At 39.7% G+C, this 115343-nt stretch carries 119 protein-coding genes, 7 tRNA genes and 1 riboswitch (2 of these 127 cut by a window edge); of the genes, 24 read left to right on the forward strand and 102 right to left on the reverse strand.

The window, feature by feature from the left end; genetic code table 11:
- Positions 1-1269, reverse strand: the 5' portion of a protein-coding gene (locus tag ACZ5OK_RS10830) for a sigma 54-interacting transcriptional regulator (RefSeq protein WP_343836831.1). The gene continues 813 nt to the left of window position 1, outside the view; 1269 of the gene's 2082 nt are visible here — the first part of the coding sequence; it begins with the start codon at positions 1267-1269; its stop codon lies off the left edge, out of view.
- A 258-nt stretch (positions 1270-1527) separates the two neighbouring features.
- Between ACZ5OK_RS10830 and ACZ5OK_RS10835 the strand changes: the two genes are divergently transcribed.
- Positions 1528-1755, forward strand: a complete 228-nt coding sequence (locus tag ACZ5OK_RS10835; protein ID WP_343836833.1) for a DUF2627 domain-containing protein — start codon at positions 1528-1530, stop codon at positions 1753-1755.
- Between the two features lie 798 nt (positions 1756-2553).
- On the opposite strand, the gene ACZ5OK_RS10840 is transcribed toward ACZ5OK_RS10835, so the two are convergent.
- From ACZ5OK_RS10840 to ACZ5OK_RS10865, 6 genes are all read right to left on the reverse strand, one after another.
- Entirely contained in the window at positions 2554-3906 is a 1353-nt protein-coding gene (locus tag ACZ5OK_RS10840; protein WP_343836835.1) for an aspartate kinase, read from the reverse strand.
- Positions 3907-4174: 268 nt separating this feature from the next.
- Positions 4175-4909, reverse strand: coding sequence for a CBS domain-containing protein (locus ACZ5OK_RS10845; RefSeq protein ID WP_343836837.1), 735 nt, complete (start codon positions 4907-4909; stop codon positions 4175-4177).
- 123 nt (positions 4910-5032) lie between these two features.
- Complete coding sequence (locus ACZ5OK_RS10850; protein ID WP_343836839.1) at positions 5033-6739, reverse strand: putative sodium/potassium/calcium exchanger; 1707 nt, start codon at positions 6737-6739, stop codon at positions 5033-5035.
- 57 nt (positions 6740-6796) lie between these two features.
- The gene (locus tag ACZ5OK_RS10855) at positions 6797-7306 is read right to left on the reverse strand and encodes a DUF6114 domain-containing protein (protein WP_343836841.1); all 510 of its coding nucleotides are present in this window, start codon (positions 7304-7306) and stop codon (positions 6797-6799) included.
- A gap of 30 nt (positions 7307-7336) precedes the next feature.
- A complete protein-coding gene (locus ACZ5OK_RS10860; protein ID WP_343836844.1) occupies positions 7337-7921 on the reverse strand; it encodes a DUF6230 family protein in 585 nt (194 codons plus the stop codon).
- Between the two features lie 178 nt (positions 7922-8099).
- Positions 8100-8714, reverse strand: coding sequence for a DUF6230 family protein (locus ACZ5OK_RS10865; protein WP_343836845.1), 615 nt, complete (start codon positions 8712-8714; stop codon positions 8100-8102).
- 507 nt (positions 8715-9221) lie between these two features.
- Here ACZ5OK_RS10865 and ACZ5OK_RS10870 point away from each other — a divergent pair.
- Positions 9222-10709 (forward strand): response regulator transcription factor, encoded by a 1488-nt coding sequence (locus tag ACZ5OK_RS10870; protein WP_343836847.1) that lies wholly within the window; start codon positions 9222-9224, stop codon positions 10707-10709.
- A gap of 94 nt (positions 10710-10803) precedes the next feature.
- Here the strand turns inward: ACZ5OK_RS10870 and ACZ5OK_RS10875 are convergent, their stop codons facing one another.
- The 38 genes from ACZ5OK_RS10875 to ACZ5OK_RS11060 form a co-directional block, all read right to left on the reverse strand.
- Positions 10804-12648, reverse strand: a complete 1845-nt coding sequence (locus ACZ5OK_RS10875; RefSeq protein ID WP_343836849.1) for an AMP-dependent synthetase/ligase — start codon at positions 12646-12648, stop codon at positions 10804-10806.
- Positions 12649-12708: 60 nt separating this feature from the next.
- Complete coding sequence (locus ACZ5OK_RS10880) at positions 12709-13626, reverse strand: R2-like ligand-binding oxidase (RefSeq protein ID WP_343836851.1); 918 nt, start codon at positions 13624-13626, stop codon at positions 12709-12711.
- 17 nt (positions 13627-13643) lie between these two features.
- Complete coding sequence (locus tag ACZ5OK_RS10885; protein ID WP_343836852.1) at positions 13644-13997, reverse strand: SCP2 sterol-binding domain-containing protein; 354 nt, start codon at positions 13995-13997, stop codon at positions 13644-13646.
- Between the two features lie 34 nt (positions 13998-14031).
- Positions 14032-15174 carry a thiolase family protein gene (locus ACZ5OK_RS10890; RefSeq protein ID WP_343836855.1) on the reverse strand — a complete coding sequence of 381 codons (1143 nt, stop codon included), beginning with the start codon at positions 15172-15174 and terminating at the stop codon, positions 14032-14034.
- A gap of 26 nt (positions 15175-15200) precedes the next feature.
- Positions 15201-16043 carry an SDR family NAD(P)-dependent oxidoreductase gene (locus ACZ5OK_RS10895; protein WP_343836857.1) on the reverse strand — a complete coding sequence of 281 codons (843 nt, stop codon included), beginning with the start codon at positions 16041-16043 and terminating at the stop codon, positions 15201-15203.
- Positions 16044-16127: 84 nt separating this feature from the next.
- The gene (locus ACZ5OK_RS10900; RefSeq protein ID WP_343836859.1) at positions 16128-16916 is read right to left on the reverse strand and encodes an enoyl-CoA hydratase/isomerase family protein; all 789 of its coding nucleotides are present in this window, start codon (positions 16914-16916) and stop codon (positions 16128-16130) included.
- Between the two features lie 24 nt (positions 16917-16940).
- Positions 16941-18143, reverse strand: coding sequence for an acyl-CoA dehydrogenase family protein (locus ACZ5OK_RS10905; protein WP_343836860.1), 1203 nt, complete (start codon positions 18141-18143; stop codon positions 16941-16943).
- Positions 18140-19279, reverse strand: a complete 1140-nt coding sequence (locus tag ACZ5OK_RS10910) for an acyl-CoA dehydrogenase family protein (RefSeq protein WP_343836861.1) — start codon at positions 19277-19279, stop codon at positions 18140-18142. Before ACZ5OK_RS10910 ends, ACZ5OK_RS10905 begins: the two co-directional genes overlap by 4 nt.
- A gap of 71 nt (positions 19280-19350) precedes the next feature.
- Entirely contained in the window at positions 19351-19689 is a 339-nt protein-coding gene (locus ACZ5OK_RS10915; protein ID WP_343836863.1) for an SCP2 sterol-binding domain-containing protein, read from the reverse strand.
- Positions 19690-19871: 182 nt separating this feature from the next.
- Positions 19872-20600 carry an MBL fold metallo-hydrolase gene (locus ACZ5OK_RS10920; protein ID WP_343836865.1) on the reverse strand — a complete coding sequence of 243 codons (729 nt, stop codon included), beginning with the start codon at positions 20598-20600 and terminating at the stop codon, positions 19872-19874.
- A 366-nt stretch (positions 20601-20966) separates the two neighbouring features.
- Positions 20967-21245, reverse strand: a complete 279-nt coding sequence (locus tag ACZ5OK_RS10925; RefSeq protein WP_343836867.1) for a hypothetical protein — start codon at positions 21243-21245, stop codon at positions 20967-20969.
- A 213-nt stretch (positions 21246-21458) separates the two neighbouring features.
- Positions 21459-22250: a sporulation transcription factor Spo0A gene (spo0A, locus tag ACZ5OK_RS10930; RefSeq protein WP_343836870.1), complete on the reverse strand. Its 792-nt coding sequence runs from the start codon at positions 22248-22250 to the stop codon at positions 21459-21461.
- Positions 22251-22489: 239 nt separating this feature from the next.
- Positions 22490-23770 carry a SpoIVB peptidase gene (gene spoIVB, locus ACZ5OK_RS10935; protein WP_425542168.1) on the reverse strand — a complete coding sequence of 427 codons (1281 nt, stop codon included), beginning with the start codon at positions 23768-23770 and terminating at the stop codon, positions 22490-22492.
- A 508-nt stretch (positions 23771-24278) separates the two neighbouring features.
- Complete coding sequence (gene recN, locus ACZ5OK_RS10940) at positions 24279-26000, reverse strand: DNA repair protein RecN (protein WP_343836875.1); 1722 nt, start codon at positions 25998-26000, stop codon at positions 24279-24281.
- 28 nt (positions 26001-26028) lie between these two features.
- A complete protein-coding gene (gene ahrC, locus ACZ5OK_RS10945; RefSeq protein ID WP_343836878.1) occupies positions 26029-26478 on the reverse strand; it encodes a transcriptional regulator AhrC/ArgR in 450 nt (149 codons plus the stop codon).
- 171 nt (positions 26479-26649) lie between these two features.
- Positions 26650-27462, reverse strand: coding sequence for a TlyA family RNA methyltransferase (locus ACZ5OK_RS10950; RefSeq protein ID WP_343836880.1), 813 nt, complete (start codon positions 27460-27462; stop codon positions 26650-26652).
- Positions 27459-29360 carry a 1-deoxy-D-xylulose-5-phosphate synthase gene (gene dxs / locus ACZ5OK_RS10955; protein WP_343836882.1) on the reverse strand — a complete coding sequence of 634 codons (1902 nt, stop codon included), beginning with the start codon at positions 29358-29360 and terminating at the stop codon, positions 27459-27461. Before dxs ends, ACZ5OK_RS10950 begins: the two co-directional genes overlap by 4 nt.
- A 16-nt stretch (positions 29361-29376) precedes the next feature.
- Complete coding sequence (locus tag ACZ5OK_RS10960) at positions 29377-29979, reverse strand: CNNM metal transporter family protein (protein ID WP_343836884.1); 603 nt, start codon at positions 29977-29979, stop codon at positions 29377-29379.
- An 811-nt stretch (positions 29980-30790) separates the two neighbouring features.
- Positions 30791-31666 carry a polyprenyl synthetase family protein gene (locus ACZ5OK_RS10965; protein WP_343836886.1) on the reverse strand — a complete coding sequence of 292 codons (876 nt, stop codon included), beginning with the start codon at positions 31664-31666 and terminating at the stop codon, positions 30791-30793.
- An 8-nt stretch (positions 31667-31674) separates the two neighbouring features.
- On the reverse strand, positions 31675-31911 hold the full coding sequence (locus ACZ5OK_RS10970; RefSeq protein ID WP_343836888.1) for an exodeoxyribonuclease VII small subunit: 237 nt from the start codon (positions 31909-31911) through the stop codon (positions 31675-31677).
- Positions 31904-33259, reverse strand: a complete 1356-nt coding sequence (xseA, locus tag ACZ5OK_RS10975) for an exodeoxyribonuclease VII large subunit (protein WP_343836890.1) — start codon at positions 33257-33259, stop codon at positions 31904-31906. The genes ACZ5OK_RS10970 and xseA overlap by 8 nt, the downstream gene beginning before the upstream one ends.
- A 16-nt stretch (positions 33260-33275) precedes the next feature.
- Positions 33276-34127, reverse strand: coding sequence for a bifunctional methylenetetrahydrofolate dehydrogenase/methenyltetrahydrofolate cyclohydrolase FolD (gene folD / locus ACZ5OK_RS10980; protein ID WP_343836892.1), 852 nt, complete (start codon positions 34125-34127; stop codon positions 33276-33278).
- A gap of 12 nt (positions 34128-34139) precedes the next feature.
- The gene (gene nusB / locus ACZ5OK_RS10985) at positions 34140-34526 is read right to left on the reverse strand and encodes a transcription antitermination factor NusB (RefSeq protein ID WP_343836895.1); all 387 of its coding nucleotides are present in this window, start codon (positions 34524-34526) and stop codon (positions 34140-34142) included.
- A 181-nt stretch (positions 34527-34707) separates the two neighbouring features.
- Positions 34708-35112 (reverse strand): Asp23/Gls24 family envelope stress response protein, encoded by a 405-nt coding sequence (locus tag ACZ5OK_RS10990; RefSeq protein ID WP_425542169.1) that lies wholly within the window; start codon positions 35110-35112, stop codon positions 34708-34710.
- A 32-nt stretch (positions 35113-35144) separates the two neighbouring features.
- On the reverse strand, positions 35145-36503 hold the full coding sequence (gene accC, locus ACZ5OK_RS10995; protein ID WP_343836899.1) for an acetyl-CoA carboxylase biotin carboxylase subunit: 1359 nt from the start codon (positions 36501-36503) through the stop codon (positions 35145-35147).
- Positions 36504-36516: 13 nt separating this feature from the next.
- Positions 36517-37035: an acetyl-CoA carboxylase biotin carboxyl carrier protein gene (accB, locus tag ACZ5OK_RS11000; RefSeq protein ID WP_343836901.1), complete on the reverse strand. Its 519-nt coding sequence runs from the start codon at positions 37033-37035 to the stop codon at positions 36517-36519.
- A gap of 238 nt (positions 37036-37273) precedes the next feature.
- The gene (locus ACZ5OK_RS11005; protein WP_343836903.1) at positions 37274-37861 is read right to left on the reverse strand and encodes a SpoIIIAH-like family protein; all 588 of its coding nucleotides are present in this window, start codon (positions 37859-37861) and stop codon (positions 37274-37276) included.
- A gap of 17 nt (positions 37862-37878) precedes the next feature.
- Positions 37879-38508: a stage III sporulation protein AG gene (gene spoIIIAG / locus ACZ5OK_RS11010; RefSeq protein ID WP_343836905.1), complete on the reverse strand. Its 630-nt coding sequence runs from the start codon at positions 38506-38508 to the stop codon at positions 37879-37881.
- Positions 38505-39116, reverse strand: coding sequence for a stage III sporulation protein AF (gene spoIIIAF, locus ACZ5OK_RS11015; protein ID WP_343836908.1), 612 nt, complete (start codon positions 39114-39116; stop codon positions 38505-38507). Before spoIIIAF ends, spoIIIAG begins: the two co-directional genes overlap by 4 nt.
- A gap of 13 nt (positions 39117-39129) precedes the next feature.
- Entirely contained in the window at positions 39130-40323 is a 1194-nt protein-coding gene (gene spoIIIAE / locus ACZ5OK_RS11020) for a stage III sporulation protein AE (protein WP_343836910.1), read from the reverse strand.
- Between the two features lie 21 nt (positions 40324-40344).
- Positions 40345-40734: a stage III sporulation protein AD gene (gene spoIIIAD, locus ACZ5OK_RS11025; protein WP_343836912.1), complete on the reverse strand. Its 390-nt coding sequence runs from the start codon at positions 40732-40734 to the stop codon at positions 40345-40347.
- A gap of 4 nt (positions 40735-40738) precedes the next feature.
- Positions 40739-40957 (reverse strand): stage III sporulation protein AC, encoded by a 219-nt coding sequence (gene spoIIIAC, locus ACZ5OK_RS11030; RefSeq protein ID WP_370521845.1) that lies wholly within the window; start codon positions 40955-40957, stop codon positions 40739-40741.
- A gap of 25 nt (positions 40958-40982) precedes the next feature.
- Positions 40983-41495 carry a stage III sporulation protein SpoIIIAB gene (gene spoIIIAB, locus ACZ5OK_RS11035; protein ID WP_343836916.1) on the reverse strand — a complete coding sequence of 171 codons (513 nt, stop codon included), beginning with the start codon at positions 41493-41495 and terminating at the stop codon, positions 40983-40985.
- Positions 41440-42414 carry a stage III sporulation protein AA gene (gene spoIIIAA / locus ACZ5OK_RS11040; RefSeq protein ID WP_343836919.1) on the reverse strand — a complete coding sequence of 325 codons (975 nt, stop codon included), beginning with the start codon at positions 42412-42414 and terminating at the stop codon, positions 41440-41442. Before spoIIIAA ends, spoIIIAB begins: the two co-directional genes overlap by 56 nt.
- A 335-nt stretch (positions 42415-42749) precedes the next feature.
- A complete protein-coding gene (efp, locus tag ACZ5OK_RS11045) occupies positions 42750-43307 on the reverse strand; it encodes an elongation factor P (RefSeq protein ID WP_044158052.1) in 558 nt (185 codons plus the stop codon).
- Positions 43308-43332: 25 nt separating this feature from the next.
- Positions 43333-44394 carry a M24 family metallopeptidase gene (locus ACZ5OK_RS11050; protein ID WP_343836922.1) on the reverse strand — a complete coding sequence of 354 codons (1062 nt, stop codon included), beginning with the start codon at positions 44392-44394 and terminating at the stop codon, positions 43333-43335.
- Positions 44372-44842 carry a type II 3-dehydroquinate dehydratase gene (aroQ, locus tag ACZ5OK_RS11055; protein ID WP_343836924.1) on the reverse strand — a complete coding sequence of 157 codons (471 nt, stop codon included), beginning with the start codon at positions 44840-44842 and terminating at the stop codon, positions 44372-44374. Before aroQ ends, ACZ5OK_RS11050 begins: the two co-directional genes overlap by 23 nt.
- A 56-nt stretch (positions 44843-44898) precedes the next feature.
- Complete coding sequence (locus ACZ5OK_RS11060) at positions 44899-45429, reverse strand: YqhR family membrane protein (protein ID WP_343836927.1); 531 nt, start codon at positions 45427-45429, stop codon at positions 44899-44901.
- A gap of 316 nt (positions 45430-45745) precedes the next feature.
- Here ACZ5OK_RS11060 and ACZ5OK_RS11065 point away from each other — a divergent pair, with 316 nt between their 5' ends.
- Positions 45746-46135 (forward strand): SA1362 family protein, encoded by a 390-nt coding sequence (locus ACZ5OK_RS11065; RefSeq protein WP_343836929.1) that lies wholly within the window; start codon positions 45746-45748, stop codon positions 46133-46135.
- Positions 46136-46180: 45 nt separating this feature from the next.
- Here ACZ5OK_RS11065 and ACZ5OK_RS11070 read toward each other — a convergent pair whose 3' ends face one another.
- Together ACZ5OK_RS11070 and ACZ5OK_RS11075 are read right to left on the reverse strand one after the other, a co-directional pair.
- Positions 46181-47080: a patatin-like phospholipase family protein gene (locus ACZ5OK_RS11070; RefSeq protein ID WP_343836933.1), complete on the reverse strand. Its 900-nt coding sequence runs from the start codon at positions 47078-47080 to the stop codon at positions 46181-46183.
- A 143-nt stretch (positions 47081-47223) separates the two neighbouring features.
- Entirely contained in the window at positions 47224-49764 is a 2541-nt protein-coding gene (locus tag ACZ5OK_RS11075; protein WP_343837739.1) for a vitamin B12-dependent ribonucleotide reductase, read from the reverse strand.
- Between the two features lie 571 nt (positions 49765-50335).
- Between ACZ5OK_RS11075 and ACZ5OK_RS11080 the strand changes: the two genes are divergently transcribed.
- Positions 50336-50710 carry a rhodanese-like domain-containing protein gene (locus tag ACZ5OK_RS11080; protein ID WP_343836935.1) on the forward strand — a complete coding sequence of 125 codons (375 nt, stop codon included), beginning with the start codon at positions 50336-50338 and terminating at the stop codon, positions 50708-50710.
- A 37-nt stretch (positions 50711-50747) separates the two neighbouring features.
- On the opposite strand, the gene gcvPB is transcribed toward ACZ5OK_RS11080, so the two are convergent.
- From gcvPB to gcvT, 3 genes are read right to left on the reverse strand one after another with little or no spacing between them, the layout of a single operon-like run.
- Positions 50748-52214, reverse strand: coding sequence for an aminomethyl-transferring glycine dehydrogenase subunit GcvPB (gene gcvPB / locus ACZ5OK_RS11085; protein ID WP_343836937.1), 1467 nt, complete (start codon positions 52212-52214; stop codon positions 50748-50750).
- Positions 52207-53556 (reverse strand): aminomethyl-transferring glycine dehydrogenase subunit GcvPA, encoded by a 1350-nt coding sequence (gene gcvPA / locus ACZ5OK_RS11090; protein WP_343836939.1) that lies wholly within the window; start codon positions 53554-53556, stop codon positions 52207-52209. The genes gcvPB and gcvPA overlap by 8 nt, the downstream gene beginning before the upstream one ends.
- Before the next feature lie 14 nt (positions 53557-53570).
- Positions 53571-54674, reverse strand: a complete 1104-nt coding sequence (gene gcvT, locus ACZ5OK_RS11095) for a glycine cleavage system aminomethyltransferase GcvT (protein ID WP_343836942.1) — start codon at positions 54672-54674, stop codon at positions 53571-53573.
- A gap of 216 nt (positions 54675-54890) precedes the next feature.
- A riboswitch (glycine riboswitch) is annotated at positions 54891-54987 on the reverse strand.
- Positions 54988-55145: 158 nt separating this feature from the next.
- Between gcvT and ACZ5OK_RS11100 the strand changes: the two genes are divergently transcribed.
- Positions 55146-56813, forward strand: coding sequence for a DEAD/DEAH box helicase (locus ACZ5OK_RS11100; RefSeq protein ID WP_343836944.1), 1668 nt, complete (start codon positions 55146-55148; stop codon positions 56811-56813).
- The gene (locus ACZ5OK_RS11105) at positions 56791-57606 is read left to right on the forward strand and encodes a YqhG family protein (protein ID WP_343836945.1); all 816 of its coding nucleotides are present in this window, start codon (positions 56791-56793) and stop codon (positions 57604-57606) included. The genes ACZ5OK_RS11100 and ACZ5OK_RS11105 overlap by 23 nt, the downstream gene beginning before the upstream one ends.
- 13 nt (positions 57607-57619) lie before the next feature.
- On the opposite strand, the gene ACZ5OK_RS11110 is transcribed toward ACZ5OK_RS11105, so the two are convergent.
- Together ACZ5OK_RS11110 and ACZ5OK_RS11115 are read right to left on the reverse strand one after the other, a co-directional pair.
- Entirely contained in the window at positions 57620-57808 is a 189-nt protein-coding gene (locus tag ACZ5OK_RS11110) for a YqzE family protein (RefSeq protein WP_343836947.1), read from the reverse strand.
- A 46-nt stretch (positions 57809-57854) separates the two neighbouring features.
- Positions 57855-58355 (reverse strand): shikimate kinase, encoded by a 501-nt coding sequence (locus ACZ5OK_RS11115; protein ID WP_343836949.1) that lies wholly within the window; start codon positions 58353-58355, stop codon positions 57855-57857.
- Between the two features lie 179 nt (positions 58356-58534).
- Between ACZ5OK_RS11115 and comGA the strand changes: the two genes are divergently transcribed.
- The 10 genes from comGA to ACZ5OK_RS11165 all read left to right on the forward strand — a co-directional run bounded on the left by comGA (position 58535) and on the right by ACZ5OK_RS11165 (position 63473).
- Complete coding sequence (gene comGA, locus ACZ5OK_RS11120; protein WP_343836951.1) at positions 58535-59539, forward strand: competence type IV pilus ATPase ComGA; 1005 nt, start codon at positions 58535-58537, stop codon at positions 59537-59539.
- Entirely contained in the window at positions 59505-60575 is a 1071-nt protein-coding gene (gene comGB / locus ACZ5OK_RS11125) for a competence type IV pilus assembly protein ComGB (protein ID WP_343836953.1), read from the forward strand. Before comGA ends, comGB begins: the two co-directional genes overlap by 35 nt.
- 12 nt (positions 60576-60587) lie before the next feature.
- Entirely contained in the window at positions 60588-60884 is a 297-nt protein-coding gene (gene comGC / locus ACZ5OK_RS11130; protein WP_343836955.1) for a competence type IV pilus major pilin ComGC, read from the forward strand.
- Entirely contained in the window at positions 60884-61366 is a 483-nt protein-coding gene (gene comGD, locus ACZ5OK_RS11135) for a competence type IV pilus minor pilin ComGD (RefSeq protein WP_343836958.1), read from the forward strand. Before comGC ends, comGD begins: the two co-directional genes overlap by 1 nt.
- Positions 61344-61682 (forward strand): hypothetical protein, encoded by a 339-nt coding sequence (locus ACZ5OK_RS11140; RefSeq protein WP_343836960.1) that lies wholly within the window; start codon positions 61344-61346, stop codon positions 61680-61682. The genes comGD and ACZ5OK_RS11140 overlap by 23 nt, the downstream gene beginning before the upstream one ends.
- Complete coding sequence (gene comGF / locus ACZ5OK_RS11145) at positions 61663-62106, forward strand: competence type IV pilus minor pilin ComGF (protein ID WP_343836962.1); 444 nt, start codon at positions 61663-61665, stop codon at positions 62104-62106. Before ACZ5OK_RS11140 ends, comGF begins: the two co-directional genes overlap by 20 nt.
- Entirely contained in the window at positions 62066-62464 is a 399-nt protein-coding gene (comGG, locus tag ACZ5OK_RS11150; protein WP_343836965.1) for a competence type IV pilus minor pilin ComGG, read from the forward strand. Before comGF ends, comGG begins: the two co-directional genes overlap by 41 nt.
- A 35-nt stretch (positions 62465-62499) precedes the next feature.
- Positions 62500-62571, forward strand: a tRNA-Gln gene (locus ACZ5OK_RS11155).
- 138 nt (positions 62572-62709) lie between these two features.
- A complete protein-coding gene (locus tag ACZ5OK_RS11160) occupies positions 62710-63108 on the forward strand; it encodes a helix-turn-helix domain-containing protein (protein ID WP_343836968.1) in 399 nt (132 codons plus the stop codon).
- A 122-nt stretch (positions 63109-63230) separates the two neighbouring features.
- Positions 63231-63473, forward strand: a complete 243-nt coding sequence (locus tag ACZ5OK_RS11165) for a DUF2626 domain-containing protein (protein WP_044158103.1) — start codon at positions 63231-63233, stop codon at positions 63471-63473.
- A gap of 127 nt (positions 63474-63600) precedes the next feature.
- On the opposite strand, the gene ACZ5OK_RS11170 is transcribed toward ACZ5OK_RS11165, so the two are convergent.
- A complete protein-coding gene (locus ACZ5OK_RS11170; protein ID WP_343836972.1) occupies positions 63601-64713 on the reverse strand; it encodes an SAM-dependent methyltransferase in 1113 nt (370 codons plus the stop codon).
- 192 nt (positions 64714-64905) lie between these two features.
- Entirely contained in the window at positions 64906-65526 is a 621-nt protein-coding gene (locus ACZ5OK_RS11175; protein WP_343836974.1) for an MBL fold metallo-hydrolase, read from the reverse strand.
- Between the two features lie 148 nt (positions 65527-65674).
- Between ACZ5OK_RS11175 and ACZ5OK_RS11180 the strand changes: the two genes are divergently transcribed.
- Entirely contained in the window at positions 65675-65845 is a 171-nt protein-coding gene (locus ACZ5OK_RS11180; protein WP_343836977.1) for a DUF2759 domain-containing protein, read from the forward strand.
- A 57-nt stretch (positions 65846-65902) separates the two neighbouring features.
- Here ACZ5OK_RS11180 and ACZ5OK_RS11185 read toward each other — a convergent pair whose 3' ends face one another.
- The 4 genes from ACZ5OK_RS11185 to ACZ5OK_RS11200 form a co-directional block, all read right to left on the reverse strand.
- Positions 65903-67780, reverse strand: a complete 1878-nt coding sequence (locus ACZ5OK_RS11185) for an LTA synthase family protein (RefSeq protein WP_343836979.1) — start codon at positions 67778-67780, stop codon at positions 65903-65905.
- 424 nt (positions 67781-68204) lie between these two features.
- Entirely contained in the window at positions 68205-69173 is a 969-nt protein-coding gene (locus tag ACZ5OK_RS11190) for an ROK family glucokinase (protein WP_343836982.1), read from the reverse strand.
- A 27-nt stretch (positions 69174-69200) separates the two neighbouring features.
- Positions 69201-69401 carry a YqgQ family protein gene (locus tag ACZ5OK_RS11195; RefSeq protein ID WP_343836986.1) on the reverse strand — a complete coding sequence of 67 codons (201 nt, stop codon included), beginning with the start codon at positions 69399-69401 and terminating at the stop codon, positions 69201-69203.
- Between the two features lie 67 nt (positions 69402-69468).
- Positions 69469-70923, reverse strand: a complete 1455-nt coding sequence (locus tag ACZ5OK_RS11200) for a spore germination protein (RefSeq protein ID WP_343836989.1) — start codon at positions 70921-70923, stop codon at positions 69469-69471.
- A 140-nt stretch (positions 70924-71063) separates the two neighbouring features.
- Here ACZ5OK_RS11200 and ACZ5OK_RS11205 point away from each other — a divergent pair, with 140 nt between their 5' ends.
- Positions 71064-71933, forward strand: a complete 870-nt coding sequence (locus ACZ5OK_RS11205; RefSeq protein ID WP_343836991.1) for a hypothetical protein — start codon at positions 71064-71066, stop codon at positions 71931-71933.
- Here ACZ5OK_RS11205 and ACZ5OK_RS11210 read toward each other — a convergent pair.
- From ACZ5OK_RS11210 to rpmG, 4 genes are all read right to left on the reverse strand, one after another.
- Positions 71904-73466 (reverse strand): rhomboid family intramembrane serine protease, encoded by a 1563-nt coding sequence (locus tag ACZ5OK_RS11210; RefSeq protein ID WP_343836993.1) that lies wholly within the window; start codon positions 73464-73466, stop codon positions 71904-71906. The genes ACZ5OK_RS11205 and ACZ5OK_RS11210 overlap by 30 nt on opposite strands.
- A gap of 67 nt (positions 73467-73533) precedes the next feature.
- Positions 73534-73731: a hypothetical protein gene (locus ACZ5OK_RS11215; RefSeq protein ID WP_343836997.1), complete on the reverse strand. Its 198-nt coding sequence runs from the start codon at positions 73729-73731 to the stop codon at positions 73534-73536.
- 78 nt (positions 73732-73809) lie between these two features.
- Positions 73810-74370, reverse strand: coding sequence for a 5-formyltetrahydrofolate cyclo-ligase (locus ACZ5OK_RS11220; RefSeq protein WP_343836999.1), 561 nt, complete (start codon positions 74368-74370; stop codon positions 73810-73812).
- 128 nt (positions 74371-74498) lie between these two features.
- A complete protein-coding gene (gene rpmG, locus ACZ5OK_RS11225; RefSeq protein ID WP_162038818.1) occupies positions 74499-74648 on the reverse strand; it encodes a 50S ribosomal protein L33 in 150 nt (49 codons plus the stop codon).
- Positions 74649-74945: 297 nt separating this feature from the next.
- Between rpmG and ACZ5OK_RS11230 the strand changes: the two genes are divergently transcribed.
- Together ACZ5OK_RS11230 and ACZ5OK_RS11235 are read left to right on the forward strand one after the other, a co-directional pair.
- Positions 74946-75338 carry a hypothetical protein gene (locus ACZ5OK_RS11230; protein ID WP_343837002.1) on the forward strand — a complete coding sequence of 131 codons (393 nt, stop codon included), beginning with the start codon at positions 74946-74948 and terminating at the stop codon, positions 75336-75338.
- A gap of 1 nt (position 75339) precedes the next feature.
- A complete protein-coding gene (locus tag ACZ5OK_RS11235; protein ID WP_343837004.1) occupies positions 75340-75843 on the forward strand; it encodes a hypothetical protein in 504 nt (167 codons plus the stop codon).
- Between the two features lie 45 nt (positions 75844-75888).
- Here ACZ5OK_RS11235 and phoU read toward each other — a convergent pair whose 3' ends face one another.
- The 17 genes from phoU to ACZ5OK_RS11320 all read right to left on the reverse strand — a co-directional run bounded on the left by phoU (position 75889) and on the right by ACZ5OK_RS11320 (position 90382).
- The gene (gene phoU / locus ACZ5OK_RS11240) at positions 75889-76548 is read right to left on the reverse strand and encodes a phosphate signaling complex protein PhoU (protein WP_343837006.1); all 660 of its coding nucleotides are present in this window, start codon (positions 76546-76548) and stop codon (positions 75889-75891) included.
- Positions 76549-76564: 16 nt separating this feature from the next.
- The gene (pstB, locus tag ACZ5OK_RS11245) at positions 76565-77377 is read right to left on the reverse strand and encodes a phosphate ABC transporter ATP-binding protein PstB (RefSeq protein ID WP_343837009.1); all 813 of its coding nucleotides are present in this window, start codon (positions 77375-77377) and stop codon (positions 76565-76567) included.
- A 22-nt stretch (positions 77378-77399) separates the two neighbouring features.
- Positions 77400-78278: a phosphate ABC transporter permease PstA gene (gene pstA / locus ACZ5OK_RS11250; protein ID WP_425542170.1), complete on the reverse strand. Its 879-nt coding sequence runs from the start codon at positions 78276-78278 to the stop codon at positions 77400-77402.
- Positions 78278-79222, reverse strand: a complete 945-nt coding sequence (pstC, locus tag ACZ5OK_RS11255; RefSeq protein WP_343837011.1) for a phosphate ABC transporter permease subunit PstC — start codon at positions 79220-79222, stop codon at positions 78278-78280. The genes pstA and pstC overlap by 1 nt, the downstream gene beginning before the upstream one ends.
- A gap of 89 nt (positions 79223-79311) precedes the next feature.
- The gene (locus tag ACZ5OK_RS11260; RefSeq protein WP_343837014.1) at positions 79312-80319 is read right to left on the reverse strand and encodes a PstS family phosphate ABC transporter substrate-binding protein; all 1008 of its coding nucleotides are present in this window, start codon (positions 80317-80319) and stop codon (positions 79312-79314) included.
- Between the two features lie 533 nt (positions 80320-80852).
- Positions 80853-82982 (reverse strand): peptidoglycan D,D-transpeptidase FtsI family protein, encoded by a 2130-nt coding sequence (locus ACZ5OK_RS11265; protein WP_343837017.1) that lies wholly within the window; start codon positions 82980-82982, stop codon positions 80853-80855.
- Positions 82983-83089: 107 nt separating this feature from the next.
- Complete coding sequence (locus ACZ5OK_RS11270) at positions 83090-84385, reverse strand: MFS transporter (RefSeq protein ID WP_343837019.1); 1296 nt, start codon at positions 84383-84385, stop codon at positions 83090-83092.
- A 122-nt stretch (positions 84386-84507) separates the two neighbouring features.
- The gene (locus ACZ5OK_RS11275; protein ID WP_343837022.1) at positions 84508-85119 is read right to left on the reverse strand and encodes a superoxide dismutase; all 612 of its coding nucleotides are present in this window, start codon (positions 85117-85119) and stop codon (positions 84508-84510) included.
- 252 nt (positions 85120-85371) lie between these two features.
- A tRNA-Phe gene (locus tag ACZ5OK_RS11280) sits at positions 85372-85447 on the reverse strand.
- A gap of 3 nt (positions 85448-85450) precedes the next feature.
- A tRNA-Ser gene (locus ACZ5OK_RS11285) sits at positions 85451-85543 on the reverse strand.
- A 6-nt stretch (positions 85544-85549) separates the two neighbouring features.
- Positions 85550-85626, reverse strand: a tRNA-Ile gene (locus ACZ5OK_RS11290).
- Positions 85627-85648: 22 nt separating this feature from the next.
- A tRNA-His gene (locus ACZ5OK_RS11295) sits at positions 85649-85724 on the reverse strand.
- Between the two features lie 10 nt (positions 85725-85734).
- A tRNA-Met gene (locus tag ACZ5OK_RS11300) sits at positions 85735-85811 on the reverse strand.
- Positions 85812-85814: 3 nt separating this feature from the next.
- Positions 85815-85889: transfer RNA gene (locus tag ACZ5OK_RS11305), tRNA-Asn, on the reverse strand.
- A 219-nt stretch (positions 85890-86108) separates the two neighbouring features.
- Positions 86109-87752, reverse strand: coding sequence for a Na/Pi cotransporter family protein (locus tag ACZ5OK_RS11310; RefSeq protein ID WP_343837024.1), 1644 nt, complete (start codon positions 87750-87752; stop codon positions 86109-86111).
- Positions 87753-87969: 217 nt separating this feature from the next.
- A complete protein-coding gene (locus ACZ5OK_RS11315) occupies positions 87970-89667 on the reverse strand; it encodes a methyl-accepting chemotaxis protein (protein WP_343837026.1) in 1698 nt (565 codons plus the stop codon).
- 76 nt (positions 89668-89743) lie between these two features.
- Entirely contained in the window at positions 89744-90382 is a 639-nt protein-coding gene (locus ACZ5OK_RS11320; RefSeq protein WP_343837028.1) for an NfeD family protein, read from the reverse strand.
- 115 nt (positions 90383-90497) lie between these two features.
- On the opposite strand from ACZ5OK_RS11320, the gene ACZ5OK_RS11325 reads away from it, so the two are divergent.
- Entirely contained in the window at positions 90498-90878 is a 381-nt protein-coding gene (locus tag ACZ5OK_RS11325) for a LysM peptidoglycan-binding domain-containing protein (RefSeq protein ID WP_343837031.1), read from the forward strand.
- Between the two features lie 120 nt (positions 90879-90998).
- On the forward strand, positions 90999-92105 hold the full coding sequence (gene ispG / locus ACZ5OK_RS11330; RefSeq protein WP_343837034.1) for a flavodoxin-dependent (E)-4-hydroxy-3-methylbut-2-enyl-diphosphate synthase: 1107 nt from the start codon (positions 90999-91001) through the stop codon (positions 92103-92105).
- 67 nt (positions 92106-92172) lie between these two features.
- Here the strand turns inward: ispG and ACZ5OK_RS11335 are convergent, their stop codons facing one another.
- The gene (locus ACZ5OK_RS11335) at positions 92173-92622 is read right to left on the reverse strand and encodes a DUF4190 domain-containing protein (protein WP_343837036.1); all 450 of its coding nucleotides are present in this window, start codon (positions 92620-92622) and stop codon (positions 92173-92175) included.
- Between the two features lie 152 nt (positions 92623-92774).
- Here ACZ5OK_RS11335 and ACZ5OK_RS11340 point away from each other — a divergent pair, with 152 nt between their 5' ends.
- Entirely contained in the window at positions 92775-93056 is a 282-nt protein-coding gene (locus ACZ5OK_RS11340; RefSeq protein WP_343837038.1) for a DUF2624 domain-containing protein, read from the forward strand.
- 91 nt (positions 93057-93147) lie between these two features.
- Here the strand turns inward: ACZ5OK_RS11340 and ACZ5OK_RS11345 are convergent, their stop codons facing one another.
- The gene (locus ACZ5OK_RS11345) at positions 93148-94041 is read right to left on the reverse strand and encodes a deoxyribonuclease IV (RefSeq protein WP_343837041.1); all 894 of its coding nucleotides are present in this window, start codon (positions 94039-94041) and stop codon (positions 93148-93150) included.
- A gap of 2 nt (positions 94042-94043) precedes the next feature.
- Positions 94044-95390: a DEAD/DEAH box helicase gene (locus tag ACZ5OK_RS11350; RefSeq protein ID WP_343837043.1), complete on the reverse strand. Its 1347-nt coding sequence runs from the start codon at positions 95388-95390 to the stop codon at positions 94044-94046.
- A gap of 172 nt (positions 95391-95562) precedes the next feature.
- Here ACZ5OK_RS11350 and ACZ5OK_RS11355 point away from each other — a divergent pair, with 172 nt between their 5' ends.
- Positions 95563-96510, forward strand: a complete 948-nt coding sequence (locus ACZ5OK_RS11355) for a 4-hydroxy-3-methylbut-2-enyl diphosphate reductase (protein WP_343837046.1) — start codon at positions 95563-95565, stop codon at positions 96508-96510.
- Positions 96511-97021: 511 nt separating this feature from the next.
- Here ACZ5OK_RS11355 and ACZ5OK_RS11360 read toward each other — a convergent pair.
- From ACZ5OK_RS11360 to ACZ5OK_RS11455, 20 genes are all read right to left on the reverse strand, one after another.
- Entirely contained in the window at positions 97022-98143 is a 1122-nt protein-coding gene (locus tag ACZ5OK_RS11360; protein ID WP_343837048.1) for a Nif3-like dinuclear metal center hexameric protein, read from the reverse strand.
- Positions 98136-98840, reverse strand: coding sequence for a tRNA (adenine(22)-N(1))-methyltransferase (locus tag ACZ5OK_RS11365; RefSeq protein WP_343837050.1), 705 nt, complete (start codon positions 98838-98840; stop codon positions 98136-98138). The genes ACZ5OK_RS11360 and ACZ5OK_RS11365 overlap by 8 nt, the downstream gene beginning before the upstream one ends.
- A 276-nt stretch (positions 98841-99116) precedes the next feature.
- Positions 99117-99503, reverse strand: a complete 387-nt coding sequence (cccA, locus tag ACZ5OK_RS11370) for a cytochrome c550 (RefSeq protein WP_343837052.1) — start codon at positions 99501-99503, stop codon at positions 99117-99119.
- A 113-nt stretch (positions 99504-99616) separates the two neighbouring features.
- Positions 99617-100153 (reverse strand): hypothetical protein, encoded by a 537-nt coding sequence (locus tag ACZ5OK_RS11375; RefSeq protein ID WP_343837054.1) that lies wholly within the window; start codon positions 100151-100153, stop codon positions 99617-99619.
- 99 nt (positions 100154-100252) lie between these two features.
- Positions 100253-101371: an RNA polymerase sigma factor RpoD gene (gene rpoD, locus ACZ5OK_RS11380; protein WP_343837056.1), complete on the reverse strand. Its 1119-nt coding sequence runs from the start codon at positions 101369-101371 to the stop codon at positions 100253-100255.
- 23 nt (positions 101372-101394) lie between these two features.
- Positions 101395-103218: a DNA primase gene (gene dnaG, locus ACZ5OK_RS11385; RefSeq protein ID WP_343837059.1), complete on the reverse strand. Its 1824-nt coding sequence runs from the start codon at positions 103216-103218 to the stop codon at positions 101395-101397.
- Positions 103219-103797: 579 nt separating this feature from the next.
- Complete coding sequence (locus tag ACZ5OK_RS11390; protein ID WP_425542171.1) at positions 103798-104616, reverse strand: pyruvate, water dikinase regulatory protein; 819 nt, start codon at positions 104614-104616, stop codon at positions 103798-103800.
- Positions 104617-104646: 30 nt separating this feature from the next.
- Positions 104647-105273 carry a helix-turn-helix transcriptional regulator gene (locus tag ACZ5OK_RS11395; protein WP_343837061.1) on the reverse strand — a complete coding sequence of 209 codons (627 nt, stop codon included), beginning with the start codon at positions 105271-105273 and terminating at the stop codon, positions 104647-104649.
- A gap of 156 nt (positions 105274-105429) precedes the next feature.
- Positions 105430-106167, reverse strand: a complete 738-nt coding sequence (gene recO / locus ACZ5OK_RS11400) for a DNA repair protein RecO (RefSeq protein ID WP_343837063.1) — start codon at positions 106165-106167, stop codon at positions 105430-105432.
- Positions 106168-106201: 34 nt separating this feature from the next.
- Positions 106202-106345 carry a YqzL family protein gene (locus ACZ5OK_RS11405; RefSeq protein ID WP_343837066.1) on the reverse strand — a complete coding sequence of 48 codons (144 nt, stop codon included), beginning with the start codon at positions 106343-106345 and terminating at the stop codon, positions 106202-106204.
- 109 nt (positions 106346-106454) lie between these two features.
- The gene (era, locus tag ACZ5OK_RS11410) at positions 106455-107363 is read right to left on the reverse strand and encodes a GTPase Era (RefSeq protein ID WP_343837068.1); all 909 of its coding nucleotides are present in this window, start codon (positions 107361-107363) and stop codon (positions 106455-106457) included.
- 224 nt (positions 107364-107587) lie between these two features.
- Positions 107588-107968, reverse strand: coding sequence for a diacylglycerol kinase family protein (locus tag ACZ5OK_RS11415; RefSeq protein WP_343837071.1), 381 nt, complete (start codon positions 107966-107968; stop codon positions 107588-107590).
- Positions 107943-108410 (reverse strand): rRNA maturation RNase YbeY, encoded by a 468-nt coding sequence (ybeY, locus tag ACZ5OK_RS11420; protein ID WP_343837073.1) that lies wholly within the window; start codon positions 108408-108410, stop codon positions 107943-107945. Before ybeY ends, ACZ5OK_RS11415 begins: the two co-directional genes overlap by 26 nt.
- Positions 108411-110546: an HD family phosphohydrolase gene (locus ACZ5OK_RS11425; protein ID WP_343837075.1), complete on the reverse strand. Its 2136-nt coding sequence runs from the start codon at positions 110544-110546 to the stop codon at positions 108411-108413. It abuts the gene before it with no gap.
- 62 nt (positions 110547-110608) lie between these two features.
- Positions 110609-111580, reverse strand: coding sequence for a PhoH family protein (locus ACZ5OK_RS11430; protein ID WP_343837078.1), 972 nt, complete (start codon positions 111578-111580; stop codon positions 110609-110611).
- A gap of 2 nt (positions 111581-111582) precedes the next feature.
- Positions 111583-112812, reverse strand: a complete 1230-nt coding sequence (gene yqfD, locus ACZ5OK_RS11435) for a sporulation protein YqfD (RefSeq protein ID WP_343837080.1) — start codon at positions 112810-112812, stop codon at positions 111583-111585.
- 51 nt (positions 112813-112863) lie between these two features.
- Complete coding sequence (gene yqfC / locus ACZ5OK_RS11440; protein WP_343837082.1) at positions 112864-113148, reverse strand: sporulation protein YqfC; 285 nt, start codon at positions 113146-113148, stop codon at positions 112864-112866.
- An 85-nt stretch (positions 113149-113233) separates the two neighbouring features.
- On the reverse strand, positions 113234-113689 hold the full coding sequence (locus tag ACZ5OK_RS11445; RefSeq protein ID WP_343837084.1) for a hypothetical protein: 456 nt from the start codon (positions 113687-113689) through the stop codon (positions 113234-113236).
- A gap of 21 nt (positions 113690-113710) precedes the next feature.
- The gene (floA, locus tag ACZ5OK_RS11450) at positions 113711-114715 is read right to left on the reverse strand and encodes a flotillin-like protein FloA (RefSeq protein WP_343837086.1); all 1005 of its coding nucleotides are present in this window, start codon (positions 114713-114715) and stop codon (positions 113711-113713) included.
- Between the two features lie 19 nt (positions 114716-114734).
- A protein-coding gene (locus ACZ5OK_RS11455) for an NfeD family protein (protein WP_425542172.1) crosses the window boundary here: on the reverse strand, positions 114735-115343 show its end. The gene runs 720 nt beyond the window's last position; the window shows 609 of its 1329 coding nt (coding positions 721-1329); its start codon lies beyond the right edge, outside the window; its stop codon occupies positions 114735-114737.

Raw genomic sequence — 115343 nt, forward strand, 5'->3', positions numbered from 1 at the left:
CACACGAATAAATTTGTTATGTCTGCGTGTACTCTCATTATGAATGGCATGCGCAAACAGCTCTTTCCCTGTGCCTGATTCTCCTCTTAACAAAACTGTCGCAGGTGTTTTGGCACCAACTTTGGCCTGCTCCAAAGCTATATTCATTTCTGTAGATTCTGCGATAATATCATCAAAAGTATATTTAGCTTCAAGGTTTCGGATAATTTGTCTGGCACGTTTTAATTCAGAGGTGAGAGATTGTATTTCAGACACGTCATGAATGACACCTACACTTCCTTTAAGCTTGCCGTCAACAATCATAGGAGCAACATTCACAATGACATCTTTATTTGCAGGCCCTACTTTTAAATGAACACCTCTTACTGGTCTACGTGTTTTCAGGACCTTTAAATGCATACTCTCGCCTTCTGAAATATCCGCTGTAGCCGGTTTTCCTATAACATCCTTTTCCGTCAGTCCGGTAATACGTGTATAGGCCGGGTTAATCATGAGTCCATTACCCTTTTCATCCACAACTGTAATGGCTTCTTCTGAGGACTGAATAATCGCCTCGAGCATCGTCTTTATTTCCTTTAAATCTGTAATTTCCTCTGCCAGATTAACAACCTCAGTAATGTCTTTGAAAACGGCAAATGCACCTTCAGCTTTATTTGCTGAATTAATAATAGGAATCCTTGTCGTAATAACCTTTTTTCCATTATGTAATTGAAGTTTCTGATTGACCTCTTTTCTCCCTACTTTAAACACATGCGGCAGTCGAGTAGAGGGAATAATTTCTTCAATCGGCTTGTGAAGCATCTCAGCCCTTTTAAATCCAAGAATTCGTTCTGCACTTTTATTAACAAAACTTACCTGGTAATGCTGATCCATAACAATCATCCCGTCATGAATCGCATCCAAAATAAAATCACGGGTTTTCGTATGACTTTTCAACTCACTTACCAACGCTTCTTTTTCATCTACCAGTTTAGATGTCACATAAGCAACCGCCCCGGGAACCACAACCATTTCAGGCGGCTTTTGGGCTAGAATATCCTCATAGACCTTCTGATTTCCTGTTGCCTCGATAATGATATCAATATCCTTTTGAAGCCAAACACGATAATCATTACCGGTCTTAATATGATTATCCTTTGCCAGTTTCAATCCTGGTGCATCCGGGTGAATATCAACAATACCTGCCACTTTTAGCACATCGGAGTCAGCCAGAATTTTCAAAATAGCTGAACCTCCTTTTCCAGCACCAACAATCAGTACATTATTCACCTAAGCACCTCCCTGCTTTCGCAAAAAATTGCATATAATTATCATATAGTAAAACAGAAACCTATGCAATATGATTCATGGGTTCCTAAAGGTTAAAGAACGTTGAGCGAGCATTTTTAGATAAAGTGAAACTTCCATCAATGGGGGGATTACGGCCAGTTACTTCGTGATAAATAAAATTAATTTTAATAACTTTTTCTTTAATGAATCTCGCTTTGATATAATTAAGGAGAAGAGATAAAAAAGGGGAGTACAATTATGTCGCGAATTATCGCCTTACTCACACTTTTTATACCTGGGATTTTTGCTGTTATAGGAATAAAGCTCATGAGGGACGCCTTATTTAATATCGTCCATCCTATTTTCTTTCATTTGTTTATACAGTTTTTTGCCGGACTGATTATATTTTTATTAGGCTTGGCCTTCATCGGCGGCTTTATGGTCCACCGGGATCGAAAACGGAACAAAATCCAGCGTAAAAAGTAAAATACAAGGATTTTTGTGTGTATAAATACAATTTCCTAAGTTTTCTATGAGATTGTTCGTTTATTACTATTTAAATATGGGGATTATACACATCACCAATAACAGAACTATATGAAGTGATTGTTGTTTTTTAAACTGTCATTTTTGATAGATCATGCGCCACAGATAAAATCCTTTAAATAATGCTTAATTGTTCTGATCCAAGATGAGTGTATGCATACGTTTCGGAAGAACACTTCGCTTTCCATGGGCCCGGCCTCAGCCTCCTTGGAAGCAAAACCGCTTCCTGCGGGGGTCTTCTCCACGTCCTGTTCCCACGACGAACAGGACGTTCTAGTGTCGGTGTTGGCACAGGACGTGTTTAACCGACCAGGAGTCTACATGTTCTGCCTCCACTAAATGGGTTCTTCTGATTGTAAGTATATTGAAATCTGGTCATACCTATATATTATCCAATGTAGAAACGATTGAATCGCTGTTTTAGCGGTGGGAATATGCGTAGACTCCTGTGGGAGGAAGGCATAGGTGAGACCCCGCAGTGCGATAGCACGAGGAGGCTCACCAGCCGCCCACGGCAAAGAAGACACTATGAAAAACGACCTTAGGGAGTTTGAATAGATATCGCACTTGTGCCCTTGGGTGAAAGCGAAGTATATTCCCGTAGCGACGAGATAGCACTCATCCTTAAGATCTGAATTTATTGCACATCATATATCTTTTATTGAAAACAACAATCCTTTAGAAAACAGCCATCAAAAAAGACAAGACAATTCTATGCCTTGTCTTTTCAAATTTGCTTTACTTTTCAAAGAATACTTGATAAAGAGACTGGACGGATTCTTCAAGTCTTTCCTCTTTAATTCCAAACATAACCGAAACTTCGGAGGAACCCTGGTTGATCATTTCAATATTTACACCAGCATTAGCAAACGCCTGTGTGGATTGACTGGCCACACCGTAAGTACTATTCATTCCTTCACCGACCAGCATAATCATAGCTAAATCCCGCTCAACGGTTACCATATCAACTTCTAATTCTTCCTGTATACGTTTCATAACCTTTTCTTCTTTGGCCTTTGGGAAGTTCTCTTCTCGTATGATAACGGACATGTCATCAATACCGGACGGTGCGTGTTCAAAAGAAATACCTTCATCAACCAGGATTTGCAGCAAATTCTTACCAAAGCCGATCTCCCGGTTCATTAAATATTTACTTACATAGAGACTGAGGAAGCCTCGATCACTCGCTATCCCAACTACTGTGCCAGATGACGGTTCTGTACGTTCAGATACAATCATTGTACCTTCTTTGTCAGGATTATGGGTGTTCTTAATGCACACCGGAATTTTTGCTTTAAAAGCTGGAATTAGAGCCTCATCCTGAAAAACGGAAAATCCGGCATAGGAAAGCTCTCTCATCTCTTTGTAAGTTAATTCTGAGATTTCTTTAGGATTTTCCACAATATTAGGGTTTACACAGTAAACGGAATCCACATCGGTAAAGTTTTCGTATAAATCAGCCTTTACCCCGGCAGCGATAATGGCCCCCGTAATATCGGATCCGCCCCGCGGGAATGTCATTAGTTTCTGGTCCTTCGTAAAACCAAAAAATCCCGGAATAATCATAATTCCCTTATGTTCTCTTAATCTATAAATCTTCTCATAGCTTTCATCTAAAACTTGCGCATTTCCAGGCTCATCACTCACAATAATGCCGGCATCCCGAGGGTTAATATATGTAGCTTCCTCTCCAAGTGATTGTAGATAGGCACTCAAAATCTTTGCTAAAGAATCCTCTCCCATAGCCTTTAAAGAATCCAGCCGGTGATCTTTTATAGACGGATTCATTAATACCTGATCAATCGATTCACTAATATCATCTACTATTGCAGAGGACAGGGACAGGTTATGAATCATCGTCTGAAACCGTTCCACAATTTTTGCTTTTATGGTATCGACAGATTCATTTGCTGCGTGCTTTTCTCCCAGTTCGACTAATAAATCGGTTACTTTAATATCGGAATCATTGCGTTTACCTGGTGCAGATACGATGATAAATTTCCGATCTTTATCATCCAAAATAATTTGAGCCACTTTCTGGATCATGGAAGCATCTGCTACAGAGCTTCCGCCAAACTTTGCTACTTTCATCATTTCACCACTCTACACATTTTTTTAGGTTACTGAATTTATATATTAATATATTCTAACATGTATGCCCGTAAATTTTAATGAATTTTTTTACATTATAAACAGTTATTAAGGATTCTGCCGAAATTTTGCAAATGCCTGCCAAAATCATACTTATTTGGCTTTAATTATAGTTGTTACCTTCATATATCGAATAATGAATGTACATGCGTTTTATTCCGTTGCGGGAAATTATTATAGATTTTTGGATCCATCCCCTTTCGAATCATTAGGAATTCGATAATAACGATATGGTTGAATGCTCAATCTTAACTAAGTCCCAGGCTGAGATAATACCGAGAGGAGAGGAATCCTGATTACCGTCTTCTGAAATTAATATAGCCTCAAGCTTTTGTCGTTTTTCATAATGCATTTGAAAAGCATCCTCAACATCGTAAACAGTTTGCTCCCGGCTTAGACAGGCAACATTTCTTCGTTTCTCAACCTGTAAAATGTCCTTGGCGGTTACCTGATCCAGATTCACACAATCATTTTGAATCGTTCGTGATACCCATTTCGCAATTCCCCCTTCTGTTAACAATCCTTTAAAATGACCTTGCTCATAAATAGGGAATTGAGAGTATCCATACTTTTCAATCGCAGCCAGGATCTTTTTAATTGAAGTTTCCGCTTTAAAAAACTCAACCGGCTTTGATGCTATGTCCATCGCTTTAGGTGGGTTTTGCAGTATATCACTGATCCTTTCAATATCACCTACTACGTCCTCATGCGGCTCTGCTATATAAAAGTCTTTGTCAATCCGTTCATGTACAATGGCATTTCTCAATTTTGCATACTGTTTTAGTTTATAATAATTCGAATACAGCACACCATATTTTTCACGATTTTCCTGTAACAAATCTACAAATCGATCGGTTTTCATATCCTTGGAACGCTCTTTTAATATCGAATGGATCTGGTTAAATGCGATCTCAAATCTTTCCACATGATTTTCTGATTGCATAGGCTCCACCTTTGTCACTTAGATAAATTTCTTTTTCCTCTTATTTTGCTCCGTTAACGAATAACTATCCAAAAAAAGAAACCGTTCCTTACATTAAGAAGGAACGATTTCTCCTGAATATGTTTACCGCCGCCACGGAAAGAGAATATCAATCAGACCGTCTAACAAATCGCCGCTATCCTCTTCCTGTGACTCTTCCTCATTACCGGAATCGTCTGAGGAATTATCTTCATTTGGTTCTTCACTATTGGAATCCTCTTGTGAATTGTCATTTGTACCTTCGTTATTAGATCCATCTTCCTGACCACCATCTGTGTTATCGTTGTTATTTGTATCTTCATTACTGGAATCTTCCTGGTTGTTGTCTGTATCATCTTTTTGACTGGATTCATCATTTCCGTCGTTATTTGATCCGTCTGAAGGCGCGGAATCCTGATTCCCTTTTTCAGACTCGTCTGGTGGATCCGTATTTTCTTCCTTTGAATTGTTATCTGTTTGATCATTTTTCTGTCCGTCTTCTTCTTTAGAATTTTCCTCTTTTTCTTTCTTGGCAAGACCAAGTTTTTTGATTAATTGCTCCAACGATTTTATGGTATCATCCATTTGCCGTGAGAGCTCTTCCTTCGTCTCCTTTAATCCCAGTTCTTCTACTGCTGCCGTTACCTTTTCTAACCGTTCTTCAACTGGTTTGATATCTTCTTCAAGGGTATTCCACTCTTCAGTTAAATTCTCAATATCAGGTTTTTCATCCGTTGTTGAAGCTTCTTCGGATGATGGGTCCTGCCCCTCATTTTTCTGCTCACTATTCTGCTTCTGTTCTTCATCATTCTCAATTTGTTCATCATTTGCTTCACTCATTTTTTGCTGTAATTCCTGGTAAACTTTTGATTGTTCCTTTAATTCATTTTCTTTATTTGGATCTTGTTCTTCCAGTTTTGCCAGTGCTTCTTTATTCTGACTAATGCTTTCTTTTAATTCTTCCAAGTTGGATGAAGCCTTTTCAATATTATTAAATAACTTTGAAGTCGTATTATCAAAGGATGTATATTCACTGTTTAGTGTTTCTAATTTGTTCTTTAAATCTAAATCAAGATCCAATAAATCATCAACAGAATCCAGACCATCGACAGACTGTATAATCTGCTTAATGGACTCAATCTGATTTCCCTGATTAATTTGATCCAAAAGCTTTTCTGCTTCACCCGTCAGATCTTTTATTGTACTAAATTCCTGCAGATTTTCCTGCAGTTTCTCATTTAATTCCTCCAGAGATGACGGAGGTTCCTCTTCAATTCCCTCGAGCATTTTCTTAGCCTCTTCTGTGGTCATAGAAGGGGTTTCGGGAATACTCCCACATTCGTTCCCATAACAAGTCTTAACCGTTGCATTTGGCAGAGTAATATCATCAACGGTCTGGTAAGGTACGGTCATGGAGACATCTTCCAGACAAAGTCCTCCCACTTTACTGGGAACGCATAAACCACCTAAGTGAGGCGGAAGTCCATCAATCGTTTCTGTTTCAAGATTTTTAACATGGACAGGACCTTCCGATTCAATCTTTATTACTATAGGCGTCTCGGCATTGTTAAGCACTTTGGTCATCGTCAGACCATGAATTTCTGCCTCAAAAATTTTAACTTTACCCATAAGTGCGCCTATCAGCTCAAGATATCCATCCACCTTTTCAGATTCAATCACAAAGCCTCCGCTATGATTGTCTTCAGAAGCAGCTGCAGGCTGAGGATTAAAATACGGAAAGGATATAGCAAAAATAATGACCACCATCAGACTAATATGAAACAGTTTTTTCACGTTTCGCCTGTATTTCATGTGAATTCTCCTCGAAATTAATCACTAATCATCTTCTTTTTCATTCTCCTTCCCAATCTAGGCTTGTAAGGACTGGTTGTTTTCAACAGGTCTTTGATGTTTTGGACGTCTTTTCACACGTTTGTTCTCAGAAGGTGTATCAATCGAGACTTCTTCCTGCTGCCACGCTATACATAAAGCACCGCCAACGATGCCAATGATGGTACCAATAATGAAACCGCCTAAAGCTCCCATAATTGAAAGTACGGATAAGAATATCGTCATCACGCCAAAGAGGGTGGAAAGCTTAGGGTAAAAGTAGGCACAACCGCCAACGATAAGGATCAGACCACCAAACAGGAATCCGACAAACACCAGACTGCCAGGAACAAAGGCAATAGCATATAATTGAAGTGGAATATATAAAATCATTAATCCTGCCAGCAATGTTAGTGTAGCCCCCCAAAACGGGCGGTCATTTCGCCATTTTTTAAACTTTCCTCCTCCCTCGAGACTCTCATATTTCTTTTGCAATTTCGCCTGCTTCTTTTCCAGTTTTTTTGCTGCTCTGCTTTCTTTATTTCCCATTCATCATCCTCCTTCCAATATGAGAAGCTATTATTCTATCGTTTCAGGTCCATCAATCATTTCCATTGAAATTTCAGCTCCATCCAGACTTACCATTGACTGGAACAAGTAACTCGTCGCAATCTTTGCATTTTCAATCGTTACTTTAGTTGCATTTTGTGTCCAGTTTTTAGAAATGTCATCAGAATTTTGCTCCTTTATTGCCATCTCCTCAAAGCTCAGGTTTGCATCGATGAATCTCGCATCCTGAATGAGTCCTTTGATTGATGCACTTGGAGCTTCAATATGAACACGTACCCAATTCCCTGTAGGCAGTTTCAAGTCCTTATAAATGTGTAAGTTTGTAATATTTGCTACGGACATTTTATTTCGTACCATTGGCGCAGAGTCCGAATCCCCTGTTTCACCTGTTTTTGGTATAAACTCAAAATCCTCCCCATGTAATTCATCGAACTCAACAAAGAACTCTCCCATTCCACCAAGAGGCATAGCAAAAGCTGTACCTGAAAGTCCAAAGACACCAATAATTCCTCCTAATGAAAGGAAACCTGTCAAAAAGGCAATGAAGAATTTCTTTTTCATCGTGTTTCCGACTCTTACACTTGAATCTTTCATTCCATTCACCTCATTTAAATTTTATAAATACAGTAAATTCTGAAAATTATTATTGTAACCACACCAACTTAAGTCCAGGCAGTCCAGTATGTCCCAGAAAAAATCAGTTGTTTTTCACCCCTCCCATTTCCTTATTAATTTGAGCCTTTACATTCGTTGTATTTCTAAATATGCTGGGTCAGGAAGCTGATGGCTCTTTTGCTTGAGACTCGCTAAGCATTTCGATGGAAAATTCTGCACCATTTAACGTAACCATATTCTGAAATAAATAATCTGTAACCATTTCCCCATTCGTTATCGTTACGGTTTGTTCATTTTGTATCCAGTTGGTTAGTACATCCGTATCCTCAGAGGATTGATTCATTGCCATTCCATCCAATTGCAAATTTGCTTCAATAAAGCGAGCATCCTGAATTAAACCTTCAATCTCGGTTGGCTGGTTGGCATGGATGTTCACTCTAATCCATTCCCCTGTCGGAAGTTTAAAATCCTTATATAAATGCAAACCATAGATTGTAACCGATTGGAAGCTGCTCCTTATTAAAGTATCATCTGATGTATCATCTGTTGAATCATCTGATCTCCCAAAGCGGGGACTCATGGAAAAACCCTTACCTTCGAGCTTATCAAAGGTCACGTAAAAATCCCCAATGCCTCCAATAGGTAAAACAAACATGGTACTTGTAAAACCAAAAGATCCAATGAATGTACCAAGAAGCATAAATCCAATAAGTAGTGAAATCAGGAACTTTTTCTTAATGATGAAACCAATTCTGTTTATCCTCTCATCCATGTAAAGGGAAATCCCCCTTCTCAGCCTGCCAACTTTTCAGAAAATTCCTATAATTGTTGGCTTACTTTATTGTAATCCAGAAGTACTCGTTTGCAAATCCTAGAATTATAGGTTTATTTCCTCTTTGTAAGCACTTTCAAAAATGCAGGACCTTATCTGCCTTATACCCTGCACTTAACTACAGACTAAAGGAAAAATACGATGTTACCAATTCCTATAAATATAGGAAAATGTTTTTTGTTCACCAATCATCCCTACATTTGTACCTCGGGTAAATGTTAACAATCAATATTCAGCTTAATTTTAACAAATTTTCATTTAATTCACAATTTTTGCATATCAATATTACAAAAGAAGGAATTCTTGCTTTCGCGTCGAAATTCATCACATATGGTCTTATATGTTTATTTTAATTAAAGACAAGCAAATGAAGATTTATATTTTATCCGATATTTCTAATCTTCTATTGAAAGGGAAGAAGGTATGATGAAAACCTTTAACAGTAAAATGAATCATGTTTATTCAAAGGGGCTTCAGCTTGTAAAAAAGCATGAAACTGCAATTAAAGATGAATGGGAAGAACTTTTACTGCACCTGAAAAAGGTTGGAAAAAAGTCATACAAGAGTGTAGAAGATACTACCCATTTCCTTTCAACTTATTTATTTCAAGTTAATGATGATGATGTCCTGACCAGACGTTCAACGAATAGAGAGAATACGCAAATCATTGAATCTGTTTCGTCCAATCAGTATATCCTAACATTACTGGAAAACGGAATTCATAAAGCGATTCAATCCGGGCAGGAATATACTTATCAGGATCATCAGGCTGTAAAATATTTATTTTCCAAGATTAGCGAGCGGATACGTACCCAGCCGTACCAGGAACACTTTACCATTGAGCACTTTCTTCAGCAGATTGTCTCTTCTAAGCAGATTCCTATAAAGTGGGCAGCAATGGTAACGTTTAAAAACCAGAAGTATACAGTGGAAAAATCGTTTCATCAAAATAAGGATTGGTTCCATGACCATTTAGACATAAAAGCAGATTCCATCTATGAACTATCAGAATTATTGCTTCAGCAGATGGATGAATCAATGAATCAGAATGTTCTTCCGATTCCCTATGAAAATGGAACTCTATTAATATGCACCCGGGATCAGAAAGCATCCGATATTATCCCGCTTATTACCTATTCATTACAGGTTTTTAAAAAGGGACAGAATTCGTTTCAAGAATCACAGCAAATGGATCAATGGAAGGATTCTGTCATTTTGTTTAATGAGGCCATTATGCGTGCACAAACCTTTGATGAGGCAGTAGAAAACATTACAGCAGGGTTTGTTGAATATTTACCGTTTGAAAGGTGTGCCTTATTCTCGTATTCCTATAATGAGCAAATGGGATTTGGACTTTATGGGCATCACCTGGATAACAAAGCCATCCAGAATATTAATGAGGATATCGAAAACCTTCCAATTATCCAGGATAACCTTCAATTCCTTCAGATGTTCGGACAAAATATGAACTATTTGCAGCCGTTTTATATAAAGGACGCATCCTTAGGTTTTCCAGAGCGGTATGTAAAGCAATTTGAATTAAAAACCGTAGTTGTAGCACCCATCTTCACGTCAACAACGAGTAAGCTGTTAGGAGCAGCAATATTGGATCAGGGACCAGACAAAACCTTTAAGATCAATGAAGACACGTTCTCGGCATTGATAAAATTCGGACAGAGTGCGGGCGAAATGTTAAGTAAATTTTACAATGATCAAATCGAACCGTATAAAGGGGAACGGGTTAACTTCTCCCCTCGAGAGGTGGAAGTATTAAAATTAATGGCAGAAGGTGCTTCGACCAGTGAAGCAGCAACCACACTTAATTTAAGTGAATACACCGTAAGAGATTATGTTTCTGCCATAATGCAGAAAATGAATGCCCGAAACAGAACAGAAGCCGTAGCCAGAGCTCTGCGGGAAGGAATGATCAAATAGTTCCGAGGCCATAAAAGGTCCATTCATTCATCGAATGGACCTTCTTTACTTCGGATAATCCGAATATAACTTGAAAAGAATACAATTATCCTAATTATTTTTCAGCCGTTGCCACCGCTTCATTCCGACTGGCCTCAGCCTCCTGGTAGGCTCGCTCAATGATGTCACTATATTTCTTTTCTATTACTTTAACCCTGGTAGACAGCTTTGGTGTAAGCTCTCCCGTATCAACCGACCATACATCCCCTATGACCACAACCTTCTTTGGCTGTTCAAAATTGGCAAAGGATGATGTTAAACGCCGGACTTCCTTCTCCATCAGCTCCTGTACCTTTGGATGCTTACTAAGCTCTTTTAAGGATTTTGCCTGAATTCCCTGTTCCTCTGCCCAGGGCTCCAAGGTCTCAAAATCCGGATTGATAAGGGTAATAATAAATTTCCGCTGGTCCCCAAGTATAACGGATTGTTCAATATAGGCACTCTCATTGATTGAGCTCTCCATAGGCTGTGGTGCAACGTTTTTACCTGTAGATAATACAAGAATACGTTTTTTACGGTCGATGATTTTTAAATAATCCTCCTCATCCAGTTCACCTATATCACCGGTTCGGAACCAATCTCCATAAAAAGCCTCTTTTGTAGCTTCCGGGTTGTTATAATAACCTTTCATAACACTGGGGCCTCTAACCAATACTTCTCCGTCGTCTGCAATTTTCACTTCTAAGTTAGGCAGGACCTTACCAACCGTACCCGCTTTTGCTCTTAGCATCGGATTCGTTGTTACTACCGGTGTTGTTTCTGTTAATCCGTAGCCCTCCAGAATGGGCAAATCCAGTGCCCAGAAGAATCTGGCAATTTCCGGATTTAACGTTCCGCCACCGGAGACCATACCTCGCAGTCTGCCTCCAAGCTTTTCTTTAACCTTCTGATAAACAAGGCGATCGGCCCGCTTCCATTTTTTCATGAAATCATCCGGCATCGCTTCCTGCATGATAATATCCTGAACTGGAGTTTTCAAATAACGTTCATAGCGTTCCAAACCCACCCCTACAGCCCAATTAAACACCTTTTTCTTAATAGGGGAACCGCTTTCAATTTCATCGATGACCTTTGTATAAACCTTTTCAAACAAACGGGGAACACTTGTTAATACAGTTGGACGTACTTCCTGAAGATTTTCCTGGATGGTATCAATATTTTCTGCATAAGCAACGGTTGTACCGACCGCAAACTGCATATAGTGGCCAGCCATCCGTTCAAAGACGTGGGATAATGGGAGATAGGATAATTGTACATCCTCTGGTAAAAGTTCAATCAGCCAGAATTGAATCGCTTCAATATTCGCCAGAAAATTTCCATGGGTAAGCATAACTCCCTTAGGCTTACCTGTTGTACCGGAAGTATGGATGATTGTAGCCAGGTGATCCCTGTCGATTTGCTTCCATTCATCCTCCCAATACGGGAGCATATGCTGCTGTCCACTGGCCTCAAGATCAGCAAATGACAGCACCCGGTCCTGCAGGATATCTCCACGACTTGGATAAATAATAATGCTGTACTCAATTAAATCACTATGGACAACCTTCTGCAGCTGTTCATCGTCCTCCACTACAGCTACACGAACATCAGCGTTATTCAAAATAAATTCCACTTGTTCCGCCGGCAGAGTTGGATAGATTGGAACACTGATCGCACCTAAACTTGCTACAGCAAAATCTGTAATCCCCCAGGCCGGGTTGCTATTGGACAATATAGCGACTTTATCATTTGCCTTAATCCCAAGCCTGGCTAACCCTGAAGCGGTATCGCGAATCTCCTGCCAAAACTCATGATATGTCATACTGCGGTATTCGCCATCCTCTTTCCACATGATGGCATCTTTTTCCCCATACCGTTCCATGGTTTTCTTCAGCATTTCCACTAAATTATTTGGTTTCATAAGAAAACCTCCTGAATTTCTCCTAACCTAAATCCTCTTCCACAATCTGAATGAATCTCATCAGACTGGCTCTGCCTTGACCAGATGTTCATCCAGCTCTTGTGCATTATTAAAGTTCTTCACGCGATCAACCTGCTTTTTCCGTATGTCAAATTGGCGCTTTGCATACTTTCTCATCGCATCTGAGTCAAAATCCAGCGATGAATTGGTCCAATCCTGAGCCATTTGAACATCATATAACGATGTGAGATATTCGACAACTCCATATGCATCCGGCCACAATTCATCCATAAAATCATGAAACACTTTTAAATTTTCATCATTGCCGGCACATAACCGCTGAATCGTATAAATTCCAAATTGTAAATGGCGTCCCTCATCCTGATTGAGATTATCTATTCCTTGTAAAATCCCGGGCAGTAATCCTGCTTTTTTGAAGATTTCACGGAAGGAGTGGTATCCTGACTCTGCTAAGATGCCTTCAACAACCATATTGTAAACCGTTGCTGCACGAATAACGGCTTGAGGTGAGTCATCAACGTTCAGACGTTCCATAGATTCCGGGAGGGCTTCATAGAAAATTCGTTTGTAGCTGTCACTATGGAAAACGGACAGCTCCATCTCACCTACACCAATATAGCTTTGCCATCTGGAAAACATTTCGGTATGTTTGGCCTCATCAAACATAAATGTGGTTAAAAACATGGTATCCTCCAGTCGACCCTGTCTTGCCATGGCATATACCATAGGGAGGATATCCAGTGTAACGGCTTCCTCACCTGCAGAAAAGGAAGCAACAAGCGGCATAGATGTTATTTTTTCATCCTCTGTCATACTTTCAAAATCGACTTTGTCCTGACTGAAATCGATATCTGCCGGATTCCATTTCCCATTCTTTTTTGCTTTCTCATAAAGTCTGTACATAGGGGAATTCCAATTTAATTCCCCATCAACCGTTTGAAAGGATTCATGTGCCACAAAAAACGCCCCCTCTTTTAAAATTCAAACGAATTAAGTACCGTTTGCAGTTTCAGTGCCAGCCCCATATTTCCTTTAATCTTTAACTTTCCTCCCATAAATGCCGCCGTCGGGTTTAAGTTTCCAGCAACAAGCTCCCGAAAATGATCAGCTTTTAATCTAAGGGTAACTTGAGGATCCTGCTCTGCACCTTCTACTGCTCGCGGACCATTTTCATCAATAATCAGCTGATAGGTCCCCTCGTCTTCATCCTTAATATTAAATTGGTACACACCTTCTTTTCCTTTCGTTACCTCTGGATCTGTTTTGACTGCGGCATCGATAATCTGAAAAACCTCCTGCATGCTTGGTTTCACATAATTTTTAGGCATTCTGAATTCCTCCCTGAAATTTATTTAAAATAAATTATAAACGCTCAATGATGGTGGCCGTTGCCATACCAAACCCAATGCACATCACCTGAAGACCATATTTTCCACCTGAATCTTCAAGTGAGTGGAGTAACGTTGTAGCAATTCGGGCTCCACTTGCTCCCAAAGGATGACCGAGTGCAATTGCACCACCGCGCGGATTGACTTTGCTCATATCCGGTTTAAGTTCCCTTTCCCAAGCTTTCACAACAGAAGCAAAAGCCTCATTAATCTCAATAACATCCATCTGATCAATGGTTAAGGCGGCTTTCTTAAGTACTTTCTTCGTTGCAGGTATAACGCCGGTCAGCATTATAACAGGATCAACCCCAACGACAGCACGTGCAAGAACCCTGGCTCGCGGCTTCACGCCTAATTCCTCTGCTTTTTCCCGTGACATCAGTAAAACGCCTGAAGCTCCGTCACTTATCTGGCTGGAATTCCCCGCTGTTACAACGCCGTTATCCGGCTGGAAGGACGGTGTTAATTCCGCCAGCTTTTCCATCGACGTATCGGTCCGAATCCCCTCATCCCTGGCGAATGTTTCCGTTCCATTATCTGTTTTCACTTCTAATGAAAGTATTTCCCGTTCAAATTTTCCTTCCTCTGTTGCTTTAGCAGCTTTTTCATGACTGCGAAGCGAAAATTCATCCAGTTCTTCTCTCGGAATCTGCCATTGCTGGGCAATCATTTCAGCAGAAAAACCTTGAGGGACCACATTATACTGATTAATCAGATCATCGCTGAATGCTCCCATATCACTGCCCATGGGAACCCGTGACATATTTTCCACTCCACAGGCTATGGTTATATCCGTATCACCAGCCAATATGGATTGCGCGGCATTATGAATCGCCTGCTGACTGGATCCACACATTCGGTTCAGCGAAAAAGCTGGTACATCTACCGGAAAACCAGCAGCAAGCACCGCCATCCGGCCAATATTCCCTCCCTGTTCATCCGTCATCGTTACACAGCCTGTAACCACATCTTCAACATCTCCTGCATTCACACCATTGCGATTGACCAATTCTTTTAATACCGGAGTCAGCAAATCAACCGGATGGGTTTGGGATAATGATCCATTTTTTCTGCCCGCTGCTGTCCGGACAGCATCAATAATTACTGCTTCACGCATTGCAGAAACCTCCTTTCTGAAAAGTATTAAAAGGTAAACAGCTCAATACCTCCTGACACATTCAGACCTACTCCTGTAATATAGTTGGCTTTATCAGAAGCCAAAAACGTTATGGCATTCGCTATGTCTTCCGGTTCGCCTGGACGTTTAAAGGCCGTACGGGTAATCATCCGTTCATTCATTTTTGGATTCGCCATATGGAAAGCCTCTGTACCAATAATTCCCGGAACGATCGCATTTACGTTAATACCAAACCTTGCTCCCTCCAGAGCCATTGATTTTGTAAAGCTGAGAAGACCTCCTTTTGTGGCGGAATAGCTGGCCTGACCAAAGCCTCCTAAAGTACCGGCAACAGAGGACATGTTAATGACTTTGCCACCGCCCTGTTCTTTCATATATGGCCAAACCGTCTTCGTACAATTATATGCCCCGGTTAAGTTCACCCTTAAATCCCGCTCCCAGAAATCGTCATTCTGATCCTCAATCTGGGAAACATGGTCCAAAGTACCCGCATTATTAACTAAAATGTCAATACGGCCAAATTCTTCTTTAATCTTTTCAAATACTTCCTTTACCTGTTCTTTATCTGTAACGTCCATTTTGATGGCAAAAGATCTTCTACCCATCTCCTGAATTTCCTTTGCCGTTTTATCTGCATACATGACCTTAGTACTCTGCATTACCTGTGCAATTGGACCATATTTCTCAGCCTCCTGCTCGTTCTCTTCATCGGTTTCAATCAGGATATCTGTGATGACGACATCAGCTCCTGCTTCTGCGAGAGCAAGGGCATCTGCCCGCCCTAATCCGCGTGAAGCTCCTGTCACGACTGCTACTTTCCCTTTTAACAATTCATTCCATGATGACATGATTCCTCCACCTCTTCTTTCTCTATTTAATGTGATTTTTTGAGCCTAAGCGGTCGTCTGCGCTTCTGTGTCCATCTGCGGCTCCTAAACAAATTGTGGTTTTTCTTTTTGAAAAAATGCTGCAAGACCTATCCCTGGTTCTTCCGTTAAAAAGGTATCGGCGAAAGCTTTTGCTTCGACCTCCAAGCCTTTTTCAACCGGTCCATCTGCAGCGTTCATGGCCCGCTTAGCAAGCCCCATTGCATGGATAGCACCTTCTGCAAGTGTTTCTGCAAAGGCTTGTGTTTGATCTTCCAGCTTTTCCGGATCCACCGCACGAGTAACAAGGCCAACCTTCTCGGCTTCCTTTGCTTCTAATTGTTTCGCAGTAAAAATTAACTCGGTCGCCTTGGCCCGGCCCAGGAGCTGAACCATTCGCTGAGTTCCCCCGGCTCCAGGAATAATTCCCAAAGAAACCTCTGTTAAACCAATTCTCCCTTTCCCCATCATTCGAAAATCACAGGCCATGGCCAGTTCACAGCCACCTCCCAATGCATGACCATTAATGGCTGCAATCACGGGTTTTGGCATGGAAGCAAAACGATGAAAGCAAGCCTGCATACGTGCACTTTGCTTTTTTATCGCATTTTCCTCTTCAGCAAAATCACCACTATTTTGAATCATTCCTTTTAGATCTGCTCCAGCCAAAAAGATTTTTTCATGGCGGGAGGTAAGGACGACCACTCGAACCGACTCATCGTTTGTTAACTCTTCCACCGCTGCATCAAGATCCTGCATTAACTCCTCACCTATTGCATTTACTGGGGGATTGTCTATGGTTACCCATGTCACCCCTTTATCCCGTTTTTCGATTTCAATGGTTTGATAGGACACATAATTCCTCCTTAACTACTTTAATTAAACTCGAATTTCATATGGTGCATATTGTCTGCGGGCGACAACTAAATGCTGAATCTGGTTTGTTCCTTCAAAAATGTCGAAAATCTTTACATCCCGGTAAAGTTTTTCAACCAGATGATGATTTAATCCTGTTGGGCCTAAGATCTCCAGACACTTAGAGCATACGTCCAATGAAATTTGTCCCGAATAAGCTTTGCACATCGCTGCTTCCTTCGCATTCGGTAATCCCTGATCCGCTTTCCAGGCAGCTTCCCATGTCAGAAGCCGGGCTGCCGCAATATCCTGCTCTGCTTCCGCCAATGTGTCAGAGGCTATACGGAACATCTCTCCGCTTTTTGGATATTCCCGCCTTACAAAATCAAGAGTATATTCATAGGCTGCACGCGCAATCCCAATTGCCATGGAAGCAACAATAGGCCGTGTGCTGTCAAACGTTTTCATCGCCACCTGGAATCCGGACGGTTTGCTGCCACTGGCTTCATAGAGCTCTTCGCCTCCAAGAAGATTTTCATCTGGGACAAAGCAATCTTCAAAGAGAAGCTCAGCCGTTTCATTAGCGCGCAGACCCATTTTTTTCACAAGTTTTGTACAGCTATAGCCCGGTGTGCCTTTTTCAACGACAAATGCACGCTGACCAGCACGACCTAGTGAAGGATCTACTGTAGCAAACACCACTACCCAGGAAGCGCGGCCGCCGTTTGTAATAAATATTTTTTGTCCGTTAAGAATATATCCACCCTCAACCTTTTTCGCCGTTGTTTTTACCCCTGATGCATCCGAACCTGCCTCAGGCTCTGTTAATGCATAGGCCCCCCAGCGTGGTTTATCCTTTGTAAAAATCGATAAGAAGCGTTCCTGCTGTTCCGGAGTCCCGCTGCTTTGTACTGGAGGCCCGCCAAGCCCTGCTCCTGGTAAAGATAACGTGATGGCAGGATCTCCCCAGGCCATCTCCTCGGTAGCAAGAACCCCCATACGATTGCCTTCCCGTTCCTTCTTTTCCTTTCTCTCGGACTTTCCTCCACCACCAAATGAAGAGGTATTCAGGTGTATGCCCATTTTGTTTACATTATCCAGCCACTCATCCGGAACCTTGCCTAATTTATCCGCCTCCATGGCAATTGGACGAATTTCATTTTTTGCAAACCAGTGAGTCATCTCTTTAATTTGTTTTTGCTGTTCTGATAGTTCAAATGAAATCACGACATGGCTGCCTCCTTTACTCCCTTTATTAATTGTTCGCCCCGCTTGGTAAGCATTTGTTTTTCCCGACCGTAAAGGGCCACTTGTGCCTGGGCATCACGCATCCATTTTTCCACCGGATATTCCTGAACATATCCATGTCCTCCCAGCAGTTGAACAGCCGAATCGGTCACAAAACGAAGGGATCTGTGAGCCCGATATAGCGCACGTAAACTGTAGCCGTCAGCACTCTCGTCCTCTTCATCTGCTTTTAATGCGGCTTCCCACACGAGATGATTGGCAGCTCTAGTCTCCATCGCCATTTCAGCTACTCGGAATGAGACCCCCTGGAACTTGGCAATTTCCTTTCCGAATGCTTTTCTGCCCGCTGTATATTCTGTTGCATAATCGAGAGCCGCCTCCATGAGCCCCACTTCTTTAGCTGCCTGTAAAATCCGAATTCTTGTTCGTCCCGCTTTTATTAGCTTTTCTGCTTCTTCTCCTTTTGCCAGTACATGGCTTTGAGAAACACGAACATTCTGAAAGGTCATTTTAGCAAGCCCGGAGGCAAGCAGACCTAACCGATAGTCCCCTTCCTCTGCCGTCCATGGGTATTCCTGTTTATCCAACCATAAAAGAACAGATTCTCCTCCTGAATCTCTGGCACCTATCAGTACATAATCAGCAAATTTTGCTGATCGCACCGGCTCGGTCGTTCCATTAAGAAGATACTCTGTTCCTTCATTGCTTACATTTAAATTTGAGAATAATTGATGTTCAAGATCTAAAAATGAAACGGCAGCACCATCCTCGACAATTGTCTTTTTAAAGGATTGAAGAACGGGGTGATCCGGTATTAAACGGATAAATGAAGCTGCATCTCCTGCGTCCGACAGACCTTGAACAGTATCCAGATCTCCATATGCCAGTGCCTGCCAAATTTGCACCTGAGAAATCAATGGTAACTCTAAATCTTCCCAATTTTCAGTAAATTCAAGCGATAAAAGTCCCAGTTCCCGTATTTCCTGAATTAATTTCTGATTCACCTTACCGTTATGCTCAATCTCTCTGGCAACTGGACGGATTTTTTCCTTAGCAAGTCCTCGAGCCACATCCACGAATGATTCTTCATCTTCATTAGGACGAAATGAAATCACGTCTGTTCCTCCTTTAAGTTTCAGAGCCTTTTTTACCAGTGAGGAAGAACAGCCTCACTGGCATAGATTTATTATTTAGATGCTGCTTTATAGGACGATAGAATATCCTGAAGTTTCAAGGCTAGCCCCATATTTCCTTTAATTTTCAGCCTTCCACTCATAAAGGCCTGTGTGCCATTTAAATTTCCTTCAGACAGCGCTTTAAAATCATCCGTATTCATTTTCAGAGTACAATCAGCCTCTTCACCCGTTCCCTGTTTTGCATAGCTGTCATCCCCACGTAAAACGAGTTGATAAGGTTCCTCACCCTCGAGGTCAAATTGATAAACGGCATTGACTCCTTCTACATAGCTTGGGTCCTCTTTTAAAGCCGTGTTAATTTCCTCAAATATTCCTTTTACTTCTGACATTTAGTCATTCCTCCCTAAAATTCTTATCTGAACCTATATTCATAATAACGCTTTCATAACCGTTAAAATATTCCGAAAATAATAGGTTGTTTTAACTCTTAAAAACAAAATAACCCGAATAATGTATGTCAGAATAATTGTGCGTACCCTCATCAGACCTGAACCACCAGGTCTAATCTTCATTAATCAGAGTAACAGGACCTGATAAAATTAAGTCTTGAAAATAAACCGAATGTCATAAGCTCCAGTCGTACTTTACGAGGGAAGATCCTTTTTACTATTTCACGGTCTTTATAACCTAACTGATGCAAACGGACGACTTCCTTCCTGGTGCTTTCCAGATAATTCAATTTTTCTGCAATCATTTCCCGGCCATTAGGAATCAAACCTTCATGTCCTCCATATAAAGAAGTAAAATCAAGCTTCTTTAGTTCCTTTAATGAACATATATAAGAGGAAACCGATTCATTCTTTAAAAACACTTTCGGATAAGGAGTAATGTACATATCACCCGAAAAGAGCCAACCACGGTCAGGCTCAAGCATACAGACATGATCATGTGTATGAGCAGGTGTGGATATCGGAATGAATTTGTGATTGGGGGTTTGAATCTCCCCAGTATAGATCTCTGTATCCACGGACAGATTCGTTCTTTCGTGGGCAAATATTCTCGGAGACAGTTGTTCATCCAGCCAGGATACCATACCCGCGTGATCATCATGATGATGGGTGAGAGCGACTGTCTGAATATCCAATGACCGATATAAACGGGATAGTTTACGCTTTTGAATTTTCGGTCCTGTGTCAATTAATAAACCATCCACAAAATAACAGTAGACGGACATTTTCCGAAAGAAAGGATGTACAGGAATTTTAATGCTGCATAAGTCCTTGTCTTTAACAACCTTCATAAATTACCACCCCATATAAACGTCTTTAGGAATATTAAATAATCTTTATCCAATAAATGCTATCCCTATTTGTATAGGTTGATTCCCCCCTTATCACGACGAACATTGTACACTTAATGTGAATTCTTATAAAATAAAAGATGAGGTTCGCAATATGGAGATTTTTAACATGGGGATTAAATCCAAGGTGTACAAGTTGATAAGAATCTGGAACTTTGTAGACTCAGTCAGAAAAGGTAAGGCCGGCAAAGGACTGGAGAGACGCACGAGCAGAAAACTTGCAGGAAAGGTTATACGAAAAGTCTTTAAGTAAGTGTGATCCGTTTATAAATTTTTCGCAGACATTTTGTTCTTACACTTCCCTGGTTAAACAAACCATTGAAGAAATGAAGCCAGAGAAGTGCCCCCTATTGCTGCTAAAAATAGAACAGCTGCTCCACAGCCCTGCCTCTCCCTCTTATCCTCAGCATATTCCTTTGCACAATGCTTGCAAAGCGTAAGTCCCATCGCTTTTGCATCTTCTTCTTTTACCCTTTTTGCCTGTTTCTTTCCTTTAAGAATACTTGATGTGGTTGGGCAATCATCATCAAAATAGTGATAATACTTTCCTGACTTTGTTATAAAAACTTCATCTCCATGATGCATTATCCATTCATCCCTTCCATTTTTTTCTTCATTTTATCATAAAACGTTAGGTCTTTTGCCACTTTATATCTTTTGTGGTGTATCCATTTTTATCAATCAACGATGCTCTCCTGATTTTTTATTCATATTCACTAATCGGCAAAATTCCGTGAAACATAAAAAAACCATCATGGAAGATGGTTTTTTATATGAAGAGTTATTGTGTTTTATTAATCAGGAAACTTTATGCTCTAAGCGCAGGCGATCGGCTACCATTGCAATAAATTCGCTGTTGGTAGGCTTTGCTTTGGACATGTTCACCGTGTAACCGAACAGTTTCGAAATGGAATCAACATTTCCACGGTTCCATGCAACTTCGATCGCATGACGAATAGCCCTTTCCACACGGGAAGCTGTTGTATTAAACTGCTTGGCTATATCAGGATAAAGAACTTTTGTAATGGAGCCTAATAATTCGATATCATGGTAGACCATTGAAATAGCTGTACGTAAATACATATAGCCTTTAATATGTGCAGGTACGCCAATTTCATGAATAATATTCGTAATGCTGGAATCCAGATCTACCCTGTTATTAACAGTTTGTGTCGTCTGTGACATAGCCTGGTGAGTATTTTTAACAACAGCAGGTCGGCCAGCCACTTGTAAAACCTGCTCCTTCAAATGTTCCAGATCGAAAGGTTTCAGAATAAAATAAGATGCTCCCAAATCTACGGCTTTCTTTGTTACCTCTTCCTGTCCAAAAGCGGTAAGCATAATCACTTTTGGCAACTTTTCGTTGTTAAGCTCCCGCATTTTAGTCAGAACAGCTAAACCATCAACATGGGGCATAATAATATCTAATATAAGTACATCCGGCTCCTTATCCTCAATCACTTCCAGGCATTCTTTACCGTTAAAAGCTGTTCCTATCACATCAATTTCAGTCTGGTCGCTGAAATAATCCTCTAATAATTGAACAAGCTCTCTGTTGTCATCTGCTAAACAAACATTAACCTTCTCCACAATTCTTCCTCCTCTATAAAAATTACTTCAATTGTCCCTTCCACCTATAACTTATTCGACACAACCTTTAAAATCCCTTTTTATTTGCGAAAAAGTTTTAAAAAGTTGTATTTATATTGATTATTCTTTAATTTTCTTTACCATACCTTTAATTTCTACAAATTTCGATTATTCGTGTCGAATAATCTTTATTTACTAACATATTATTCCATATAACATCCTTAAAAAAAGCGAGCTTTTTAGCTCGCTTTTTGTTCGCCATCATTTTTATAAATGTCTACGCCTGCTTCCTGGAGCATCCATTCAATATGAACTCCATAACCACTTGTCGAATCGTTAACGAAAACATGGGTAATCGCCCCTACCATTTTTCCGTCCTGAATAATCGGACTTCCACTCATTCCCTGAACGATTCCTCCTGTTTCCTCCAAAAGCCTGTCATCCGTAATTTTTATAATCATTCCTTTTGTGGATGGATGCTTCTGGGGAGTGGAGCTGACGATTTCAACATCAAATTTTTCAACTTTTTGGCCTTCCAATACCGTTAATATTTGTGCCTGTCCTTCTTTTACCTGATTCGATAAGGCAATTGGCATTGGTTGATCCATGACATGATTCTGTACATTTTCATGAAGCTTTCCAAATATACCAAACGGGCTATTACGAGTAATATTTCCAATACTCTCGTCTTCTACAGAAAACTCTGCATTTTTCTCTCCCGGCATTCCATTTTTACCTTTATCAATGGAAGTTACATTCGACTTTACAAGCTTTCCGTCATGAATCTCAATGGGTTTTCTTGTATCCATATCAGAAATGACATGACCTAATGCCCCGTAACGTTTTGTTTCAGGATGGTAAAAGGTCATTGTACCGATACCAGCTGCGGAATCCCTGATATATAATCCCAGGCGATATTTATCATCCTGTTGATCATATTGAGGACTCAGTGTCGTAGTAAATGTCTTTTCATTTCGTTTCACCTTAACTTTTAGCTCATTTCCTTCTTCGTCTTCCAAAATCGAAGCAACTTGTTCGACTTTTTTTAGTTCCTTCCCGTTAATTTCCAATAAAATATCTCCAACTTTAATCCCTGACTTTTCTCCTGGTGATACTTTTCCCTGTTCAGTCTGAATTAAGTGATGTCCAACCACGAGTACGCCTAACGTGTGTAAACGAACACCAATGGATTGCCCGCCTGGTACCACTCTTAAATCCTCGAGTACCTCGACATTGACTTTTTTCATTGGCAATCCTGCATATTCATAAATCAAACTGCTCTTACCTGGTTTCTCAGCAACCAATTGATTTGAAAATGCCTGGGTGACGTTGTTCTCTGATTTAAGAGAGGGTGTACTTCCTGCAAGGGCTGGTAAAGCATAACCTTCCTGATTTTCAAATAATGTTATTTCATTAGGGATGGAAATATATTGTTTCACAGGAGATATAAATGGAATAGACAGGAACGAAACAAGGAGGATCAAGCCTATCATGATGCGCATGATTTCTCTCTTTTTCAACTTTGTCACACTCCTCGCTTCTAACCCATACCAAAATGTCTGTATCTATAATTTGACCGTAACAGACTCGTTTTAAACAGTGTAATCTACAGAAATAAAAGAGAACATTTCCAATGGAGGAAGAAAAGCGAAGGCGACCGCTTAGGTCTGGCGGGATAAGACGAAGACATGGAGTGGCTTGCTTTTTTGCCACGGAATGGGTTTGGCTTATGTCCACACAGACCTGGGAGCCGCAGCTGGACATAGAAAAGCGGAGGCGACCGTTTAGGCCCGACGGCATAAGCAGAATATCCGGAGTGGCCGTAGTTTGGCCATGGAGGGTATTCTGCTTATGACCGCTTGGGCCTGGGAGCCGGAGCTGGACATAGAAAAGCAGAGGCGACCGTTTAGGCCCGGCGGCATAAGCAGAATATCCGGGGTGGCCGTAGTTTGGCCATGGAGGGTATTCTGCTTATGACCGCTTGGGCCTGGGAGCCGCAGTTGGACATAGAAAAGCCGACTGCGAGGCTTACTTTAAATCATTAGCGAGGCTTATAAGTTCTTCCGCGTGCTCTTTCGTGGTTTCTGTCAATTCTGTACCTGAAATCATACGGCCAATTTCATTAATTTTATCTTTATGATTAAGCTCATTTACTTTCGTAATGGTGCGATCCTGCCTTATTTCTTTTTCAATTAATAAATGAATATCTGCCATAGAGGCTACTTGAGGAAGATGGGAAATACATAATACCTGAGAGCTATTCGATATTGAATAAATCTTTTCTGCAATTGCCTGTGCGACTCTGCCACTTACACCTGTGTCTACTTCATCAAATATCACACTGGTCACACCCTGGTGGCGGGCAAAGTTCTTTTTAATCGCAAGCATAATTCTGGAAAGCTCTCCGCCGGAAGCAATTTTGTGAACCTCTTTAAGCGGCTCGCCAACATTTGTACTGATTAAAAACTGAACTTTATCAAAGCCATTTTCATGCAGTTTGACTTTTCGCCCTTTCCATTCCGGATCAGATGCTGATCCTTCCTGTATTGAAAAATGAACATCAAAATCAGCCTTTTCCAGATACAGGTCCTTTAGCTCAGATAGAATGGCTTCTTTTAATTTTTCTGCCGCTTTCTTTCTTAGTTCATGAAGCTGTTCTGCAGCCAGTAATACGTCACGTCCTTTATTTTTAAGGTCCTGTTCTAACTTACTTAAATGGACGTCCTTGTTTTCTAATTGCTCAATTTCCTCATCAATCTTCGCTGCATAGTTCAGTATTTCCTCTACAGATTGGCCATATTTACGCTTCAAACGGTTGATTTCATTTAAACGTCCTTCGATTTCATTCAGCCTTTCCGGGTTGTATTCCATTTCCTCTAATTTATTACGCAAATCAAAGGAAAGCTCTTCAATTGTATAGTAATAATTAGAAATGTCACTGGCCTTCGTTCCCAGCTCCTCATCAAATTCTTTAATATTTTCCAGGGATGACATGCTAAGAGCCAGCCAATCCAGTGCCTTTTGTTCTCCATACAGGGCATGATAGGCATCAGATATATTTTGATAAATCTTCTCGTAATTTTGCAGCGTGTTTCGCTCCTGTTCGAGCTGCACATCTTCATCAAGGGTTAATTCTGCCTCTTCCAGTTCCTGTTGCTGAAATTTGAGCAAATCCAGTCTCTGAGCAATTTCCTGTTCATTTTCACTTAGTTCATGGTACCTGCGTTTCAATTTTTTGTACTCTTCATAGATTTCCTTATATTCCTGTTTGGCATGCATAATTTCTTTCTGACCGTATAAATCTAATAATGCCAAATGTTTTTCAGTATCCATTAGGGATTGTGTTTCATGCTGGCTATGGATATCAATTAAGGTTTGTCCAAACTCACGCAAAATAGCCAGGGTAACCAGTTTTCCATTTACACGGCAGATGCTTTTACCGGAAGCTGTAATGGTCCGATTTAAGACAAGCATCCCCTCTTCGTCCATTTCGACTCCAAACTCTTCTGCTTTCCGGTAGGCGGAATGCTCCTGTGAATCCAGAAAAAACAGCCCTTCGATTTCAGCTTTTTTGGAGCCATGGCGGACAAATTCCACAGAGCCCCTGCCACCTGCAAGAAGCTGGATAGCATCAATGATAATGGATTTTCCGGCACCCGTTTCCCCAGTTAATACGGTTAATCCATCTCTAAAATTAATTTTAATTTCATCAATAATGGCAAAATCTTTTATCGATAATTCTGCTAACACGGTTTCCACCTCTAATTTTTGTGGATTTTTAAAGCATATCTAAAAGCTGGGCTTCAATGTGATCGATTTGATCCGCTGAACGGCAAATAATCAGACAAGTATCATCTCCGCATATGGTCCCCATAATTTCTTCCCATTCTAAGTTATCAATAAGTGCCCCAATCGCATGCGCATTCCCGGGTAACGTTTTAAGCACAATAAAATGTCCAGCCTTATCAATCTTAACAAAGGCATCCATCATTAGCCTTCTTAACTTATTTAATGGATTAAAGCGCTGATCGGCTGGCAGACTGTATTTATATTTTCCATTAGCTGAGGGTACTTTCACGAGATGAAGTTCTTTTATATCACGGGATACTGTTGCCTGTGTAACATTTAAACCCAGACTTTTCAGCTCATCGACTAATTCGTCCTGAGTTTCAATCTCATTTTCGGTTATAATTTCACGAATTTTTATATGCCTTTGTCCCTTGTTCATTGCTTCTCCTCATTTCCATGATATTCTATCAAAGCGTTTTCTTATGCTCTGTCTCTAAGTTAACAAGAAAAACGAAAAGTGGCAATAGAGGGATTATCAGGGGATATGTAACATATGGAGGGAAAAGAGAGACTACATCTACAAAGGATGAGTCTCTTTTGGCTGGTTTCCTTACTTTCGCAATTCCTGATGTGCATCTTTGATAGTCTGATTGATGTCAATTGTATCCTTAATGCTTCCGTCCTGCTGATTCCACTTAAGGTGAAGTAAGAATTCAACATTCCCTTCGCCACCTGTAATCGGCGAAAAGGTCAAATTTTCCACAGTATAGCCTTCCTTCACACTAAACTCAATCATGTTCGTGATAACCTCTTTATGAACAGCGGGATCTTTAATAATTCCTTTCTTTCCCACTTGCTCCCTTCCTGCTTCAAATTGGGGTTTTACAAGAGCAACGATATCACTTTCGTCAAGTAAAAGCTCTTTTAAAACGGGTAAAATTACACGCAGAGAAATAAACGAAACATCAATCGTAGCGAAATTTGGACGACCTGAAGTCAGATGCTCAGGCTTTACATACCTGAAATTCGTTTTTTCCCTAACTATAACCCTGTCATCATTTCTCAATTTCCAGTCCAGTTGATTCTGTCCAACATCAATAGCATAGCTTAATTTTGCTCCATTTTGCAGTGCGCAATCCGTAAAGCCACCCGTAGACGAACCAATATCAATCATCTGTTTTTCCTTCACGGTTAATTCAAAGGCTTTTAAGGCTTTTTCCAGTTTCAAGCCTCCACGACTTACATAATTATGTGTTTTCCCTTTAATTTCAATGGGAATTTCAGTCTCAACCTTCATACCTGGCTTGTCCAATCTTACTTGCTCGGAAAAGACTAAACCCGCCATAATTGTACGTTTAGCCTTTTCTCTTGTTTCAAAATAGCCTCTGTCCACTAAAAGTACATCTAGTCTCGTTTTCTTCATCCTTGCTCAAGTCCTAACTTATTTGGGATTAATTCCTTTAAAGAGTTTACCACTTCATTTGTTGTTAAGCCAATTTCATCCCACAATTCACTGACACTTCCATGTTCAATAAATTGGTCAGGAATTCCCATTCTTTTCATGCATATCTTTCCTAATAAATTTCTCTCTTCAGCAAATTCAACAACAGCGCTGCCGAATCCTCCCTGCAGTACATGTTCCTCGAGGGTTAATACCGGGATATTTTCTGAAAAAATCTCTTTTAGCATTTTTTCATCTAAAGGCTTAATAAAGCGGGCATTGACTACTCTTATGCTAATTCCGGATTGCTCCAGCTGCTCGCTTGCTTTTAATGCCATATCAATGGTCGTCCCAAAGGTTAAAATGACACCATCATGGCCTTCCTTAAGTACCTCCCAGGAACCAATAGGAATGGATTTAAACGTTTCGTCGACCTCAATCCCTTTTGCATTCCCTCTTGGGTAGCGAATAGCAATAGGACCCTCATTATATTCAATTGCGGTATAGACCATATGCTGGCCTTCATTTTCATCCTTTGGCATCATAACAACCATATTCGGTATATGACGCATAAAGGATATATCAAAAACTCCCTGATGGGTTTCTCCGTCAGCTCCAACTAATCCAGCCCGGTCAATTCCAAATACTACATTTAAGTTTTGTCTGCATACATCATGGACCACTTGATCATACCCTCGCTGCAGGAAGGTCGAATAAATGGAGAGAAAAGGCTTCATACCCTGTGTGGCCAATCCGCCGGAAAGTGTGGTTGCATGCTGTTCTGCAATTCCGACATCATAAAGGCGATCCGGAAATTCCTTTTTGAATTTTTCAAGCTTAGATCCTACTGTCATGGCGGGGGTAATCGCCACAACCTTTTCATTCTTACGGGCAATTTTGCTTAAGGCATCACTGATCACCTGACTCCAGGCAGGGCCTTTTCCTTTTTTCTTTAATGATTCACCGGATTCAATCTTATATGGTCCTACCCCATGCCAGGTTCCAACCTTATCCTGTTCAGCAGGGTGATAACCTTTCCCCTTCTTGGTAATCACATGGACAATGACCGGACCTTCTGTTTTTTTCGCATAACGAATATTTTCAATCAGGTTTTCAAAATTATGACCATCCACGGGTCCATAATAAGTAAAGCCTAACTCCTCAAAAAACATACCGGGCAGAATAAATGATTTCATACCATCTTTAAGGTGCTCGGCTGTTTGGGCGAGCTTCCCGCCAAATGCAGGTATCCTTTTCATAAAGCTCTCCAGTTCATCTTTAAACCAGTGGTATTTATTGGCACTGCGCAAACGGCCAAGTACATTGTGCAGTGCACCAACATTTGGTGCGATGGACATTTCATTATCATTTAAAATGACAGTCAGGTTCTTCTTTTCATGGCCTATATGGTTGAGAGCTTCAAGAGCCATACCACCAGTTAACGCACCGTCACCGATAATAGGAACCACATAATGGTCCTGTCCCTTTAAATCCCGGGCAATTGCCATACCCATTGCCGCTGATAGGGAGGTGGAACTATGCCCTGTTTCCCAATGATCATGTTCACTTTCCATACGCTTAGGAAAACCAGACAACCCTTTATATTTTTTTAAGGTATTAAATTGATTCGTTCTGCCTGTGAGTATCTTATGTATATACGACTGATGCCCGACATCCCAGATAAATTTATCCTCTGGACTGTTGAATTCTTTATGAAGGGCTAGGGTTAATTCTACTACACCTAGGTTAGGCCCTAAATGCCCTCCAGTTTTTGACAGAGTTTGGATTAAGAACTCCCTGATCTCATCTGCAAATGATTCCAGTTGCTCAACAGAATATTGTTTTAAAAAAGCAGGATCTTTAATAAAGTTCAGATCCATCGCGGATCACTCACCTTCATTGGGAATTTCGTTTATTTTTCTTCTTAAGGGACGGAAGAATTTTTATTCTCAGGTTCTGTTCAATAAAAGCTATCGCCCGGCCCGCAAATAAAATAATCTTTGTTGACGCATGGACACCAAAAAATTTTCCTAACGCTTTTCCACCAACTGTCAGGGCTGCAACAACACTTGTAAAAACAATCGATATCACCATATGCTGGGATGACTCCTCCGGGAAGCCGAAACCAAAGGCAATTTGGAGTACAACTGTAGCAGATGCGGTACCGCTTACAATGCCTGCTATGTCCCCTATTACATCATTACAAAAGCTCGCAAACCGGTCCCTGTTTCTTACAATTACAATGGATTGTCTGGCTCCATATATTTTTTCGGCAGCCATGGAATGAAAAGGCACCTCATCTGCAGCCGTAGCAGCAATACCGAACATATCAAAAATGACACCCACTAACACTATTCCCAGGACAATTAATAAGCCGGCAAACCAGCCTACACCCTGTAAAAGGACACTTGAGATAACTGAAAAAAGTGCCGCTAACACAAATGTGATAACGGCAATACTTATACTAAATCGGAGTGATTTCCTGTAATCTTCGTTCATTTAAATACCTCTATATGTATAAATTATTATTGATTATAACAAGTAGGGATGGCCATTTAAAGGATAAAAATTGCAGCTTAGGTCCAGTAGGTTTTCCCAGATGAATACCATGAGTTGCCTCAATGGCGGTTCCCCTTTAAACTCATCTTAGCCCCGTTTCCGGAAAGCTAGACTGGATTACCACTTAGTCTGCACTATAATCTCCTTTAAATGTCCACCGGAACAGTCTAGGAGTTTTCCTCGACAGTCTTTAACCGTTCCCTAGCCTCTTTTGCAGTATTGATTTCAATTGGTGATAGGTGAACAAAATAGTGGCCTGCTATTTTGTCACTTTTTAAACCAATATCCCCTCAACACCACTCAAGGCAGGCTACGCTGTGGATAGAGTTTCCCCATCCCTATCTCACAGGTTCATACCCCATCCCATAATACTTTGAGCTATCAAAGCATCACAGCAATGGGCCTCCGCGGAAGCAGGGTCAACGCCCACATGCCTTTGTGGATCGGCCTGCAACCTTAACTCCCAGCACCGACCCAAGGCTGGGCGCCTCAAGCCGGCACAAGGAACTTCATCGATGTGCCCTTTGGCGGATTTTTAGGCCCGCCTTCAGGAACGGAGGACCGACTAGAATACTGCACCATCCCTATTTTGTATCTTTATAATATCATATTTTCATTGTCTTGCTCAATGACAATTATTATCAGTTTTTCATAGAGAAAAAGGGGAAGCGCCCTTTCCTGATCTCACGTCGATAATGACTTCATTTTTTAATTCCTAAACCAAAAGGAAAATAGATGAACATTTTCCAGATTACATTTCCCTGTTTCCTAAGAACTCAACAAAGTCAAATAGCAATCGATCTTTTACATTCGCCTGTTTTAAAGCCTGTTCAGCTTTTTCCATCAATTCTTCCTTCTTTTTAATCGCACCATCCAAACCTAAAATGCCGGGGTACGTACTCTTTTTGCTTTTCTCATCACTTCCCACAGGCTTACCCAGTTTCTTTTCATCCCCAATTATATCGAGTATATCATCCTGTATTTGAAAAATAAGTCCTAAGTAGGTTGCATATTCATCTAGTGATTCGAGCTGTGGAGGAGTTGCACCCGCTAAATAAGCTCCACTTCGAACAGCGAAACGAATAAGTCTGCCTGTTTTGAATAAATGAATCTGGTTTATTTCATCCAGAGTAAGGGATTTATCCTCTGCATCAAGATCAAGGATTTGTCCGCCTACCATACCTTCAGCTCCTGCAGCCTCAGATAATTCTGCAGATAAAAACACTTTCTCTTCTGCACTTAAATTCGCTGAGCCAATGATCATTTGAAAGGCTGTTGTCAACAGGGCATCTCCAGCTAATATCGCAGTTGCCTCATCAAATTTTCTGTGATTAGTAAGCTGTCCACGTCGGTAATTATCATCGTCCATAGCCGGGAGATCGTCATGAACTAAGGAATAGGTATGTACCATCTCCAGAGCAATAGCAGGATCATATACTTTTTCATCGAGTTCAGAATAAGCTTCAAATGCCGCCATCATCAAAAACGGCCTTAATCTTTTTCCACCGGCTTCAATAGAGTACAGCATCGACTCTTTTAATTTCTCTGGTGCTTGAAGAGATTTTAGTTTTTCACTCAATTTCTCGTTAAATATCGCTTGATATCGGTTAATATATTGGGAAACCATTTCGTTATTTAATCCTCCTGGATAGAAAAGGGCTCAAATTCACCTTGATCATTTAAAATTTGTTCCATTTGTTTCTCAACTTTTGTCAGTTTATCATTACAGAATTTTGATAGCTTCATGCCTTCCTGATAGTATTCAATAGCTTTTTCAAGGGGTACATCGCCTTCTTCCAGCTTTTCTACGATATTTTCCAGCTTTTCAACGGCCTCTTCAAAGCTAATTTCCTGTTTTTCATTTTCACTCATTTTTTTGATCCTCCTCTTCTAATCCCAATACTTGGCAATCTACTAAACCATCTTTCAATCTTACATACATTTTGTCTCCAGGCTGAACCTGCGAGACGGTTCTGACCACATTTTTCTGTTGATCATAGGGAATAGCATATCCGCGTCGAATAACTTCCATAGGGTTTAATAATGATAACTTTTCTACATCCTTCTGAAAGCTGGTCATTTTTTGCTGCAGCACATATTTCATTTGCTTATGGAGTCTGCTTCTGATTTGAGTGACATTTTTCTGCATTTCTCCGATTTTCCGGTCCGGATGATGCTGTAAGAGCCTTTTATTTAAATGCTCATTATTTTCCTTTTTACGCTGTATATATTGCCTCGAGGCCCTTTGCATTTGTTCAAACATCCGGTCCAGATCCTGTTCCTTTTGTCTTAGCATATGTACAGGATAGCGAAATGCATAGGATTCCCTCAGTGAGATTAGCCGGTCACGATTGGCCTGTGTCTTCGTTTGCAGGGCTCGTACTATACGATTTCTCATAACAGTCATACGATCTGCCACTTCTTTTAAAGAAGGTACTGCCAGTTCAGCGGCTCCTGTCGGGGTAGGTGCCCGTAAATCTGCGGCAAAATCACTGATGGTATAATCGGTTTCGTGACCTACCGCTGAAATCACCGGGATGCTGGAATCCACAATGGCACGGGCCACGCGTTCTTCATTAAAATTCCATAATTCCTCAATAGAACCTCCCCCTCGTCCTACAATTAAAACATCAAACTGGTCTAATGAATTCGCCTTTTTGATGGCTTGAACAATTGAATCTGCTCCATTTTTCCCCTGGACGAGTACGGGTATTAATGTTTTTTTCGCGATTGGATATCGGCGATTTAATGTGGAGAAAATATCGCGGATAGCCGCTCCTGTCGGGGAAGTAATGACCCCAATATGTTCCGGATATGCAGGAATCGGCTTTTTTAAACGTGGATCAAACAGTCCTTCAGCTCCAAGTTTTTTCTTTAACTGTTCATAAGCTAAATATAGAGAGCCAATTCCATCTGGCTGCATCTCATGGATATACAGCTGGTATTGGCCATATGGTTCATATACACCAATTTCCCCTTTTATAAGGACATTCATCCCGTCCTCAGGAGTAAATTTAATGAATCGGTTGTAGCTGGCGAACATCACGGCCTGTATTCTCGACCGATCATCCTTGATTGTTAAATACATGTGCCCACGGGAGTGACGTTTAAAATTAGATATCTCTCCCCGTAAATAAACCTGCTTTAAATTACGGTCCGTTTCAATTTTTCGTTTCACATACCTGGTTAAAGCCGTCACTGTTAAGTACCGATCTTTCACAGTAATTGATCCCCTTTTATGATGATATTTGTTTGGCTGCTTTCAGGGTGTTCTGGAGAAGCATCGTGATGGTCATTGGGCCTACTCCCTTGGGTACAGGTGTAATATAGGAAGCTGTTTCTTTCACAGATTCAAAATCCACATCACCTGCCAGGGAGCCATCTGACAGATAATTATTTCCAACATCAACCACCACTGCACCTTCTTTAACAGCATCTTTACCTATCATTTTAGCTTTACCTACTGCAACAATTAAAATATCCGCCTGTCTTGTGATATGAACTAAATTTTCTGTTGCGGAATGACAGTAAGTTACCGTCGCATTTTCGTTTAGGAATAACTGTCCGACCGGCTTACCGACAATATTACTTCTTCCCACAACAACCACATGTTTCCCTTTGATTGGAATATTGCTTTTTTTAATCATCTCAAGTATTCCCAGGGGTGTACAGGGAACAAAGGCATCCTGATTTGTCTGAAGACGACCTATATTATAAGGATGAAAACCATCTACATCTTTTTCCGGAGCAATACTCTCAATAATTACCTTTTCGTCTATCTGCGCAGGAAGTGGTAATTGGACAAGGATCCCATGAACACTTGAATCTTCATTTAATTGATTTACATGCTGTAGGAGTTGTCCCTGTGTTGTCTCTTCCGGAAGTTCGATTACGCTTGAACGAATACCTGCTTTTTCACATGCACGCTGTTTAAACTTCACATATGATTTTGAGGCAGGATTATCCCCGACAATAACAACGGTCAAACCCGGGTGGATATTTTTCTTTTCAAGTTCCTTTACATCTGCTTTTAGTTTTTCTCTTATTTCCTCTGCAATTTTGCTTCCATATATAATTTCTGCAGTCATTCCAATTCCCCTTCATTCATCAGATACAATTTTTGAAAGAACACCATTAATGAATTTGCCTGAATTTTCCTCTCCATATTCTTTGGCAATCTCTACAGCCTCATTAATGGAAACTTTTAACGGAATCGTTTCATTATATTTAATTTCATAAACGGCTAATCTTAGAAGCGTACGTTCAACTGAGGCAATTCGGTTCAAACTCCAATTCACGAGTTGTTCCGAAATAGCCTTATCAATTTCATCTTTGTATGTAATCACACCACGTACTAACTCACTGGTAAATTCATGAATAGCTGCACCCTCCAATGCAAAATCTGCTGCATCCTCAAAGGTAATGTCATGATTTTCCATTTGAAATAGTACCTGAAATGCTTTTATTCTGGCTTCTCTACGATTCATGTTTGTTCTCCTTTATTGACCATTATGCTAGCCTGTAACATCTATTATCCCTAAAATCATAACATTTTAGCATGGAAAAGAAAAGCAGTGTACCTACCATAAAGCCCTAATGGTCCATGGAGGTTATTCAAAAATAAATTGACCATGGAAGACTCTCCTCCATGGTCAACAATCTTTGTAATCATGCTTCACCGGTACCGACTTCATCTTCTTTAGCATCAATTTGAACGGCAACAATGTGCACATTTACTTCTTCAATTTCAAGGGCTGTCATATTTTTTAGTGTCTGACGGATGTTATCCTGAATCTGCTGTGCAACAGTCGGTATGGATACACCATATTCCAGTACCGAATATGTATCAATTTTAATGCCATTATCCGTTAGTTCAACTTTTATTCCTTTTCCATGATTCTTTTTACCAAATCTCTCTGTGACATTAGAAGCAAAGTTCCCGCGCATTTGTACAACACCTTTTACTTCATTGGCTGCAATTCCGGCAATTACTTCTATAACTTCAGGTGCAATTTGAACATTTCCTAAGGATGTATCTTCACTAACATTTAACAAGTTGTTATCCTGCAACAAAAGTCACCCCTTTCTAAATGGTGAAGCTCAATTCATTCCTCATCTTCCATTATATGATAGGTTTCAAGGAACTTTGTATTAAAATCCCCATCTTTAAATACATCATGCTTCATCATCCGCTCATGGAAAAGAATTGTTGAATGGATGCCATCTACAACAAATTCATCAAGCGCCCTGCTCATTCGGTTGATGGCTTCTTCCCGTGTTTTTCCGAACGTAATCAGCTTAGCTATCATGGAATCATAATAAGGAGGTATTCTCCATCCTGAATAGGCAGCCGAATCCACTCGGACACCTAACCCACCTGGAGGAAGGTACATACGAATATCTCCGGCGGATGGCATGAAGTTTTTCACGGGATCCTCTGCATTTATTCTACACTCAATCGCCCAGCCTGTAAACGTAACATCCTCCTGACTTAGAGTAAGCTGTTTGCCATTTGCTACTCTAATCTGTTCTTTAATCAAATCCACTCCGGTAATTTGTTCTGTTACTGGATGTTCCACTTGGATACGCGTATTCATCTCCATAAAATAAAACTTCTTATCTGTACGATCGAATATAAATTCGATTGTACCGGCCCCTCTATAATTTACTGCCCGCGCAGCCTTTACCGCAGCCTGTCCCATTTCCTGGCGAATACTTTCGGTAAGAGCCGGGGAAGGAGCTTCTTCAATTAATTTTTGCATGCGACGCTGAATGGTGCAATCTCTTTCACCCAAATGTATAGTATTCCCATATTCATCAGCTAATACCTGAATTTCAACATGACGGAAATCCTCAATAAACTTTTCCAGATAGACTCCAGGATTGCCAAAGGCTGTTTCTGCTTCATTTTGGGTCATACGTATCCCATTAATCAATTCATCTTCAGTACGGGCAACACGGATTCCTTTACCGCCGCCTCCTGCGGTAGCCTTAATGATTACCGGGAATCCGATTTCATTGGCCACTTTCAGCCCTTCTTCTTCATTCTCGATAATTCCATCAGAACCAGGGACTATAGGTACACCAGCCTGTTTCATGGTGTCTCTTGCCACATCCTTTGTTCCCATCTTTTGAATAGAGTACGCGCTTGGACCAACAAAGGTAATATTACACTCTTCGCAAATTTCTGCGAAGTCCGGATTCTCTGACAAAAAGCCATAACCTGGATGAATAGCATCCACTTCTGTTAAAGTAGCTAACGTCATTATATTTGTAATATTAAGGTAGCTGTCCTTACTTAACGCAGGGCCTATACAATAAGCCTCATCTGCGAGTTGTACATGTAGCGACTCCTGGTCAGGCTCTGAATAAACAGCCACCGTACGAATTCCTAACTCCTTACAGGCGCGAATAATACGTACAGCAATCTCGCCTCGATTTGCAACTAATAATTTTTTTATCAACGAAGTCAACCCCTTACTTGCTCTTCACTCTGAATAACGGTTGTCCATATTCCACAAGTTCTCCATCTTCCACAAGAATATCAACAATTTCACCATTTATTTCTGCTTCAATTTCATTAAACAGCTTCATCGCTTCTACAATACATACGATAGAATCATTGGTTACACGATCTCCTACCTGAACATACGGATCTTTATCGGGAGAAGGGGAACAATAAAAGGTTCCTACCATTGGTGAAGTAATTTCTTCATCGTAGTCCTTCGTTTCTCCCTGCTTTTCTTCTGCAGGCGCCAGGTTTTCAACAACTTTTGCTTCCGCCTTTGCTTCAGCTTTCGATTGCTCATCAACGGTTGGTTTCACTTGTTCAAGTACTCCCGGATCCTTTTGAATCACTACTGGCTGGCTTCCCTGCTCAGCACTCTCCTGCTTTTTAAGGTTAAGTTTCGTTCCATCGGATTCATAATTTAATTCATTAATAGATGATTCATCGATTAATTTAATGAGTTCCCTGATTTCCTGAACTTTTAACATGACTGGCACTCCTTTATCTTTTTAATGCATAGCTGTTAGCAATCTTTATACAGGTTTTTGTTTTTATTAGCAACTGGTACTAATAATACCTGTTAATATTCTATTATATTTACCTGCTAACCTGCAAGAAAACGTTATAGATAATAGTTCAACATACATTTGTGAAAACCCTTTTTTTATCTGAAATCAGCCGTGAAGTTAAAGAACCTTGCCGTTTATACGACAAGGCACTTCTTATTTACGTATTCGACGGTTGGAAATCAACTTCCACTCTGATCTCTCCAAATTCATCCCTTACCATTTGCATAATATGATTGGCCTCTGTTCCTGAATGTTCGTCCGCTTTTACGGTAACTTTTACAACATTTTCTTCAGCTCTGACTAACACATCAGAGTAGTTCTTTTCCGATTGAATGACTTTTTCCAAAATGGCTTCCTTTGTTTGAACTTCTTCTAATCGATTTTTCTTCTCCATTGCCTCATTCTTTTCTGCTGCTGTAGCGCTACTGGATGTCAGTACTTCATTAAACTGTTCCTTTTGCTGGCTACGCATGTCCTGAATTTCGAGTCTAAGCTGGGTAAACAGATCATCCGTAGAAGTGGATGAAATCGGATTGCCATTTGCATCAACTTCAGTAGCCTCTCCTTCAGTCACATTTGTTTCAATCGTTGAATCTTCATTCGACGTTTCCTCTGAGTTTTCTTTATTATCATCATTAATAAGAGCTACCTGATCGCCTCCCGGTGAGGTCATGTAGTAAACACTCAGCACAATAAGCAGACTTAACATGGTTAATAACCACACAGTTTGTTTCTTTAGCATCATTTATAATTCCTCCTTAATTAATTTTTTTTGGGTGCTACAGATATACGATGTGTCGGTACATCCAGCACACGGGAAACAGCTTCAATCACCATTTCCTCTGTCTGGACATTTCCCAGACCGTTGCCCACGATTAATACCCCGCGTACTTTAGGTTTTTTCGTTTGAATCAGTATCGGTGACTCATCATTTTGACTTCGCACAATAACGGTCTGCTTATCCTCTGAAAACTCCTCTATTGTACGATCCCCCCCATTTGAATCTTCCTCTTCTGTTGTCTGTTCGTTTGTGGTTGTATTTTTTTCATAGATTTTAAGCGAAGTAGCGTCTAAGTTTACCATCACATCAACACCTGAAATCCCCTCCATACTCTTCAGCATTTCTTTTAGTTCTGTTTCATATTGTTTTTCCATTTCAGCTATGATACTTGCTTTGTCTGGCTCGCTCTTATGGGTTTCAACCCCGCTATTTTTTGGGGTACTCTGGTTTTGTTCTAAATAAGGGGCTGGTTCATTTGAATCATCCTGAAAAATATTACTCGTAAGTACAAGCAGGATCCCTACTAATCCAAGAATCATCACATATGAGAGTTTAGTAGGCTTTCCATTTTCATCCTTTCTCAATTTAAAAAGAGACCAAAAATTTTTCATGTTTGATTCCCTCCTTCCCCAATGATTGAGATTTTATCTTTGGATATTTCCCAGAAGGAGGATAAATCATTTTTGATGTCCTCTATGGGAAGCTTTTCTTCAGTTGCTGGTTCTTCATCAATGTCAACATCTACTTCGCGTATTTCCTGATTTGCTGTTTCTTCAGATCGTTTAATGGCTACTGAAAGCATTTCGATATTCTCCCAATTAACCTCCTCTGATTGATCTGGAAATGTAAATTTAATATCTTGAATCATGACTCCATATTTTTTCATCAACTCCTCTTCAGCTATTGTTTTTAATTGTTGAGCTATCTGATTTAATATATATGCACGTTGTGAGGCTTGTATATCTATTTTTTGATTTTCTATCTCTTTTTCCAGTTGTTCTGATTCGTTTGACCCAGAGAGAAGCTCATTCTGCAGGAATTTTGATGGATTGGCATTAAACACATGAAATAAGGGCTGAAGAAAAATTAATACGAGAATCATCCCTACTGCAAACCGTACGTATTTTTGCATTGATGATTGGGGCATTAATAAATCTACAATCATAGCAATTAATATAAAAATAATGATTTCGGTAACCCAGTCCTGTATATAAGACATCGTTTTCAGCCTCCTAACGTACCATTAAGGTCAAATTGCTGGCAGCTACCAGAATGACAATGGAAAAAAAGAACATCATCGTTACAACGAGCAAGGCTGCAAAAATATACATGATGTGTTTACTTATTAAATCCATCGTATTGATTACCGGTCCTCCTCCTACCGGTTGCAGGATGGCAGCAGCTAATTTATAGATAACCGAAATGACAAAAACCTTGATGGCAGGAAAAAGAGCCACTCCAAGAACAATGATCACTCCGACGATTCCAATGGTATTTTTTAACAGCATAGAGGCTGATAACATTGTATCCGCTGCATCCGTAAACATTCTTCCAATGACAGGGATAAAATTACCCGTCACAAATTTTGCTGTTCTGACAGCCAGTCCATCTGTAATAGCAGTCGTTGCCCCCTGCACAGAAATGACACCTACAAAGATCGTAAAAAATACGCCCAAAACAGAAAGACCAACATTTCTAAGTAGATTGGCCAGCTTGGTTGCCTGATAGTTTTCATTTAATGAGCTTACAATATGGAGAAGAGCCGATAGAAAAATCAGCGGAATAACAAAGGTTGAAATTAAGAAACCACTGACATTGATTAAAAAGAGTATAATCGGCTGAAAAAAAGTAATAGAGGTTATACTTCCCACTGATGCCATAATGCTCAAAATTAACGGCAATAGAGCCCACATAAAATTTGACATTGCATCGATGGCATTATTGGTATAGGACACAGCTAACTGAAAGCTGCTCAAGGCAAGAGTAATTAAAACGAGATAGACGACGGCATATGCAACTTTATTTACGGTTTTGGATTCAAAAGCATTTTGCAGCGTTTGCAAAATAACTGAAAACAGCGTTAATAGAATCAGTGACCCCAGTAATTTCCCATTCGCCAATAATTCATGAAAAAGATACTTTAATAGACCATTGATCCAGCTTTTGATGGATACAGATGCGTCTTCCTTCATAAAATCCGTCAAATCTTTATTAGATAAATCAGGTAAAAACTCCCCATAATTTTCCTTTAGATTTGACCAGTAATCTCCTATTTTTTCATAGGATTGATCCTGTATTTGCTGGTTTGCCCAGCGCTCCGCATTTTGCTGTGGATTCGGTTCAGCAGCTTGTACTTCTTCAGGGAGTAAAAAATAGAAAAAGACTAAAAGAAGAGCCACTATGAATCTTTTAAAGTACACATTCACAATAATTGCTCCCTTCAATCCCTAAACAGGAATAAAGCTAAGAATGGTTTCAATAACAGCTGTCAGGATAGGTATGGCAAGTACGAGAATGAATATTTTCCCAGCCAGTTCAATCTTGGAAGCAATCGAATTCAGACCTGCATCCCGTATAATTTGTGCACCAAATTCGGAAATATAGGCAATACCAATAATTTTCAGAATGGTTTCTACATACATAAAATTAATATTGGCTTTCGTAGTCAAAGTTGAAATCAGCCGGAAAATTTCGGCTATGTGCTGAATGAGGACTAAAAAGATAATGATACCTGTTAACATGACGATAAAGAACGAAATTGAAGGGCTTTGATCACGAACAATAATGGCTAATATAGCAGCCAGCATTCCCAGGGAAACAATTTCAAAGATCCCCATAAATTCAGAATCCTCCCAGGATGATCTGAAAGAGAAAAACCGAGCGGATTTGCTGGAATAATTCGGCTAAGTTATCAATAACCACTAGTAAAACGATGATAAATCCTACTAATGTTGCCCAATGGGCTAAGTCCTCTTTTCCAGCCTGTTTCAGTAGTGTATGAATGATGGCAACAATCAAACCGATTCCTGCAATTTGGAATAAAAGATAAACTTCATTCATCATTTTGAATGCCGACTCCTTTCCACTAAATCAGTAACAGGATCACAAATAATCCTGTCAACACCCCTAAGCTTTTCGCCATTCTTCCATATCTGTATTTTTCCTCTTCAGCATTTGCCAACTCCCTTTCCAAATGGGTTAATGCAAGCTGGATGTGTTTTTGCTGCTGTGTAAAATCATGCTGGCCTAATGTTTTGCCAAACTGGTCCATGATATCCCGTTCTGCTTTCTTCATGGCTGATTGTTTCCAGAATTCCTTTAATGTGGGGTTCCAAATATCATATAAGGTTGTCTGACTAACGGATAATCGATCATGCAGTTCAGAAAAGAAACGGCTCAATGGTGCCGGGATTTGTTTCGATAACTGATAAAAAACTTCATGAATAGGTGTTTGACCATAAACAATTTCAGCTTCCAGAATTTGCAAAGCATTTTTTAATTGCCGGATTTGCTGCGGTCGGTCCGAAAGCCGCTTTGCTATATCAAAGCCTATTTGAGTTGTCGCCAGCAGGAACAACATGGCTCCAATCCATTTCATAATCTTTGCTCCTTACGTGATGATTTTGGGTTTGTCCATTTTCATCCGTCACGGAAATCACCGTGCCAGGTTTAGGGTGATTGGAAAAAGTGACATAGCGTTGAAAAGCATTCTGCCGGAATAAGGGCTGTAATGAAGGACGGCTTCGTACCTCATCCAAATTTTGTCCATGAACACTGCAGATCACGGTTACTCCTGCATAAACTGCTTCCATTAAGGCCTTTACATCTTCTTCCGACCCTATTTCATCCACAGCAATCACATCCGGAGACATGGACCTGATCATCATCATCATCCCTTCAGCTTTTGGACAGGCATCCATTACATCGGTTCGAAGTCCTACATCATGCTGTGGAATTCCGTTCCTGCAGGCAGCAATTTCCGATCGTTCATCAATCACCCCAACCTTTTTAGCCGGATAATGATTATAACCATTACTCATATAGCGAACGATATCTCTTAAGAATGTGGTCTTGCCGCATTTAGGCGGACCAATCAACAGTGTGTTAAGATAACGTTTCTGATATAAAAGCGGAAGATAAGGCTTACTAATGTCCTTTACCTGCCTGGCTATACGTATATTAAAGAAGGTAAGATGCCGAATAGCCTTCACATACCCTCTTTCTGTGTTGACTTTGCCGGAAATACCAACCCGATGACCTCCTTCAATGGTAATGTAGCCTTCCCGAAGCTCGTCCTCAAATCGATAAATCGAATGTTCACTTAATTGATTTAAAATAAACAATCCATCCTGTTTATCCGGCAATAGATGACCAATCATTCTGGAATAGGCAGTAAAAACGAGTTCTATAGGTTTTCCGATACGAATTCTTATTTCCTCCAGCTGGTTCCAGTTCATGATTTCCCTGCGAAGCTTGTCTTCAATCGATTCAGGAAATAACTTTAAAATTTCTTCCAATGTGAAGATCTCCCTTCTACTAATAGTTGCTACTCTAAATCTATGCGGTATAAAGAGATTTATGACTATTCATAAAAAGAACAAAGGCGGAAGCGCCCATTTAGCGACGTACGGACTGGACTGAGCTGTAGGAGATAAAGGAAACACGACGAACCTTGTGAGTCGATGTTGACTTATCGTACGGAGGTGAAGGAAGTCTCGCTGGGCGCTGGAGCCGGACGTGGCCTCTCCTGTTTTTCTTATCCACAAATCGCTTATTTTATAATTTCCTATACTACAAAAAAAGAGCTACCCTAACGGATAGCTCCTTGCATTCTTATGTTTAATATTCATTGTTATGCTCTGGAAACATATTTTCCATCACTTGTATTAACAACAAGTACATCCCCATTGTTTACAAAGAAAGGCACCTGTACGACCAATCCTGTTTCCAGTGTTGCAGGTTTAGTACCTCCACTGGCTGTATCACCCTTAATTCCCGGTTCTGTTTCAGTGACTTCCAATTCTACTGTATTTGGAAGTTCAAGACCAATCGTTTCTCCTTCATAAATAAGCATGGTAATTTGCATATTTTCCTTTAGGTAGTTTAGTTCCTTCTCTAATTGAGAGGATTGAAGTTCAATCTGATCAAAAGTTTCCTGATCCATAAATGTATGAACATCACCTGAGGCGTATAAATACTGCATGTTTCTACGCTCAAGATGAGCCGTATTTACCTTTTCCCCTGCCCGAAAGGTTCGCTCCTGTATGTTTCCATTTCGAAGGTTACGCAGCTTTGAACGAACAAACGCTGCACCTTTCCCTGGCTTTACATGCTGAAATTCTACAACCTGCCAGATATCTCCATCCAGCTCAATGGTTTGTCCTGTACGAAAATCATTTACTGAAATCATATGTTATCCCCTTTCTAAACACACACTACAAAGTTATAAGTTCTTTTTTCGCAAATGTCAGTTTTTCATATCCATTTTCAGTTACCACTATATCATCTTCAATACGGCAGCCGCCTACATTGGATATATAGATTCCAGGTTCTACGGTTACAACCATGCCCGGCTCCAGCTTCTGCTCAGATCGGAAGGAAAGCCCCGGACCTTCATGAACATCCAGACCAATTCCATGACCTGTTGAGTGGCCAAAATAGTCTCCATATCCTTTAGCTTTAATATAATCCCGTGTTAGAGCATCTGCTTCAATCCCGGTTATGCCCGGTTTAATTCCTTCTACGCCTTTTAGCTGGGCCTGAAGAACTGTATCATAAATTTCCTTTAGTTCGTCACTAATCCGTCCTACAGCCACGGTTCTCGTCATATCTGAACAGTAGCCCTTGTAGTATGCTCCAAAGTCAAGAGTGACGAGCTCGCCGCTTTCAATCGTCTTTTCCGAGGCAACCCCGTGCGGCAGTGCAGATCGATAGCCGGAGGCTACGATGATATCAAAGGAGGAAGATTCCGCCCCATTTCTTCTCATGAAAAATTCAAGTTCATTTGATACATCAATTTCTTTAACACCTGGCTTAATATAGTCAAGAATATGATCAAAGGCATCATCTGCAATTTCACATGCCTGTTTAATCAGTTTCAATTCATCATTGGTTTTAACCAGGCGCAGCTTTTCAATTAGGCCTGATGAGGGAATCAACTCAGCAGACAGCTCATTTTTATATCTTTCATATGTACTATAGGTCATGTGATCTTTTTCAAAGCCTAAGGATTGAATGCCAAGCTTTTTGATCTGGTTGGCTACCTCCTTATGAATCGGGGTTTTATGTTCAATGATTTCAAATCCTTTAGCCTGCTCCTTTGCCTGTTCTGTATAGCGAAAATCAGTAATAAAAAGAGCAGCTTGTTCTGTTATAAGAGCAACGCCAGCTGTACCGGTAAATCCTGTTATATATCTGCGGTTTTTTTCACTTGTGATTAGCAAACCATCAAATTCCTGGTCGGCTAATGCTGATCTAAACTTGTCCAGTTTCTCCACTCTTATCATCCTTTCTCTTATCTTCTTCCAGAAATGCCAGGGCTGCTGCTTTATAGCCAAGCGTACCAAGGCCGGCAATCTGTCCCCAGCAAACAGGTGCAAGTAACGACTCTCTCCTGAATGCCTCCCGGTTGTGTACATTTGAAATATGTACTTCGATAACAGGGATTTCCACTGCGCTAATTGCATCCCTCAAGGCAACGCTTGTATGTGTATAAGCAGCAGGGTTAAAAATAATCCCTTCATAATGCTGATTTGCCTCATGAATGGCATCGACCAGAGCGCCTTCATGGTTGGACTGAAAGCTTTTTAACCCCCAGCCTTCCTCCTTTAAAAACGCTGCTAATTCACTCTCAATTTCCTCGAGCCCACTCTTACCGTAAATATGGGGCTCTCTAGTCCCTAATAAATTCAAATTAGGTCCATTTAACAGGAGCAATTGTTTCATACCTCTCCCCATCCTTGTTCCCAGAATGTTGTCTAAAGAATAGTGTACCATACTACTTATGCATTTTGGGAGTCATTTTCCTTTCTTTGCTGCTTCATCTCCTGCAGGCTTTTATATTCAAATGAAATCGAATAGCCAATAAATGTACCATATAAAATTAAGAGGCAAATCGTTGTGACCACTGTATCAACCGTCATATCGGCCAGACCGGGAACCGCTGAGAACATCGGATTAAGAAAATATAAAAAAATAAACCAGATAACTAGTCCGTATAAAATTCCTGGCAACATTCCTTCCCGCTTCCTTAATAAAAGATAGTAAACATACGCAACCAAAATGGAAATAACGCCAACTATCAGAACGCTTAACATTTCGCCTGTAAACCCATCAATCCAATCAGCCTGCCAGAACGAGCGTAAAATAAAACTTGCATGGGAAACTTCAGAGAAATTAAAATAATAAGCCAAAGAGCCTAAAAGACCCCAAAAAATTCCGCCGATAAAACCTGTTAATAAGGCTTTCTGCAACAAAGACATCGGTTCTTCCTGCTGATTTTGCTCCAATTTTTCCTGGTTCATTTCTGCCATATTTTCCACCTCCGTTTTGTTATCCTAACCAATTTGCGAAAAGACATGCCTAATCATTGATAAAATGTATACGTTAACGGTATTTTCTAGTAAAATAAAAATAAATATAGAATGTTCAGCATAACTATATATAGATATAATGGATGGAAAAATGCCTGATTTCCTCAAAACAACAAAAATATATGAATATTTTTCCTTCCAATGGGCAAAATTTTTAACAGGTTCTTTTTACATAGAATATAAATGAAATTATAGGTGATCCGCTTTTCTTATGTTCAGTTCGGGATAATTGCGAATGAGAAAGGAGGCCTGTGTCATGCGATTCCGTGCAAGAAATCTATTTGTTTATATCATAATGGCTCTTGCTGTTTTCGGTATTTTCTATCAGCTACTATTTGATACTGCCCAGCTCTTTACATATATTCTTATGACCGCTGGATTTGCAGCCATCTTGTTCGGTATATTCTATGTTTTCATGAGAAAAAGAGGCACTGGAGGCATTTCCAAAGAGTATCGTAAGGCAGTGAAGCAGTCCCGGCGTAAATACGGAAATGCCGTACCGAATAAACGGATGTATCAGGCAACTGCACGCAAACAGCGAAAACAAAACGCACAGCCCGGCAAATCCAAAAGCAAAAGAAACGCAGCTCATCTGCGAGTCATTGATGGAAAAAAGGATAAGAAAAAAAACCGAGCGTCTTTTTAAAACGGTCGGTTTTTTTATAGTAAACAGGCGTTTTTGACTTAGTTCTTAATAAGTCCAGGTTTTCAGATATTTGATAGCACTTTTTCTGCCTAGTTCCATAAGTCTGTACTTTTCCTCATCTGATAAAGAGAAATCTGTAGCATCAATATCCTTTGTCGGGATAAACATGACATTGGCTGTAACAGATTTTGAAATATACCTGGCATCATGAGCATGTATCATTGTGGAAAATAGAGCCTGAAACATTGAAATGGCATTTTTTATGTTTCGTCTGGGCAGCTGATCAAAGGAAGAGCTAAGCTTCATCCCTAAAATAGGACGTTTTGGCTTAGTTGTTCCTGTTTGAAACAACCAAATGGGAAAGTTACTTAATAATCCCCCATCAACAAGAATATTTTTATGCCTTTTGTCTCTTATTCTTTTTACAGGAATAAAAAAGAAAGGAATGGACGCGCTAATCCGAACGGCTCTTGCAACGGGAAAGGATAATCCATCGATACCGTATAACCTTTCCAGGTCATCCGGAAATACAACCATTCTGCCAAGAGATAAATCAGAGCCGATAATCCTCAGATCCCCCGGAGGTAAATCCTGAAACGTGTAAATTCCCTTTGCTGATAATTTCTCTTGGATCCACTTTTCTAATGCATCCCCTTTATATAACCCGAGCCGATGATAAATAAGCAGCCATTTTAAGAATGGAAAAATTTTTTCAAGAGTACTTTCCTGCATAAAAGACTTTAGGTTTAATTCCATAAATGATTCTTTTATCTCCGAGGTTTTATATCCGGCTGCAATCAATGTGGCTAATATGGCACCAGCTGACGTTCCCGCTACACTTTCAAAAGTGAATCCTTTTTCATCCGCAACTTCCAGCGCACCAATAAAAGCAATTGCTTTCACACCCCCACCCGAAAAAACACCATCTACCTTCAAAGTAATCATCCTTACCTTTTTAAGGGTATCTATAAGATGTATAAGCAGAAGAGGGTGTACATTAGAACACCGGAATTCAAGCAGTTCTATCTTTTTGCACAATAAAAGAACGACCTCTTATGTGAGATCGTCCTTATTGAACATAACTTTTATTACAGGCCGCACTTAAGCTGTGCACCACAGTTTGTACATGTATTGCATCCGCCAATGTCTTCTACGGTACCCTGACGGCACACCGGACATGTATTTCCTACCTCAGAACCGACATTGACACTTGTTTTGTCCAGTTCCTGCACTGTATCCATCAACACAACCATTGGCTCTTCACTGCTTTTCTCTGTTTCTCTTTCTGCTTCCATATCATCACGAGTATTTTCCTCTGCCTTTAAAGTTAGAACCTGAGTATCACGGCTTCCATCTACATAAACCGTACCACCTTTTGCTCCGCCACGATATAAGCGTTCATAAACCTTTTGGACCTGGTCGACCGTATAGCCTTTTGGTGCATTTACGGTTTTAGAAATAGATGAATCCACCCATTTTTGAATCACGCATTGGGTATCTGCATGAGCCTCAGGTGATAAGGACATAGCTGTAACAAACCATTTTGGCAATTGGTCTGGATCCTGATCCGGATTCTCCTCTAAGTATTCCTGTACAATATCAGCTTTGACTTCGATAAACTTACCTAAGCGGCCACTGCGATAGTACGTAAAGGAGAAGTACGGTTCCAGTCCTGTAGAAACCCCGGCCATTGTCCCTGTAGACCCTGTAGGAGCTACGGTTAATAAATGGGAATTGCGAATGCCGTGCTCAAGAACTCCCTGACGGATATCCTCAGGCATTTTCTGCATATATCCTGTTTCTGTAAACCGTTTACGCAGCTCTGCTGTTTCCTCATCTGTGTTCCCCACTAGGAATGGAAAGCTTCCTTTTTCTTTTGCCAGTTCAATTGACGTACGATAAGCCGTTGTCGCAATGGTTTCAAAGACCTGATCAACGACCTGGTTTCCTTCTTCAGAACCATACTCCGTCTCTGTATAAATGAGTAAGTCATGAAGCCCCATCACACCTAAACCGACACGGCGCTCACCTAATGCCTGCTTACGGTTTTCTTCCAGGAAGTATGGGGTCGCGTCAATAACATCATCCTGCATACGTACACCAACTTCTACTGTACGCTTCAGTTTATCAAAATTGACAGTTTTATTTTCTTTATCCGCCATTTCTGCAAGATTCACAGCAGCTAAGTTGCAAACAGAGTATGGCGCAAGTGGCTGTTCTCCGCACGGATTCGTTGCCACTACTTTTTGGCCATAGCTTTTCGCATTTGTCATATCATTAGCGTTATCAATAAAGAAAATGCCAGGTTCAGCTGAATAGGTTGCACAAATATTAATCAGGTCCCACAATTCACTTGCCTTTATTCTGCGATGTACACGAACTTTGTGACCTTGCTTTTCCCATTCACGGACATCTCCAACTTCAGCCCATTTCTCATTATAAATGGCCATTTCTTCTTCATTATAATTTTCCACATCAGGGAATTTAAGCTCGTAATAGCCGTCTTCTTCAACAGCCTGCATGAATTCTCTTGTCAGGCACACCGAAATGTTTGCACCTGATAAAAATTCGGGATGATTGACTGAGAATGTACCACCATCACGCAGCTTTTGCTCTGCATCCCTGATAATCTTCTCATTAAAACCACCAAGACCGGGGATATTTTTATAATTAGCTATTCCCTGGTACATCATTTCTTCCTGTTCCGTCAGCGGGGTAAATTTCAGCTTATTCTCAGCATGTTTTTTAATTAAATCATCGTTCGTATTTTCGATTAAATATCTAAGAATTCTTGGATTCTGCATCTTGGAAATAATAAATTCGATGATATCAGGATGTGAATCCACAAGCATAATCATTTGTGCTCCCCGTCTTGATCCTCCTTGCTCTACAAGGTGAGTGAGCTTTGCAATATCATCCAGCCAGGAGACTGATCCTGATGATTTTCCATTAACCCCTCGAGCCAGTGTGTTTCGTGGACGCAGCGTGGAACCGTTCGTACCAACACCACCGCCACGGCTCATAATTTCCATAACCTGTTTCCGGTGTTCGGAAATCCCTTCTCTTGAGTCCTGAATATAAGGCATCACATAACAGTTAAAATAAGTAACATCGGTATTTGCACCGGCACCATACAGAACCCTTCCTGCAGGGACAAAGTTCAGATTCGACAGCTGTTCATAATATTTTTCAAACCATTCTTTCTGCTTCTCCTCAGTTTCTTCTACAGCGGACAGCCCTGTTGCATTTCGTAAAGCAATTTGCTCATAAAACACTTCAAGTGGTTTCTCAATAACATCCAATGATCTGGTAACGATCCCTGTTTCTGCTTCTGTTTCATTATCCAGAACAGACTGAAATTCTTCATCCACAAGAACCTTTGCAGTCTTGTTCTCCCAATCAATCGATTGAATAACGCCCAGTCCACGCGCTGGAAATTTTGGATCTTCCTTTACAGTCAGGACAACAAAATCTCCATCTGTTAAGGTTACCTTCTCTGTATCCTTAAAAGCATACCGGTCCAGCATCACAAGTCTAGATACACCCTTATGTAAGATTTTCATATCTGACGTTACCGGATGTACCTGAGGAAACAGCCTGATATCCTGATTCAGACGCTCCACATTCATTGGAAGATTTACTTCTTTTACTTTTTGCAAACTTTCTCATCCTTTCCTGATATTAAGATGTGCATATTTTTAAGATTTGAGTTAAAATAAATGAGTTCGTTACAACAAAGTAAGACACTTTGTCGCATAAACGTCTTAGTTCGACAAAGTGTAACAAACGATAGGAAACATATCTAGTAATCTATTCTTTGATGTTATAATTAACTTATCATATCCAGCCGTTAAAGCGCAATAAAAAACTCAAGATATTGTATAATAATTCATGAAAGTGCACAACATCTTGTATTTTAGAACGAATAGGTATTTTTTTGTCAACTTAGAATTTGTGTAAAAACCTGCGTGAATTAGAGATATATGGATATAGCATAAAGTAAATGAAAACATTGACGAATTTTGTTACTTGCAAAATTAAATCTTCTGGGGAATTTTGAATTTATCAATATATAGCAGCTTTTTATTCCTTTAACATTCAATAGTTGTTCCAGAATTTTATAGAAGAAAATTCTTTGAATCTTTTTTGAATCAACCATATAATAGATGTAAATGGTTTAAGCAATGAAAGGGGATCAGGATGGAAATAATATTTATACTAGTCGTAGCCATTATTGTATATTCACTTACTAAATATCTACTGCAAAGGCGATTTTTAAAAATCTTAACCGAGGAAGAATTCAAACAAGGATATCGTAAAGCTCAATTAATTGATGTAAGAGAACCTAACGAATTTGACAGAGGTCATATATTAGGTGCCCGAAACATTCCTTTATCCCAGTTGAAGCAACGGCTCATTGAGGTTCGTGAAGATAAACCGGTTTATTTATATTGTCAAAGTGGTTCAAGGTCAAGAAGAGCAGCGAACATTCTTTATAAAAATGGATGCAGGGATATTAGCCAGCTTAAGGGTGGCTTCAAAAAGTGGACAGGAAAAATTAAAACCAAAAAATAAAATGGATTGCCAGCAATTCTGGCAATCCATTTTTTATTTAATCCTCTTTCATGTATCTTAGTACAGGTTTTCTTGCTGCCAGGGTTTCATCTAACCGGCTGACAACTGTCGTATGTGGTGCATCCTGAACCAGTTCCGGCTGGTCTTCTGTCTCTTTTGCAATCTCAAGCATTGCATCTATAAACTCATCCAGTGTCTCTTTTGATTCTGTTTCCGTAGGCTCCATCATCATCGCTTCCTCCACATTTAGCGGGAAATAGATGGTTGGTGGATGGAAGCCGTAATCCAGCAGTCTTTTTGCAATATCTAATGTACGTACACCAAGCTTTTTCTGATTCTTTCCTGAAAGAACAAATTCATGTTTACAATGCTGGTCAAAAGGCAAGGCATATTTTTCTTGAAGCCTTCGCATAACATAATTAGCATTTAAAACTGCGTATTCACTGACCTTTTTCAAGCCATCAGGCCCCATGGTACGAATGTACGTATAGGCACGAACATTTATACCAAAGTTACCATAATAAGGTTTTACACGTCCGATTGAGTGCGGACGATTATAGTCAAATTCAAAAAAGTCACCGTTTTTAACAAGAACAGGTTTTGGCAGAAATGGAGCCAGTTCCGCTGTTATGCCAATTGGACCTGAACCTGGACCACCACCACCATGGGGACCTGTGAAGGTTTTGTGTAAATTTAAGTGAACCACATCAAATCCCATGTCACCTGGCCGGACATACCCCATAATTGCATTAAGGTTGGCCCCGTCATAATAAAGCTTGCCACCTGCGTCATGAACGATTTCTGCCATCTCGAGAATATGTTCTTCAAATAAGCCAAGTGTGTTCGGGTTTGTTAACATGAAAGCGGCTGTTTTCGGCCCCACAACACGTTTTAAATCCTCCAAGTCTACGAGACCATTTTCATCGGTTTTTACTGTTACGGCCTTAAAACCAGCTACTGTAGCTGAAGCCGGATTCGTTCCATGGGCAGAATCAGGGACAATGACCTCCGTTCGTTCCGTATCCCCATTCTGTTCATGATAGGCACGAATCATCATTAACCCGGTCCATTCTCCATGTGCACCTGCTGCGGGCTGGAGAGTAACGGTATTCATTCCGCTAATTTCTTCAAGAGATGTCTGTAAATCATACATTAATTCCAGTGAGCCCTGAACCGTTTCTGTTTCCTGTAATGGGTGGACGTGACTGAATCCCTCAAATCTCGCCACATCCTCATTCATTTTCGGATTATATTTCATCGTACAGGATCCTAATGGGTAAAAACCTGTATCGACACCATAATTACGCCTTGATAACGCTGTATAATGTCTGATGAGCTGCAGTTCACTCAGTTCAGGCAGATCCGGTTCATCTGTACGAATGTAATCATCCCCAAACTCGCTTGCAAGATCCACTTCTGGAACATCTAAGTCAGGCAAGCTGCAGCCTTTACGTCCTTCCTTACTAAGTTCAAAAATTACCGGAAAGTCCTTTTGGTCAGCCATTGATATCACCCAATTCTTTTACAAATTGATCCACTTCTTCTTTAGTGCGCACCTCTGTAACAGCAACCAGCATCTGGTTTTTACGGCTGGAATCCATATTTTCCAGATTAAGCCCACCAATAAATCCGCGTTCTGCCAACTCCCGATTAATATCTGATACATTACGTTTGCACTCAATGACAAATTCATTAAAAAACGGACCCTTATAGCGTACGGCAAAGCCGGCTTCTTCCAGCCTCCTTTTGGCATAGCGCGCTTTTTGCATATTCATTACAGCCATTTCCTTCAATCCCTGTTTACCCAGGGCGCTCATGGCTACGGAGGATCCAAGAGCATTCAGTGCCTGGTTTGAGCATATATTAGAGGTTGCTTTATCCCGTCTAATATGCTGTTCCCGGGCTTGCAGAGTTAAAACAAACCCGCGCTTTCCTTCTTCATCCACGGTCTGACCAACCAGTCGTCCCGGTACTTTACGCATCAGTTTTTTATTTGTGGCGAAAAACCCGCAATGAGGACCACCAAACTGGGCAGGAATCCCGAACACCTGAGTATCCCCCACCACGATATCGGCGCCAAACTCTCCTGGTGGAGTTAAATATCCTAAAGCAAGCGGATTCGTTGAAACAATCAGCATCGTTTTCCTGAACCCATCGACAAGGCTCTGGATTTCTTTAAGGGGTTCAATTTGTCCGAAAAAGTTCGTATATTGTACGACGACTCCCGCTGTATCTTCATCAAGTTCCTCTTTTAATTGATCTAAATCCGTAATCCCATCCTTGCTGTCTACTTCAACAATGTCTAAACCAGGCCCTTTAGCATAAGTTTTAATGACATCAAGGGATTCAGGATGAATAGCCCCGGAAACAATCACTTTCTTCTTTTTCGTCTGACCGGCACTTAAATTCACCGCTTCAGCCAGGGCCGTTCCTCCATCGTACATAGAGGAATTTGCCACTTCCATTCCGGTTAATTCACAGATCATGGTTTGAAATTCAAAAATAGCCTGAAGCTCCCCTTGAGAGACCTCCGGCTGGTAAGGTGTATAGGCTGTATAAAATTCCGAGCGTGAAATGACATGATCAACTACAGATGGAATGTAATGATCATATACCCCTGCACCTAAGAATGATGTATGGGTCTTAAGATTTACATTTTGTTCAGATAAATCTTTAAGTTCCTTCTTTAACTGTGATTCATTTTTGGCTTCTTTTATGTTCAATCTTTCTTTATACCGGACATTTTCCGGAATATCCTGAAATAACTCTTCTGTGGAATCAATTCCTATTGTATGAAGCATCTCCTGTTTATCCTGTTCAGTCATAGGCAGATAACGAAAACTCATGAGATTCCCTCCTTTTACTTACGTTTATAAAACGGTATTGGCACAACTTTTGCTTTTAGACGACGCTTTCTTACTTGTATTTCCAGTTCTTCACCTTCTTCAGTAAAAGAATGATGAATCAAAGCAAGACCCACATTTTTCCCAAGCGTAGGTGATTGAGTACCTGAAGTTACCGTACCAATTTTTGTTTCCCCTTTAAACACATCATAACTATGACGAGGGATTCCTTTATCAATCATTTCAATTCCTGTTAATTTTCGTTCAGGTCCCTCTTCCTTTTGTTTGCTTAATACGTCCTTTCCAATGAAATCCACATCTTTTTGAGGTTTTACTGCAAAACCTAATCCAGCCTCTATTGGGGTAATGTCCTTTGTTAATTCCTGGCCATATAAAGCTAGATTCGCTTCAAATCGAAGTGTATCCCTGGCACCAAGTCCTACAGGCTCAATTCCCTCTTCTACACCCGCCTGTAAGATTTTTTCCCAGAGAACAGGTCCGTCTGATTGAGCAAGATAGATTTCAAAGCCGTCTTCTCCGGTATAGCCTGTTCGGGAAACAAGCGCCTTAGCCTGCAAACCTTCGAAGTGTACATCATCCTGAAACCTGAAAAATTTAATTTCCGAAAGATCTGTTTGGGTAAGCTTTTGTACAATTTGTTCTGCTTTGGGGCCTTGTATAGCAAGCTGTGCATATTCATCTGAAACATTTTTAACCGTGGCACCATCGATTACATGCTGCTTTAACCACTCGTAGTCGTTCGTTGTATTGGCCGCATTCACGACTAATAAAAATTGATCTTCATCTTTTTTATAGACGAGTAAATCATCAACAGTTCCACCGTTTTCATAGCACATAAACGTATACTGGGCACGATTTACAGTGAGTTTTGAGAGGTCATTAGTCAGCATCTTTTGAAGGAATAATTCACTTTCAGGCCCTTCTACGAGGATTTCACCCATATGTGAAACATCAAAAAGCCCCGCCTTTGTTCTGGTCGCTTCATGTTCCTTTTTTATACCAGTGAATTGAACCGGAAGCGCCCACCCGCCAAAATCCACGGTTTTAGCCCCATACTCCTTGTAGAGCGGAAATAAGGGAGTTTTCTTTAATTCCGACATATAAAGCCTCCTCAACATTTTTAGTTTCTTCTATAAACTTAGATTTCTTCTATTGCTGCTATCATTCATCTGGAACTGCTTTCCATGAGCAAACAAAAAAAGAGAATTCCCCTTATTATGAAAAGAGAATTCTCTGTCAATGAACCCGAAAGTTTAATGACGACTACGTCACTTGCCTCTTGGGTGGCTCACTTATGTGAACACTCTCCAGAGCTGCGTCATGCAGGAGTCTTTTTGCCTGAGAGATTCACAATCTTCCCATTGCTTGCTCCTTCGGCGCTGCATATACTGCAGTCTCTCCTCCTGCAATCATTCGCTTTGATTATGATTTTTTCATGTTCATGGTTTTGATTTAAATAAAATAGGACAAACTAACATAACTGAAATGTATACGTAACGATTCAAAGATATTATATCATATGAATTTTCATAATGGTAAGACAAATTATTGGAGTTTTGGGGGGAGAGATCATGAATATAGATTATAACTTCGATCAGCCATTTATAAAAGAATTTGATCACCGAATCGAAAATCACGGTCCATTTTGCAGTTATGACATGTTTGAAATGGCCTATGAATCTGCGAAAAGGCTGGCCGTCCCCGATTTCAAAGGGCTTCAGTCACCTCAGCATTTGCCGCATATGGACTTTTTGAACCATCAGCTTGATTGTGCAAAGCAAGTAGTTGAAAACATGAATGGCCGGGCTATCCTCGCAGATGAAGTTGGACTTGGAAAAACCATTGAAGCTGGATTAATTCTAAAAGAGTACATGATTCGTGGATTAGCGAAGAAAATTTTAATTTTAGTCCCGGCATCACTCGTAAATCAATGGGTAAAGGAATTGAATGAAAAATTTTATATTCCAGCGGTTTCCCAGAAAAAAACGTACGTGTGGGAGCAATGTGATGTCGTAGTATCTTCCCTTGATACAGCAAAACGACCCCCCCATCGGGATATTGTACTGGATCAGCAATATGATTTTATAATTATCGATGAGGCCCATAAACTAAAGAATCATAAAACGAAAAATTATCAGTTTGTCAACAGTTTAAAGAAAACGTATTGTCTTCTTTTAACCGCAACACCCGTTCAAAATCAGTTGTCCGACATTTTCAATCTTGTCACCATTCTTAAACCTGGTTATCTGGGAAGCTATGACGAGTTTACTAAAACCTTTGGGAATAAACGTACTGCCCTTAAACAGGATGATAAATTAAAAGAGCTTATCCAGAATGTTATGGTCCGGAATCGCAGAGAGGATACAGGTGTAGAATGGACAAAGCGTAACGTCGAAACGGTGTGGATTGATTTTAATGATGAGGAACAAAAGGTATATAATGAGTTGGATCATGATCTGGTCTCCAGTGACCCATTTACATCGATTACCTTGAAAAGAGAGTTATGCTCGAGCCGTGAAGCCTGTTATCTTTCCTTAAAGAAAATGTTTGAGGAACATCAGGAAAAATACGACGGTCACTCCTGGAGTAAGGAGATTATTGAAAAAATTGAACAGCTCCCCCATCATTCCAAGGCAAAACAAATGGTAGAAATTATTCAGCAGTCATCAGAGAAATTCATTGTATTTACGGAATATCGTTCGACCCAGTATTACCTCCAATGGTTTCTTCAGCAGCATGGAATTTCGTCCGTTCCATTCAGAGGTGGATTTAAGCGAAGCAAGAAAGAGTGGATGACTCAATTATTTGAAAACCATGCTCAGGTATTAGTTGCGACTGAGGCTGGTGGAGAAGGGATTAACCTGCAGTTTTGCCGTAATATGATCCATTACGACTTGCCCTGGAACCCGATGAGACTGGAACAGCGTATTGGAAGGGTCCATCGTTTTGGTCAGAAGGATGATGTCAATATTTATTATTTAGCCATTAAAAATACAATTGATGAGCATTTAGTGTCCTTACTTTATGAGAAAATAAATTTATTTGAACGAGTCATTGGTGATCTTGACATCATTTTGCAGCAATTAAACATACCGAATCTCGAGGATGAAATTAAGGATATCTATGCAGAATCAGAAACTCCCGGGGAAGCCAGAATTAAGCTGGAAAACCTAACAGCAGCATTCCAGGATACTGCAGAAGGTGAGGTGACAGAGGATGGAGCAACAGACTATTCATAGTTATCTTCAAAAATTCTTTGAGCTTAATGAATGCGAACTGAAAGGAAATGATTCAGGTGTTTTAACTGTGAAGCTAAATGAGGAACTGGATCGTTTGCTTCTTAACCGTCCCTTTTATTGGGAATATATAAAGAAAATTGGTCAGGAAGGAGAACCCGCCACCCTTACATTTATCACAAACCCGGATAAACGGGAGGAAAAAGGAGAATGGATTCATTTTGGGTCACCAAGACTTCACCAGATCTTTCAATACCAGCTGAAACACGGCAAGTTTACAATGCTTTATGAACAGGCCAGTCAGGCAGCACTAAATCCATGGCTTGTGGCGAATATCAAAATAAGCTACATTGGTCAGCAGAAGAAGGATGAGATTTTGTCCATTGGTTTACACTTAATAAGTGGTGTGATGGTATTCGATCTTATGGAAAAGATCAAATCCATTCATTTTCATACGATTATCCCCGATTATTGCTTTACGATTTCTCCTATCATAAAAATTCAAAGTGGCTATAGGCGTATCGAAGGCTATATCCGTCAGTACCTGGATTCAATGGAGCACCAATGGGCCGAGCATTCCTACAATAAATTTCAGCAGGAAAAGGAAATTTTAACCCACTTCTATGAATCCTATCTTCAGGCAGCGGATGAAGAAGAGCAGGAACAGCTTACAGAGAGGTATGATAACGAATTAGATCATCTCAAGAAACGATTGCTGCCAAAGATTCATATTGAACCGATAAACGGTGGTCTATTTTACATGAGTGAAGAAACCGAAAAAGCTTTGAGGGCATAAAAAAGGAAGAGGATTATTGTTTCTTCCTCTTCCCATCCCAGAACATTTTAAATGCCGCAGGGAGCATGCCAAAATATCGACTGGACCGGCTGCTTTTTTCATTTTTCCTTCTTGACTTCCTTTGTTCCCGTTCATCTTTAGGTAATTGCATGTACTTTGTCAATTCCTGAGTCATATATTTAACAATTTCGTTTCCAGACATGGGGGTCACTCCCATAAACTTTATGTTTTATAATAGCATTTCCCGTTTATTGCTGAACTATACTCTTCATAATCATTTGCACGATTCTTTCTGCACTATAATCATCTGTTTGAATGATTTGATCTGCACACTCTTCATAAATGTACTGCCGGCTGTCGTATAACTGCTCCTTTTTCTCCATTTCCTGATTCCACAAAGGCCGGTTCTTGTTAGAAGCAAGCCGCTGCTTGATTTCTTCAAAAGATGTTTTTAAATACACCGTAAAAAAATCATTTTTCAATATATCCCGGTTCATTTTGGCTTCAATGATTCCTCCCCCAGTAGCTATAACCGTATTCTTTTGAGGAAGACCTTTAAGCACTTCTGTTTCATACTCCCGAAAGCGCTTTTCGCCCTCCAGTTGAAAAATTTCCGGGATGTCCATTTCCCTCCATTTTATAATTTCCTCATCTGTATCCAAAAAAACAGCATCCAATTTTTTAGCAAGTTCTTTCCCTAATGTGGTTTTCCCACTGCCCATAAATCCAATCAAACAAATACTTTTCATTTTGTACACTCCTGAATTTTTTCTCACATCAGTTATTCATTATCCCATTTTCCTTTAGTAAGTTGCATTTTTACTGCACTCAACCAGGTGCATTCAGCCATTTTAAATATATGACATTTTCGTCAGATGATTGTAGAATACCTTTAAATTCACAAAAATGAAATAAGGCAGGGATCTAAATGGAAGCATGTGAAGTGTTGTCACAGAAAATACTAAGAAGTGCTATTTCAAAATCAGCTTCTGATATCCATTTTTCCCCTTCTGAGAATGGAACGGACATTTACTTCCGATTAGGAGGTAGACGGAATTTCATGTTTTCCATTTCTCAGACGGAATATCAGTCATTGGTGTCGTATTATAAGTTCTTAACAGGGATGGATATAGCTGAAACACGTAAGCCCCAAAATGGCACCTTAACCCATCATCACCACCAGCTCATTTATGATTTGCGGTTTTCCATCTTACCTGTTGAATCTTCAGAAAGCCTCGCTATTCGTATTTTACCGCGACAGATGGTTCCACAATTAGAGCAACTATTTCTCTTTCCTTCCCAGGCAAAAATCCTCCAGAATTGGATACAGCAAAGGTTTGGAATGATTCTCTTTACCGGACCAACAGGCAGCGGAAAAACAACCACCATGTATGCCTTGCTGCAGTCCATTGTTGAAAACCGACCCTTTCAGGCAATTACACTCGAGGATCCCATCGAAAGAGAATTAGACAATATTTTACAGGTGCAGGTTAATGAAAAAGCTGGCATGAGCTATGATGCCGGGTTAAAAGCGGTGTTAAGACATGACCCGGATATCTTAATGATTGGTGAAATCAGGGACCGGCATACAGCCCGTTTTGCCCTTCAAGCTGCCTTCACAGGTCACCTTGTATTAAGTACAATTCATGCCAAAAATGCTTTTGGTACCATTTTTCGTCTTCAGGATCTGGGTATATCGAAAGCTGATCTTAATCAGGCCTTAATTGGCATTGCCTCTCAGCAGCTATTGCCTTTGGAAGATGGTCTGATAACAGATCAAAAGCGTGCAGCTATCCTGGAACTGATTGATGGAGACGTTCTCACTAATGCCATACAGGGAATTGCTCCTGGTCAGTATGATCGTTTCAATTCATTTGAATATCTGAGGAGGAAGGCCTATGCTCTTGGTTTTACTAATGAAAATACGCAGTAGAAACCTTTTCACGAGGGAAAGCAAGGTAACATTAGCTGATCAGATTCTGTTAACCAGCCGTCTTTCTGCCCTTTTGCAAAATGGGTACTCTTTAAATAAAGCTTTACAGTTGATTTCGTTAGATCCTAAACAGGGAGCTGTAGCTGAGCACATTCAAAATAAGTTAATGAAAGGAAAACATATTGACAAAATCTTTCAGGGACTTGGTTTTTCCCCTATTGTCACCTCTTATCTTTATTTCTCGCGTTCTACAGGGCAATTAGGAGACAGCTTAGCAAATGGCAGTGCTTTGCTCGGTCGGTTAAAACAGTTTCAGGATCAGCTGAAAAAAGTGCTGCAGTATCCTTTATTAATTCTTATGTTTTTAATTGTACTAATGGCCGGCTTGAAGTTTTTTCTCTTACCCTCATTAAGCGAATTATACGTGGGTATTCAAAGCTCAGACCCGAACCTTTCACCTAAAATCTTCACATCCATTGAATTTTTTATTAACCTCTTTTTTATTACCTGTTTAATCATTCTTCTCATTTCAGCAATCTGGTCGGTGATTAAATCAAAATTATCCACAGACTTAAAAATTCGATTATACGCATATATTCCCTTGGTCAGAAAAATAAAAAGTCTGGAAACCTCTTTTTTATTCAGCTTTCACTTCAGTTCATTACTTCAAAGTGGGCTGTCCGTGAAAAATGCTCTCCAGATCATTTCGGAACAAACCCATTTACCCGTACTGAAACGTTATTCGGTGATGCTGATGCGTTCTGTTTATGCCGGACAGCCTCTTCATTCCGCCGTTGAAAAGTTTCCACTGGTTGAAAAAGAATTAGGATTGATTTTCAAAAGAAGCATGCAGGATGGAACGTTAGAAAAAGATTTAGACAATTATGCTCACTTACTTGTTGAAACATTCCTTGAAAAAATGTCTAAATCCATTACGTACATTCAACCCATGTTCTTTATCCTGTTTGGCGTTATCATCATTTTTGTTTACCTTTCAATCCTAATGCCTATGTTTGGGCTGATCGATCAAATTTAAGGAGGTGATCTAATGAAAAATGAAAATGGTTTCACTCTTATCGAAATGCTCATTGTTTTAATGGTTATATCTGTTCTATTAATCCTGACCATCCCTAATATTGGAAAACACAATACACTCATTGATAATAAGGGATGTGAAGCGTATGTGGAGCTGGTTCAGTCCCAGGTACAGGTCTATAAGCTGGAAAATGATTCATATCCAACAGAATTATCACTCCTGGAAGGGGATTATATAAAGGAGGATGATTCCGCATGTCCAAACGGGGTTGAAATAGACGCTGAAGGCAATGTTACAAAAGTACAGTAATGAAAAAAAGCTTGGTGAAAAATGAAATGTGTCAATTAAAACAGAAAGAAGCTGGCTTTACCTTAATAGAAATGCTTGTTGTACTAACGATATTCATGACCCTTGTTTTTATTACAGCTCCAGTGAATACAAACGTACAGAAGGAATTAAAAGTTCAGCAGTTTTTCAGTCTGTTTGAACAGGATGTATTATGGATGCAAAATCAGGCGATTACAAGGAATGAAATATACAGACTGCACTGGCATCCGGATTCCCATAAATATGAAATCCGGCATAGTGGACTTGGAAAGTTAGTGGTAAGACGAAAGTACAGCTCTGAAATCGATGTCGAATTAAAATCTTTTCAGCTTCCGTTCTCCTTTTATCCTTCCGGGGCACCAAACCAGCCTGGTGTACTGCTTATCCATACGGAAGAGGATACCTTTCAAGTCACATTTCCACTTGGGAAAGGGCGATTTTATGTCACGAAAACTTCAACCTGATGGATTTGCTTTCATGGATATGCTGGTAACACTGACCTTCTTGCTCGCAATGATTCTGATCTTTCTCCCTATCATTCAATACACACGTGATGAACATCATCTGCTTTCTACCCGCTCGCAGATGATGACGGAGCTTTATAATGAAATGCTTAACGATCAGGAGGAATATCCAATTTATAAACAAGTTAAAATCAATCATACTCCGGCATCGATTGAGATAAATCTCGCAGATTCATCTGCCTCCGGGTGTATAACATGGGAAAATATCAAAAGAAAACAGGAAAGTAAGTGTATATATGTTAAAAAAGGATTCTAGCCGAGGATTCACACTGGTCTCTGTTTTAATCTCCCTTACGATTTTATTAACGATTTTACCTGCTCTTGCACCGCTTCTGGTACAGATTAGTCATATCAGGGAATATCCGGAGAATGAACAAGCCTCCGTTTCAACATTTTTTCACCTGCTGCAGCTGGAGCTGAATCAGGGGAAGGACTATCGTCTGAAATCTTCAGCTACCGGAATATATATACATGAAAGCAGCAACAGATCCATTCTTATTGAGCAATACAAGGAAAATGTGAGACGACGAATGAATTTAACTGGACATGAAATTCTTTTGTTTAATGTAAAGGATATCCACTTTCAAAATAACCCGAGAACCATTCAGGTTTCCTTACAGATGATTGGAGGGAACAACTATGAACGGACGCTTTATAAGCTTCAGTCCGTTAAAGAATGAACGAGGATATATGTTTCCTTATATGCTTTTTCTTTTTATGATTCTGTTTCTTATTACACACCATGCACTGCAGGCACTTACACTGGAAGCAGGGCATGTATATAATCAGGAGGAGAACATTCATTTGGAAACACTGCTCTTAAGTGCCTATAGAGATTTTCAGGCTGACTTGCCATCCCTTCAACCAACCTCTGAAAAACAAACTCTTACCTATAGTTATCCTGATGGACAAGTCAAAGTTACACATTTTCTCTCGAGCAGCACAGAACTGGAAGCACAATTTCGAGTAACAACGAAGGATGACTCAAGGTTAACTCAGGAGATCGTTTCAAAAATAAATCCTGAATCCAATGAATAATAAAAAGATCATCCGGCAAATATATAAATGTAAATTGGGCTATAGCCAAGCGGTAAGGCAACGGGTTTTGATCTCGTGATGCGCTGGTTCGAATCCAGCTAGCCCAGTTTTCATATTTATGTCAAATATTTTTACTTAAGTCAATTCCCAATTCATAGAACTTCTTGTATGATAGGTATGTACCACCTCTAATAGCAGGAAGGAACATACCATGAACGATACATTAAAGATAACAAATGTTTTGAATGATTCCACAAGGTTTAGGAGAAGCCGGAAAACAGGCTCTTTATGAAACAGGAAAAAAATTCGGCTCACACTTTTTGAATTCTAAATATCGAAATGTAACCGTTCATCAACAGACCAGTGAACAAAAAATAAACATACTGAGAGAAACTTCAGTTACGCTGGGACTTGAGCCTGAATTTACCTATGATGAAACAGCACAGGTGATTTCTTTTAAAATCTTTAATTGTCCATTTAAGGAATTGGCATTTTCAGAACAGAATGACAATATTTGCGAAATGCACCGCTTTTTTATAAGAGGAATGTTTGAGCAGCTATTTCCTTCTGTTACACTCGAAGAAGAAGCAAACATGGTTGATGGCTGTGAGGCCTGTATGTACAAAACGAAGCTATCTGTATAAGACGATGCATAGTGAGTCATACACCCTGTATATTCTAAAAGTGCCAAAAAGTTCATTTACTTTCTATTTTAGGTAGTTTATAATAAATTTTGATGACTTTCCCGGAAAAGGAGGGGGATATTATGGATCGTATGTTTCGTGTTCTTTCTTTCTGGACTGGTATATTTACTGTAATGTTTTATGTTGGGGAAATGTATAATACCTCCATTTTATTTTTAGCACAAACGGTGTTCTTTTTAACATTAGGTTACTTAAAGCTTTCAGAACGCTTGTATATGTACATATTTGGTGCTTATTGTACAGTATTTTTCATTGGATTTACGTACTATACGACCTTCCTCTTAGTCCCATCTTTTGGACATTAAAAAAACGGGGAATGAAGGTAAAAGAAAAAGGATTGGCATTGGCGCCAATCCTTTTTCTTTTGGCTGGGAAATTGTAATGGATAAGAAATCAGGAAAGGGTGCTTCCACCTCTACTCGTTTAATCCTCCTATATGTTCAAAAACTGATCCACATCTTTTTCGTTCATATTTTTGGATTGTATACATACATCAAACATACTACCCATCCAGTCATCGCTTAACAGGGTTCTAATCGCCCGATTTCGTCTGGCCGCCTTCGAAAAAGGGTCTCCCGGATCGACCTCGGCGAATAAATGAAACAGTTCCCCAATCTGATCAAAAAATTGATTCTGCCTCGTTAATAAATGCTGCTTCCATTGTTTCTCCTGCCCTTTTTTTATCCATGTATCCCACGGTACATGATGAGTGATATCCATATCTCCAGGATGCAGTAATGGATTATTGACCATCCGATGCTGCATGTATCCCCGCAGACTTCCCTTTCTCCGATAATAATGGAGTCGCTCTTCATTTGTATATCCGTAATCAAATGTAAATATCAAACCTTTTATAAAAGACTGATTAATCAGGGATGTGATGGTATCCATATATACGGGTACTTCTATTCTTTGATCATTCTTCAAAGGGAGTAAATTCCATTTTTCCAGCCAATTGATTAAATTAGTGGAGCATGGCATCTCGATTTCTGTAAGCTCTCCTTTGTCATTAACGGCTACCATGACCTCTTTAAGTCCCTTCCCACGATTAACGACAACCCGAACTGGTTGAGCATCCAAAAATTCATTAGAAAAGATAAAACCTGTAAACCTGTCTCCTTGCTCCATATAGTGTTCAAGTGATTCATAAACGTCAACATTCACATCTGCTGGGACTTTCCTCTCCAGCTGTTTTCTAACGTATGGATTATGTTCAACAAAGACATACTTGTCAGGTTTTAGACCCATTTCCCTGAATGCGTCCATCAGCTGTAAGAAAAAACGTCCGTCCCCTCCTCCAAGCTCCATGATTTGTAAAGGAAGCTTTAACTGCCTTGCCGCCTTTATAAATATCGTTGCCATAAGCTCACTGAAAATTCCGCCGACATGATTAGCTGTGTAAAAGTCACCCTCTTTTCCCAGCATCCGGACATTTTTCTGATAGTATCCATATTTATTGTGATATAATGCCAGTTCTATGTAAGTATCATACGGAATCACACCATGCCGGGCCTTTTCCCTGATTTCCTGAAAAATCCCTGTCATTATTAGCTCCTTTTTAGGTTTTCACTATTGACATAGTGTTAATTAACCTTTATAGTTTTAATAGTAGCTTAACTAATCCCTAACCAAATTTAAATGAGCAGAGCACATCCCCCCAAACCCCCTTCTTAAAAGAAGGGGGTTTAATCTATTTCTCCGCATTATCTGTGATACATTTCGGACTTTTTACCCTTTCTAAAAAAACGGATTGGTCTGTTTCTCCCTTTCGACAGTTGTCTGAGGTCCATGACCTGGATAAACAATCGTGTCTCCTGGCAAAGATAACAAATGAGTTTTTATACTGGTTAGCAGCTCTTCTCCATTTCCATGTGGCAGGTCAGTCCTGCCAATGCCTCCTTGGAATAATGTATCTCCGGCTATAACCAACCCCTCATCTTCAAATAAAAAGGATACACTACCCGGGGAGTGACCTGGAGTATGACGTACGGCAAGAGTAAAATCTCCAATGGATAAAACACCAGGAACTAGCGCCTTTTCTGCCGCATTTGCACGGATAGGCTCCGTAACACCAAAAAGCTGTGAGCCGTTCAGCATTGGGTCTTTAAGCCAGTTATGTTCTGCTTCATGTAAATAAACCTCAAGTTTGAATTGTCTGCGTAAATCCTCTACAGCACCTATATGATCAAAATGAGCATGGGTAAGCAGAATAGCGAGTGGCTGAATGTTTTCCTCATTCAAATACTGTGTTACCTTGTTTGCTTCTGCACCCGGATCAATAATTAAGCCCTTTCCATCCTGATGTAAGATATAACAGTTCGTTCCTAACGGTCCCAGTGAAAATTGTTTGACATTCATCCTTTATCCTCCTAAAATTTTATGAAATGACTCGACAAAGCTTCGATAATTATATAAAATGTATGAGAGTAGGCAATATCATACATATTAAACATATCCATGTATATTTTAGCGCACATTATTCATTTATAAAAAGGGGGTTATTGTAATGGTTTTAGGTATTATGCTCTTAGTCGTTACAATAATATGTGCAATTGCGGTAATCCGCGGATTAAAAGAACGTAATCTCTTCGCAGCAGGTTTTGCCGGAATATCTGTCCTTGTTTTTGGATGGTTTTCTGTGATGACCATTTACTCAGAAATGTTTCCTGATGCGTAAGACAATTAAAAATTTGTTTTAAAAAAGCCTCGAATCCAGATGATTCGAGGCTTTTTATTATTCCTCTTTCCCTTTTCCTTTTCCTGAGGAAGCTGTATCTTGGAACCTGAAGAGATCCTCATAGATCAACTGATCAGAATAGTTTAATTCTTTTAGCACCTTATCCTTGATCGGCTCACATGCAGATTTCTCCAGTTTTTCTCCCGTTTCTCGATCATAGCACGTGTCCTTCGTATATACATAATCCTCGGTCACATAATCGCCATCACGGAACGCAACAAAGCGTTTTGACTGATTAGCAAATAAATCATTCCCAAACATAATATCCTCTTCATTTTCTATACCGAGCATATTTAGAACGGTTGGTTTAAGATCAATTTGACCGGAGACTTTTTCAATAACACGATCATCTTCATGTCCAGGAATATGAATAATTAACGGTACCCGTTGTAATTGAACTGAATCATAAGGTGTGATTTCTTTATTTAAATACTGTCCCATTGCCTTATTATGATTTTCACTGATACCAAAGTGATCCCCATATATAATGATGATGGAATCCTTATATAAGCCACTTTCTTTTAAGTTTTTAAAGAACCGTTCAATGGCTTCATCTGTATAACGTACTGTTGGAAAGTACTGATTAAGGGTTTTTGAATTGGAATCAAATTTATCTATTGATGCATATTTTTCGTCTAATTCGTACGGATGGTGATTCGTTAACGTTATAAATTTCGTATAAAACGGCTCTGGCATTGACTCCAGATACTTCATGGACTGATCGAAAAAGGCTTTATCATTTAATCCCCATCCGATTGTATTATCCTCCGTCACATTAAAATACCGTTCAGAGTAAAATTGATCATAGCCCAGACTCTCATAAGCTACATCCCGATTCCAAAAGCTTTTATTATTCGCATGAAATACGGATGAATAATACCCATGGTCTTTTATGATTTCAGGAACAGCATTAAATTCATTCTGTCCATGAGTGAAGAAAACGGAACCATTAGGAAGCGGATATAATGAATTCTCCACTAAAAATTCGGAATCAGAGGTTCTTCCCAGGTTCACCTGATGGTAAAAGTTGTTAAAATAATAACTGTCCTTGATCAGATCGTTTAGAAAAGGTGTAACTTCCTCTCCGTTTACTTTACGATTAATCACAAGGTTTTGCACGGATTCGGCAGAGATATAAATGATATTTTTTCCTTTTGCGATTCCTTTCATTTCAGATGAGGTCTTGTCATTAATATTCTCTTCGGTATACTTCTTGATTTCATGCAGCTTGCTGCCATCTGCCATTACTTTTTGAACCTTTGTTTTTGAATTTATAATAGCATCATAAATATGATAATTGACCAGCCCCACATTTTTCACGAGATATTCACGGTCAAATCCGCGTTTGAAGAGCATCGGACGTTCGATTTCTGCCAACACCAGGTTTGTTAATAATATCGAAAAGGATAATGCAATCATCGCTAATTTACTCTTACGGTTATAAGAGAATACCAGGTCATCCCCTTTTTTCTTAGCGAGATAGAAGATTAAAACCGTGTCAACAAACAGGAGGATATCCCATATCTTCATGGAACTGGCTGTACTGGCTCCAAGATCACCGAAGTTTTTAAATTGTAAAATACTTGGTAAGGTTATAAAGTCGGTGAAGTTACGATAATAAACCAGATTTGCAAACAGGAGAAATGCTCCAAAAAGCGAAAGATACTTAATATACTTCTTCTGACGCTTAGGCTTCATGATTACCGCAAATGAAAAAAGCACGATAGCTGTTGCAAACGGATTTATAAATAAAATAATTTCCTGCATCATATTTTCTATCGATAAATCAAACACAAATCTATAAACAATGTACGATTTAAAGCCAAACATTAAAGCCGCTATCAAAAACAGTGGCACTCGTAAACGCTGTAACATATAGGTACTGCCCTCCTCATATCCCAATTTATAGTTGATATATTTCATATATTCCTAGTTTTTCTATCTGTATATTATGACGATACAGGCACAGAAAATGTTTCATCAATTTTTATATTATTGCCGAATTCTCTTTCCAGCTTATAAACGATTTTTAATTCATCAAGCCCTACGTTATGAATTGAATTTTTTCCGCAAAATTTTAACCAACAATTCAACTACTATATTTTAACGTTTTATGTGTTGAAGTCAAGGATATTTTCCATTATATTCCTTTACACTTTGATTAAGAATTCATGACTTTCTTATCCATTCATCACGTTATGAACATCCAATACGATATTCACTCTTAAAAAAAATGTGTAGTCCCATGTTGGAACGACACATCTTTGTTATTCAAATATTAAGTCTTTGTTATATGTTTTCAAAATTGTTTCCGTTGTTTTACATAGTAGGCTGCACCTGCAACTCCTGCATCATTTCCAAGCTCAGCCTGAACAATCTGACAGACATCTGCAACTCGCTTCAATGCATAAGAGTGAAAGGACTTCCGGACTGGCTGTAACAACTGTTCTCCCGCTTGGGAAACACCGCCGCCGATAATTATTTTGGACGGATTAATAGATACAGCAAGATCGGCCAGCATTTTTCCCAGTACATCTGCTGTATAATCAATAATCGACTGTGCAGCCTGATCCCCTTTAGCCGCCTGTTCAAATACATCCTTTGAGGAAAGCTTTCCTTTCGCTTGATATTCATCTTTAAGAGTTGTGTTCTGGTCTGTTTCTATTACGTGAAGAGCTTGTCTGGTAATCCCCGTTGCGGAAGCATAGGTTTCAATACAGCCTTGCCTGCCACAATTACACTTTGGTCCTTCGTGAGGGGTTGCTGTAATATGACCTATTTCACCGCCGGTCCCATTAACCCCATTAATCACTTCACCGTTGACAATAATTCCTCCACCTACACCCGTTCCAAGCGTGACAGCAATCAGCTGGTCAGAATCACGGCCAGCACCTGTCCAATGTTCTCCTAAGGCAGCTAAATTGGCATCATTCAGAATGTAGGCTTCCATGTTTAAAAATTCTTCCAACCGCTGCTTTAGGTGAAAATCTTTCCACCCTAGATTGATGGCTTCATACACTACACCATTTTGTACATCTACATATCCTGGGGCACCGGCTCCAATCCCCAAAATCTGCTGTTCTGTTATATGTAACTCTGCCAGTTTTTCTTTTACTGACTTGGCAATTTGTTCAGGGATATAGGAACCCTGGTCTTTTCTTTCTGTAGGGATCTCCCACTTATGATTGATTTTCCCATCTTCTTCAATAAGTGCAAATTTTATTGCTGTGCCTCCAATATCAACACCAATAATATAAGTTTCCTGCATATTCCTTCATCCTTTTATATGCTGTAATTATTCAGGTTGCTTCAGTTCAGCCATTTCTTGCCGAAGTAACAGGATAGCCATCTGATATTCCTTGGTCGTAATACATTTTGCCTGATATAATTCTTTAATTTCTTCTTCCATTAATTCTAAATCGGCTAATCGATCCCCAATATAGATAATGGTACCAAACCTTTTTAATAATTGTCTTACATCATAAATGCTATTCATAAAATCACCTGACTTTATTATAGCAACGACAGGGATAAAATGAAATAAAAAAAGAGACCGCTTTTCATTAGCGGTCAGGATCTTTAGGATGCAGAAAGGTAGGTCTGCGATTTTTAAGGGGCATAGGTGCCCGGAGAACAATATCCCGGATAGCCCGATAATCAAACGGAATAAACGGCCAGAGATAAGGTACATCGAAAGCCTTGATTTGAACTAAATATAGAAGGTAAATGGTTATCCCTACGACAAAGCCTGTCGGACCAAAGATACTCGCTATGATGAGAAAAAGCAATCTGGACAGGCGATTAGCGAGACTCATCTCATAGCTTGGGGTGGCATAGGTTCCCATAACAGCTACCGCCAAATAAAGCACAACTTCATTCGAAAACAATCCAACTTCCACTGCTACCTGTCCAATCATAATAGCTGCGACCAGACCTAATGCAGTAGCCAGTGCGGAAGGTGTATGAATAGCAGCCATCCGGAGCATATCAATTCCCAGTTCAGCTATAATAAACTGCACCAGTAATGGTAAGGCTCCTTTCTCACTGGGGCCAATAAACTCAAGACCCTCTGGTAAGAGTGAAGGATAGGTCGATAAAAGATAATATAAGGGTAAAACAAACAATGATAGCCAAACAGAAACAAACCGGACTAATCTCAGATAAGAACCGACAAATGGTTTCTGGCGGTACTCCTCGGCATGCTGAAGATGATGCCAATAGGTCGCCGGTGTAATAATCACACTTGGAGATCCGTCAATAATGATGAGCACATGCCCTTCATACAAGTGAGCAGATGCAGTATCCGGCCTTTCTGTATAGCGAATCGTAGGATAAGGGTTCCAGTGCCTGCCTCCTATATATTCCTCAACGGTTTTTTCTGCCATAGGGAGACCGTCTGTATCAATACTGCCCAGAGTCTTTTTTAAATGCTGAACATTTCTGTCATCAGCAATATCCTCCAGATAGCATAAACAAATGTCTGTTTTTGAACGTCTGCCAATTTGCATGTATTCCATTCTTAGGGAGCGATCACGTACACGTCTTCTTGTTAAAGCTGTATTAAAAACGATTGTCTCCACATATCCATCCCGGGCCCCACGCACAACCCGCTCCAGATCAGGCTCAGCCGGTCCACGTACTGGATAGGTACGTGCATCAATCATGATAATTTTTGACATGCCTTCCACGACTAATGCCGTCGGGCCTGATAGAACTAAATCGCCTACCTTATTTAAATCCTCTTCGTAGTCAATTTCAATATATGGCAAATGTTTTTTAAAGAGCTTTTCAAAAGGATCCGGTTCCAGCTGTTCGGGTTCAAGTCTGGATAGAAGCTTCATAATATAATGTAAAATTTCATCTTTAACAAATCCATCTACCATAAACATGGCCATTCGACGATCTGCATATTCCAAATCCAAATTAATGATGTCAAAGCTTTTGTTAACAGCTAATCGGTCCTTCAGATAATTAACATTGCGATCATAGCTCTTCATCATTGGTTGTTTTTCAGACATAATCTCACCTATCTAATCTATATAATAAATTCTGCCCTTATATAGTCTTCGTAAAATTTGTCCTAACATACATTTCATATTAAAAACCGGTCTGTCATACATTTAAGTGAAGACAAGCTTTCAGAAGGAAGGTACTTTTTATGAAAAAAATCAGTAATTTTTTCCTTATTATTCTGATTCTTTCCTTACTTATTGTGAATTTTGATGATCCTAAGCAAAAAGTCATTAAATATTTTCCTTTTGATGAGGATATAAAATTCACGGATCACTCCACAAATTTATCTCTGATTTCCCAGACAGATGAAGATTCCTATAAGCTTCAGTGGGATATTCAATCTAATCTGGAGCAGGACATCTATTTGCGTCAGGATGTTTCCTTATTATTTGTAGATGGAAAGTTAAAAGGAATTTTGAATCAATGGAAGGAAAAAGCCAATGAGCTTAAACAGGAAACTTTGCTAAACGGGGAAGACAGCAGTCACTATGAAGCCATTACCCTTCATCATGGCGAGCTCCACTATCCCGATGATGTAATAAAAAGTATCCAGAAGATGAGTCATGATGAACTTTATGTTATTGATTCCCCCCATTCACCGCTGGAGTCATTTAAAGAACCGGGCAATTCAAATGAAAAAGAGTGGAAAAAAACACTAAACCGGACCAAATCACAGGCATTAAATCACTATTGGAATGAATTGATGCGGCATTACGAATTATCGAGTGAGGATTATCTGGAAATTCCACTTGCTGATCTGTGGCAATATCAGCAAAAGACCCTCCCGACATTAACCAGAAAACAGACAGATCAAGTCATTGGTCAATTGTGGGAAGGCCTTTATCAGAATTATATTATCGGTATTAAAAGTCACCAGGATCAGGAATATAATGCAATCAATACCTATATGCCGCTAATTTTAGTCGATAAAAAAGGAAAGTTCATTTATGTTTTATTCAGAGATGAAAGCGGACAAAATCATCGTTTAATTCAAAGAGTTCCGGAATTCTCCTAAACGGTCCTTTAAGTTTTGAAAATCCTGGTTATTTGGCTTTAAACTAGCAGCTTTTCCGGCATGCTCCCGGGCTTTATCGTACTGTTCCAGATCACTATAGACCAAGGCTAAATTAAAATGAGCATTGGCAAGCTCGGGATTTATCTGAATGGCAGACTCAAAATCTTTTCTTGCCTGCTCTAAATGATTCAATAAATAGTGAGCATTCGCCCGATTAAAATACAGAATTTCATTGGATGTTTCGCCATTCTCAATAACCGGATCCAGTACTTCAATGACCTTTTCATATTTTTCGTTTTCAAAATATTCACTGGCCTTAATAATAGCCGTCTGCGGATTGGTGGAAGCATTCGTCCGCTCAGCTCCATAAATGAGCAGTCCGGATGCAACTGTCACATATACAATGAAGGATGCAATTCGAATCATCGTTCTTCTTCGTTCAGGCATTTGTACAAGGGCTGCAGCCAGAAATCCTCCTGCCAATCCACCCATATGAGCTCCATTATCAATGCCGGGAACAGACAATCCCATAGCGATATTTAAGCCGATGATAAATAATAAATTCGTCCCCATTGTTTGAAAGAATAGCTTCTTATGTTCAAATCCAAAATACAGCAAAGCACCGAACAAACCAAAAATAGCACCAGATGCTCCGGCTGCTACGGAATCATTAAAAGCAAAGCTTGCTAAACCGCCAAAAATACCTGCCAGAAAATAAATTAAAAAGAATTTAAGTGATCCATACATGCGTTCTACGGTATTACCAAGATAATAAAGGGCCAGCATATTCATAATAATATGGGCAAAACCAATGTGCAGAAACATGGAGGAAAGGATTCTCCACCATTCCCCTTCTACCATATAAGGATTAAATTTTGCTCCCCATTCAATAAGGTTCTGTGTATTCTGTGAACCGCCAGGCTGCATTTCAAGAAAGAAAAATACCAGTACATTTATGACCAGCAGTAGATAGGTTAGAACCGGCTTGCCATGGTTGAAAAGAGAGGCGATTTCTTTCTGCTGTTGGCGATGATTGTTCATCATCTGCCTTTTTATTTCCTGAATCTGATTAACGGTGGTCTCTTCATCCTCAGGGAGAATAACTTCCGGTGATTCAGCATTTATACCCGTAAAAAATCGATTTAATTCTTCCATCCGATTCTGCTCATCAAGATAGTAGGTATGTATGATAAGACCTTTCTTATCTTTTAATTGCATCGGCTTTTTTAGAAATTCCCAATCATCAACGGGCTCAAGTTCAGATATGTACAGATTATGAATGATAACCTCTTTTTTTCTGAGGGAACTTTGAATATTTTTTACTCTTCCTAATACAGAAGTAATATCCCGTTTTAAGTGATTGGCCCAATCAAAGTTCTGCAAAAACAAACGAACAACCACGGTCTTTTTATCTATCGTTTTATGAAACCAGATTTCATGGGTTTGTTCATTTGCCTGCAGCAGCTCAAATTGATGCTTCATCATCAGCTGCTGAGCAATTCGCCAAAAATAATATTCATCGTGAATATACATCTCCCACACTCCTTAAGCCCATCATACCATGAATACAATAGAAAAATAAAAAAATAACACGTTCAGCTTAGGTTGCTGAACGTGAGAAGGCTGAAGCCAGAAATTTTTCCCTGATTCCCGGTAACTTCATAAATATACGTGTGGAGATTTTTCGTAGTACATCGACGGAAATGATAAACCTCATAACTTTCATCCGGTTTTGATAAATAAAGAAGATGCCAACGCCCAGTACTCCCAGTAATAAAAAGATGATTAAGTAACGCACATCCTTCACCCCTTCATAATCGTTATGTTTAGGATGTGTTTTTCCCTTTCGTTTATTCGGTATGAACGGGGACTATAATTAAAACAGGACACCATCCTCTGTAACCAAATGCTGCACAGGCATATCATAGTCATCTCTTGGAACAGCAGGGAGAATTTGGCTATTGGCAGCGAGTGATATCGTCACATGTTTAAAATCTTTTAAGAATCGATCATAATACCCTCCGCCAAAGCCTGTTCGATAGCCTTCCCGATCAAACCAGATGCCGGGAACAATAAGAAGATCAATCTGATCCCCTGGGATTTTTACTGTTTGATCAGGATCAGGCTCTAAAAGACCTGCATACACCCTTTCCAATTGATCAAAGCTGGTGATGATAAAGAACTTCATATGATGATTCTGATTTGGATAGCATTTCGGTACACAGACCTTTTTCCCTGTTTCCCAGGCTTTATGTATAAGATAAGACGTGTCCAGTTCAAAGGATTTGGATACAGTTACGCCTATAATATCAGCTTTGTGAAACCATTCGGTATCGATGACATGATTTGAAATTTTCTTTGATAAATGTGCACGCTGAGTTTCACTGAGACTCTTCAGGTTTTGAATTCCCTGTCTGCGCAACTCCTTTTTATCCATATGAACCACCTTTATTAAATACATGCATTTTTATTAAGTGAAACTTCCGTCAGTGGAGGTATTACGGCCAGTTCATGAAAAAAAAGAGTGTTTGAAATCCTCAAAAGGACATCAACACTCTTTTTTACTTATTTAGTCTCACGATGCAATGTATGTTTGTTGCAACGAGGGCAGAATTTTTTCATTTCAATACGCTCTGCATTGTTTCGTTTGTTTTTTGTTGTAATATAGTTACGGTCACTGGATTCAGTGCACGCCAAAGTCACTTGTACTCGCATGGTTCTTTCCCTCCATTCCTATCTGTCAATTCATCTTCGTGCATAAGTCATAATAATCATAAGACTAATTTATAATACCAAATCTTTCTCGGGTATTCAAGGTATGGACGTCAGAAAATTTCCCTTCATTCTTCTTTATCCTAGTTAAGCAGTTTCAATTCCATTTTTTTAAAGCAGAGGTGATAACTGCCATTACAACGTGGAAAAGTCCTATTTTTCTACATGGAAAATTGGTAATAATCCCTTATTCCCTATTCTATTATTCTATGGTATAAATAAACTAAAGGAGTGTCTATCATGATCATAGCATTAATTACATTAGGAGCAGTAAGTCTTGTACTATTTATCCTCTCCTTTTTTACAAATGATAAAATTAAGGATCTTGAGGATCAAATTGAAGACATATCAATTACGTCTTTGCAGGAATCCTATCGTTTAAAAAACAAAATAAAAGTTTTGGAAGAAGAATTGCTCACAGATTCAGCATTTACAGAAAATACTGATATCCCTTCTCCTTCCTCTGATGATGATGACCAGCCGGCCATTTATCAGCAAATTAAAAAACTGTACGATGTAGGCTTTTCCATCGATCAAATTGCCAAAAGTACAGACTTAAAAGTTCATGATGTTCGAGCCATCATTCATCAGCTATATCCTGTTGAACTGGGCCAGCAGGAAGGAGAGGCTTAAAATGAAATATATTTTACGCTCATTTGCTCTGGGAATTCTTACTGCGACCGTTTTGATAGGGGTTATTTATTTTGCGGGGGATTCCAGCTCTGCTAATGAAGAGGCTGCCCTGACCACAGAAAAGGCCACAACCTACCTGGAAAATGAAGGGCTCCATGTTGTGGAGCAAAAAAAATGGAAACAATTAAATCAGACTTTAGCTGATCAACAGGAACAACTGGAAATTGTCAATAATATAGACAATCCTGCAAAAGATGATGAGAAAACGAATAAAGACAGTAAAGAAAAGAACAAGAACAGAATAACCGTTACTATTGATATCGAATCAGGAATGGCGACAAGTGAGGTAGCCAATTTACTTAAAGAAAAGCAAATGATCGATAATGCTGGAGAATTTGAGTCTTACTTAGCTGAACACGGCTATGAAAAGGCCGTCCAAATTGGCAGTTTTGAGGTTCATTCGGATATGGACTTTTATCAGATTGCTGAAACCATTACAAACTAAACTCTAAAAACCACAGTCCCGTATGCAGGACTGTGGTTTTTACTATTATTCGTTTAAATCATAGGTTTCGCCCTTTACTAAATAAAAGATATTTTCTCCAATATTCGTAATATGGTCTGCGTAGCGTTCAATAAACCTTGCACTAAAAGCCATTTGCATCATATACTGGTTGATTTGCGGATTAGATGCGGATTCATCAAGCATTTCCCTGACAACAGTACCGTACATTTCATCGATTTCATCATCCATTTCAGCAAGCTTTCTGGCAAGTGAAATATCCTCATTTTTAAAGGCTTTTATGGCTAACGCTGACATTTCCCTTGCTTTCTCGGCCATCACAGCAATCATTGAATGAATGCTCAATGGATGATCATCCCCCAGATGGATGGCAGACTTGGCAATATTAACAGCATGATCAGCCATTCTTTCTATATCCGATGAAATTTTGAGGGAAATAATAAGCCTTCTTAGGTCCTTTGCAAAGGGCTGCTGTTTCGCAATTAATAATATGGTTTTTTCATTAATTTCCATTTCTTTTTGATCGATTTTATCATCCTCTTCAATGATTGCCTGAGCTTTACTAACATCCTTTTGATATAAGCTTTCAACCGCTTTCTTTAATGCTGAATCACTCATTTCAGCCAGTTCCTGAATTAACTCGTTTACTTTCAGGACATCCCCTTCAAAGTTCTCGCGTATTGCCATTGATTAGCCTCCTCTATTATCCAAACCTGCCTGTTATATAATCCTCTGTGCGTTTATCGTCCGGATTGGAAAACAAATGATTGGTATCAGAAAACTCCACTAACTCACCATTTAGGAAAAAGGCTGTTTTATCTGAAATTCGCGCTGCCTGCTGCATGTTATGGGTGACAATGACGATACTGTATTTTTCTCGTAAATTTTGAACAAGCTCTTCAACCTTCAGTGTAGAGATCGGGTCCAATGCAGAGGTCGGCTCATCCATTAAAATCACATCAGGCTCGATAGCGAGACACCTGGCGATACACAACCGCTGCTGCTGTCCACCTGATAAGCCATAGGCGTTTTCACCCAGACGGTCCTTTACTTCCTCCCACAGTGCGGCATCTTTAAGACTCTTCTCTACGATGATATCCAGATCTTTTTTCTTTTTAATCCCATGAATTCGTGGTCCATAGGCAACATTATCATAGATTGATTTTGGAAATGGATTCGGCTTTTGAAACACCATACCTACCTTTGTTCGGAGGTCTTCTACACTATATCCTGAGTCAAAAATATTTTCCTCATTGTATTTTATCGAGCCCGATGTTTTCACAATCGGAACCATTTCAACCATGCGATTTAACGTCTTTATAAATGTTGATTTCCCGCATCCAGACGGACCAATAATAGCTGTGATTTCATTTTCAGCTATATTCATCGTAATATCATATAAAGCCTGGTCTGCTCCATACCATAAATTAAGATTTGTCACTTCAAAAACAGAATTTTTCTCCATTGGCTTCTTTTCAACTTGTTTATTTACTACCGGTTTTGCCAGCGTAGTCATTTATCCTGTACCTCCTTAGTAATTAATAACGACGTTGAAATTTATTTCGAATATAGACAGCGATAGCGTTCATGATTAACAAAATGATTAACAATATAATAATTCCGGCTGCCGCTAGTAAAGGCCATTCATCTCCTGGTTTACTAATCCAGCTGTATATCTGTATAGGCATAACCGTATACGAGTCCAGCGCTGAATCCGGGAGTGAGTAGATAGCTGTTGCCGCTCCTACAATTAGAAGAGGAGCTGTTTCTCCGATCGCTCTTGACAAAGCTAAAATAGAGCCTGTAACCATTCCAGGTAAGGCAGCAGGCAAAATAACCCTGAAAATCGTCTGCCATTTAGATGCTCCCATAGCCGCTGATGCCTCTTTTAACTCACCAGGTACTGAACGTAAAGCTTCCTGAGATGCAACGACTATAATAGGAAGAACGAGAAGACTCATCGTAAGTCCTCCGGTTAATAGAGAATAGCCAAAGTCCAGCACATAGACAAAAAAGGTAAGCCCAAGTAAGCCAAATACAACAGACGGTACTCCTGCCAGGTTCTGAATATTCATCTGAATGAAAGATGTCAGCCTTCCTTTTTTTGCGTATTCTTCTAAATAAATAGCTGTAGCAATTCCTATGATAATCGAACATAATGCAACAATGACCATTAGATAAAGAGAGCCGATGATGCCGGCCAAAAGTCCGGCCTCTTCCGGGTAAGGTGCTGCAAAATTACGAATAAAGTCCCACGATAAACTCCCCATACCTTGTGAGAGTACTCGGTAAATTAACATCACTAAAACTATCAATCCAATAGTAGTCGCTGCAAAAAACAGGGCATGAAATAACTTATTTTTTGCTGTTCTTCGCTTTCTTCTTTTGTACATATCCACTTGATTTGGTATAGACATTAGTATTCCTCCCTGAATTTACGGGAAATATATTGTGACAGAAAATTCATGGCTAGCGTAAAGACAAATAGTGTAATTCCTACTGCATACACACTATAATAGATCGTTGAACCATAAGCTGTATCCCCTGAGGTACCCTGCACAATAAACGATGTTAAGGTTTGGATGGATTGAGTCGGATCAAGCGTCAAATTTGGAGACTGACCGGCTGCGATGGTAACAATCATTGTCTCCCCAATAGCTCTTGAAATTCCTAACACGAATGAAGCGATGATTCCTGATAAAGCAGCAGGAACCACAACCTTCATGGCTACTTCAAACCGTGTAGCTCCAAGTGCATAAGCTCCTTCACGAATGCTATTCGGCACTGCACTCATTGCATCCTCAGACAGGGATGCAATCATGGGAATAATCATAATTCCTACTACAATCCCCCCACTTAAAGCATTAAAAATTTTAAGTTCCGGAATCACATTCTGTAACAACGGCGTAACAAATGTCAGAGCAAAAAACCCGTAAACAACAGTAGGAATACCTGCCAGGATTTCAATAAGAGGCTTTACAATTCTTCTTGTTCGATCACTTGCATACTCACTCAGAAAAATAGCTGATGCCAGCCCCAATGGAACAGCAACCAGAATAGCAATTCCAGTAATCAGGAGTGTTCCGGTAATCAAAGGTAAAATTCCAAATGAACCTGACCACGGCTTCCAATCTGTATTCAGAAAAAATTCAGAGAACGATACTTCACTAAAAAAAGTAACAGCTGAACTAATTAACGTATATAAAATACCTAATGTCGTTAAAATGGAAACAATTGCACATAAAAACAAAAATACAGGAACAAGTTTTTCAAGTTTTCTTAGCTTTTTTTGTCTTTCTTTTCTGGCATTCATTTTATCCTGAATGGTCCACGTGTTTGATTCTGTCTGCTGAATAGCCATACTTGAACCCCTTTCATCCTTTCATCCTTTTAAAAGCGGAATAGAGGACAGTAACTTCCTGTCCTCACTTGTTCTTTATATACCCTTACTTATTCGTAAATGGACTGTAACTCTTCTAATTGTGACTGATATTTCTCTTCAGGAAGCGCCACATATCCAACTTCTTCGGCACCAGACGCTGCTGCACCTGAAAGTAAGAATTCCGTGAATGCTTGTACTGTTTCCTTATCCTCTAAAGATGCACGGTTGATGTACGTAAACAGCGGACGGGATAAAGGACTGTAACTTCCATCCTGAATCGTCTCAGGGGTTGGCTTAACGGCCCCATTTCCATTATCGATAGCTAGAGCTTTAAGTGTATCTTTGTTTTCAACATAGTAAGCATAACCAAAGTATCCAATGGCATATGGATCATTTTGAATACCTCTTACCAGTAGATTGTCATCCTCTGAAAGGGTTACTCCTTCCCCTTCACGCATTGGTTTTTCTTCAAGAATCGCTTCATTAAAGTAATCAAATGTTCCTGAATCATGCCCTGGAGAATAAATCACAATTTCTTCGTCAGGCCAGGAAGGATCAATATCAGACCATTTTTTATTTCCGCGTTCTGCAAGGAAAATATCTCTTAACTGTTCAACCGTTAGTTCATCCAAAAAGTCATTTTGCTGACTCACAACGACGGACAAACCATCATAGGCTAACACCGTTTCGATTAGTTCAATTCCATTTTCTTCAGCAATTGCCTTTTCTTCTTCCTTAATTGGACGGGAAGCATTACTAAAGTCAATTTCACCTTTAGTTGACCTTTCAAATCCCCCACCTGAACCAATGCTCTCAAGCGGAGTATCAACTTCTGGATATTCCTTCGTAAATTCATAAGTTACATATTCCATGATAGGAAATACGGTTGAAGATCCTGCTAATTTTACAGTACCGGACAGGGAACTATCCTCTCCATCACTATTTTCTTCATTTGCATTTGCACTTTGTGTGTCATTGGCTTCTTCGTCTGGTTCTCCACTATCCCCACAGGCTGCTAAAATCCCAATGGTCAAAACCATCATCATCAAAATAACCAACTTCTTTTGCTTCCACATTTCCTCTTCCCCCTCATTTGTTGAGTTCATTTCCTAACTACAAAACTAATAATAATCCAAAACTATTAACCTCATATAAACCTAATGTAAAAAAAACGTAAAGGTAATAGAAAAGCGGAGGCGACTGTTTAGGCCCGACAAAATATCCGGAGTGGCCGCCTTTTGGCCATGTAGGAGATTATGCTTATGACCGCTAGGGCCCGGGAGCCGCAGCTGGACAAGAAAAGCGTAGGGGACTTGTCCAGACCCGACTGTGTAAGCAAGCCCCATGGAGCGGCTCCAGCCGCGTAGTGGGGCTTGCTTACATCAGCGAGGGTCTAGGCCCCGCAGCTGGACATAGGAAAGCGGAGGCAACTCGAAGCAAGAAAGTACACTTGCTTCTGCGATGCTAATTCTTAGGAGCATTCCTTAGTGTTCAGGTCATGCGGGATAAGGCAAAACGTTAATCGCTGAGTGTTGTTCGAGACGTGATTATGCCTGAATTCTTAACCACAGGTCTGTTTGTTCTCTGCACAAAAAAAGCAGAATGGCCATTAGCCATTCTGCTCGGTTTCACTGCTGTTTTCATTTATCATTTGATTCAGTTCCATATTGATCCCTTTATTCTCTCTCTGTTCTTTTAATTCAAAATAAGCATCTAAAATACGGCTTCCAATTTTGGAGTTTATACCATCACTGGCATCCAGTCCGACATTCGGAACAATAATGGAAAAGGCCACTTCAGGATCATCGTAAGGTGCATAACCTACAAGATTATGGTTTTCCACATCGGCAACCTTTTCAATTTCACCTTTTTCGTTCTCGCCGTAGATTTCATTTTCTGCTGTTCCCGTTTTTCCTGCCGGGTTGTAAGACTTATTCGCAAAAACATGATCTGCAGTCCCGTCCGGATGCTGAAAGACTCTCCTGAAGCCTTCCTGAACTCGATCCAGATACTTGTCATTCATATCAATTCGATTTAAGACTTTTGGCTGAATCCCTTTATACAATTGATTTAGTTCACCATTAGCGGTTGAATTATATATTCCCTGTACTAATTGTGGCTGAAGTCGATATCCGCCATTGGCAATGGTTGAAACATACTGGTTTAATTGTAACGCTGTGTAGGTATCAAATTGCCCAATAGCATAGTCCATAAGCAATCCCGGACCTGGATTATCACCTTTGTAGCCTGTTGCTTCATAGGGAAGATCAATGCCTGTACTTACACCAAGTCCAAATTGATTAAAATAATAACGCAAATCCTGCAGAGTTTTAGAACTGTTCTTAACTTTAGATGATTCATTTTTTACATATCGGTAGTTGGTATAATCTCCACCCATTCTGAGAGCTATATAATACATATAAACGTTTGAAGATTTAGCAAGGGCATCCAAATCATTTACATATCCCAGTGTACGATAGGAACTTTTTTCAGGTGTACTTGCAATTTTAATCGGGGAATCGTAAAAAGTTGTGCCGGGACGAATGACTCCTGATTCAAAACCGGCAAGTACCGTTGCCCCCTTAATAGCTGATCCAGGACGGTGTGCATCATAGACGGTTCGATAGGACTGATCTGAAAACTCATCCTTCTTGTGATCATAGTGCTGACCGGACATCGCTAAAATTTCGCCTGTATTAGGATCAGACATGACAACTAAAGCGTCCTTAAAGTGTTGATTCTTACCTGGATATTTATCAATAATTTTTTTCATTTCTTCTCTTACAATTTCATCGACCCGATTCTGCAGCTCGATATCAATAGTGAGTTTCAGGCTTTTTCCCTGCTTGCCTTCGCGTATAAGCTTTGAATCAATGATATTTCCTTCTTTATCCGTAACATATTCCACCAATTCTTTTTGACCGGCTAAGGTGGATTCGTATTCTTCTTCCAGAAAGCTTTCCCCAACCCTTTCATTTCGACCATATTGCCGGGAAAGATAATAATCCAGTTTTTCTTTAGGAAGTCCCTCTTCCAATGAGGTCATACCTCCAATAAAATTCGAGAAAGTCGGATGAAATATTTTGTTTCGTTTCCAGTCGGTCGTTACATTTATTCCAGGCAGTTCACTTAAATGCTCGGCAACCGTTGCATATTCTTTTTCTGAAATATTACTATTTTTAACGACATGCGGTGTTAAAGCGGGCGCCTGATCCAGTTCCCGTTTAATCGCAATAATTTCCAAATCTTCTTCACTTAATTGCTGTAAGTCTTCTTCCGTAACCTTGTCGAGGACTGCATAGTATTGTTCCTCATCACTTAAATCCTCTTCCTTGGAAGATAGACGACTGTATGCTTCATTTCTATTTTTCATAATCCAGTAGTCCTGTTTGTCTCTTTTAGTAACCTTATCCGGTTTCTTTTGTATATATTTTGACAGTTTTTCTGCAAGTTCCAGTCTATCCTTTGGCTGAACATTTTTTGGAGGGGTATAGGTAATGGCGTATCTTGGTTCATTTTCAACCAGCAGACGACCATAACGATCATAAATTTCTCCTCTTGGTACAGGATTAGAAATCGTTGTGTCTTCCGTCCGGTTGACTTCACTCTGTGCTGCATCCCCATGCAAAATTTGAACAACACCAAGCTGTATAATTAAAAAAGCAAACAGCAAAAAGATTAAGAAAAACAGTATATTTAAACGTAATGGTAAGTGTGATTTTGATTTCTTTGGAGTCAAAGGGTTCCCCTCCCCCTATTCCTGTTGTTTTTCTATATTATAGCATGACTTGAGCGATTTTGACATGAATATTCCTTCCTATATCGGCTAATCATTCTCTATCCTGATTAACGATTCTCATCCTCTGCAACCTCTTTATTAATTAAAGGTTTATTTTCCTTTTCTACATTTTCTTCATTCGGTTTTTTCCCTGGGAGGTGAATATCCCGAAAGAAATAAGAAATCGCTAAGTGCCCGATACCCATTGTAGCGAGCAGGTAAGGAATACTTTTATCAGTGTCAAACAGATAGGTGACAATAAGAAACAGGAGAATAGAGCTTACCCTCCCTGAATTCAGAAACAACTCACGGACTACGATATATTCAATCCGCTTCTCTTTTGCCATCCATGAAGTCCCTATGACATCATAGGAAATCGAAAAATAAGGTACATAAATGATTGGATAGGCAAAACCTATAATCGCTGCATAGATGAGTAAAACGGTATAGCTTTTGAAGAAAATAATCAGGTAAATGGACGTATACAGTATCAGCCCGCCAATTAAGATTGAGGTTTTACGGAACTTAGGTTTTATTAATCGGGTCGCAAGGTAATAGACAAAAAAGGAAAAGCCGGAAAATATCAGGTTAAATGTTCCCAATGCAAATTCACTGTCGGTTATTAAAAAGACCCAGATAGAGATGACAAATAAAAAGATCCCCTCTCTTAATCCCTGAGAATAATTAGCCTGTAATACCCGCTTCCAGTTGTTATTATTATTTCTTTCTTTTAAGATAATTCGAAAATTATACTCTCCCTCTGCACTTCTGCGATTAAGGAAGAAGCTGCAGATAACGGCTACGACAAATAAAACTAAAGAAATGGTAAATATAGTGGTATAGCCTGTGTTAGCCTCCATTTTTGAAATGATGAAACCGGCAGAAATGGGACCAATCATTCCTCCCAAAGACTGAAGCAATCCAAAAAAACCGTTAAAAAAGTCTCTGGTTTCCGGTTCTGTAATTTCAAAGGTTAACACATGAAAGGCCAGCCAATAAAAACCATACCCAATGCCTAATATACCTCCTAATATTACGTTGTACTTTTCCGCATAATCCCCCATAATTAATACAGTCAAAAAAAATAGGGATAAAAAAGTTACTCCCAGTCGTAAAACAATTACACGGTCGACTTTTTTAGCCCATCTTCCTGCCAGAATAAAGGTTAGCGGCTGCATTATATAAACAGCCAAATTATAAAAGGCAATGGTTGCATAATCACCAGCCTGCTTCCAAAGAAAAATATTTACAAATGTGTTGGAGAGAAAGATACTAATGGAATATAAACCACCAATAGTAAGCAGCAAAATCAAATCACGATTAACATCTACATGACCAACAATCGCTTTTAGTTTTTCGCTCATATTTCAAACCCCTTTTCTCTACACCTTATTTTCTTCAGAAACAATAACGATATTCAGGTTACAGAGAAAAGAGGTCATAAAAAAAGCAGGGCACAATGCCCTGCTTTTTTTATACAGTTTTATTATTTTGCTGCCTGATAGCGCTTTTCAACTTCATCCCAATTTACAACATTCCAGAAAGCTGCAATATAGTCAGGACGCTTATTCTGGTACTTAAGATAATAAGCATGCTCCCAAACGTCCAGTCCTAAGATTGGTGTTTTGCCTTCCATTAGAGGAGTATCCTGGTTAGGCGTACTTGTGATTTCAACATCTCCATTGTTCACAACTAACCAAGCCCAGCCTGAACCGAAACGTCCAGCTGCAGCAGCTTTAAATTCTTCTTTAAATTTATCGTAGCTGCCAAACTTAGCATTAATTTTCTCCGCAACTTCACCTTTTGGTTGTCCGCCACCATTTGGTGACATTACTGTCCAGAAAAGACTGTGGTTCGCATGGCCACCACCATTGTTACGTACAGCTGTACGGATATCCTCTGGAACAGCATCAAAATTACCAAGAAGGTCTTCAAGAGACTTGTCCTGCAGATTTGCATGTCCTTCAAGTGCTGCATTAAGTTTTGTTACATAAGTATTATGGTGTTTTGTGTGATGAATGTTCATCGTTTCTTTATCGATGTGTGGTTCTAAAGCATCGTATGCATAAGGTAATTCTGGAAGTTCAAAATTAGCCATTATAAATTCCTCCTTTTATTATATGTAATGCAAAGGAAAACATCATCCATATAGTGTTATTCCTTTATATTAAGATTAACAATCGTATTCACATGATGCAACAATTTTGCTGTATATTTTCCCACACATGTTAATTATGACCAAAAATCCAACGGCTCAGTACCGTAAATATTAAATAACGTAAAAAAGCAAGCAGATTTTAATCTGCTTGCTTTATATTACTCTATCGGAAAGGAGACATTCATTTTTATATGGTGGCTCGGGACGGAATCGAACCGCCGACACACGGATTTTCAGTCCGTTGCTCTACCGACTGAGCTACCGAGCCTTATGGCGGAGGAGGAGGGATTCGAACCCCCGCGGGCCGTGAAGCCCCTGGCGGTTTTCAAGACCGCTCCCTTCAGCCGGACTTGGGTACTCCTCCGTAATTTGGTGGACCCTGCAGGATTCGAACCTGCGACCGATCGGTTATGAGCCGATAGCTCTGACCAGCTGAGCTAAGGGTCCTTATGAATCATTCTTTTCTAAATGGGGCGACTGGTGGGAATCGAACCCACGGATGCCGGAGCCACAATCCGGTGCGTTAACCACTTCGCCACAGCCGCCATATGTAATTGGTAGCGGCGGAGGGGATCGAACCCCCGACCTCACGGGTATGAACCGTACGCTCTCGCCAGCTGAGCTACGCCGCCATATGGCTCCACCGGCAGGATTCGAACCTGCGACCGATCGGTTAACAGCCGATTGCTCTACCACTGAGCTACGGTGGAATAATAATAATGGATTGAAATAAATATTGAATTTCAGCGACAAGATACAATTTAACATGTTTAGCTTAATGTGTCAACATTTATTTCGTGATTAATTTCAAGAACATATGTAAATATAGCATGTCCCCCTTTATGTTTCAAGGGGTTTTTAAAGATTTTCTTTATAAAATAGAAAATATCCCGTATATTCATAAAACGGGATATTTTCTTAAAAGGGTATTACTCATTCATTTTATTTTCTTTTCCTACTAGTTCCTGAGCAATGTTAACGGCATGGTCCCCTATTCGTTCCAGGTTACTCAGGATATCTACAAAGACAATACCTGCAGATCCGGAACAAATTCCTTCATTCAAACGCAAAATATGCTTTTTACGGTATGATCGCTCCATTTGGTCGATTTGTTCTTCTTTTTGAATCACATCCATTGCTGCCTGATGATCCTGTTCTTCAAATGCTTTTAATGCCTGTTTTACAGTTACCAGTGTAAGGTTATACATTTCATTCACATCTTCCAGTGCCTGTTCCGTTAAATGGACCTTATTGGAGATTTTATAATCCACAAGCTCTACAATGTTTTCAAAATGATCACCAATACGTTCAATATCTCTTACATTATCCACTACAGATGAATGCAGATTACTTTCAGGTGTAGATAATGAAGATGTTGATATCTTACCTAAATAATCCGTGATTTTCCTATCAAGATTATTGATAGCATCTTCCATGGATAGGGCAAGTTCAGAATGCTTCTGATGATTATTGTTCAAGTAAAGTCTTGTTTCTTCCAGTCCTTTCAGGGCAAGATCTCCCATACGAATCGATTCATCCTTTGCCTGTCCGATAGCAATCGATGGGGATTGCTGAATAATAAGTGGATCCAGATGCATCGGTTTGGAATCTATAACTGCATCTTCGCCTGGGATAACTTTGGTTACTAAATACGCGATAAATCCAACAAACCAAATTTGAAGGAGTGTATTGGTTATGTTAAATGTACCGTGAGCGAATGCAATTGTAGATCTTGGATTTAAGTTCAGCTGTGTCTGTAAATAATCCACAAAATGAGTAAAAGGCGTTAACAAAATTAAGAATAATGCTGTACCTACCAGGTTAAAGAAAACGTGGGAAAGTGCAGCACGTTTTGCCGCAACACTTGCTCCCAGTGCAGCCAGGATAGCCGTAATGGTTGTACCAATATTATCACCAAATAATACTGGTAATGCCGCATCAAGACCAATTGCCCCCTGTTCTGCCAGTCCCTGCAGAATGCCAATCGTTGCACTTGAGCTTTGTACAATAAACGTAAAGACTGCCCCAATCACAACCCCAAGCAGAGGAATTTCACTCATGCTTACTGTCAAATCCTGAAATGCTTGCAAACTCCGCAATGGAGACATTGCTCCTGACATTAAGTCTAAACCATAGAATAGTGAACCCAGACCAAAGAATACCTGTCCTGCGTAGGTAAGTCGTTTATTTTTAAAGAAGAAGATTAAAAATGCACCAAGAGCTATCATAGGAAGGGAATACTGATCAATATCAATACCAATGATAAATGCTGTAACCGTCGTACCAATATTTGCCCCCATAATAACTCCGATAGCCTGTCTTAATGTCATGAACCCAGCGTTTACGAGACCAACAACAAGAACGGTAGTCCCGGAGCTTGATTGAATTAAAATGGTAACAATAATACCTGTTAAAACGCCCATAAAAGGGTTTGTTGTAAAACGATCTAATATATCTCTAAGGCGATCTCCAGCTGATCTTTGAAGACCATCCCCCATGTATTTAATACCAAAAAGAAAGATACCTAAACCACCGATAAATTGAAATATTAATGTTTGTACATCCAGTTCCAACGTTTGTACACTCCTTATCCAAAATCAAAGTTGTCTATTTCTTTAAAATGCCTATATCATTATTAATGAAACCGCAGAGGTTTGTAAAGGATTTTCGAAAAAATTTACACTATCTTAACATTAGGTTATAAAAATCATTTTATTCCACTTATCCTGCCCATTATCGTTTAAATATAAAAAATCCAGGTCCGTAAATGGACCTGGATTTTTTATTGTTTTACTTTTTACTTGTAATTACTGTGGATAATGATTTTCCAAGGACCAGCAGCTGCATTCTGATTTCATCGCTCTCATTCATAACAGCCTGTTGCTGTTCAGCCGTTTGATAAAGTTTACTTACTGAACGTATTGTTTCAAACGTATTATGATTAAAATTCTCAAAAGCTTGTTCTAATTCAGGAATAACAACTTCCGTTTTTTCTACTTCTTCAGCACTACGGTTGATATGTACATTTAATTCCTCAATTTGCTTTGCCAATTCATTGAACGTATAACTAGAATTTTTGGCATTTATTAATTGTGTTGACAGTTCCTTAGATAACGTATGAAACTGTGACATAAAGAATTGACCCATATTTAGTGTATCCATCACCTTTTGATCAATTTCCATTGCTGCTTCCCTTGAACTTTCTGCAAGCTTTCGCACTTCTTTAGCAACGACGGCAAAACCTCTTCCGTGTTCACCTGCCTTTGCTGCTTCAATCGTTGCATTCAAAGATAAAAGCCTTGTTTTTTCTGATATGTCCTGAATCATACTACCTGCTATCTTTATATTATTTGTATAGTCCTGAAATTCCTCAATTTTATGCCCCATAATTTCAATGCTGTCATGGAACGATTCCAACACTTGAATTATGGACCGAACACTACTCGTTCCATCATCTACTGCATCATTCATTTTTTCTTGTTTTTTACGCATGGTATGAAACTCACTTAAGAGCATACTCATGGATTCCTGCAATTTTTGGAAGCTTTCTTTATAGTTTGAAAAGTTCCCTTGTATATTTTTGGCATTATCTTTAACATTTAGTAAGTCATCTTTCATAGATAATTGGGTCGCAGCTAAGTTATCTGATGATGATGATAATTCCTCTCCTGTATGATTAAGTTGGGCAACCGCACTCTCAATATTTTGGAACATACTCGAAATCGTATGAATTAACATTTGAAAACTTTTGTTTAACGAACGAATTTCCGGAATATTGCTATTAACCGGTTGTACTTCATTGAATTTGCCATCACGCGCTCTTCTCATTTCATTTCTCAATTCTCTGAGCGGATGTGTGATTTTCTTCATCACCAGAGCAAGTACAATGGAAATGACAATTACACTTATAAGTCCAACGGTTAAAAAATATTTAGCTAATGAGTTAGCAGAAGCCAGTATGTCCCGTTCAGGTATCGCAATTAAAACTGTACCCTGTAATTCCTGGACTTCTGCAAAAGCAAATAACCAGTTTTGATTGTTCATCTCCCCTATAAAGGAGTTATCTTCCTGAGACCTTACATTTTCTATAATAGCTTTATTAATTTCCACATCTTCAAGGTTTCTGTTTTCCAGTTCCCGGTTTTCCCCATTATTATTTATGAAAAAGAATCTTGCATGGAAATCATTTTGCATAAGTTTAATCTTTTGATCCTCAATTGCATTTATCATCTGCTCTTCAAAAGATTGGTTATTTGAGATATAAGCATACTTTAAATTTCGGGCCGTTTGCCTTATGATAAAGATTTCCCGTTCCACACGTTCCTGTACCAGAGTATAATGACTCTCTTTAACTTTTGAATAAGATAAAAAACCTATTGTAGATAAAGAAATAATAATTAAAATAAAAACCGTAATAATAATTCGAAGTAAAAAGGTCATCTTTTTCTTATTTTTTGATTGCTTTTTTAGTAAATATCTCCAGTTCACCTATGTTCCCCCTTTTATCCAACACAAGTATGACATGCTTTTGTTAAGGGGATATGAAGTTTTTGTTAATGCTCTCTTAATTTTCCACCAATTCCGCCAGTTCCACCATTATTTTTGTCCCATCCACTTGTGTAACCAAGACCTCTGTATTTCGATCAATCCATTTCCCATTGGAGACTGCACTATATTCATTTTCACCTATACGGATGGTTCCTGCGGGTCTCAATTGTGTAACCGTTACTCCCTTCTCATGAACAAGATTACGATAGGATTTTTTCATAGTATGATACCCGGCTTCATTTGTCAGACGGTCAAACAGAGTTATTTTATTCCACATATTTCTTGACGGGAACACCTTCAAAAAAAGGAAACTGGAGCTTATGCCTAGAATTAAACCTGTAATACCATAAGCACCTGTTAACCAATGTCCGGGAATTAGTCCAATGATCAACACCATCATTAGTATGGCGATCACTGACAATGTTCCGTCATTGGTTATGTTCCCGTCAATCATCAATAAGGCAAGAGCCAGCAAAAAGATAAACGTAACTAAAAAAGTGTTCATACTTTCTAAATGAGCCTGAAAATACACGAATATAAAACCGAAACCTAAAAGACCTGAAATCCCTCGTAATTTAACCAGAAACTCACCCATGAGTAGCATAAAGCCAAAAAAAGTTAAGATTAGTCCAGCAAACGTTGAGCTTAAAAACATAACCAGTCACCCCATTATCAACGACCAGATTTCTTACTTTACATACGGAATAAATGCCGAAAATGTTTCATTTCTATGGATGATTTTTTAGTGTCTAAGTAAAGGAGGGAACAGCTTGAAGCTTTTAAAGAAGCTCGTACTTATTATCATTGTCCTGTTATTTATAAGGAGTATTATTCACGATATAACTGTAGGTACCGCTACGAAGTCTCAATTTCAGGAGAACCCGGCTGCAGAAATGAACAACAAAGAGGATACTCCAGCCAATGCATCCACAGACCGTGAGATCGACCAGGAAAACGAGCCCGAATATAGACCTGTTACACACACTGTCAAACCTGGTGAAACCGTCCTTTCCATATCTGAAAACCTTAATGAAGAGCCGGTAGAGATACGGACATTATTGGATGATTTTCAGACATTGAATCCTGAAGTCAATCCAAATGAGATTCAGATCGGCGAAACCTACTTTTTCCCTAAATACAGCAACGAGTAACTAATGATTTTAAAAACACTTTTCCGGCATATTTACTTCTCAAGTTCAGGATAAACCGATATAATAATGGTAGATGTTTGTTTAAAAATTTTTAATTGTAAGACGTAAAGGAGCGTTATTATGTCCGAAGTCATACATCGTCAGGATACAAGACAGGTTCGAGTTGGAGATTTAACCATTGGTGGTAAAAATGAAGTGGTCATCCAATCCATGACTACAACAAAAACACATGATGTTGATGCTACAGTGAATCAAATTGGTCAATTAGTTCAAGCTGGCTGTCAGGTTGTGAGAGTAGCATGCCCGGATGAAAGAGCAGCCAACGCCATTCCTGAAATCAAAAAAAGAATTAATATTCCACTCGTAGTAGATATTCATTTTGATTATCGATTAGCTCTGAAAGCGATTGAAGGTGGAGCGGATAAAATTCGCATTAACCCCGGTAATATTGGAAAAAGAGACAAGGTGGAAGCTGTAGTGAATGCAGCCAAGGAAAAAGGGGTTCCTATCCGTATTGGGGTTAACGCAGGTTCACTGGAAAAGCATATTCTGAAAAAATACGGTTATCCTACCGCAGATGGCATGGTCGAGAGTGCATTGCATCATATAAAAATTTTAGAAGACCTGGATTTTCATGACATCATAGTGTCACTAAAGGCTTCTGATGTATCTCTTGCTATTGAGGCTTATGAAAAAGCCGCCAAAGTGATTCCTTATCCACTTCATCTGGGGATTACTGAATCAGGAACCTTATTCGCAGGTACAGTAAAAAGCGCTGCTGGTTTAGGGGCTATATTAAGCAAAGGAATAGGAAGCACCTTAAGAATTTCATTAAGTGCCGATCCTGTTGAAGAGGTGAAGGTTGCCCGTGAATTGCTAAAATCCTTTGGTTTGGCTTCCAATGCAGCTACACTCATTTCCTGTCCGACCTGTGGCCGCATTGAAATTGACTTAATATCTATAGCCAATGAAGTTGAAGAATATATTTCAGAAATACGGGCACCTATTAAGGTTGCTGTACTTGGCTGCGCCGTAAATGGTCCAGGTGAAGCCCGGGAAGCCGATATTGGCATCGCAGGGGCAAGAGGTGAAGGTCTGCTCTTCAGACATGGAGAAATCATTCGAAAGGTACCTGAAGACATCATGGTTGAAGAGCTGAAAAAAGAAGTTGATAAGCTTGCAGAAGAATATGCCAGGGAACAAAAACAGAACAAGGTAGAAGTTTAAAACAAAGTACAAAAGCCCCCGATAATCGGGGGCTTTTGTGTAGTGGATATATTTCCGGCTCCAGTCGTCAGACAAATGGAGCTAAGAATAAGTTAATCACGATAGCAGCTATACCTGCAACAATCGCGATATTACCCAGTGTATCTGCACCTCTTCTTTTTGCCATTACACCAACCACGATACCTGCAATACCCATGACAAGCGGCCACATGAAGAAGGCTAATAAGGACAGGATAATTGCAGCCCATCCCCATCCGGCTTCTGCCGTTTCCTCCATGTGTGTTTCACGTTCAGCCATTTGCGTGCGATCATCAAGTTCATTGGGACTGATAGCTGTCTCAGCTGCAAACTCTTCTTCACGCTTCTGCTCGTCAAAGTTTCGGTCTTCTGCCGATTCAAAATTGGTATTTGCACCCAGCTGACCCTGAGAATAATAATTGGTATTTCTTTCGTCCGGACGCCAGCTGTCATCTGCATAGGATCTGTGTTGATTATTTTTATTGTCATGTGAAGTCATGATTATCCCTCACTTTCCAATGAAGAGGTACAATCTTATCATGTGCAGATGGGTAAAAATCTTACGTGTCATTATTAACCAATCTTTTGTGTTCACATTCAAATCTGCTCACATATAATATACAGAAATAAAAAAAATTGAGGTTGATAACTGTGAAACATATTATTCGTCAAATTATACGTGAAAAATTAGCAGGTTTAACTGCCAATGAAATGATTCAGTATGGAAAACAGTACGGATTTTCGCTGACACACAGTGAAGCAGACCAAATGACGAAATATATAAAGAACACATCCTTTGATCCCTTTAACGAAAAGGATCGGATTAAAATCCTGAAAAAGATAGCACAAATTAAAGATGAAGAGACTGCCAAAAAAGCAAACCGATTATTTAACGACTTAATTAAAAAATATGGAGTTGATCATTTGTTTTAGCTTTATATAAAGCACGCCCCATTGAACACAAGTAATGTGCGCAATGGGGCGTGCTTATCCCGCATGACCTGAACAGTCGCCTCCGCTTTTCTTAATCACCCATAATTTTATTTTTCATGTCTTCATCGAATTCTTTGGTGCGGAGCATTTGAATTTCATGCTTATATGGTGGCTTTTTGTTTTTCTTGTCTTCTCCTACATATGGAGTTTCCAGTATTTTTGGTAAGTGTGTGAATTCTGGATGATGGACCACATAAGTTAAGGGTTCAAAACCAATCTCACCAAAACCTATATTTTGATGTCGGTCTTTTTGTGCTCCTCTGACATTTTTACTGTCATTTATGTGCAGCACTTTAATTCGGTCGAGTCCAACGACCTTATCAAACTCTTCCAGCACTCCATCGAAATCATGAATCACATCATAGCCGGCATCATGGATATGACAGGTATCCATACAAACGGACAATTTCTCATTATGAGTTACACCATCAATAATTCGAGCGAGCTCTTCAAATGTACGTCCACATTCGGATCCTTTACCAGCCATGGTTTCCAATGCAATTTGTACATCCTGTTTTGGATCAATGACTTCATTCAGACCTTCAATGATTTTGGCAATTCCCTTTTCAGCTCCCTCTCCAACATGGGACCCTGGATGTAGAACAATCTGTTTCGCACCAATAGCCTCTGTCCGATCGATTTCTGATTTTAAGAAATCAACACCAAGCTGAAACGTCGCCGGCTTTGTAGTATTGCCAATATTGATGATATATGGTGCATGAACAACAATTTCTTCTATTCCATTCTCTTTCATGTGGGCTTTTCCAGCTTCTATATTAAGTTCATCAATCGCCTTACGCCTCGTGTTCTGTGGTGCACCCGTATAAATCATAAATGTGTTCGCATTATAGGAAACGGCTTCCTCACTTGCACCTTCCAGCATCTTTTTTCCTTTCATGGATACATGAGACCCTATTTTAAGCATACTTATCTCCTCCCCCTGTTTCCTCTGTTTTTATTTTGCTGTTGCTGCTTTTTCTTCAGCTGCTTTTTCACCTGCTCAGCTTCTTTTTTCATTTTCTTTTTATAACCGGGCTTTACTTTTTTCTTTTTCCGGACTTTTTTCCAGGCCTCAGCTTCTAACTGATCATTCTCAGACTTTTCTCTTTTTCTGCGCTGATCCCAATCTTTAATTTCAACCCATTCATTGTTCTTAATATCATAATGGGTAAAATCAATACCTTTACTTTCGAGTTTTTCAATCAGCTTTTCATCCTTATCCTTATAGAAGCTGACGGCTGTCCCCTCCAGGCCTGCTCTAGCTGTCCTGCCCACACGATGGATATAATCTTCTGGTTCTTTGGGTAATTCAGCATTAAAGATATGACTGATCCCAGGTATATCGATTCCGCGTGCAGCCAGATCTGTAGCGACAATATACTGGTATTCCAGATTTTTAATATTCTTTAGCGTCCGCTTTCGTTCACGGGGAGTAAGTCCTCCATGCATAATTCCGGTTTCCAGTCCTTTTTGAATCAGCTGATTCGCCAATTCGTCTGCATGCTCTTTTTTGTTGACAAAAATTAAGGCAAGATATGGGTGAATAACGTTTGTTATTTCCACCATTAAGTCAGCCTTTTCCCTGTGCCTTAATGGAATTAACCGGTGTTCCATCGTTTCCGGGACAAGACTCTGACCCGTAATGGTAATATGCTTTGGATTTTCAATATATTTTTTCAGGAAATGTTGAAGCTGAACCGGGAATGTGGCCGAAAACACCATTATTTGCAGCTTTTCAGGCATTCGGACTAAAATCTGGTCTGTCTCTTCAATTAATCCTAAATCAATAAGCAAATCGGCTTCATCAATAACCATGGATGAGGCTGTATATAAATCCAATGCCCCCTCCATAACTAAGTCCAGAATACGTCCTGGTGTGCCAACGATAATGTGAGGCGGACGCTTGAGCTTATCCATCATTTTCTGCTTATCTGTTCCACCGATGATCAGTTTGGCCCGGATGCTTTCTTCCTCGTCTGCATACTCAATCATTTTCCTGACCTCATCATAAATCTGCATGGCCAGCTCACGAGTTGGAACTGTGATCACAGCTTGTACATGATTATGCGTAACATCTATTTGATTAAACAGAGGCAAAAGGTATGCATGTGTCTTTCCTGAACCTGTATGTGACTGGCCAATTAAACTCTGCTTTTTTAACGCATAAGGGATAACCTCCCCCTGTATAGGCGTAGGTTCTCTGAAGTTAAGCTTATCAATAACTTCATACAAAAACGGCTGAAATGTAAAATCTTTAAAAGTACGTTGACTCATATAAGTGGTCTCCTTTTTCATTCGTGCATATATATTATATTAAAGTATACATAAATTTGCCAATGTCCCGTGAATTCTTTTGTCTTAATGACTCCTAACCTTTATAATGAAAGAAACAGGTTAAAACGATACATACATGATTTCAAATAGATTTTTGAGGGGGAATCAATCTATGGAAGTTATAAAAATTGCTCCGCGTGGGTACTGCTATGGTGTTGTTGATGCTATGGTCATTGCCAAGAATGCAACAAGAGATAAAAACCTGCCTCGCCCTATTTATATTCTCGGTATGATTGTCCATAATAATCACGTCACGGATGCTTTCAAAGAAGAAGGCGTCATCACTCTCGACGGAAAAAATCGTGCGGATTTGCTGGAAGACATAAACGAAGGTACCGTTATTTTTACAGCCCATGGAGTGTCACCGGAAGTTAAAGAACGTGCTAAACAGAAGGGATTAACCGTTTTAGATGCGACCTGTCCGGATGTGACCAAAACCCATAACCTCATTCGAGATAAGGTGAAGGAAGGATATGAAATCGTTTATATCGGAAAAAAAGGACATCCTGAGCCTGAAGGTGCTGCCGGTGTGGCTCCTGAGCATGTATATGTGGTCCAAACAGAAGAGGATGTAGAACAGCTGGACATTCATGCAGACAAAATTCTAGTGACTAACCAAACCACCATGAGTCAGTGGGATGTTTATGATGTCATGCAGAGAGTAAAGGAAAAATATCCACAGACAGATATGGTTCAGGAAATTTGTATGGCAACACAGGTGAGACAGGAGGCTGTCGCTGAACAGGCTAAAGAAGCAGACCTTACAATTGTTGTCGGAGATCCAAGGTCTAATAATTCCAATAGACTTGCACAGGTATCTGAGGAAATTGCCGGCACAAAAGCCTACCGTATTGCTGATTTATCCGAGTTAAAACTGGAATGGCTGGAAGGCAGATCCACAGTAGCAGTAACAGCAGGTGCCTCCACACCAACACCGATTACAAAAGAGGTTATTAAATTTATTGAAGGATATAACCCAGCTAACCCGGACACCTGGGACACCTCTTCTAATGTGGAGAAACAAAAAATCCTTCCTAAAGTAAAGGAAAAGAAAGCCTAGCAAATACAAAACCAAAAACGAGGCTGGGAAAAAAGTGCTTTTGCTAAAAATAAATCCGAATTATGTTAGGTGTAGCACCCATCGCTACGGAAATATACTTCGCTTTCACCCAAGGGCACAAGTGCGACATCTACTCAAGCTCCCAAAGGTAGTTTTCGTAGTGTCTTCTTTGCCGTGAGCGGCTGGTGAGCCTCCTCGCGCTATCGCGCTTGTCCAGTTACGGCTCCCAGGCCCAAGCAGTCATAAGCAGAATCCACTACGTGACAAAAAGCGTGTCACTTCATGGATTCTGCTTATGCTGTCGGGCCTAAACGGTCGCCTTCACTTTTTCTTTGCGGGGTCTCACCTAGGCCTTCCTCCCACGACGAACAGGCGTTCAAGTGTCGGTGTCGGCACAGGACGTGCCGCTCTTAACCGAACAGGAGTCTACGTATATTTCCTCCGCTAGGCTATTATATAATTCGGTTTATGGACAAGCAAATTAGTTATGACCCGGCCTCATTCATATAATTTATAAAAATTGGAAGGGTTCTGTATTTGCTGTAGAAGCAATAATTTCCACATCCTTATTATCCTTCTGACATTGCTCTTCCAAATAATTTTTCACACCATTTTTCATAACCTTTTCCACATGATGACCCGGGTCAATCACATTAAGTCCTATCCCCATTGCATCATGGGCGGTATGATAATAAAGGTCTCCTGTTATAAAAACGTCAGCACCTTTTCTTTTTACCTGGGTAAGAAATTTATTTCCGTCCCCGCCAATGATTCCCACGGTCCGGATTGATTTATTCAGATCACCAACCACCCGTAAAGCTGGAACATCAAAGGATTTTTTTACATGTTCAGCAAATTCTTTTAAAGTCATCTTCTCGTCTAAGGTTCCGATTCTTCCTAAGCCAAATGATGACCCTTCGTTTTCCAATGGATATAGATCATAAGCCATTTCTTCATAAGGATGTGCTTCTTCAGCCTCTCGCAGGACTTGAGTGAGCAAATGCTTCGGAACAATCGTCTCCATCCGAACTTCATCAACCTTCTCAAGCTCACCCTGGCTGCCTATGTATGGATTGGTTCCTTCAAGAGGTTTAAAGGTACCCTGTCCCTGAGTCTGGAATGTACAGTGGCTGTATAGGCCAATATGACCTGCCCCACTGTTTCCCAGAGCCTCCCGGACTTCTTCCTGATGAGATTCAGGAACAAATACAACAAATTTATACAATTCCTCTTTCCCCATTTCAATCAATACGTCACGTTCCTTTATCCCAAGTTCGTCCATAAGCATGTCATTCATGCCACCATTGGCGATATCAAGATTAGTATGGGCAACATAGACCGTAATATCGTGTTTCATTAATTTTCCAAGTATCCGTCCCTTTTCATCATCCTGGGTTACCTTTTTCAATGGCTTAAAAATAAAAGGATGATGAGCAAAAATAAAATCTACATTTTTTTCAATAGCTTCATCCACTACATTTTCCAGGACATCAAGCGTGACCATCACTTTACGGATCTTCTTATTCAATGTCCCCACATGCAGACCAATTTTATCACCTTCCATGGCTAAAGACTTAGGTGCCCAGTGTTCAAACATTTTCACCAATTCCTGAGCCGTTAGCGTTTTATTCATTTTTTAAAACCTCCTTTAACCAGTTCATTTGTTGTTCAAATTCAGCTATCTTCTCTTCATCAGGCTGTGAAGCATTTTTCATTTGAGCAATAATCTGCTTTTTTCTTTCCAGTACATGCTCCCACTTTTTGATAAAGGCCTGATTTTTGTCCTGCAAATTAAATGGACCAAAATAATATTCCTTTTCAGTTATTTCCTTTGTTACCAGATCAGGCTGATAATCGGCAATTAATATCTCATAGAAACGCCCATCCTCTTCCATAACCTCCTCAGCCGACAGAACAAATGAATGAGCATGAAACCATTTTCGGATATACCTCGCATTAATATTGGGCTGAGCAATAATTCGGTTAACACCGGCAAGTTTTTCTTTTCCATTTTCCAAAATATTCGTGATTAGAGTCCCCCCCATTCCAGCAATCACAATCTGTTCTGCTTCATTGGGCTCCAGAACCGATAAACCATCGCCCTGACGTACGTGTATTCGGTCCGATAAATTCCACTTTTCCACCTGTTCATAGGCCCTCTGATAAGGTCCCTGATTAATTTCCCCGGCTATAGCTCTCGCCTTTGAATCATGTAAGCAGACATAGCAGGGTAAATAGGCATGATCTGAACCAATATCAGCAAATAAGGGCTGTTCCGGTAAATAATTTGTGATTGATTTTAAACGATTTGATAATTGAAGCTCAGCCATTAAGATTTATCCTCACTTTTCGTGTGATGTTTTTGTTATTTATCACGCATTAACTGGACGTAATACCCCCACTCAAGTCTTGAGGGTAACCCAACAAGACTAAGTAGGGTTAAACCGCAAGTAAATTACTGATAAGTTCAACTAACCATCAGTGGGGGATGTGAACCCCCCCACTGATGGAAGTTTCACTTTATGTATTTTATCCAATAAGAAAAGCTTTCTACAAGTTAGAAAGCTTTTCTTCCATCACCCAGTAAAAATCACCTGGATGAACTATTATTTCTTTTCAGCTAACCATTCAGAAATTTTAGTTGCCTCTTCAGGTTCAACTAATCCTCCAGGCATTCCACCATCTGTACCATCATTAATAATTTCCTCTATCTCAGACGCTGAATATTTGCTGCCTACAGTTTGTAAAGAAGGGGCAGCACCCGTTCCGGCAAGATCAGCACCATGACAGGATGCGCATGTGTTTTGAAAAATATCTTCCGGTTTCGCATCTGTCGTTTCTCCGCCGCCTTCAGCCTGTTGTTCGGTTGAATCTCCTTTTTCACCTTTACCAGCTTCATCCATCTGGTTTACACCTACACCCGATAAAATAATCATAGCCACAATTCCTAAAGCTGCAATAATCCCAAAAGGTATTACTGGATTTTTTTTCATTATTTATTTCCTCCTTATGTAATCCCCTCTGCTCGTTAATATTGTTAAGTATATACAGACTATACATATTTTACTTGAAAAACCCTTTATAGGAAAGGGGTAAAAATGAAAATTTATTGAAATATAGAGAATCCGACAAACATGACATTCACAAGACTGCAGACGATAAGATATTTATATTTATAAATTAAACCAGCCTTAAGCCAAATCAGGCCATTTAAAAAAATCGTTAAATATACCCAAAAGTCAGAAATGGCTAGTTCACTGATTATGGATACAGATATTATCAGAAGAATAAGGAGACTGGAGACTAAGGCCACATGGGCATATTCCAAGTTCCTGGTTTTAAAAGCTGTAAAGTGAAATAGTCCAATAAGAATAAACAAAAGAGCTATACCTATTTGCAATACAAGCACAAATTCAGTAAAATGAGTGATAAGAATTGAAAACGGTATCAGAGAAAGTAAAAAAACAGAGTCAATCGTAAGCCATAATTTTTTCTTATTGCCAGCTTTAGATGACTCATTTTCAAATCCATTTCCTTCTGTATACAATGCGAGAAGAAAATCACAGTAGACACTCGGTAATAGACGTTTATCTTTCCAGTATTGAATCTCTTTTACAATGACAGATTTACGTTCAGTATTCATAGCCCCACCTCTTAGTCGAAAAAACAAAACATGAACAGTCGCTATCACGCAGTGGAAATAACGACTGAACATATACACCATGGCTCATATCATAATTTGTTAATCAAGGAAATCCTTCAGACGCTTACTGCGACTTGGATGACGCAGCTTACGTAATGCTTTGGCCTCAATTTGACGAATGCGCTCGCGTGTTACACCAAACACCTTACCTACTTCTTCAAGGGTCCGTGTACGGCCATCGTCAAGTCCGAAACGAAGACGCAGTACATTTTCTTCACGATCTGTCAGTGTATCCAGGACATCCTCTAATTGTTCTTTTAACAATTCATATGCAGCGTGATCGGATGGGGATTGGGCCTCCTGATCTTCAATAAAGTCTCCTAAATGTGAATCATCTTCCTCACCAATTGGAGTCTCTAATGAAACAGGTTCCTGGGCTATCTTCAGAATTTCACGTACTTTATCCGGTGTTAAATCCATCTCTTCTGCAATTTCTTCCGGAGTTGGCTCACGACCAAGATCCTGTAGCAATTGCCTTTGGACACGAATTAATTTGTTTATCGTTTCAACCATGTGCACTGGGATTCTAATGGTTCGCGCCTGATCGGCAATTGCTCTTGTAATAGCCTGACGAATCCACCACGTAGCATACGTACTGAATTTAAAGCCTTTACGATAATCAAATTTTTCAACAGCCTTAATAAGACCCATGTTTCCTTCCTGGATTAAGTCAAGGAAAAGCATGCCCCGGCCTACATATCTCTTTGCAATACTTACAACAAGTCGCAGGTTCGCCTCGGCAAGACGGCGTTTCGCTTCAAATTCACCTTGTTCTATTCTCGTGGCAAGGTCAATCTCGTCTTCAGCAGACAGCAAGTCTACACGTCCAATTTCTTTTAAGTACATCCTGACAGGATCATTAATTTTCACCCCAGGCGGTACACTTAAATCATTTAAGTCAAATTCTTCTTCCTTTGCAATCTGCTGCATATTTGGATCTTCTTCATTATCACCAATGACCTCTACGCCCTGGTCATTTAAATGCTCATAAAATTCATCCATTTGATTTGAATCTAATTCGAAGGAAGATAGACGATCCGCTACTTCCTCATAAGCAAGGACGCCGCGTTTTTTACCCATGTCCACCAATTGTTCTTTCACTTGGTCAAGGGTCAGGTCCTGCTCTGTATCTTTTGCACGAGATGGCTTCTCTGCCATAGTACCCCTCCTTACAAACAACTTCACCTATGCTTAGCTTTTTTCCATTCCTTTTTCAAATTAAGAATGTTCATGGCAATCTTTGCGGCGGTAACCGGATCATTTCTCCGTTCCGCTTCTTTTTGCTCTAACTCGAGCGTCTGTATGGTATTCTTTTTATGCCTCTCACTCTTAATTGTATAAATATAATCCTCTATTTCCATGTCAGTAACCTCATCAGGAACTGTCTGCATGGCCAGCTGTGCTGTCAAATCCTTCAAATTTGACTCAGGGAGATATTCCATGAATAAACTTACATCAGGTTCATGACCTTCCTCATAGAAGGCATAAAGGTATGTGACTAATACCTGGTGCTCAGTGATTAAGAAGGTACCCCCAAGCTCCTGTTGAACTTTTTCGGCAATATTCCGATTGTTAAGCATCAGCGAAATCAAATGACGTTCAGCATTTTGAAATGCAGGAAGCAGTTTACTCTCCTTATAGGTATTTTTCCTATTGTTAGTATGGCTTTTCGTTTGTTGATTATCCTTATATTTATCGAACTTCCTTCGTCGATATGCAATTTCCTGCTGCAATGCCTCTTTGGAAATATCAAATCGATCTCCTAATTCATTTAAGTAATGGTCGATTTCAAACGGCTTTCGCAGTTTTGCAATCTCATCTAATGCTCTTTCAATATATTGCATACTTTCGCTTTCGATCTGAAGGTTGTAATCTCTTTTCAGATAATCCAGATAAAACGTCATGTATGTTATACTTGCCCCAATTACATGGTCACGGAATGAATCACCGCCATATTTTTTTATATAGTCATCCGGGTCCATTCCCTGTTTTAACTGTGCAATTTTAACATAACATCCTGCGTTTTGTAAGATATTTGCTGCTTTTCTGGTGGCTTCTATACCTGCAGAGTCTGCATCATAGCAAATCACCACACGATCAGCATATCTCCGTAGAAGTCTTGCCTGGGACTCGGTTAAGGAAGTCCCTAAAGATGCGATGCCATTATCTATCCCGGCCTGGGATGCTGAAATTACATCCATATAGCCTTCAAATAGAACAGCTTCCCCGGATTTCCGGATCGCATGACGGGCTAAATCAAAATTGTAAAATACATTCCCTTTATGAAAAATACCGGTCTCAGGACTATTTAAATATTTCGGTTCACCCTGGTAAATCATTCTTCCACCAAATGCAACCGTCTTTCCCTGATGATTCCGGATAGGAAAAATTACTCTTCCATGAAATTTGTCTATATATTTATTTTCTCGATGATCGGCCAATAACCCTGCTTTTATCATGGATTGTAAAGAAAAACCTTTTTTCTCAAGAAATGAGGCTGTAAAGTTTTCGATATCAGGTGCAAATCCAAGTTGAAATTGGTCGATGGTTTCATCACTAATCCCGCGTTTTTTTAGATATTCAAGCCCATCCTTTCCTTCTTTTGTATGCTTAAGCAAATGATGGTATAATTTCATTAACCATTCATGAGCCTCAAGCATATTCTGGTCTTCATGACTTAAAGATGAATTCTGATTAGCTGATATCTGATTCGGAACAGGTTTCCCTGTATTTTCAGCTAACCTGGAAATTGCATCAAAAAATGAAATACCTTCCAATTCCATTAAAAAGGTGATGACATTTCCACCTTTACCACAACCAAAGCAACGAAAAATCTGTTTATCAGGTGATACGGTAAAGGATGGTGTTTTTTCACTATGAAAAGGACATAACCCTAAATAGTTACGTCCTCTTCTTTTTAGCTGGACAAACTCGCTGACGATTTCAACTACATCGGTTTCGGATTTTATTTCTTCAATAAATTCTTCTGGAATTTGTTCTGGCATTTCCATCACCATTTTTTTAGATTCTGGATATTTTATAAAAATCCTTCATAAATCGACAGGAATTTTATAAAAATCCGTAAAAAGTCTGTTTTGTTATAAATTGAACAAGTGGGTAAAATAAGGAATATGGTTTATGTATTGATTCATATTGGTAAAAAAGAAGACGTTCATACCAAATTATACTTCGACAAAATGACGTTCATTCCTTCTTTTAAAAGAACAAAAAGTTATTTTTATTTTTGACCTGATATTCTAAACCTACTTCCATTTTTACCACAGATAGAACATTATAATACATAATGTGTAAAATTGCTATTATTTTATCCTATTTTTACACAATCCAACCTATGCCAGTGATTGGAAAAAAGAAGCCTACTCTCCGCAATTCTCAGTAATGCCGTCGGGCCTGAACAGTCGCCTCCGCTTTTCTCTGTCCAGCTGCGGCTCTTAGGTCAAGGCGGATATAAGCCGAAGCCATTCCGTGGCCGAACCCATGCCACTTCATGTCTTCGTCTTATCCCGCATGACCTGAACAGTCGCCTCCGCTTTTCTAATAAAAAAGCCTGTAAGATTGAGATCTTACAAGCCTTCGGTGGATTGATTCTTCATTAAATTTTGGACTAAATTAGCTGTTTCCTCTACTGCTTTACTTGAGACGTCAATCGTCCTGCAGCCAAGTTTTTCAACAATATTATTAAAGTAATTTAATTCCTGTTTAATTCTTTCCATATTTGCGTAATTGGCAGTAGAGTTTAAGCCTAATGCTTTTAACCGCTCCTTGCGAATATGGTTCAGTTTTTCGGGATTAATTTTAAGTGCAATACATTTAGAAGGATTAATACGAAATAGTTCTTCAGGCGGTTCTACTTCCGGGACGATAGGAACATTGGCTACTTTAAATTTTTTATGGGCCAGAAACTGAGATAGTGGTGTTTTGGAAGTTCGTGAAACACCAATTAATACGATATCGGCTAATAGAATCCCCCGTGGATCGCGGCCATCATCATATTTAACTGCGAATTCAACAGCTTCAATCCGCTTAAAATAGTCCTCGTCCAGTTTATGTACAAGACCCGGCTCCAATTTCGGCTCACGGCTTAAATGCTTTTTCATCGCATCGATCATAGGCCCCATAATATCAACAGCGGTAATCCCGGCTTCTTCTGTTTTCTTTCGGATAAATTCGCGATATTCCGGTTTCACAAGTGTATAGGCCATCATGGACTGATTTGACTTTGCCAGTTCAATGGTCTCCAGAATTGTGCCCTCATCGTCAACATAAGGAATGCGCTGAATTCTAAAATTCCCATTATTAAACTGACTTAAACTGGCTTTGACGACTAACTCTGCTGTTTCACCAACGGAATCAGATACTACATATACAATCGGTTTCTGCACAATAACTCCTCCCTACCATCATGGTTACCTTTATAGATCATCCCGGACTAATCCGACCAGCACCTTCGTCATATTTGTCTTTGTAATCCGCCCTACAACTTCCAGTCCGTTTTCCTTTTCCTGGACAACAGGTAAACTGTCAATTTGTTTTTCGATTAATTGCTGTGCTGCTTCAAGCAACAAATCCTCTTTTGTACAAACCGTTATATTTGGCATACGCGTCATAATGATATGTACAGGAATTTCCGATAGATCCTGATTTCCCATACTTGCCCGAATTAAATCTTTTCGTGATAAAACGCCGACAAGATAAGATTGATTATTTACGACAAATAACGTTCCTACATCCTCAAGGAACATCGTTGTAATTGCGTCATAGACAGAAACATCTTCCGTCACGACAACGGGAATGGATTGAAATTCCTTCACCTTGAATTTTTTCAGCTTCTCCGTTAACAGCTCTGAGCCTGTTTTTCCTGTGTAAAAATAACCAACTCTCGGCCTTGCATCCAGAAAGCCGGCCATCGTTAATATAGCCAGGTCCGGTCTTAGCGTAGCTCTCGTTAAACTCAGCCGATCAGCAATATTTTCTCCCGTTATAGGTCCATTTTCTTTTACAATTTCGATAATTTGTTCCTGACGATCGGATAGCTCCATCCTCTCACCACCTTTGCCTAAAACAAAGAAGCTTTCTCCATTAAGGAAATACAGCTCCGGATTATGATGTTACCACAATAAAAAATTAGTGTGTCACTTTGAGAATATTATATCTTATTTTACATTTCACGACAAAAATAATGAAACAGGGACAATTTAAAATTTGTCCAGCTGTTTCAAAAATTTTCTCGACTTTATATAGAAGCCACCATAGTAATCATAATAATCATCTAAAATTTGTCGCAATTTTCTCCGATTCTCTTCTTTAATGGAAATCTTACCAATCCTTTCCACCTTAACATACCGGATGGTGCGTAAAAGTTTAAACAATGCTTCATTTAAATGTAACGCGTGACCATCTATATGGGCACATGCAGTACAAAGAAACCCGCCTTCAGCAACAGAAAAATGGGTGATTCCCTCTGTTCTTCCGCAACTCACACACTGATTAAGTTCAGGGGCAAAACCACCTTTTTCAAATACCTTTAATTCATAAATCATGGCAATAACTTCAGGATTCTCTTCAGTTTGGAGGCGTTCAAAAGTATGTATGAACTGATCATAAAGAAACAGATCAGGAGAATGATTTTCTAAAACCTTATCTGTCAATTCAGCTAAATAAGCGGCATATGCGGTCTTAACAATATTCTCACGTATCTGCCGCATAAAATGAGTGATTTCCCCCTGATAAAGCGTCCCCAGATTCCTTCCGGGCTGAATAAGAAACTCACCATAAACAAATGGCTGCGTAATAGCAGCCATTTGACTTTTTGGCTTTTTTGCCCCTTTTGCCATCAATCCAATTTTTCCTTTTTCTCTGGTAAAAAGGGTTACAATTTTATGTGATTCTCCATAATCCTGCGTACGAATGACGATACCCTCTATTTTTTCCATATCTTTCACCTTATCTTTTATAAACGAGCGTTAACTATAAATTTGAGTCAAATTCCATAGCATCCTGTTCTTCTTCGGATTCCGGTATTTCCTTATAGGTATTTTCCAACTCCTTCATAAGTAAATAGGTTTCAATATTACCTGTCTGACTGAATAGTTTCCATGTAAGATCAATCATTCGAAACCCACCTTTCTGTTTTCTCAATATAAAATTGAAAAAACTGCTTTACTTATAGGTTGACCACGTCCTAAAGGTTCATGAGTTTTAATATTTTCCATGCATATCATTAATAGTCATCTTCATTGAAACCATATTCACGTAATTGTGTCATACGATTTCTCCAGTCCTTTTGCACCTTCACCCACAAATCCAGATAAATTTTGGATCCAAGTAAGGATTCTATGTCTTTCCTGGCTAATTGTCCGATTTCCTTGAGCATCTTGCCCTGCTTTCCAATAATAATCCCTTTTTGAGAAGGACGCTCAGTAATAATGGAAGCCTGAACATAAACCGCTTTATTTTGATCTCTCACTTCCATATTATCCAGTATCACCGCAATAGAATGAGGCACTTCCTCTCTTGTCAGCTGCAGAACCTTTTCCCTGATTAATTCACTAATAATAAAGCGTTCCGGGTGATCGGTGATTTGATCTTCCGGGTAATACTGTGGTCCTTCAGGCAGGTACGTCTTCATTACATTCATTAAATGATCCACATTATTCCCCTCTAAAGCCGAAATGGGAATAATTTCAGCAAAATCCAGTTTGGTTCGATATTCTTCAATTAATGGCAGCAAATGATCAGGGTGAATCTGATCAATTTTGTTGATGACCAGAAATACTGGCTGTTTGATTGACTGGAGTCTGTCCAGAATATATTGATCACCTGCACCATAGCCTTCTTCAGCATTAATCATAAACATAACCATATCTACTTCATTTAACGTCTGTTCGGCTGTTTTTACCATGAAATCACCGAGCTTATGCTTCGGTTTATGAATTCCTGGCGTATCAATAAAAATCATTTGAGCATCATGATCTGTAAGTACTCCCTGAATTTTATTTCGTGTTGTCTGTGGTTTATCACTCATTATTGCAATTTTTTGACCAATGACGTGATTCATAAAAGTTGATTTTCCAACATTCGGTCTTCCTACAATAGCAATAAAACCAGAACGAAAGGATTGATTGTCCATATACTGTTTCCTCCATAGGTGTATTTGCTTGTACAAGATTAGCTTATACGATTTACTGTATCTTTACGAATCGCCGAAATTCCTTTTTCTTATCTTCATTCTACAACAAATTGATGTGAATTTCATACAAACGACAAAATCTCTCGAAACTAGCGGTATAATAAACTGAAATAAAAAAATTCGACAAAGAACAAAAACATGCCTGGGTTGCAAACAGACATGTTTTAAAACAGGTTTATGATTTTAGGCACAAAGATGAACAATCCAACAAAAACGGCAAACAGAGCGGATAAAAGAACGGCAGCTGCTGATATGTCTTTTGCTTTGGCCGCCACATCATGATAGTGGGGAAATAAATAATCCACAATAGCTTCTATGGCAGAATTCAGGGTCTCAAGTATTAAAACCAGACCAATACATACACCTGTCCATAGCCATTCAGACATAGAAAGATTAAGCAGAATCCCAAAGAAGACAACCAGTCCGGATATAAATATATGGATACGGAAATTTTTTTCTGATGTCCAGACCCGTCTCAGTCCCATAAAAGCATACTTGAATCCTATTCCTTTTTTACGCTTATTTCCGTTTAAGTCCGAATTCATTCAAATAATCCTCTTGTTTTCCGAACATTTCCTTTTCATCCTCGGGCTCCATGTGATCATAGCCAAGCAGGTGTAAAAAGCCATGAACAGCGAGAAAGCCAAGCTCCCTCTCAAATGAATGTCCATACTCCCCAGCCTGTTCGGTAATCTTATCGACTGATATGATGATATCTCCCAGAATAAGAGGAGCGTCATCTCCTACAATTTCGATTTCATCCTCCCCCTCATCCTGCATAGCAAAAGAAATGACATCTGTTGCATAATCATTTCCCCTGTAATCACGATTAATCTCCCTGATATTTTCATTATCGACGAATGTAACGGACATCTCTGCCTGTTCGGAAATCTCCTCCTGTTTAGCTGAAAACTCCAAAAGACGAGTCACTAAATTCTTATGGTCTTCTTTTATCGTATTCGTTTTATCAAATAAATCAAGTTGCATCTACTTGTCCTCCCTTGCTGCTACTTCCGGATATTTTATGCGTGAGTGAAAAATTCCCTTTAAAACTTCATAAATGGCAATTTCAATCCTATGTAAATCTTTAAATGTCAGTGGACTGTCGTTTAACTGATTATCCATGAGCTTATCCTGAATAATGGATTTTACGATTTCTTCTATTTTAACCATTGAAGGCTCATTTATTGAACGAACGGCTGCTTCAACAGAATCACATATACAAATAATTGCTGCTTCCTTTGTTTGAGGCTTTGGTCCTGGATAACGATAATCCGATTCTTTCGTATCCTCATCCATCTCTTTAGCTTTATAATAAAAATATTTTAACAAACTTTTTCCATGGTGCTGCTCAGCGATATGAATGATTTCCTCAGGCATTTTCTGCTTTCTTAACAGATGGGCTCCATCATAAGGATGACGAATGATAATATGCGCACTATCCTCTGGTTTCAGGTAATCATGCGGGTTCCTTTCTCCCATTTGATTCTCAATAAAATAGCTTGGATTTACCGTCTTGCCAAGATCATGATAATAGGAAGCAACTCTCGCCAGTAAACCATTGGCCCCAACCGCTTCACAGGCAGCTTCACTTAAGTTGGCCACCATAACACTGTGGTGATACGTTCCTGGAGCCTCAATCAATATTTTACGTAACAATGGATGATTAGGGTTCGATAGCTGCAACAGCTTGGATTCCGTTAATATATTCAGTCCTGTTTCAAAAATCGGCATAAGTCCCAAAGTCAGGACTGTGGATAGGAATGCTGATGAAAACCCAAAGCCAATCAATGTTAAGAAGGATTTCCACTCTATTGGATTGAATGAAATGAACTGGAAAAATGAAATGACAAAGACATTAGCGACTAATAAACCCAGTCCTGTTTTTAATATTTCGCCCTTTTCCTTAAAGTTCTGAAATAAATAAATACCTGTTAATTGTGATATAAGCAGATATAATCCAGCTTTTACATTTAGGTAACCCGGCATATGAAAGTTAAACAGGATCGACCCTAAAATAGCGAAGATAACTGCCAGCATAATGGCCATACGGTCACTGATTAACCATTTCACGATCATAACGCCCACAGCTGCCGGTATAGCCAAAAATAATTGTGTATCATTTGAATCAAACAGACTAAACACCTTCATCATGGCTACGGTCCCTATGCTAATGAGAAAAATGATAAAAACGTCATTCCGGCGCCAAACGTTTTGCCTATACCATTCCATGAATAACAAGCTGCACAATATCAAAATAAGCAATGCAAGACCTATATACGGAAGAAGATTACGATCATTTTTCAGGACGCCTACAAGCATTAAATCATCGTAAATCTCATTGGTAATGATTTCACCCTTTTCCACCAGCTTCTCTCCAGCACGAATCATTACCGGTTCGACATTACTTGCGGCCTTTTGCCTCTGTTCTGCGGTTTTTTCGGCGTCAAAAAAAGAATTTTCAACAATAGCAAATTCAGCAATTTCATTTAGAGCTGTTTTGATTGAATTGGAAAATTCCTCATACATAATTTGCCGGTTCATCTCAATTTGCTTCTGATTTAGATTCGAGCTCCTTACACCGGACTCCAAAATGCTGCGGACCTGTTTGTTCAAAAATTCCTGTGCTTTCTTACGCTGATCAGTTTCCATCCCTATAATCGCAGCCAGACTGGTCGAATTAATATTTTTCAGAATCGTGTCCGAAAGCAAAGATTCATATTCCATCAAAAGATTTTCACTGTCTTCAGATGTACCTTTTCCCCCATCTGTTTGCTCTTCGGCTGCATTTTGATTAACACGAGCGGCTGCATCAAAGATTTCATTAATGTATTCCAGCCGTTCTTCAGTTACATTATCTGAGATTGTGTATTGTTCTTCAACTGCCTGCACAGAGCGCTGAATTTTCGCTTCCGTTTCCTTTTGATCTTCCACGGTTACTGGAGAATAAATGGTATCCTTCGCTTCTGTAAATCGCTCTATTTCATAGGATTGAGGCTGAACATTCGATGAAGCCATGACAAAGAAACATACACCTGTCAAAAGGACACATAAGACCATCCAGACAAGCGGACTCTTCATTAAGGTTTGATCTTGGATACTTCTTAAGAACTTTCTTTTCATATTCCCCTACTCCCGTATGTGAAAGCTTTATTTATATAGAAATAAGACCCTGAAAATGGGTCTTACCTGCCGGATTTATCCTGCTCATCATATGCATCAATAATTTTCTGTACCAAAGGATGCCTTACTACATCCGATTGTTTCAAGTGCGTAAAGGCAATTCCCCTCACAGCATTCAAACGATCCTCAGCCACTTTTAATCCGGAACGAACCCCTTTAGGCAGATCAATTTGTGTAATGTCGCCATTAATAATCATCTTAGAGCCAAAGCCTAACCGGGTTAAAAACATTTTCATCTGTTCCGGTGTAGTATTTTGCGCCTCATCAAGGATAACAAAGGCATCATCAAGTGTTCTTCCGCGCATATAAGCGAGTGGAGCCACTTCAATGGTTCCTCTTTCCATTAACCGCACTGTATGCTCGGTTCCCATCACATCATGTAATGCATCATATAAGGGTCTTAAATATGGATCCACCTTCTCCTTCAAATCACCTGGCAGAAAACCAAGGCTTTCCCCGGCTTCAACAGCGGGACGGGTTAAAATGACACGTTTCACCTCACCGTTACGTAAGGCTTGTACAGCCATTACCACAGCTAAATACGTTTTTCCCGTACCTGCAGGACCAATACCAAATACCATATCATTGGTTTTAATAGAAGATATATATTCCCGTTGACCCAGTGTTTTCACACGGATGGGCTTCCCCTTGGCATTTTTTGTTAAAACGTCCTCAAACAATGCCTCAAAATTTTGTATTTCTCCAGACTTTGCTAATTCAATTCCATAAATAATATCCCGCTCGGAAATGGTAATCCCTTTCCGAATAATGTGAAGAACAGCATGAAGTACTTCTTCAACGATTTTTACATGATCTTCATTTCCTGATACCTGTACCGTTTGACCACGTGTAACGATAGTCACAGGAAGGAATTCTTCAATCTGTTTTAAGTTTCGATCCTCTGTCCCAAACAATGACAGAGCTTCATCAGGGGAAGCTAATTCTATATCAATGGTTTTCAAATCTTCTTGCATATCTATTCTCCTTGATCTATTGGTTGAGGTTTAGCAATATTTTCCCTTACTGTAAATAATAACTCTAGTTTAACTTTACCATTCTCTACAGATTGGTGCAAAATTTCTTCGTCAATGATTTCAGCATCATGATTGGTATGTCTTTTAATTTCTCTTTTAGCCTGAGCGATTCCTTCTGAGATTGCTTCATGCTTACTTCTTTCTCCTCTGATTTTTTCTTTCTCATGAATGGTTTTCTGCTCAATGGAAAATGGTAATTTATAATTTAAAAAATATAATGGCTTCTCATTTTTTTCCACATGGGTATCATCATAGTCAGGTGGAATGAATTCCCAAATCGGAAGCGCAAAATTTCCAATCTTCAACTTGTAATGCTGATCTTTTTCTCCGGTTAGCGTCTGATGCTGATAGCTTAATGGGACGGTTGTTTCCGTAGTGTACCAGGTTTCAGCAATAACAGACCCTTCCGCATGAATACCATGTTGTTTGCTCTCTTGTTCCTCTTCGTCACTCTCATTATCTTCATTTCCTATCCCTTCTCTAATTAAGCCGGAAACGAGGATATCCCCTTTTTGCACTTTTTCATACACAGAGACCTGGGGATCCCCCTTTTCAATTAGCATTTCCAATATAGTACCATCTTTACTCGCTACCAGATGCTGAGGGCCTTTTTCCTGTTCTTCATTTGCCTGTGAATTCTCCACCCCTTGTACAATATAAGTTGTCCCTTTTTGTTCGATACCAATCCACATAACATCCTTAAGTTCATTAGTGATGGTACGCTCAATGTCATCAACAGATTGAAAGCTGAATTTAAAAACTCCGCGTTTTAAACCGTAGTCATCGAGTCTCTCCTGAATCTTGTATTCAACTTCCGGTGAAACTCCAACAATTTTTACCTGCCACACCATATTTGAAAGAACCATGATGCAAAATAATCCTAAAAATAAACCAATAACAAGAGGTTTACGAATTTTGAGATGAGCAAGCCAAAAAGGCAGACCGAATTTTTCTTTGAAGGATATTTTAAATCCCATTTGCCTGCGGATCTTTCTGATTATGGACAGACTTTTTAAATAAACCTTGAACTCATAGGTATCCTCGTCCAACTTTCGAATATCCCACATGGGGATATGCTCGCGCATACATCGATTTAAAAATAGTTCAGGCTTTTTTCCCCTCACCTGCAAGGTTATGTATCCTTTTAGAAATAGACCTTCTTTCTCCTTCATGTTATCGCCCCTTAAATCTTTTCATCACTTTTCATAAATAAAGAAACTGAATCAGCTATCCTCCAGATACTGAACTTCCCTAATTTTACCTTCAACGATAATTTCCTCCTGAAGCATTGTCTTCAGCACAAAATTATCTCCTATCACTCGTACATAGCCTTGCTTCATTCTCAAAAGGATTTCATTTTCAGAAAATGTTACGAGGCCATGATGATTTTCAATATAAGCATGGATTTGGCCTATCGTTGTGATTCTTGGTAAGTCCAGCAAAACATCCTCCGGGAGATTAAAATAGTTAACGACCCATTGTTTTAATTGACCTCGCCACTTTTTCATCTAAACAGCCCCCTCCCTGAATATATATGTATGAAAAAAGCACGGAATGTATCACTACATTCCGTGCTTTAAGTAAAGGAAACTGTTATTTTCGATATTGATTAGGCCGGTATGGCTTATGCGCCCGGGGCGAACCCAGAACCTCACTCATAATGATACTTTCAGCCAGCCTTTTCTGATTCAATTGCTCTTTCATGGAAATCGGACTTTTTATTGGGAGAGATTTTTTCCCCTTTCCCGGTGAACGTGGCCGGGTCTGAGGTCTATTGACAGGATTTCCTTTCGTAATATCATCATCCATAAAAACAGGACGACCTTCACTGGGATCAGGATGTTGATTCTGTTCACGAATATCCTCTGCCCGTGGAGATTGTTCTTCCCTGATTTCCTTCTCTGGTGAGGGATGACTGCTAACTGTCGGCTCAGGTCCGGATGGAGTCGGAGAAGGTTTTGCCACCGGCTTTGATTTCTGTTCATCCCGTCCTGTAAGAAAGCTAATGACACCAAAGATAATGGCACCAATAATCGCGATTAAATCCATAATATCCCCCCTAACCGATGATTACTCCTTCTTATTCTTTCCAGGGTCCTCATCTTCCTGTTCGCTTAATTTTCCGATCATATCACGCATATCTGTATCAGCCATAATATTCTTCAGGTTCTGGTAATCCATCACACCAATATTTCCTGAACGCAGAGCTTCTGCCATCGCCTGTGGAACTTCTGCTTCAGCTTCCACAACTTTCGCCTGCATTTCCTGTACGCGGGCAACCATTTCCTGCTCTTGTGCAACAGCCATAGCACGGCGTTCCTCAGCTTTCGCCTGTGCAATGTTCTTATCAGCTTCTGCCTGATCCGTTTGTAAGGAAGCACCGATGTTTTTCCCGATGTCAATATCTGCAATATCAATCGACAGAATTTCAAATGCAGTACCGGCATCCAGTCCCTTGGTTAAAACGGTCTGAGAGATGGAATCCGGATTTTCCAATACTTCTGTATGTTTATCTGAACTACCAATGGTGGAAACAATACCTTCACCTACACGGGCGATTACCGTATCTTCTCCGGCACCACCAACCAGGCGATCGATATTAGCTCTGACTGTAATTCTTGCTTTTGCTTTTACTTCAATTCCATCCATTGCAATACCGGCAATAAATGGCGTTTCGATAACCTTAGGATTTACACTCATTTGAACCGCATCAAGTACGTCACGACCGGCTAAATCAATAGCGGCACAACGCTCAAAGCTTAATTCAATATTAGCTCTTTGGGCCGCGATGAGTGCGTTGACAACACGGTCCACATTACCACCAGCTAAATAGTGACTTTCCAGCTGGTTTGTATTCACATCTACGCCCGCTTTATGCGCTTTAATTAACGGATTAATTACCATTCTTGGTACAACGCGACGTAACCGCATACCAACCAGTGAAAAGATGTTAATCCTCACACCTGCTGCTATCGCACTAATCCAGAGCGTAACTGGAATAAATGTAAATAATACGATAATAGCAATAATTACAATACCTACACCTAGTATCGGCATTAAAGTTGCCATATCCATAAATAGTTCCTCCTTGTATCTATTCATTTTCTCTTACGACAATTCGTGAGCCTTCTACTTTCACAATTTTAACATTTTTATCCTTTTCAATATACCCCCCCTCCGAAACAACATCTAACCTTTCATCCTCAAAAACGGCTGTGCCCGATGGCCGAAGCGGGGTCAAAGCTTTCCCTATAAGACCGATTAGTTCAAGCCGGTTTTCAGTGGATACATATCCCTGCTCTTTCGTTGTAGCATCACTTAAAATGATGTTTCTGAATATTCCTTTCTCAAGGCCTACCCGCTTAAACAAAATGACGGACACAATCATGGAGACAAGCAAAGCAATGGCTATACTCATTCCCATATGACCCGGATCTGCACCGGACATAAATAACGCGGCTATGATGGCCACTGTTCCGGCGATCCCTAAAACGCCTCCCGGAACAAACAGCTCCAGTACGATACAAATCAGACCTGCCACCAGTAAGATGATGGCTTCCATACCTGCTAAACCTGCGATCATATGACCATAAAAGAACAGAATAAGGGATAGAAGCCCAATGGATCCCGGGATACCAAAGCCCGGGGAATATAATTCAACAATTAGTCCTAAGCTGGCCAGCGAAAGGAGGATGGGTACAAC

Source organism: Salinibacillus aidingensis, assembly GCF_055393355.1.

Coding starts and splice junctions, on each gene's coding strand:
- aroQ (WP_343836924.1), bottom strand. CDS start 44,842: ATGAAACAATTGCTCCTGTTAAATGGACCTAATTTGAATTTATTAGGG.
- cccA (WP_343837052.1), bottom strand. CDS start 99,503: ATGAAAAAAAATCCAGTAATACCTTTTGGGATTATTGCAGCTTTAGGA.
- pstB (WP_343837009.1), bottom strand. CDS start 77,377: ATGACTACGCTGGCAAAACCGGTAGTAAATAAACAAGTTGAAAAGAAG.
- ACZ5OK_RS10970 (WP_343836888.1), bottom strand. CDS start 31,911: ATGAGTGAAAATGAAAAACAGGAAATTAGCTTTGAAGAGGCCGTTGAA.
- ACZ5OK_RS11060 (WP_343836927.1), bottom strand. CDS start 45,429: ATGGCAGAAATGAACCAGGAAAAATTGGAGCAAAATCAGCAGGAAGAA.
- dxs (WP_343836882.1), bottom strand. CDS start 29,360: ATGGATCTGAACTTTATTAAAGATCCTGCTTTTTTAAAACAATATTCT.
- ACZ5OK_RS10920 (WP_343836865.1), bottom strand. CDS start 20,600: ATGAAGGTTGTTAAAGACAAGGACTTATGCAGCATTAAAATTCCTGTA.
- ACZ5OK_RS10875 (WP_343836849.1), bottom strand. CDS start 12,648: ATGAAACCAAATAATTTAGTGGAAATGCTGAAGAAAACCATGGAACGG.
- ACZ5OK_RS10965 (WP_343836886.1), bottom strand. CDS start 31,666: ATGGTTTCCCAATATATTAACCGATATCAAGCGATATTTAACGAGAAA.
- ACZ5OK_RS11140 (WP_343836960.1), top strand. CDS start 61,344: ATGTCACGAAAACTTCAACCTGATGGATTTGCTTTCATGGATATGCTG.
- ACZ5OK_RS11065 (WP_343836929.1), top strand. CDS start 45,746: ATGCGATTCCGTGCAAGAAATCTATTTGTTTATATCATAATGGCTCTT.
- floA (WP_343837086.1), bottom strand. CDS start 114,715: ATGGATATGGCAACTTTAATGCCGATACTAGGTGTAGGTATTGTAATT.
- pstC (WP_343837011.1), bottom strand. CDS start 79,222: ATGGCTATTCAGCAGACAGAATCAAACACGTGGACCATTCAGGATAAA.
- ACZ5OK_RS11080 (WP_343836935.1), top strand. CDS start 50,336: ATGGAAATAATATTTATACTAGTCGTAGCCATTATTGTATATTCACTT.
- ACZ5OK_RS11075 (WP_343837739.1), bottom strand. CDS start 49,764: ATGAATGTGGAGCGTCTGAATCAGGATATCAGGCTGTTTCCTCAGGTA.
- ACZ5OK_RS11415 (WP_343837071.1), bottom strand. CDS start 107,968: ATGAATTCGGACTTAAACGGAAATAAGCGTAAAAAAGGAATAGGATTC.
- spoIIIAD (WP_343836912.1), bottom strand. CDS start 40,734: ATGGGGATCTTTGAAATTGTTTCCCTGGGAATGCTGGCTGCTATATTA.
- gcvPB (WP_343836937.1), bottom strand. CDS start 52,214: ATGGCTGACCAAAAGGACTTTCCGGTAATTTTTGAACTTAGTAAGGAA.
- ACZ5OK_RS11070 (WP_343836933.1), bottom strand. CDS start 47,080: ATGATTACTTTGAAGGTAGATGGTGTTTTTTCGGGTGGGGGTGTGAAA.
- ACZ5OK_RS11395 (WP_343837061.1), bottom strand. CDS start 105,273: ATGGAGCTATCCGATCGTCAGGAACAAATTATCGAAATTGTAAAAGAA.
- ACZ5OK_RS11405 (WP_343837066.1), bottom strand. CDS start 106,345: ATGATTGATCTTACATGGAAACTATTCAGTCAGACAGGTAATATTGAA.
- spoIIIAC (WP_370521845.1), bottom strand. CDS start 40,957: ATGAATGAAGTTTATCTTTTATTCCAAATTGCAGGAATCGGTTTGATT.
- ACZ5OK_RS11190 (WP_343836982.1), bottom strand. CDS start 69,173: ATGCAGGAAACTTATATTATTGGTGTTGATATTGGAGGCACAGCAATA.
- ACZ5OK_RS11320 (WP_343837028.1), bottom strand. CDS start 90,382: ATGTTTTTAAGCTCAACGTTTGCTGGACTAATCTTAACTTTTTTTGGC.
- ACZ5OK_RS11165 (WP_044158103.1), top strand. CDS start 63,231: ATGGATCGTATGTTTCGTGTTCTTTCTTTCTGGACTGGTATATTTACT.
- pstA (WP_425542170.1), bottom strand. CDS start 78,278: ATGTCTATACCAAATCAAGTGGATATGTACAAAAGAAGAAAGCGAAGA.
- efp (WP_044158052.1), bottom strand. CDS start 43,307: ATGATTTCAGTAAATGATTTTCGTACAGGACAAACCATTGAGCTGGAT.
- ACZ5OK_RS11200 (WP_343836989.1), bottom strand. CDS start 70,923: ATGTCTGAAAAACAACCAATGATGAAGAGCTATGATCGCAATGTTAAT.
- ACZ5OK_RS10865 (WP_343836845.1), bottom strand. CDS start 8,714: ATGGATGAGAGGATAAACAGAATTGGTTTCATCATTAAGAAAAAGTTC.
- ACZ5OK_RS10850 (WP_343836839.1), bottom strand. CDS start 6,739: ATGAAATACAGGCGAAACGTGAAAAAACTGTTTCATATTAGTCTGATG.
- accB (WP_343836901.1), bottom strand. CDS start 37,035: ATGTTAAAAGTTCAGGAAATCAGGGAACTCATTAAATTAATCGATGAA.
- ACZ5OK_RS10890 (WP_343836855.1), bottom strand. CDS start 15,174: ATGCGTGAAGCAGTAATTATTGATGCTGTCCGGACAGCAGCGGGCAGA.
- ACZ5OK_RS10885 (WP_343836852.1), bottom strand. CDS start 13,997: ATGCCTAAAAATTATGTGAAACCAAGCATGCAGGAGGTTTTTCAGATT.
- ACZ5OK_RS11335 (WP_343837036.1), bottom strand. CDS start 92,622: ATGACTTCACATGACAATAAAAATAATCAACACAGATCCTATGCAGAT.
- ACZ5OK_RS11445 (WP_343837084.1), bottom strand. CDS start 113,689: ATGGATTTAATCGCGATTATTGGTGCCATTATCTTTGGTGTCATTAGC.
- ACZ5OK_RS11270 (WP_343837019.1), bottom strand. CDS start 84,385: ATGAGCGAAAAACTAAAAGCGATTGTTGGTCATGTAGATGTTAATCGT.
- gcvT (WP_343836942.1), bottom strand. CDS start 54,674: ATGTCGGAATTAAAGAAAACTCCCTTATTTCCGCTCTACAAGGAGTAT.
- ACZ5OK_RS11185 (WP_343836979.1), bottom strand. CDS start 67,780: ATGTTACAGCGTTTACGAGTGCCACTGTTTTTGATAGCGGCTTTAATG.
- yqfD (WP_343837080.1), bottom strand. CDS start 112,812: ATGAAGGAGAAAGAAGGTCTATTTCTAAAAGGATACATAACCTTGCAG.
- ACZ5OK_RS10950 (WP_343836880.1), bottom strand. CDS start 27,462: ATGAAGAAAACGAGACTAGATGTACTTTTAGTGGACAGAGGCTATTTT.
- ACZ5OK_RS10870 (WP_343836847.1), top strand. CDS start 9,222: ATGAATCATGTTTATTCAAAGGGGCTTCAGCTTGTAAAAAAGCATGAA.
- nusB (WP_343836895.1), bottom strand. CDS start 34,526: ATGAATCGTAGAGAAGCCAGAATAAAAGCATTTCAGGTACTATTTCAA.
- ispG (WP_343837034.1), top strand. CDS start 90,999: ATGTCCGAAGTCATACATCGTCAGGATACAAGACAGGTTCGAGTTGGA.
- spoIIIAG (WP_343836905.1), bottom strand. CDS start 38,508: ATGAAAAATTTTTGGTCTCTTTTTAAATTGAGAAAGGATGAAAATGGA.
- ACZ5OK_RS11175 (WP_343836974.1), bottom strand. CDS start 65,526: ATGAATGTCAAACAATTTTCACTGGGACCGTTAGGAACGAACTGTTAT.
- ACZ5OK_RS11170 (WP_343836972.1), bottom strand. CDS start 64,713: ATGACAGGGATTTTTCAGGAAATCAGGGAAAAGGCCCGGCATGGTGTG.
- ACZ5OK_RS11105 (WP_343836945.1), top strand. CDS start 56,791: ATGGAGCAACAGACTATTCATAGTTATCTTCAAAAATTCTTTGAGCTT.
- ACZ5OK_RS10895 (WP_343836857.1), bottom strand. CDS start 16,043: ATGTCATCATGGAATGAATTGTTAAAAGGGAAAGTAGCAGTCGTGACA.
- comGG (WP_343836965.1), top strand. CDS start 62,066: ATGAACGGACGCTTTATAAGCTTCAGTCCGTTAAAGAATGAACGAGGA.
- ACZ5OK_RS10845 (WP_343836837.1), bottom strand. CDS start 4,909: ATGCAATCAGAAAATCATGTGGAAAGATTTGAGATCGCATTTAACCAG.
- comGA (WP_343836951.1), top strand. CDS start 58,535: ATGGAAGCATGTGAAGTGTTGTCACAGAAAATACTAAGAAGTGCTATT.
- ACZ5OK_RS10860 (WP_343836844.1), bottom strand. CDS start 7,921: ATGAAAGATTCAAGTGTAAGAGTCGGAAACACGATGAAAAAGAAATTC.
- ACZ5OK_RS10960 (WP_343836884.1), bottom strand. CDS start 29,979: ATGAACGAAGATTACAGGAAATCACTCCGATTTAGTATAAGTATTGCC.
- gcvPA (WP_343836939.1), bottom strand. CDS start 53,556: ATGAGTTTTCGTTATCTGCCTATGACTGAACAGGATAAACAGGAGATG.
- ACZ5OK_RS11345 (WP_343837041.1), bottom strand. CDS start 94,041: ATGCTTAAAATAGGGTCTCATGTATCCATGAAAGGAAAAAAGATGCTG.
- ACZ5OK_RS10835 (WP_343836833.1), top strand. CDS start 1,528: ATGTCGCGAATTATCGCCTTACTCACACTTTTTATACCTGGGATTTTT.
- ACZ5OK_RS11180 (WP_343836977.1), top strand. CDS start 65,675: ATGGTTTTAGGTATTATGCTCTTAGTCGTTACAATAATATGTGCAATT.
- ACZ5OK_RS11430 (WP_343837078.1), bottom strand. CDS start 111,580: ATGCAAGAAGATTTGAAAACCATTGATATAGAATTAGCTTCCCCTGAT.
- ACZ5OK_RS11275 (WP_343837022.1), bottom strand. CDS start 85,119: ATGGCTAATTTTGAACTTCCAGAATTACCTTATGCATACGATGCTTTA.
- yqfC (WP_343837082.1), bottom strand. CDS start 113,148: ATGAAAAAGTGGCGAGGTCAATTAAAACAATGGGTCGTTAACTATTTT.
- ACZ5OK_RS11355 (WP_343837046.1), top strand. CDS start 95,563: ATGGAAGTTATAAAAATTGCTCCGCGTGGGTACTGCTATGGTGTTGTT.
- spoIIIAB (WP_343836916.1), bottom strand. CDS start 41,495: ATGAAATGGATTGGAGCCATGTTGTTCCTGCTGGCGACAACTCAAATA.
- ACZ5OK_RS11260 (WP_343837014.1), bottom strand. CDS start 80,319: ATGTGGAAGCAAAAGAAGTTGGTTATTTTGATGATGATGGTTTTGACC.
- ACZ5OK_RS11100 (WP_343836944.1), top strand. CDS start 55,146: ATGAATATAGATTATAACTTCGATCAGCCATTTATAAAAGAATTTGAT.
- ACZ5OK_RS10840 (WP_343836835.1), bottom strand. CDS start 3,906: ATGAAAGTAGCAAAGTTTGGCGGAAGCTCTGTAGCAGATGCTTCCATG.
- ACZ5OK_RS11235 (WP_343837004.1), top strand. CDS start 75,340: ATGAAATATATTTTACGCTCATTTGCTCTGGGAATTCTTACTGCGACC.
- ACZ5OK_RS11220 (WP_343836999.1), bottom strand. CDS start 74,370: ATGGATAAAAAGGAGTTGCGCAGACAGGGAATTCAAAACCTGAAGAGT.
- ahrC (WP_343836878.1), bottom strand. CDS start 26,478: ATGAACAAGGGACAAAGGCATATAAAAATTCGTGAAATTATAACCGAA.
- phoU (WP_343837006.1), bottom strand. CDS start 76,548: ATGGCAATACGCGAGAACTTTGAAGGGGATGTCCTGAAAGTAAACGAG.
- ACZ5OK_RS11205 (WP_343836991.1), top strand. CDS start 71,064: ATGAAAAAAATCAGTAATTTTTTCCTTATTATTCTGATTCTTTCCTTA.
- ACZ5OK_RS11360 (WP_343837048.1), bottom strand. CDS start 98,143: ATGAATAAAACGCTAACGGCTCAGGAATTGGTGAAAATGTTTGAACAC.
- ACZ5OK_RS11110 (WP_343836947.1), bottom strand. CDS start 57,808: ATGTCTGGAAACGAAATTGTTAAATATATGACTCAGGAATTGACAAAG.
- ACZ5OK_RS11365 (WP_343837050.1), bottom strand. CDS start 98,840: ATGGCTGAGCTTCAATTATCAAATCGTTTAAAATCAATCACAAATTAT.
- ACZ5OK_RS10855 (WP_343836841.1), bottom strand. CDS start 7,306: ATGGGAAATAAAGAAAGCAGAGCAGCAAAAAAACTGGAAAAGAAGCAG.
- dnaG (WP_343837059.1), bottom strand. CDS start 103,218: ATGCCAGAACAAATTCCAGAAGAATTTATTGAAGAAATAAAATCCGAA.
- comGF (WP_343836962.1), top strand. CDS start 61,663: ATGTTAAAAAAGGATTCTAGCCGAGGATTCACACTGGTCTCTGTTTTA.
- ACZ5OK_RS11115 (WP_343836949.1), bottom strand. CDS start 58,355: ATGAAAAGTATTTGTTTGATTGGATTTATGGGCAGTGGGAAAACCACA.
- comGB (WP_343836953.1), top strand. CDS start 59,505: ATGCTCTTGGTTTTACTAATGAAAATACGCAGTAGAAACCTTTTCACG.
- ACZ5OK_RS10915 (WP_343836863.1), bottom strand. CDS start 19,689: ATGTCAGAAGTAAAAGGAATATTTGAGGAAATTAACACGGCTTTAAAA.
- ACZ5OK_RS11230 (WP_343837002.1), top strand. CDS start 74,946: ATGATCATAGCATTAATTACATTAGGAGCAGTAAGTCTTGTACTATTT.
- ACZ5OK_RS10925 (WP_343836867.1), bottom strand. CDS start 21,245: ATGCATCATGGAGATGAAGTTTTTATAACAAAGTCAGGAAAGTATTAT.
- ACZ5OK_RS11160 (WP_343836968.1), top strand. CDS start 62,710: ATGATTCCACAAGGTTTAGGAGAAGCCGGAAAACAGGCTCTTTATGAA.
- spoIIIAF (WP_343836908.1), bottom strand. CDS start 39,116: ATGTCTTATATACAGGACTGGGTTACCGAAATCATTATTTTTATATTA.
- ACZ5OK_RS11005 (WP_343836903.1), bottom strand. CDS start 37,861: ATGATGCTAAAGAAACAAACTGTGTGGTTATTAACCATGTTAAGTCTG.
- rpoD (WP_343837056.1), bottom strand. CDS start 101,371: ATGGCAGAGAAGCCATCTCGTGCAAAAGATACAGAGCAGGACCTGACC.
- ACZ5OK_RS11375 (WP_343837054.1), bottom strand. CDS start 100,153: ATGAATACTGAACGTAAATCTGTCATTGTAAAAGAGATTCAATACTGG.
- ACZ5OK_RS11425 (WP_343837075.1), bottom strand. CDS start 110,546: ATGAAAAGAAAGTTCTTAAGAAGTATCCAAGATCAAACCTTAATGAAG.
- era (WP_343837068.1), bottom strand. CDS start 107,363: ATGGACAATCAATCCTTTCGTTCTGGTTTTATTGCTATTGTAGGAAGA.
- ACZ5OK_RS11350 (WP_343837043.1), bottom strand. CDS start 95,390: ATGAGTCAACGTACTTTTAAAGATTTTACATTTCAGCCGTTTTTGTAT.
- folD (WP_343836892.1), bottom strand. CDS start 34,127: ATGACTGCAGAAATTATATATGGAAGCAAAATTGCAGAGGAAATAAGA.
- comGC (WP_343836955.1), top strand. CDS start 60,588: ATGAAAAATGAAAATGGTTTCACTCTTATCGAAATGCTCATTGTTTTA.
- comGD (WP_343836958.1), top strand. CDS start 60,884: ATGAAAAAAAGCTTGGTGAAAAATGAAATGTGTCAATTAAAACAGAAA.
- ACZ5OK_RS11195 (WP_343836986.1), bottom strand. CDS start 69,401: ATGAATAGCATTTATGATGTAAGACAATTATTAAAAAGGTTTGGTACC.
- ybeY (WP_343837073.1), bottom strand. CDS start 108,410: ATGCAACTTGATTTATTTGATAAAACGAATACGATAAAAGAAGACCAT.
- recO (WP_343837063.1), bottom strand. CDS start 106,167: ATGGAAAAAATAGAGGGTATCGTCATTCGTACGCAGGATTATGGAGAA.
- rpmG (WP_162038818.1), bottom strand. CDS start 74,648: ATGCGAGTACAAGTGACTTTGGCGTGCACTGAATCCAGTGACCGTAAC.
- ACZ5OK_RS11210 (WP_343836993.1), bottom strand. CDS start 73,466: ATGTATATTCACGATGAATATTATTTTTGGCGAATTGCTCAGCAGCTG.